This is a genomic window from Janthinobacterium sp. PAMC25594, assembly GCF_019443505.1.
Classification (GTDB): domain Bacteria; phylum Pseudomonadota; class Gammaproteobacteria; order Burkholderiales; family Burkholderiaceae_D; genus Janthinobacterium.
This window is the reverse complement of record NZ_CP080377.1, coordinates 6,415,970-6,528,805: the sequence shown is the minus strand read 5'-3', so window position 1 is coordinate 6,528,805 and position 112,836 is coordinate 6,415,970. Positions and strand designations below refer to the sequence as shown.

The window sequence follows — 112,836 nt, the reverse complement described above, 5'->3', positions numbered from 1 at the left end:
TGCGCTGCGTCAGCTGGCGGATTTCCGGCAGGGCCAGCTTGACGTCCAGCTCAGGCTGGCCGAACAGCACGATTTGCAGCAGCTTGCGCTTTTCCGTTTCCAGGTTCGTCAGCAGGCGCAAGGCTTCCAGGCTGTCGACGGGAATCGCCTGCGCTTCATCCAGGCACAGCAGCACGCGCTTGCCCTGCGCCGCCAGGTTGAGCAAACGCAAGTTGAGCGACTTGAGCAGCTGATGCTGGTCAGCATCTTTCTCCAGCAATACATCGAGGTCGTCCGCCAGCGCCAGGATCAGCGAACGGGGCGCCAGGTTCGGATTCGGGATGTAGGCCGTGACGAAATCCGGCCCCAGCGATTGCATGAACTTGCGGCACAAAAAGGTTTTGCCGGTACCCACTTCGCCAGTGATCTTGATGAAGCCCTCGCCATTGCGCGCCGCCACCAGCAAGGTGTTGAGCGCCTTTTGCGACTGCGGGCCGTTGAAGAAGAAACTGGTATCGGGCGTGAGGCCGAACGGCGCCTCGCGCAAGCCGAAATGGGCCTGGTACATTTAGCGCCGCTCCGATGGGCGGCGTGGGTCGAGCGCCTCGATGCGCTTGCCCGAATCGAGCAAGTCCTCGTTCCAGCTGTTGGCGCCCTCGACGATGGTCGGCTTGATCAGCACCACCAGTTCGCGCTTCTGGATCACTTGCCCCGTGTTGCGGAACAAGGCACCCAGTACGGGAATATCGCCCGCGCCCGGCACTTGCGAGCGGTCCGAGGTGGTGGCCTGGCGCATCAGGCCGCCGATGGCGACGATGCGTCCATCCTGGCTGCGCACCATGCTGTCCATCTCCGAGGTGCTGGAAGCGGCCAGCGGCAATTTCAGCGAACCGGCACTGCCCAGGTCGATTTCCTTGCTGACGGTGGTGACCTGGCTGACGGACGGATGCACGTGCAGGATGATATTGCCCTGGTCATCGATCTGCGGCGTCACGTCCAGCACCACACCGGAAAAGAATGGCTGCAGGGTGACGTTCGGGCTGGAGGTGGTGCCGCCCGTGGTGCCGGTCGACGTCACGGTGGTGCTCACGCCGGTGACGAAGAATTCGTCCGTGCCTATCTTCAGCACGGCCTTCTGGTTGTTCATGGTGGCGATGCGCGGGCTCGACAGCACGTGCACGGCGCCTTGCGATTCCAGGAAGGTAATCATGGCGGCAAAGTTGGCGGTCTGAAAGGCCAGGCCGAACATCGAGCCGGCCGCCGTGGCCGCCGAACTCAAGCCAAAACCACTGCTGGCCGTCAGGCCGCTGCCATTCGTCATGTTCGGCGGCTGGCCGCCGTTGAACGGCAGCGGCGCCAGGGTGCCGCCCGGCTGGATGAAGCCCGTCGAGATGCGGTTCGTGTGGCCGCTCTTGATGGAGGCGAACGAGGCCCAGTTGATACCGGTCTGGAAGTTGTCGTTCAATTCCACTTCGAGGATCTTGGCTTCCAGGATCACCTGGCGGTCCACCGACAGCTGCGTCGCCTTCAGGTACAGGTCGACGGCGCGCAATTCGTCGGGCATGCCGCGCACGACGACGACGCCCGACTGCGGGCTGATCACCACCTTGCGGCCATCGCCGGTGCCGCCGATGATGGCGCCCAGCGATTCTTTCAATTCTGCCCAGAAATTGCTGTCCGATGTGGTGCTCAGGTTGGAACTGTCTTGCTGCACCTGGCTGCCAGGCTGGCCTGGCTGCTGCGGCTGCGACTGCTGGCCGTTGCTGCCTCCGCTCTGGCCGCTGTTGCTGGTGCCTGCAGTCGACACCGACGTCGAGGACACGCGCAAATTCGACGTGCCCTTGCGGTTGCCCGTCAGGTAATTGACCTGGAACATGCGGGTTTGCATGGTGAGGGGCCGAATCGCGATGCGCGTGCCTTCGACCTTGTAATCATAGCCATACATCTCGCGCACGGCGTCGAGCGCCTCGAACAGGGTCACATCTTTGAGGTTGGCGGAAATGTTGCCCTGCACATCCGGGTGCACGAGCATGTTGTAGCGCGTGCCGTTGACGAGCGAGTGAAAGAACTGGCGTGCCGGGACGTTGTTGAACGCGACATTGAAACGCTCGTCCAGCACGCCGCGCGCCTTGGGCAACTGCGCGGCCAGCGCGGACGCCGGCGGCAGCAGCGCGTTTTCCACCGCCGCCGACTGCGCCGCCGGGCTGGTGGTGGCCACTGCGCCTGCCACCTGCTCCTTGATCGCATTGTAGGTGTCGCGCTTCACAGGCGCGACGTTGCAGGCGCACAAACCCGCGGCAAGTCCCAGGACGCTTGCCCGCTTGCTTATTTCAAGTATCTTCCGCATTCCCGCCTTGTGTTTATTGGGTGACATGAACCTGTTTCCTTCGTACATGCATTGCATCATTTGCGTCGACCGTCTGCGGATACAGCCGCAGCGTTTCCAGGGTCTTGCCGCGCCGCAGCGCCACGCTCGCTTCGCCTATGCTGACGACGACCGCGCCGTCCACCCTGTCGCCCGCGCGCACGCTGCGGCCATCGATCACGGCCAGGCGCCGCCCGTCAGGCCGATTGGAAATCAGCACCGATTGCAGCCGCGGCCGCGCCACACCGGCAGAGGCCGCACTACCGAGGACGGGCGCCGCATCGGGCGGCCGCGTGGGATCGACCAGCGCCTGGGCAAACACCCCCGGCGCCAAGGCCAGCAGCGCGCCCGCAAGGAGCACGCAACGACGCGCGCGCATCACAGCGCGATCCATTTCTCGTCCAGGCTGAGCGTGTACAAGGTCAGGCTCAGCGTGGCATTCGGGTACTGCTCGACTTGCATATTGAGCTTGCCCCAGAATACATGGGACGGCATGGCCTCCACGGCATCCATATAATTCACCATATCCAGATAATTTCCACGCAATACGATTTCCACGCCATGACGGTAGAGCACGGCCGGCGCCTTCGCCGGCTCGGCGTCCGCTGGCGACTGCCCGGCAGGCGCGGCGGCAGGTGCGGACGCCGCCTTGCTGGCGACATGGCCGCCCTGCCCCATGGCGCCGGATGGCAAGGTGGCCAGCGACACGAGGCGCAAGTTGGCCTGCTGTTTCAGCAATTGCTGCAGCATCGGCACGATGCGCTCGGGCGCCACCAGGCCATTTTGCGTCGATTGCAGGGACTGCCGCATCTGCTGCACTTCCTGCCTGATCCGTTCGAGGCGGATGCGGTCCTGCTGGTTGGGGTCGCCCGCATGCGCGGCCATCCTTTGCGCCATCTCGGCATCGATGGCCGCGACGGCCAGCTGCCGCTGGGCAATCGTGTCGGCCAGCGCCTTGCGCTTGTCCAGCTGCGGATTGACGAACAGATACATAACCATGAAAACCAGCAGCGCGGCACTGGCGCCGAAGACCATGATCCGTTCGCGCACGCTGAGCGCATCAAATTTCAGGGCAAATTGTTGCCATTGCTGTTTCATTGCTTGACCGCCCCTGCGCCGCTGGCGGGTGCCGCCGACGATTGCAAACTGAATTCGATAAAGCGCGGCACTGGTGCTGCCACGGCAGCGGCCGGCGCGGCGCCCGGTAATGCCGGCGCCGACACGGCGGCCTGGGCGGGAAGCTGGGCGGTGGCCATCTCCAGGCGCGCGAACGATTTACCCTGCAATGCCGATTCCCTCGACAAGGCACTGATGTACCGGGGCAGCAAGTCCGGCTGCACGACGCGCCCCTGCAAGCCGATCTCGATCTGCTTGCCGGCGCCGGCGATGCTCGCTCCCGTCAGCCACAAGCCATTGACCCTGGCGCGCGCGAAGGCGCGGAAATAATCGGCATAGCCGTGTGTATTGCCCAGTTCGCCGCCCTGCAGAATTTGCCCGGCTTCCACCAAGGCGCCGCGGTCAGCCTCGGCCTGGCCCAGCGCGCCCGCGATCAGCGGGTCCTTGCCGGGCACGGGAAACCGAGCGAACACATCCGCCCGCTTCGCCTCGCGTGCATCGAGCGCGACCTTGGCGTCGGCCGCCGTCCGCTCCAGCGCGGCCACCTGGCGCGCGCCGAACCAGACCACTGCGGCACTGGCGGCAAGGACCAGCCCCAGGCCCTGCAGCAAGCCCAGCGCCGACAGCGCCTGCTTGCGTTTTTCAAACGCCGGGTTGAACAGATTGATTTGCTGGCTCACGCTGGGTTCTCCTCCTGCCGCAGGGCCGCACCCAGGGCCAGGAAAAAGCGCGCCTGGCCGGCAGCGGCCAACAGGTCCGGCACCTTGGAAAAATCCAACAGGGCCGTCAGATCCAGCGCCTCGACCGGCATGTACAAATTGTCCGCCAGGTAAGCATGCAGGCCGTCGCTGCCGGTCGGCGCCAGGACCAGCCTGGCAACGGAAATAAAATGGAATTGACGGTCGAAATGGTCAAAGGAGCGCTGCAATTCCAGCGTGATCTTGTCGTAATACTGCTGCCGCTGGGCGTCGCTGGTATCGGCCAGCTGCGCCACGGTCACATCGATGCGGCGCGCCAGGTACAGTTCGCCGTCGAACGTCACGGTCAACAGCCCCCCTTCGCCATCGAAAGACAGCATGGCCAGGCCGCGGCCCGGCGTTTCCATCAAGCCCGCGATATTTCGCTGGGCCATTTCCGGGATATCGATGACCGACAGGCCGATCTTGCATTCGCCATACAGCGCCTGGCGCTGGGCCACGGCATTGTTGCGCGCCGCGACGGCGAACAGCGATTGCGCGCGTCCCGGCCCGTTCTTGTCGGCTGGAATATCGATGACGTCGACGGTGGCGTCCGCCGCCGGAAAGTCGAGCATGTCCTTCAGGCGCCAGCGGACCGCGGTCTTGAGCTCTTCCGGCGGCACGTTCGGCGCGTCGAGCGTCAGTATCTGATACTCGCCCGCACCGAGCAAAGTGGTGTTGCGATAAGACTGGGCATGCAGATCGCGGTTCATTTTTTCCAGGGTCGACGCCGCCAGCGGCTTGCGTCCAGGATACATGACCGCCGCCTGCACCAGCGGCTTGTCATCCGCGCGCCGCTTGACCACGACAGCGCACACACCTTCCGCTGAAAATGATGTCGCCAGCCAACCCTCGTATTTTTTTGCTTTTGCGAATAAACCCATGCCACCGATCCAGATAATGAAATGCGACGACAGCGGTGCCGTCCGAATGATGCATTGAATCAATTTTAATTCATAGCAGGTATGAACAGGCTAAAAAAGAAATAATTGACAACACATTTTCAGGAAAACACCACGATTGTCACGACGCGCCGAAAAACCACGCGCCCCTCAATACAGTTCACGCATGAAGAACACGGGCTCGCTCTTGAATGCGCCTATGGTTTCGCGCGCCTGTCCCGGCAGGTACGGCATCAGCGACTGTAGTGTGAGCGTAGCTTTTTTCTTCACGGGTGCGGCGGGTTTGGCCATCAGCACGCTGCCGCCGCCCTGCTGCAGCAAGCCACTGTCGAGCGGCAAGGTGCTCGCGGCTGGCAACTGCACATCCGTCAGGTTGAGATAATCCTTCAAGACGAACATCTTGCGCAACAGGCCCGTGCAATTGTCCAGCGTATTGGCGACATACGCGCTGCCGTTCCAGTATTGCGCGACCAGGGGCACCAGCAGCGCACGCTGTTCCGAGCCATACATATTGTTGATGCGCAGGCGGCCATGACGCAGCCGGGTATCGCCGATGGCGACGCTGGCGGCGGGCGCGACCACCAGGCCATTCACGCTGGAAATGAGCGCGCCGTCGCTGTCGCTGATGCCCACCACCAGCGAAAAATCGTCGTATGGGCCATCCTGGCCGCTGGCCAGCCGGTCAAAGCTGTGCAGTACCGTGATGCCGGTCGCGCCGCTGGGAATCGCCTGCTGCAGGCCAGGCGCGGCGAGCGTGATGCTGCCCGCCCCCGCAGTGCCGGCCTGCACCGTGTAGATGGCGCCGTCGCCGCCAAACTTGATCAGGTCGCCCGCCGACAGACCGCCGCTGCCTGCCACCACCACTTGCGTGCTGCCGGCGGCATACTCGCCACCATCGGTCGTGTAGGAGCGCCCGCTGCGTCCCTGGTTCCAGGCAAAGGCGGGCAAGGCTGGCGCCAGGCGGCCGATGGACAGTGCCGCGCCGGCATTGCCCGCGCCCACGCTGACGCTGGCGAGTCCGGGATAGGCGCTGCCATAGCGCGCCAGAATCTGGTTGCCCTTGCTCAATGCCGTCGCGCCCAGCACGACGCCCAGTTCGCGCTGGCCCATGTAGGTGAAGTCGCCGCAGGCCGCCGTCAGCGCCCCCGTGAGCGCGTAGTGGTCAGGGAAAAAGCGGCCGAAGACGGGGGCCGGGCTTTGTGCCTGGTTGGCGATATTGCAGCCAAACTTGCCATTCACGGCCGTATTGCTGCTGCTGCCGATGACGCAGTCGCCAGGCTGGTCGACGCTGGTGTAGGCATTGTCGAGCACCGCCTCGGGCAGCATGCGGAAGGTGCCGACATCGCCGTACGTCACGCCGCTGTTACTGGCCAGGCCGCTGGCCAGCACCGCCTGTCCCAGCGGAAACGGGCTGGCATTCGAGGCCGACGCAAGGCGGTCGGTGTAGTCGGTGACACTGAGGAAGCTGGTGATTTTCTGGCCGGCCACGGAATTATCGAGCAGCGGCGTGCCGTCATAGCCGGCCGCCGCGGCAGCGCCAACGGTAAACTGGGTGCCCGCCGCCAGGCTGGGCGTGCCGCTCAGGCCGCTGTTGCTCATGTTGGAACTGAGCGTGAACTGCTGTGGACGCACGGCGAAATTGTCGGTCGAACAGCCGACATTGGCCGTGCCGCACACGGCGGCGGTGCAAGTCACGCGCACGCGCACATCGCGGTAGGCGCTGTACCGGGGCGCCACGGCGCTGATGGCGGTGGCCGGGATGCTGACATTGGCGCTCGAATAGCCGCCCGTAAACGCCACCAGGCCCAGCGGAATGACCGCCGTCTGGGTGAGCGGGCAGTTATTCGCCCCCAGCGTGACGCCGGTGGCGGTATTGACCAGCAAATCCACCGTGGCCGCGCCAGCGAACGTCGTTTCCAGGCTGGCATCGGTCTTCAGCTTGACCAGGTCGAGCTTGAAGGCCATGTCGGCCAGCTTGGTATCAGGCGCGCATAGGTCAGGCTGCTGGTGCTGGGCACGCAACGGGGCGAGATTGCCTCGCAGGCGTTGAAGCGCGCCACGGCGCACGCCTTGATCACCAGTGACTGGTCTTCCTGCTCCGTGAACTGCCCATCCGTCACATTCACGCTGACGGTGGCGGCCGTGCCGCTGCTCAGGCCAAACACGGCCTGGTACTCGCCGTTGAACAGATAGGTCGCCACGCCGTCGTTCAGCGTGCCATTGGAAAGCACGCCATAGCCCGCGATCAGGGCCCAGTCGCCGATGCCGTTCGAAGTACTCAGCTGGATTTGCGTGGTGTTGTTCGGCATCACGATATTATTGTGATTGACGTCATGCGCCGTGACCGTGACCGTGCTTTGCTGGCACGTCAGGCCCGTCCCCGTATTCGTCACCGCATAATGGTTCAGGCAGCCGGCCTGGCTCAGGTTCTGGTCGCGCTGCACCAGCGCCAGGCCGCCCTCGTAATTATAGGCACGCAATTCGTCGATGGCGCCATCGGTGGAATTGCCGCTGCCGTTCTGCCCCGTCACCGCGCTGCGGTTGTCGCCAATGAACAGGCTGCCGATGCGCGGCGACACCACCGCCGCTGTCGTAAACGCCGACTCCTTTTGCAGCACGCCATCGACGTAGATGCGCAGGCGATCGCTATTGGCAGCCGCCAGCGCATTGAAGCTCCAGCTCACGGCGATATGCTTCCAGGTGCCGGCGGGCACGCTATTGGCAGCCGTTTCCACCACGCGCACGTTGCCCAGGCTGTCCGTGACGACGAAACGCAGGGCGCCCGTGCTGCGCCGCACGAGAAAAAACCACTCGTTGTTCATCTGCGTGGCGTCGAGCAGTTGCGCATCGCGCGTGCCGCTGCCGGACCAGGCCGTATTGGCCTTGTACCAGAACGTGATGGTGCCGGCGCCGCCCATGGTGCCGGGCACCGACAGCCCGCTGTCGACCGCATCGATGGCGGCGGCGCTGGTATTGAGGGGGAAACTGGCGGCGCGGCAGACGCGGCCGGCAGCGATCGTCTGCGCGCCGCCCAGCACCGTGCCGTCGCGCCCGTTGCCACTCGTATCTGACACTTGCCCGGGCGTATTGTTCCAGCTGGGCTGCTCCATGCGGTACTCGACCACGGGACGCGGGATGTAGAACTTGATCGCTGAATTGGTGACGGGGAAGCCGGTTTGCGGCGTGTCGTAATCGTTGCTGTCGGCTTGCCAGCCGATCTGTCCCAGCTTGGCGGAAGGTCCCGCCACTGCCGTGCCGTACTGGTAAATGAATTCGCCGTTTTCCTGCAAGATCAATTGCAGGCTGTAAGAGCCAGTGGTATTGGTGCCCGTGGTCCATTCCGGCACATTATTCCAGGTCACCACGAAGCTGCGGTACGGCGCCGTGCCGATGGTGGCGTAGCTGACGTAGCAAGTCAGGCGGCTGGCGCAGGCGGTACTGTAGGTGGGTACTTCCAGTTTCGAGGTGGGGTCAAGGTCGTTGCCATAGATGCGCATGGTGTAATTCAAGCTGCTGTCCGGATACGGCAGCGTCTGGACCGGACTGCCGTAGCCGCAGGTGACATTGTTATTGAACTGCACCCGGCCGTTCGTCATCACGCGCAAGGTGGTGAAGGCCACGCCCGAATACATGAAACTGAAACCGATGGGCAAGGCATCGCTGAGCGTGTCGTCGAGGACGGGCGGCGAGGTACCGCAGCCGGAGGAACCGTTGAAACGGTACGGTGTTGTGTTATAGCCGAGCTTGGCATGATTGCTGGCGTCGATCCAGCTGTAGGCAAAACTGGTGTTGGCGTAGGTTGCCGCCTGAACCGGCGCGCCAGCAAGCAGGGCCACGACGGCTATCCATACGGCGATGATTGCCTGCATATTGCTCCTTTAGCGTACCGTGTTTAAAACTCCGCCTGCACGACGCGCTGCACATAATCGGGATGGTTGGTGGCATTGACGGTGGCGCAAATGCCACCCACAGGCTGGTTGCAGGCGGTGGCAATCACCTGGAAACGGGGCAGCGTGCCCGCCGCCTGCGTGCAGCGCACGGTGACCCTGAAACCGTTCAGGGCGCCATTCGCCGGCAAGGCAAAATCGCTGCTGGTAATGCATTTGCCGTCGACGCGCTGCCGGTACACGCCCCACTCCATGCCGGCGCGGGCCGCCTGGTAGGCGCGCGCGCCCTGCACGTCCAGCGCCGACTCGGCATGCTGCATGGTGGAGATGGAGAGCAGCGCCACGCCCAGCGCGGACAGCACCACCAGCAGGAAGATGGCGGTGACGATGCTGAAGCCGCGCGCCGGACGGCATGGCCGGCACCGCTGCGGCATGGAAGATAGGGATAGTCTCATGGCGAATTATTCACCTGTGCCTGTTGCACCAGCGTGATCTGGCCCGCGTTGCCGCCGGGCGCGCCCAGGGTCAGGCTGACACTGACCAGGCCACGCTGGAGGTTGGGCAGGGTATCGAAAGAAAAACCGCAAGCGGCCACCTGATTGGCCATCAGCGCCGCGGACGGCGCGCCGGTCAGCGGCGCGGCGGCGCTCACCGGCTGGGCCGCCTGGATCGCATAGCCGGCATAGCGCGTCAGCGTGCCCGTGCCGTTCGCATTCGGCGCGCAATGATAGGTGACGACCCTACTGACCACCTGGAAACGATAGCTGAGGGAAGGCATGGACGGCGTTTGGGCGAGAAAGGGGTTGCTGACCAGCGTGACATCGTTGCCGCTGATGGAAGCGACCTGGGCGCGGTTGCACTGCCCGCTGCAATCATAGGCGTCCACAGGAGGCTGAGCGCCCAGATTGTTGACGACGATAAAGTCGCCGGGAACGATGGCTTGCAAGCCCGATGGCGCGCCGCCCACGATGGTGAACATATTCGGGTTGACCACCGGCGTGCCGGGATCAAAGGCCAGCACATTGCCCGGCGTCAAGCTGAGGTTGTCGTCTTCCGACAGATAGCGCCCGCCCGTCTTGGTCAGCAGCAGCTCCAGAAAACTGCCGCTGCTATTGCTCGTCACGCGCACGCTGTTGGGCAAGGCCAGGCGCACATCGCGCGTGATGCGCCGCGATGCCGTATCGGCCGCGTCCGCCAGTTCGGCGCGGGCGGCTACATCCAGGTAACTTTGCACGGGGGCACGGATGAACACCGTCACCATGCCGGCCACGATGGCCGTGATGATAATCACCACGATCAGTTCGATCAGGGTAAAACCGCGCTGCCGGGGGCGTAAAGAAGTCATCATGGCACGGCATTGCCTGCGTAGCGCGTGCGGTAGCCGGCCAGCACCAGTTGCTGATTCGTGGCATAAGTCACGGTGACCGTGATGCGCAGGACATTCATGTTGACGGGCGTGGCGTCCGAAGGCAGGCCGGCGCCGACTGGCCCCAGTCCCGCGTCGGGGCTGATGGCCACGCTCACCGCATAGCCGGCAGGAAAGCTGTTTCCAGCCGTGTCGGCGGCATAGACCACGGGCGCATTGAAGGACCGCACATAGTCGCTGACATTGTAATACGGCCGCCCCAAGGCGGGTACCGTCGCGCTGACATTTTGCGGCGTGTTGCAGCCGGTGGGATTGGTGGAACTGTCGAACGGTGCGGCATTCGTCGCCATATCGGCGGCCGGATCGGCGAGCGGATCGCAAAACGTAAACCGTGCCCCTTCGATCTCATCGAGCATGGCTTCGGCGATGGCCAGCGCCTGTTTGCGCAATTGCGGATCGGCGCTGCTGGCCGTGGTGCGGGCGAAAATTTGCAGCAGGCCCACTACGGCGATGCTGACCACCACAATGAAGATGACCAGCTCGATCAGGGTCACGCCCCGCTGCCCCGTCCCGCGCGCCGCCATGGCTGCGTCCCTAGTAATGGACATAGCCGGTCTCCCCTTCGACCACGATGGTGCGCGGGATGCCGCCGCCGCTGATGCCGATGCTAACGCGCGCGGGAAAGCTGGAGACAGGTTCGGTGTCAGTGGACTTGTAAGGTCGGCCCAGGGCATTGAAGTAAAAAGCGGCAGCTTCCAGCGGCACGCTGTAGCTGATCTTGTCAGGCGCACCCTCGCACAGCCACGCCGTGGCATTCGCACAGGCGGCCAGGGTGGCCTTGCGTCCGCTGTTGCCGCCCGCCGGCGGCAAGACGCGGTTGGCCGCGTCGCAGGCGGTATTGAAACACAGGGCGATGCGGGTGCCGTCGAGCTGCACGAAGACGGGACGGTTTTGCGCGATCGCCAGTTTTTGCGCATAGCGCAGCATGCTCACGTTTTGATCGGCAAAACTGCGCGCATCAAAACTCTCCTGTTGAAAGAAACGGGGCATGGCGACGGCTGCCAGCAGCCCCCCCACCACCAGCACGACGATCAGCTCGATCAGGGTAAAGCCCTGCGGCCCCCGCCCACGGCTGGCCGGTCCGGCAAACATCAAACCTGCTGCAGACAGCATCGTGGACACCTGTGGCAATGAGCGGCATGCCGGCTGAAACATGCCAGGAAGAATAAAAAACGCCTGGCGAACCAGGCGGATTGCATGCGACGCGACCTGCCGCCGCATGCGGGGATTACGACCTTAACAACTGCCAACGGCAGGAGCGGGAGTTATCGCAGGCGCGGAATTAACTGCGGTAGAGGCGGTATAGGTGAACGAACAGGCGGTATGACTGGCGTCGGCAGCGATCGTTATCGTTCCAGGTGGCGTGCCCGTTATACTGAAATCCGGTGTCGTGATGCCGGCCGCCACCTGGATGCTGCTCGTATCAGGATAGCCGTTCGTCAGGTTAATGGTGGAACCTTCCATCGTCACCGTGACGGTTCCGGTGGTGGGTGAACCATTGACCAGCCACTGCGCATGTGCCAGGGCAGCGGCGGACTGGACCGATGCGCGGGCGCCATTGATTTTCGCCAGACGGGCATCAGCCGACAAATTGATAAAACGGGGAATCGCGGTGGCCGCCAGTATGCCCAGGATGACGATGACGACGATTAACTCGATCAGCGTAAAGCCCGCTTGAGCACCTTGTTGAAAACGACGAATTGACTGCAGTTTCATGCTGATCTCCAAAAAATCAAAAAAACAATGTTGGCAAAATTTGCCCGCAGAATAAAAAAAGCTATTTCAGCCCGCCCGCCTCGCCCACCTGTATCAGGGCCACCTCGGGCGCATCAACCGGGCTTGAAGACTGGGCCCGGGTAGCGGACGCTTGCCGCAAGCTTACCTTGAATTGAAGCAACTCGGAACGGTCTGCACCAAAAGTGTTGCCTCGATTTAATATATATATTAATTCTGCATTACTTCTATCAAAAAACCAATGACTTGGGGGAAGTTTTTCCATCTCCGGCGCCATATATACGCCCAAATAATTGGCCGGTTTTTCAGCCAACCAATCGATGGGGTTTTGCCCCGCCAGCGCCGGCAACTGGTTTTGCCGGTCGGACGCATACAGTTCCAGCACTTGCATGCGCAGCCCCGCGCGCAGCGCCAGCACCGTTTGCCGCACGGCGACCCGTTCCGCGTCCTGCTGGAGCAACTCCAACCGGCTCAGCAGCACGACCGCCAGCACGGCGATGACGGCCACGGCGACGGCCAGTTCAAACAAGGTAAAGCCGCGCTGTCTCGCCTTGCCAGCCAACATGTTGTTTTTTGACGCAATGCGCGGCTTCATTTGTGCAGGGCCACCTTGCCCAGGTCCCATACGGGCAGGAAAATGCCCAGCGCCAGCACCAGCACCATGGCGCCAAGAAAGGTGATCAGGATGGGTTCGATCTGCGCGGACAAGGTCTTCAATTCGTAATCCACTTCCCGCTCGTACATCTGGGCGATTTCATCCATCAGCTCATCCAGCGAACCGGACTCTTCACCGACGGCGATCATTTGCAGCACCACCGGCGTGAAGACGCCCGCCGCCACCGAAGTGCGCAAGATGCTGTCGCCGCGCTCGACGCCGTCGCGCATCTGCTCGACGCGGGCGCACAGATAGGCGTTATCCACCGTCTGCGACACCACCGTCAGCGCCTGCACGATCGGCACGCCGCTGGTGCTGGACAGGGCGAAGCTGCGCGCGAAGCGCGCCATGGTGCCTTTCAGGATGATCTTGCCGGCGATAGGAAAACGCAACTTGTAGCGATCCCACGTATAGCGGCCAGGCACGGTACGCAACCAGGCCCTGAATCCGGCGATCGCGGCGATCGTCAGTAGCAGCAGCAAAGGCCAATACGCCACCATGAAGGCCGACGTGCCGATCAGGATGCGCGTCATCAGGGGCAGTTCGGCATTGAAGCTGGCGAACACTTTCACGAACTGGGGAATCACGAACATATTGACGATGACCATGGCGACGAGCATGGCCGCGATCACGAAACTGGGATAGCGCGTGGCCGACTTCACGCGCGCGCGCATGTCGCGGTCGAACTCCAGGTGGTCGAACAGGCGCAGGAAGACTTCATCGAGGCGTCCCGTCATTTCGCCCACGCGCACCATCGACAGGTAAAACGGCGTAAACACGGTGGGGTGGCGCGCCATGGCGGCCGACAGTTCGCGGCCCGCGTCCAGCGATTCGCGCACATCCTTGATGATGCGCCCGAACGCGGGGCTGATGGCGGACTCCTGCAGGCCGGCCAGGCCGCGCATGATGGGCACGCCCGCCTTGAGCAGGGTGTACAGCTGGCGGCTGAACAACTGCACGTCCATCGAACTGACTTTTTTCTCCGTCAGTCTTTGCCACCAGCCGATATCGGCGCCGGTGGTGGCAGCTTTTTTGGTCACCAGGATTTCCACCGGCGTCGCGCCGCTGGAAAACAACTGGTCGGCCACGGCGCCGCTGTCGGCGCCTTCCATCACGCCGGTCAGCAGCTCGCCGCTGGCGTTGCGCGCCTTGTAGGAGAAAAAAGCCACCTCAATCCTCGCTCTGGTTGCTGATGCGCATCGCTTCCATCACCGTCGTGCGGCCCTGAACCACCAGCTGCACGGCGTGGCGGCGCAGCGTGTCGCCCGCCATCTGCGCCGTCGCCACCTTCATGAAGTGCGATGGATCGGCATGGTTGGCGGCGTCGGCCACGGCGCGCGTGATTTCCAGCAATTCGTACACGCCCGTGCGGCCCCGGTAACCCATGCCATTGCAATGCGAGCAGCCCTTGCCATGGAAATACTGGTTGCGCTCGACCAGCTCGCCCAGTTCCAGGCGCAGCCATTCGTATTCGTTCGGCGTGGGCGCGTAGGGCGTGCTGCAGCTTTCGCAGATCACGCGCACCAGGCGCTGCGCCAGCACGGCTTGCAGCGAGCTGCCCACCATGTAGCGCGGCACGCCCATGTCCATCAGGCGCAGCGGCGTGCTGATGGCGTCGTTGGTGTGCAAGGTCGACAGCACCAGGTGACCCGTCATGGCGGCGCGCAAGCCGATTTGCGCCGTTTCCTGGTCGCGCATCTCGCCGACGAGCACGATATCGGGATCTTGCCGCAAGGCTGAGCGCAGCACGCGGGCAAAACTGAGCTCAATCTTGTCGTTCACTTGGACCTGGTTGATGCCGGACAAACGGTACTCGACAGGGTCTTCCACCGTGATGAGCTTTTTTTCCACGGAATTGAGTTCGGACAAGGCGCAGTACAAGGTCGTCGTCTTGCCGCTACCCGTCGGCCCCGTCACCAGCACCAGGCCGTTGGGGCGGTTGACGATGGCGCGGAAGCGTTCCACCAGCTGGGGCGGCATGCCGATGGCGTCCAGGCGCAAGGTCGTGCCTCCCTGGTTCAGCAAGCGCATCACCACCGATTCGCCGTACTGCGTCGGCATGGTGGAAATACGCACGTCGATGCGCTGGTTTTTCACGCGGATGGCGAAACGGCCATCCTGCGGCAAGCGCTTCTCGGAAATATCGAGGTCCGACATCAGTTTGAGCCGCAGCGCCAGCGAACTGGCGATCTTGCTGTCCGCTTCCGTCTGCAGGTGCAGCACGCCGTCGATGCGGAAACGGATCTGCAGCCGGCCTTCCTGCGGTTCGATGTGGATGTCCGAGGCGCGCACCTGCGTGGCATCCTCGAACACCGATTGCAGCAGCTTGACGATGGGCGCCTCTTCCAGGCCCGGATTGGCGGCCAACGCGCCGAAGTCGACGGACACGTCGCCCAGGTCCTGCTCCAGCTCGCGCGTCAGGGTGGAAATGTCTTCCGTGCGGCGGTAGATGCGGTCGATGGCGGCCAGCACTTCCGTTTCATTGACGACAGCGAGCTCGATATGGCGCTTGACCAGGCGCGAGATTTCATCGTACGCGAACAGGTCGGTGGGATCGGACATGCCGACCAGCAAGCCCTCGCGCCGGTCTTCCAGCACCAGCGCGCGAAAGCGCCGCGCCTGGGTTTCCGGCAACAGCCGCACCAGTTCGGGATTGATGTTGAAAAACTTCAGGTTGATGTAGGGAATGTCGAGCTGGCGCGCCAGGGCGCCCGAAATCTGCTCTTCCGTGACAAAGCCGTGCTCGACAAAAACGCGGCCCAGCTTGCGCCCCGAGCGCTTCTGTTCCGTCAAGGCCTGGCCCAACTGTTCTTCCGTCAGCAATTTCTGCTGCACCAAAATTTCACCGAGCCGGACTTTCTCTGGCCTTGCCATGCTTGCTCCTCGACAGATTCTTCAGACGATACACGCCAGCGGCGTGCGCAGGTATTTTATTCCAGAACCTGTTGTTTCTTAAAGAAAATACACTCCGCGGCTTGATTTTCGCGCATTTCAACACTGCGCAAGGAAACACTTGCCGCCCGCGCGCGCGCATGGCACTCCCTTTCGGCGAGCACGGGCAGCGTGCGGGCGAACGTAGCCTATGGCAATACCGGTGCTATCATTGCCCGCACCGCCGTGTTTTTCTGACAAGGCCGTCACTATCAAAGGAATACCATGTCTCTGCACCGCAAACTCATCGTCTCCCTGGCCGCCGCCAGCGCCTTGCTGGCCGGCAGCGCGCAAGCCCAGTATGTGGGTCCCACGGCCGGCCCCACCGCGCCCAGCAGCGTGGCCGCCATCCTGAAAAATCCCGTCGACGACCAGGCCGTCGTGCTGCGCGGCCATTTGCTGCGCAAAGTGGGCAAAGAAAAATACACCTTCTCCGACGGCACGGCGGAAATCCGCGTGGACATCGATGACAAGGTCTTCATGAACCGCAAGATCGACGCCAAAACCCAGGTGGAAATCCGTGGCGAAGTGGAAAAAGACTTCATGGAAAGCCCGGAAATCGATGTCGATGTGCTGACCGTCGTCCCGTAAGCGTCCTTGCCATCCCGCCGCCACGGCGGGATGGGTATCACCCCCTCTTCTGTATACCTTGCACAAGCTTTTTTCCATTCTAGAAACTAGCCTTGTCAGCGCAATCAATTTCGTCTAGCATCTTTTCATTCAAGGTCAGCCAGCGCCAGCCTGCCTGTCGACTCATCCATTCTGGGAGCTTTCCGGGTGCAAGATTTGCCTTCGATACGCTCAAGAATTTCATGGCTGGTGCTCGCCTGGGTCATTCCGACGGCGCTCGTGTTTCTGCTGCTCGTGGCGCAAAGCTACACGCGCGAACGCGAGCATGTCGTCAGCGAAACGGCGCAGGCGGCGCGGGCAGTCGCCGCCGCCGTCGAACGCGACCTGAACGGCGCCCAGATGGCCGCGCGCATCCTCGCCGCCTCGCCCGCCCTGCAAACGGACGACATCGGCGCCCTGCGCATCCTGGCCGACAGCCTGTTGCAGCCAGGCATGGCCGTCAGCGCCTTCATCGTCTCCGACGCCAGGGGACGCCAGCTGATCAATACTGCCCTGCCCGCCAGCCAGGCACCACCTCCCTTGCCGCAAAAATGGGCCGCCAGCATGGAACGCACGCGCGAGTATGGCAAGCCGCGGCTGACCAGCCTACTCATGGCGCCGGACGAGGTGCCGCGGCTGGCGCTGAACCTGCCCTTGCCGCGTGCCCAGGGTGCCGCCCATGTATTGACGGCGCTGTACCCGCCCGACTACCTGCCCTTGCTGTTGCGCGAACTGCACCTGCCGGCCTACCTGGGCGCGGCCATCATCAATGCCGACGGCATCAACGTGGCGCGCACTCTGGCGCCGCAGCGCTACGTGGGCCAGCGCAGCGTGGCACCCCTGCTGGAACAGATACGCCAGGCGCGCGAGGGCGTGCTGCGCCATGCCACCCTGGAAAACCTGGACGTCTACACGGGCTTTCGCCGCGCTCCCGACGACAGCTGGACGGTGACCGTCACCATGCGCAGCAGCACGGTGGCCGAAGCGCTGCTGGGCTCGGTGGTCACGGGTTCCGCCATCCTGGCCCTGCTGCTGGGTGCCGGCTTTGCCCTGGCCTGGCGCGTGGGCAGCCGCCTGGCCAGCACCCTGCAGGAACTGACCTTGCAGATCCAGGCGCTGGCGCAGGGCAAACCCTTGCTCTCGAACAAGCACGCGGACCGCGAATCGGCCGACATGGCCGCCGCCCTGGGCGCGCTGGAACGCGACCTGCGGCGCCACCGCACGCAGCTCGAAAGCCTGGTGGCCGAACGCACCTTGGCCCTGGAAAAATCCACGCGCCTGCTGGAAACCGTGTACGCGACGGCACCCATCGGCATGCTGTTCGTGGGCCTGGACTTGCGCATCGTCATGATCAACCACTACCTGGCCGCCATCCATGGCGCCAGCGTGACGCAGCATCTGGGCCGTCCCGTGGGCGCCATGCTGTTCGACGACGCCGTGCGGGCGGACGTCGAGCGCTGCGTGCGCCAGGTGCTGGAAACGGGCACGCCCATCGTCGACATGGGGTTGAACGGCCACAGCGGCCGGCAGCGCGAGCAGCTGAGCCACTGGATCGTCTCGTATCACCCGATTTTCGGTCCCGAGCAGCAATTGCTGGGCGTGTCGGGCCTGTGGCTGGACATTAGCGAGCGCAAGCGCAGCGAAGCGGAATTCCGCCACTCGAAACATCTGTTCGGCACCATCATCGAAAACATCCCGGCCATGGTCTTCGTCAAGCGCGCCGACAAGCTGAGCTTTGAAATGGTCAACCGCCACGCGGAACTGACCCTGGGACGCTCGCGCGAGCAATTGCTGGGCAAGACGGACCACGACTTCTTCCCGCCGCAGCAGGCGGCCGCCTTCGTCAGCGCCGACCGCAAGCTGCTGGCCACGGGGCAGATGGTGGAAATCGAACAGGAAGCGATCAATACGGCCGACGGCACCACGCGCCACTTCACCACGCGCAAGGTGGTCTTGCGCGACGATGCGGGGCGCGCCAGCCACGTGCTGGGGGTATCGATCGATATCACGGAACGCAAGCGCGCCGCCGAGGTGCTGCACGCCACCACCTGGCGCCTGGAACAGAGCGAGCGCTTCATCCGCACCGTCACCGACAATCTGCCCGGCATGGTGTCGTACTGGGGCGCCGATCTGCGTTGCCGCTTCGCAAATAATTTCTATAACGAATGGTTTGGCCGCAGCAGCGCGGAGATGGACGGCATCCACATGCGCGAATTGCTGGGACAGGAACTGTTCGACGTGTATGCGCCCCATGTCGAAGGCGTGCTGGCGGGCCGCCCGCAAAGCTTCGAGCGCGACCTGCTCGACCCGACGGGCCAGGTGCGCCACACGTGGACCAATTACATCCCCGATGTCGACGACGGCGGCGGCGTGCGCGGCTTCTTCGTGCTGGCCTCGGACGTGTCTGAACTCAAGCGCACGGAATTGCGCCTGCACGAACTCAACGAGCAAATGGTGCGCGCGCGCGACAAGGCCGAGGCGGCCAGCGTCGCGAAAAGCGAATTCGTCGCCAACATGAGCCATGAAATCCGCACGCCGATGAACGCCATCATCGGCCTGGCGCGCCTGCTGGAAGAGTCGCCGCTGGAACGGCGCGAGCGCAGCTATGTCGGCAAGATCCAGATGGCGACCCAGTCTCTGCTCAATATCGTCAACGACGTGCTGGATTTTTCCAAGATCGAGGCGGGTCAGATGCTGCTGGAACAACGGCGCTTCCAGCTGGAACGCATGCTCGACAGCGTAGCCGTCTTGCTGGCCAGCAACGCCTGGTCGCGCGGCGTGGAGCCCGTCTTCGTGCTCGGCGCCGATGTGCCGGATGAACTGCTCGGCGACGCCCTGCGCGTGGAACAGATCCTCATCAACCTGGTGGGCAACGCCGTCAAATTCACCGCGCATGGCGAAGTGGTGTTGTCCATCGGCATGGTGGCCGAGGATGCGGCCAGCGCCACGCTGGAGTTTTCCGTGCGCGACACGGGCATCGGCATAGCCGCGGCCGAACAGGAACGCATCTTCGACGCGTTTTCCCAGGGCGACAGCGGCACCAGCCGCAAATATGGCGGCACGGGACTGGGGCTGGCCATCTGCCGGCGCATGGTGGAATTGATGGGGGGCAAACTCAGCGTGACAAGCGCGCTGGGCCAGGGTTCCGACTTCCGCTTCAGCTGCCGCTTCGACAAGGTGGCGCCGCCGCCCGAGTCGCCGGGCAAGAGTACGCCCAAGGCCCTGTCGCTGCTGATCATCGACGACAATGCCAGCGTGCGTGCCATGCTGGAAGACTGGTGCGCGGCGCAGGGCTGGCACAGCCGCAGCGCCGACAGCGGCGCGGCCGGCCTGGCGCTGCTGCGCGCCAGCGCCAGCGGCCTGGACGGCTTGCCGCCGGCGGATCTGATGCTGCTCGACGCGGCCATGCCCGGCATGGATGGCATTTCCATGCTCACCGAGGCGCGCGCCGACGCCCACCTGGCGCTGCCGCCCGTGATCATGCTGGTGGCCGACCAGGACAGCGACAACCTCGAACGCCTGGCCGACAGCCTGATGCTGGCCGGCATCGTTTCGAAACCGGCCACCCCGGCGCGCCTGCTGGCGGCCGTGACGGCCGTGCGCGATGGACGCAATGGCCGTAGCGCCCCGTCCGCGCTGCCCGTGTCCACGCCCCTGTCGGGCTTGCTGGAAGGCATGCGCGTGCTGCTGGTGGAAGACAATGAAATCAACCAGGAAGTGGCGCAGTACATCTTGCTGCACTCGGGCGCGCGCGTGGCCATGGCCGCCAACGGCCAACTGGCCGTCGACTTGCTGGCGCAAACCCCGCAGGCCTGGGACGTGGTGCTGATGGATTTGCAGATGCCCGTCATGAATGGCTATGACGCCACCCTGGCCATCCGCGCGCTGGGCTTGCCGGACTTGCCCATCATCGCCATGACGGCCAATGCCATGGACGAGGACCGCCTGCGCGCCATCGCCAGCGGCATGAATGCGCATGTGGCCAAGCCCATCGATGTCGACGAAATGATCGAGACACTGACGCGGCTGGTGCCGTCGCCCCCGGGCGGCGATGGCGCCGTGCAGGCAGCCGATGCCGTCACGCAGGCGCTGGACTTGCCGGCCACGGTGCCCGGCATCGACCTGGCGGCGGCCCTGCAGCGCTTCGGCGGCGATTACGGCGCCTTCCTGGCCCTGCTCAAACGCTTTGAAAATTCGCAAGGCGACGCCGTCGAGGACACGCGGCGCCTGCTGGCCGCCGGCCAGGCGCGGCAGGCGGCGCAGTTGCTGCACCGCGTGTGCGGCGTGGCGGCCAACCTGGGCGCCACGCATGTCGCCAGCCTGGCCGCCGAGACGGAAAAGGCGCTGCAAGGGGGCCGCGCGCACGCCACGGCCGCCTTGCTGGGACAGCTGGAACTGGCGATGGCCGAAGTCATCAAAGCGGCGCGTGCCCTGCCCTCGCCCCTGCGGCGCGGACAGCCGGCGCCCCACGCGCCCGGCAGCGCACCGGTCGACCTGCGCGCCGGCCTGGCCGAGCTGCTTGTCTTGATCCGCAACAATAACCTGAAGGCGCTGGCCCAGTTCCACGCCCTGCAGCCAGCCCTGCAACAGTCAGACCGGGAAGCGGCGCTGGCGATGGCACATGCGATTGAAACGCTGAATTTTGCCGAGGCGGAAAAACTCGTGCTCGATCAGCTGAAACGAGAGGAAAACAAGTGAGCTGGACCAACCTTGCCATGAACGGGCGCATCCTCATCGTCGATGACGCCATGGAAAACATCCAGATCCTGCACCAGCTGCTGCGCGAGGAACACGAGGTGCTGTTCGCCCTGAGCGGAGAAAAGGCGCTGGAAATTGCGCAAAATCAACTGCCGGACCTGATCCTGCTCGACGCCGTCATGCCCGGCATGGATGGCTATGCCGTGTGCAGCGCGCTGCGCGAATCGGCCATCCTCAGCGCCATTCCCGTCATTTTCGTCACGGCCCTGAACCAGCCCGAGGACGAAACGCGGGCGCTGGAAGCGGGCGCCGTCGATTTCATCACCAAGCCGTTCAACGCGGCCGTCGTGCGGGCCCGCGTGCGCAGCCAGCTGACCATCAAGCGGCAGGCCGACGCCATGCGCGAGCTGTCGCTGACGGATACACTGACGGGCGTGGCCAACCGGCGCAGCTTCAACGAGGCCATGGACAGCGAATGGCGACGCTGCGCGCGCGACGGCGTGCCGATGGCCATCATCATGGCCGATATCGACCATTTCAAGGATTACAACGATACGTATGGCCACCAGGCGGGCGACCTGTGCCTGCAGCAGGTGAGCGCCGCCCTGCGCCGCTGCGCCGTGCGCCCGCCCGACCTGCTGGCGCGCTACGGCGGCGAGGAATTCATCATCCTGCTGCCGCAGGAAACGAGGGAAGGCGCCGAAGTGGTGGCCCAGCGCATCCTCGACGAAGTGCGTGCGCTGGAAATTGCCCACGCCAGGTCCAGCGTCGGCCCGCACGTCACCGTCAGCCTGGGCATGGCCAGCGTCATGCCCACGGAAGGCATGGCCCCCAGCGCCCTGATCCGCGCCGCCGACGCCCTGCTGTACCGCGCCAAGCATACGGGGCGGGACAGGTATTGCGCGTCGGAGGGGGAGTGAATAGGAGGCGCGCCTGCGTCGGCTTACGCCCTGCGGGCTAAACCGACCTACGCCGACCTACGATGTGGGCTCAGCTTGCCGCTCAGGGATAGCAGCGCATCAGGAACTCCGCCACGCACACGGGTTTCGTGTCGCCTTCCCGCTCCATGGTCACGGCCCAGTTCACTTGCGCTCCTTCCGCCAGGTCGTCGACGGAAAGAATGTCGAGCCGCGCGCGCAAGCGGCTGCCGACGGGCACGGGCGCGGGAAAGCGCACTTTATTCAAGCCATAGTTGATGGCCATGCGGATGCCGGCCATGTGCAACGCTCCCTGCAGCATGGCGGGCAACAGAGATAACGTCAAAAAACCGTGCGCCACGGTGCAGCCGTACGGTGACTCGCGCGCGCAGCGCTCGGCGTCCACATGGATCCACTGATGGTCGTCGGTGGCGTCGGCAAAGGTGTCGATGCGCTGCTGGGTGATGGTGAGCCAGTCGGACACGGCCACGTGCTGCCCCGCCAAGGCCTGGAAACCGGCGATGCTGGCGATATCACGCACGGGACGGCTCCCCTTGTTCCACGGGACGGCGGCCGAACATGCCCATGCCCTCCACCGTGGTCACCGCTTCGCCATGCTGGTTGCGCACGCTCCACACGGAAATGACGATGCCGCGGTCCGGCTTCGACGTCGATGGGCGCACGTCCTTGACCTGGTAGGTCAGGTGCAGGGTGTCGCCGGCGCGCACGGGTTTCAACCAGCGGATGCTGTCCAGGCCGGGCGAGCCCATGCTGGACGAGTGCTTGAGCAGGTTGTCGACCACCAGGCGCATCATCATGCCGCAGGTATGCCAGCCGCTGGCGATGACGCCCTTGAAGATGGTTTTTTCCGCCGCCGCATGGTCGACGTGAAACGGTTGCGGGTCGAAATCCGTGGCGAAGGCGATGATTTCCTTCTCCGTCACGTGGCGCTGGCCCAGGTCGATTTCCAGGCCCTGCGTAAAATCTTCGAAATACCAATGCTTGGGTTTGATTTCCGTCAATGCGGTCATGCGGTCTCCGTCGGCAAGAAGCCCGGCTGGGCGATAAAGCGCTCGATATGGTGCTCCACGTCGCCCAGGGTCAGGGCGATCATCGAGAGGCGCTTGAAATGGTGAGCGGCAGGCAATTCATCGGTCACGCCCATGCCGCCATGCAATTGCACGGCTTGCTGGCCGACAAAGGTGGCGGCCAGCCCGACTCTCGCCTTGGCGGCCGACACCGTGCGGCGCCGCTCGGCAACGTCCTCGCTATCGACCTTGGCGGCGGCCAGCATGGCCATCGACCGCGCTTGCTCCAGGTGAATGAACATGTCGGCCATGCGGTGCTGCAAGGCCTGGAATTTGCCGATCGGCGCGCCGAACTGCTGGCGCGTTTTCAAATAGTCGAGCGTGGCGGCAAAGATGGCGTCCATGGCGCCCACGGCTTCCGCGCACAGCAGGGTGGCGCCATAGTCGAGCGCTGCATCCAGCACGGCCCAGCCCAGCCCCTTTTGTCCGATCAGCGCGTCCTGGCCCAGCACCACTTGCACCAGGGTCACGGTGGCGGCCCTCTGGCCGTCGATGGTGCGGTAGTCGCGCACGGAAACGCCGGGCGCGTCTACGGGCACGAGAAACAGCAAAATGCCGTCCGTGTCCATCTGCCCGCCGCCGCTGCGCGCCGACACGACGAGCGCGCCCGCCTGGGCGCCGTGGATGACGACGGTTTTCTCGCCATCGAGCACGAAGCCGTCGCCGCTGGCGCTGGCCGTGGTGGCGATATCGTGCATGTCGTGGCGCGACTGGCGCTCACCCAGCGCGCACGCCAGCTTCAGGCTGCCGCTGGCGACCTGTTCCAGCACGCCATCGTGGCCGCCCGCCAGGGTCAAAAAGCGCGCCCCCAGCACGGTGGCAAAATACGGCTCGACCACCAGGCCACGGCCCAGTTCCTGCATCACCAGCAGCATGTCGACGGCCGTGCCGTCGAAACCACCCGCGCCGGCCGGCAGCGGCAAGGCCGTCATGCCCAGTTCGGCCAGGGTGGCCCACGCGGCATCGGACGTACCCGTGGCGGAATGGATGATGGATTGCCGCGTTTCAAACGGGTAATCCTTGTCGACCCAGCGCCTGAGCGCATCGGCAAATTGTTGCTGTTCCTGATTAAAATGGAAGTCCATGTCGTCTCCTTCTGGCTTACAGGCCCAGGATCATCTGCGTGATGATGTTTTTCTGGATTTCATTCGAGCCGCCATAGATCGATGTCTTGCGGTAATTGAAGTAGTAGGCGGCCAGCGGCGCGGCCAGGTCGTCGCCGCCTGCGCTGTGGGGCGCGCCGCCGTGGAGAAATGCCGGGTCGAAGGGCAAGGCTTGCGGGCCGATGGCTTCGACCATCAATTCCGTCAGCTGCTGCTGCAGTTCCGAACCGCGCACCTTCAGCATCGAGGCCTGCGGCCCCGGCCCCTTGCCTTCGTCGCTGATGACGCGCAAGACCGTCATTTCCAACGCCATCAGTTCGATTTCCAGGGTAGCCACCTTGGCCGCAAACGCGGGATCGTGCAGCAGCGGCGCACCGCGCTTGGTTTGCCGCATGGCCAGCTGCTTGAGGAAAGTCAGCTCGCGCTTCGAGCGGCCGACGGCGGCGATGCCCGTGCGCTCGTGGCCCAGCAGGTATTTGGCGTAGGTCCAGCCCTTGTTTTCCTGGCCGACCAGGTTGCTGACGGGCACGCGCACGTTATCGAAAAAGACTTCGTTCACTTCATGTTCTTCATCGAGCATGATGATGGGACGCACGGTGATGCCCGGCGTTTTCATGTCGATCAGCAAGAAACTGATGCCTTCCTGCTTGCGCACCGTGCTATCGGTGCGCACCAGGCAAAAAATCATGTCCGCGTGCTGGCCCAGGGTGGTCCAGGTTTTCTGGCCATTCACGATGTAATGGTCGCCGTCGCGCTGGGCCGTGGTTTTCAGCGAGGCGAGGTCGGAACCGGCACCGGGCTCGGAGTATCCCTGGCACCACCAGTCGTCGCAGTTCAAAATGCGCGGCAGATAGAATGCTTTTTGCTCGGCGTTGGCGAAGGCCATGATGACAGGCGCCACCATGTTGATGCCGAAAGGCAGGATGGGCGGCGTGGCGGCGCGCGCGCACTCGTCTTCCCAGATGTGGCGCTGCACGGACGTCCAGCCCGTGCCGCCATGTTCGACGGGCCAGGCCGGCGCGGCCCAGCCCTGTTGCGCGACAATCTTGTGCCAGCGCACGTAATCGTCGCGGTTCAGGCGCAAATGCTGGCGCACCTTGCGCTGCAAGTCCGCCGGCAGATGGGTGTCGAGGAAGGCGCGCACCGTGTCGCGGAAAGCCGTCTCCTCGGCCGTGTAATGCAGGTCCATGTCTGTCTCCTTGTTCTTATCGGTTGCCGTGATGACTGCACGCAAGGAAGCTCAGCGCACAAAAAAGCACGACCGTTCTCAAGGATTGTACAACAGATTGGGAGCGGCGCCAGGGGTTTTACGCATACCGGCGCCGAGTGAAATTGGCCGACTGGCGGCCCGAAGCCGCCGTTGGCATCTCGTCTATGTGTGCGACAGAATATTGATGAGCTTGCCGAAAGGGTCGCGCACGAAAAAGCGCCTGACGCCCCAGGGCTCATCGCTCAGCTCATACTCGATGGCAAACCCTGCGGCAACCATGCGTGCAAATGCGGTATCCACGTCATCGACTTCAATCGACAGGTCTGGCACGGCCGTGTTCGAGCCGCCTTGCGTGGCGAAGCTCACTTGAACACTCATCTCGGTTTGCGCACCATACGTCATGATCCAGCCGTGGTCCATCAGCAGGCTCAGGCCCAGCACCTCCTCGTAAAACCTCCGCGCCAGGCCCGGATCCGACGCGGAGACATTGGCAACGATACGCTTGACTTGCATGTTTTTCCTCCGTGTCAATGATTGAACCATTCAAAGCTCACCCCTGACATGATCGCTCCTGTCAGTAATCAGCCATACAAATGCAGCAGCACCTGCACGGCGACGATCTTGACGATGGTCATGCTGGGGAAAATCATCGCATAGCCGAGGTTCGGGCGGTCCGACTTGGCCAGGCGATTGGCGAACACCAGCACGGCCGGGTTACCCGTGGCGCCGGCTGCAATGCCCAGCAATTCGGGAAACGGCAGGCGCAGGAAGATCTTGCCCAGGATCACCACCAATGCCACCACCACCAGCACCGTCACGGCACCGAGCGCCAGCATGGGCAAGCCATCGGCGCCCACTTGCTGCACGAACGGTAAACCGGACGCCATGCCGACGGAGGCGAGGAAAATCGTCAAGCCGTAGTTGCGCATGACCAGGTTGGCCGACAGGGGCAAGCGCCAGCTGATCTTGCCGACACGGCCCAGGCGTCCCAGGATCAGCGCCATCACCAGCGGACCACCGGCCAAACCCAGGCTGAACGAGCCTATCCACGGCAAGGGGATAGGCACCAGGCCCAGCAGCACACCCAATACCATGCCCATGCCCAGCGAGACATAGCTGAACTCGGCCGTGGCCGTGATGGAATTGCCGAACAGCTTGCGCACGTCGGCCGCATGTTTCGCTGGCGCAATGGCCATCACCCTGTCGCCGAATTCCAAGGTCAGAAACGGGTGCGGCAGGATCATGGCGTCGCCACGGCGGATGAACGCGATTTGCAGCGGGAAATCTTTCGCCAAATTCAATTCGCCCAAGGGCACGCCGACGATTTCCGCGTCCGACACGAACACTTCCGTGCCGTCGAAGGCGCTGCGGTCCTTCATCAGGCGGCCCGGGTCCAGGTGGCCCAGCGCCGTGCGCGCCGCTTCCACGCCCGCCACCGTACCCGACACCATCAGCGCGTCGCCCACGCCGAGCACCAGCGAGGGATCGGGCAAGCGGTTCTGGTGGCCCTGGCGCACGCCGATCACTTGCACGCCAGCCAACGGGCCATCGGCCAGTTCGGACAGGGCCGCGCCCGCCAATTTCGCTTCGTCGATGGTAATTTCGGATACAACGATGGGCGCGGGCGGCGGCGTCAGGACCGGTTTCAGGATGCGCCCGGCCAGATACAGGCCCAGCATGGGGCCGACGACGCCGAACGGATACGCGACGGCATAGCCGACGGCCGCATCGCCATTGCCGTGCGACGCTTCCAGCGCCGCCTGCAGGGCCGCCGTGCTGGTCATGGCGCCGGCAAACACGCCGCTGGCCATGCGCAGCGAGATATCGATCCACTGCCCGCCCCAGACGGACACGGCCAGGCCGCCCATGACGGCGGCAAAGGCGATCAGATTGTGTTTCTGGCCCGCGCCGCGCAAGCCGGCAAAGAACTGCACGCCGTACTGCACGCCGATGCCATACAGGAACAGCAGCAGACCGATGGAGCCGACCATCGGCGGCGGCACGGCGGCGGGGGCGAAGGCACCCAGCGCCAGCCCCGCGAACAGCACGCCGCCCACGCCCAGCGAAAAACCAAACACGCTGATGCGCCCCAGCGCATAACCGGCACCGATGACGAGAAACAGGGCGAGGATGGGCGTGGACTCCAGCGTGTGGCGAAATAATTGAAGCATCAGACAACCTTGATCTGGAGAAAGCCCAGTTTAGCATGCACAAAAGCAACACGATGGCGATGATGACAAGCAAGCGTGCGCATGTTGATGTGCTCAAAAACGGGCAAAAAAAAGCCCGCTACGGGAGCGGGCTGAATCTAATTCCTGTGAGGAAGTAGAGGAGACAGGTGCAATGATGCCGCGTCGCAGCATAACAATCCAATTGTATGTTGTGATGATAGAAATATGATTCATCAATATCTTGTTCAGACCGTGCCCGAAATGATGAGCTTTTGTCTCCTTGTATGTTTATGGTTAAACAAGCTTATATTCAGAGCCTATCCCAGTAGATGAATACATCCCCTGCTGGCGCCCCTCAGAAGCGGGGACTGCGTTGATCGTCGTCGCGTGGCTCGCCACGCGTCCTCCTCACGCCTTGTCCGCGCTCCTGATGAACTGCCAGCAGAAGACGCTCCCTACTGGGATAGGCTCTAAGGGATACGGCCGTGAAAGCAGACAAAAAAAAGCCCGCTGCGGGAGCGGGCTGAATCTATTTCCTTGGAGGAAGTAGAGGAGACAGATGCATGATGCCGCATCGCAGCATCATTATCCAATTGTATGTTGTGATGATAGAAATAGCTATTCCCTATATCTGCCTCCCCGGCCAGCCTCAGGCCGCGTTATCGCCGCGCAAGGTTTTTGCCGCCGCCACCATGTTCGCCAGCGCGGGAATCACTTCTTTCCAGCCGCGCGTTTTGAGGCCGCAATCGGGGTTGACCCACAGGCGCCGCGCGGGAATGCGCTCGGCCGCCTTGCGCATCAGATTCACCATCTGTTCCTCGCTCGGAATATTGGGCGAGTGGATGTCGTAGACGCCGGGGCCGACGTCATTCGGATAATTAAAATCGTCGAAGGCGTCGAGCAATTCCATGTCGGAACGCGAGGTTTCGATCGTGATGACGTCCGCATCCATGCCGGCGATTTGCGCGATGATGTCGTTGAATTCCGAATAGCACATGTGCGTGTGGATTTGCGTTTCGTCGGCCACGCCATTGGCCGTGATGCGGAACGATTCCACGGCCCAGCGCAGGTATTCGGCCCATTGCGACTTGCGTAGTGGCAAGCCTTCGCGCAGTGCCGCCTCGTCGATCTGGATCACGCGGATGCCGGCCTGTTCCAGGTCCAGCACTTCGGCGCGCATGGCCAGCGCCAGCTGGTAGCACGACACGGAACGGGGCTGGTCGTCGCGCACGAAGGACCAGTTCAGGATGGTGACGGGGCCCGTCAGCATGCCTTTCATCGGCTTGTCCGTCAGCGACTGGGCGTAGGTGCTCCACTCGACCGTCATGGCGCGGGGGCGGCTGATGTCGCCGAACAGGATGGGCGGCTTCACGCAGCGCGAACCATACGATTGCACCCAGCCGAACTGGCTGAAGGCGTAGCCATCGAGCTGTTCGCCGAAATACTCCACCATGTCATTGCGTTCCGCTTCGCCGTGCACGAAGACGTCCAGGCCCAGGGTTTCCTGTTCCCTGACGCAACGGGCAATTTCCCCCTGCATCAGCTTTTTGTAGCTGGCTTCGTCCAGCTGGCCGCTGCGGAACTGGCTGCGCGCCTGGCGGATTTCCGCCGTCTGCGGGAAGGAACCGATGGTCGTCGTCGGATACAGCGGCAGTTGCAGCAACGCAGCCTGCTTGGCGGCACGCTCCACATAGCCGCTCACGCGCTGGCCCAACGTCGCATCGATGCGGGCCACGGCCGCCTTCACTTGCGGATTGTGCACGCGGCTCGACTGGCGGCGCGCTTGCACGGCAGCATGATTGGCATCCAGCACCGCCTGCACGGAAGCGCGGCCATGGTTCAGGGCGCCGGCGATGGTGTGTACTTCATCGAGTTTTTGACGGGCAAAGGCCAGCCAGGACTGGATATCGGCATCGAGCTTTTGCTCGCTGTCCAGGTCGACGGGCACGTGCAGCAGCGAGCACGACGGCGCGATCCACAGGCGCGATTGCAGGCTGGCATGCACGGGTTCCAGCCACGCCAGCACTTCCGTCAAATCCGTCTTCCAGATATTGCGTCCATTCACCACACCCAGCGACAAGACGCTGGTGGCGGGCAATTGCGCGATTACTTGCTCCACTTCATCGCGGGCGTTGATGGCATCGAGGTGCAAGCCTTGCACGGGCAGCTTGCACGCGAGTTCCAGATTGTCTTGCAGCTTGCCAAAATATGTGGCCAGCAGCAGTTTGACGTGATTGACCTTGCTCAAGGCATCGTAGGCCGTGACCAGCGCTTGCCGCCAGGCGCTGCCCAGTTCCGTGACGAGTATCGGTTCATCGATCTGCACCCACTCCACGCCTTGCGCGGCCAGGTCCTGCAGCAATTGCGCGTAGACGGGCAGCAAGCCTTGCAGCAGCGCCAGCTTGTCGGAATCATCCTTGGCCTTGCCCAGCCATAAATAGGTGACGGGGCCGTTCAGCACGGGCTTGGCTTTCACACCCAGCTGGCGCGCTTGCGCCAGTTGCTGCAACAGGCGGCTGCTGTCGAGCTTGAATTGCGTGTCGGCCGCAAATTCCGGCACGATGTAGTGATAATTCGTGTCGAACCATTTCGTCATTTCACCGGCGTGGACACAGCTGCAATCGCTGTCGCTGGCCGAGCGGCCACGCGCCACACGGAAATAGTTGTCGAGCGCCGCGCCAGTCAGGTGGCGCACACGCTGCGGCAAGTTGCCCAGTGTAAAGCTCAGGTCCAGCACCTGATCATAGAAAGAAAAGTCGCCCACAGGCACCAGGTCCAGCGCGCCCTGGTCTTGCCAGTGGCGCTGGCGCAACTCGGCGCCCTGGCCTTCCAGCGCTTGCAGGCTGCTTTGGCCCTTCCAGTAATCTTCCAGGGCGAATTTCAATTCGCGTTTGGCGCCGATGCGCGGGTAGCCCAGATTGTGTGTCGTGACGGTCATGGCGGTGCTCCTTATGAAGTATGCACACATCATAGAAGCTTCCATCCATTAAAAATAATGATAATATTTTATATATCCATGAATTCTGCTCATGTGAAATCATGCTCGAATACATCTGGCCGTCTTGCGCGGGTCACGCCTGAGCCGCTGAAACGGACGACGACATCGGCTACTTGCACTGTGTGACGGCGATGGGCAAAAAAAAGCCCGCTACGGGAGCTGGCTGAATCTATTTTCTTGGAGGAAGATAGAGGAGACAGATGCATGATGCCGCATTGCAGCCTATCAATCCAATTACATGTTGTGATAGTGGAGATATGAATTATCCATATCTCAAACGGACAAGGAAAAATGCAGCGCCATCGACAGAGAAATACAGGGCAGCGCAGCGATGATTGTTCAATCCTGGGGCGGCGAACAAAACGCAAAGCGTTGCCGATGCATGCGCAGATAATATTTCTGTTCTTCCTTCAAAACGGTCCGCAACGGAGCAGGCAAACCGATGAGTTCGCGATGCCGCCCCAGCAGCGAGGGGGAGCACAGCATGGCGCCATCATCTGCAAAGCTGATCAGGCCCCGATCGAACAAGGCATCCAGGGTCGCGATCAGCGGCAAGCCGTTATGCGGATCAAGCCGCTGCTGATCAGTGGCTCCTTGCCAGGACAGCGCATGCGAAGCACGCAGAACCGGCTCAAGATCGCAACCCGTTACCGCACATTTCCTGTCCCACAATGCGAGCAATTCGTCCCGATACCTGCCTTGGCCGAGCCGGGCCTGGCACAGTATTTCTATCTCCGTTGATCGCCCCGTCCCCCTTGAAAGCAAATCATGGATATCATTTTGCTCCACCTTGCTGGCGATCAATGCGAGGATGGCTTCCTTCCCTTTGTTCAAGGCCCCGAAAGCTTGTCGGGGATTGGTGCCGTGAAACACGACGACTTCGGCCGAGGAAACAGGCGTACTGCGCAGATCAGCATACCAGCGCATCATGCGGTGATACTCTTCCGGTTCATTCGGACTGACCACTCCCCCGCCGCGATACACAATGACTGGCGCGTCATCGAGCACCGTGCCAGCAGCAACAATACCGATCTTGTTTACCCATAACAGCAGGGTGTCACCGCGCTTGGGCCGCTTGATCTTTTCCAGGAACTCGGGGCCGCCACTGGTCACCGCAACGCCCCTGACTAACCATTCGTTATGAAAACTGAACTCATTATTTGACGTTGCATCGCTATTGATGAAAAACGTGTCCGCCTCAGGAACTTTTTGCTGTCCTTTGCTGAGATTTTCATGTGCCATGTCGGACTTTCATAGGAGGATAGCCGCGCATTGAAACATGCATTGCCATTCAAGGTCCACAAAATACTCTTCAGACAACAAATATGCATTTCCAGGCAAAAAAAAGCCCGCTACGGGAGCGGGCTGAATCTATTTCCTTGGAGGAAGATAGAGGAGACAGATGAATGATGCCGCGTTGCAGCATATAAAACCACTTTATATTCGTGATGTCAGAAATACGCAGTAGTGATATCAGGGGCAACAGTTCATTCCATGCGGCAATTTCTATGCTGTCGCTGCCGTCTTTGCGTCGCCGGAACGCAACATATTCTTAATGCCCCGCAACGCCTGTCGTACGCGGGCCTCGTTTTCGATCAGGGCGAAGCGCACGTATTCGTCGCCGTATTCGCCGAAACCGATGCCGGGCGAGACGCTGACCTTGGCTTTTTGCAGCAGCAGCTTGGCAAACTCCAGCGAACCCAGGTGGCGGTAAGCCTCGGGGATATGCGCCCAGATGTACATCGACGCCTTCGGCTTTTCCACCATCCAGCCCGCTTCATGCAAGCCTTTCACCAGCACGTCGCGGCGGCGCTGATACTGGGCGCAGATTTCCGTCACGCAGCTTTGATCGCCTTCCAGCGCGGCGATGGCCGCCACCTGCACGGGCGTAAAACTGCCGTAGTCGTGATAGCTCTTGATGCGCGCCAGAGCCGACACCAGTTCCGCGTTGCCCACCATGAAACCGATGCGCCAGCCCGCCATGTTGTAGCTTTTCGACATGGTGAAGAACTCGACGGCCACATCGCGCGCGCCGGGCACCTGCATGATGGACGGTGCCTTCCAGCCATCGAAAGTGATGTCGGCATACGCCAGGTCGTGCACCACCAGAATATTGTGCTGCTTCGCCAGCGCGACGACGCGCTCGAAAAATTCCAGCTCCACGCACTGCGCCGTGGGGTTGGACGGAAAACCCAGCACCATCATCTTCGGCTTCGGGTAGCTTTCGCGGATCGCCCGTTCCAGTTCGGCAAAGAAATCCACGCCCGGCCCCATGCGCACGGAACGGATATCGGCGCCCGCGATCACGGCGCCCCAGATGTGGATCGGGTAGCTGGGATTCGGCACCAGCACCGTGTCGCCACGGTCCAGCGTCGCCAGCATCAGATGCGCCAGGCCCTCTTTCGAGCCGATGGTGACGATGGCTTCGCTGTCCGGGTCGATATCGACCTCGTAGCGCTTCTTGTACCAGTGTGCAATCGCCCGACGGAGACGGGGAATACCCTTGGAGGCGGAATAACCGTGCGTGTCGGGGCGTTTCACCGTTTCGATCAGCTTGTCGACGATGTGGGCCGGCGTGGCGCCATCGGGATTACCCATCGACATGTCGATGATGTCCTCGCCACGGCGGCGCGCGGCCATCTTGAGCTCGGCGGTGATATTGAAAACGTAGGGGGGAAGGCGATTGATGCGCGAAAAGCTGCGCGGAGCTTGGCTGTCGGTCATGATATCTCTATACGTAAGCGCCCGGATCCGTCCGAGCGACGTTGGCGCAGTGGCTGTGCCTGCAACGATATTAACCCGCTTTATCCAGCACTGGCAAGGGTGCTGCGGAGCCGTTACAATGCAGGCTGATCGAAAATGAGCGCACCGGTTGGTAACCCGGTAAGTGCCCGGCACCGTCCGGCATGCTCCCGCCCACGCGGACCCACGGCGCTGACCTTTGGCTGTTACACCAGCCGGGGAGGTGTTCTGGTTCGTGCCTGTTTTCCGCCGCGCCATCCCTCCCCTGCTTTTTTACTTTAGGAATGAGACGGATGGCAACACACGACACCGCAGCAAGCAGCATGACCCTGGACCGCGCCGGCATCGAGCAGCAACTGGCCCAATCAGTGCACCACTTCATCGATTGCGCCTTCGACGGCGAAGATCTGTCGCGCCTCGATTTGCAGGGCTGCACGTTTGAACGCTGCACCTTTGCCGAAACGAACTTGTTTGCCAGCAAGCTGGCGCGCAGCACCTGGCGCCGCTGTCGCGCCGGCAGCGCCGATTTCGAATCCGTCGACGCCGTCGACGCCAGTTTTGACGGCTGCGACCTGAACAACACAAAATGGCGGCGCGCCAAGCTGGCCTCGGTCACGTTCCGCGGCTGCAAGCTGACGGGCGCCTCGTTCGAGGAAGCGGCCCACCTGGGCCTCACCTTCGAAGAAAGCCTGCTGGTGGGCGCCGACCTGCGCGGCTTCTCGTTCCGCAAGGCGACATTAAAGCAGCTGGATTTTTCCGATGCCTACCTGGCCGGCTGCGACTTCCGCGACGCCGTCTTCGAAGGGGGCAGCTTGCGCAACGCGACCATCAAGCTGGCGAAGTTCCAGGGCGCGGACTTGCGCGGCGCCGATATCGACGGTTTCAAATTGAGCGAAGCGGCGCTGCTGAAAGGCGCCGTCATCACGCATGCGCAGGCGGCCAACTTCATGCGCGCGCTCGATCTGGTGGTGATTTAATGTAAACAGGCAAAAAAAAGCCCGCTATGGAAGCGGGCTGAATCTATTTCCTTGGAGGAGATAGAGGAGACAAGTGCATCTTGCGGCATCGCGGCATATCACGCCACTTTATATTCATGATGATAGAAATTCCTGCCAGTGATAATGAGCGGGCATCAGGGTTTCAAGCCGGGCGGCGCGTGGCCAGCGGTAAAAATTCTGCCAGCCACACCAGCAGGGCCAGGCCCGGAAATGCCATGCCGGTCAGCAAGGTTGCCTGCCAGCCATAGCTGGCGTACACCCAGGCGCCGATGGCCGAGCCAGCCGCGCCGCCGGCAAAGAACAGCGCGAAATACAGTCCGTTCAGGCGGCCCCGCACTTCCGCGCCCAGGCTGAAGATGGCGCGCTGGCCCAGCACCAGATTCGCGGCCACGCCCATGTCGAGCACGATGGAAGCGAGCACCAGCAAGCCCAGCGCCACATGTTGCGATTCCGGGGCGAACATCGGCAAGGCAAACGCGACGATGCCCAACGCCAGCGCGGCGGCAGTGGCGGGCAAGGTATGGCCCGCATCGGCCAGGCGGCCGGCGATGGGCGAGGCAATGGCGCCCGCCATGCCGACCAGGGCAAAGATGGCGATGCCCGTTTGCGACAGGCCGAACGCGGGACTGGCCAGCACCAGCGGCGTGACGGTCCAGAACAGGCTGAAGGCGCCAAACAGGCCCGCATGATAGGCGGCGCGGCGGCGCAGCACGGGTGTGCCCAGCAGCAAGTGCCACAGCGACGCCATCAGGGCCGGATAGCGCATGTTCGACACGGGCTGGCGCACGGGCAAGGCGCGGCGCAACACCAGCGCCAGCAGCAGCATCAGCACGGCGGCGCCGCCGAACACCACGTGCCAGCTGGCGTGCGCGGCCACCAATGACGCCACGGGACGGGCCAGCATGATACCCAGCAACAAGCCGCTGACGACCTTGCCCACGGTTTGCCCCCGCGTCGCTTCCTGCGACAGGTGGGCGGCAAACGGCACGATCACTTGCGCCGCCACGGAACCGAGGCCGATGGCCAGCGCGGCAGCCAGGAACACGATGGCGCCCGTGCTCAGGGCCGCCGCCACCAGGGCCGTGGCCGTCACCAGCAAGGCCGTGATGATCAGGCGGCGGTTTTCCAGCAAATCACCGAGGGGCACGACAAACAGCAGGCCCAGGGTATAGCCCACTTGCGTCAGCGTGACGATCAGCCCGGCCGCCTTGGCCGACAGGCCCGTCGAGGCGCTGATGGGTCCGACGAGGGTTTGCGCATAATACAGATTGGCCACGATCAGGCCGGAAGCGACGGCCAGCAGCAGCACCATGGCCGGCGCAATGTCGTGGGGAGTCATAGATGAGGCCTTGTTCATGTTGTTTCCTCGGTTCGGTAGGGATGTCGCCATTCTAGGCAAAACCGGGGCAAAGATAATTAGCGCATAATCCACTTACACTTTTCACATAAGATGAACAATGAGAATGGAAGCTATCCTATGGACAAGATCAAGGCCATGCAGACCTTCGTGCGCATCGTCGAAGCCAACAGCTTTTCCAAGGCGGCCGAGACCTTGAATTTGCCGCGTGCCGCATTGACGGCCACCCTGCAAAAGCTGGAAGCCTACCTGGGCACGCAATTGCTGCAGCGAACCACGCGCCGCCTGTCCCTGACGCCGGAAGGGGCCGAGTACTTTCGCCACTGCATCGATATTTTGAAAGCCGTCGACACGGCGGAACTGGCCTTCCGTGGCCCCGACGCGACAAAACCGCGCGGCTTGTTGCGCATCAACTTGCCCAATACGGTGGGCCGGCGCCTCGTCATGCCGCATATCGCGCACTTCCACGCCGCCTGGCCGGACGTGCAATTACAGCTGAGCCTGACGGACCGCCTGGTCGACCTGACGCAGGAAGGCATCGATTGCGCCTTGCGCGTGGGCACTTTGCAAGATTCCGCCTTCATCGGAAAACAGGTCGGCCTGATGCGCTTCGTTACATGCGCCTCGCCCGCCTACCTGGCGCGGCACGGCACGCCGCACACCCTGGCGGACCTGGCCACGCACAACGGCGTCATGCATTACTCGGGCCGCACGGGACGCGCTTTCGACTGGGATTTCCTGCAAGGCAAGGAGGTCGTGCGCGTGCAGATGGCCGGCCCCATCGCCGTCAACGATGCCGACGCCAGCGTTGCCTGCGCCTTGCAGGGGCTGGGACTGGCGCAGGCGGCCGTGTACCAGGTGCGCGAGCACCTCGACAGCGGCGCGCTGATCGCCGTGCTGACCGACCACCCGCCGACGCCCATGCCCATGTCGCTGCTGACGCCGCAAGGGCGGCTGGCCACGCCCAAGCTGCAGGCGTTTGCCGGCTGGATCACGGCCTTGCTGGCGGCACAGCCCGACGTGCAAGCGACCACGCACAAAAGCTGAGGCAAAAAAAAAGCCCGCTGCGAGAGCGGGCTGAATCTATTTTCTTGGAGGAGAATAGAGGAGACAAGTGCATTATGCTGCATCGCGGCATATCAATCCAATTGATTGTTGGAATGATAGAAATACGCGAAACAGATAACTCCCCTCCTTACTCCACGTTCATTACTTCGATGTCGCCGCCACCGGCGTCGCCTTGGTATCCGCGCCATACGGCAAGACCTTGGACGCCATGCGGGTATCGGCCTTGATCAGCGCCACTTCGTCGGCCAGGATGCGCGCCGCTTCGTTCAGCAGCACGTCCTTGGCGCTCTTGGCGGCCGTTTCGGCGTCGAGTTCGGCGCTCAGAGCCCGCTCGTCGCCCTGCAAGCCGTCGTCGGTGCGCAAGGCGCCCTTCACGGCGGCGATCTGCTTGGCCGTCTTGCTGGCCGCTTTCGCGCCCTTCAGCACGTCTTTCGGATCAGGAATCACCACTAAATCGTCGGCAGGATTCGAAATTTGCGCGATCAGGCGTTTTTCACGGGCCTTGGCGCGCGCTTCCTGGGCATCGCGCTCCTTGCGGCGCACGGTTTCATTGAGCGAAATCTGGTTTTCCTTGCGCTGCTTGACGACCAGGGCTATGTCATCGAGCAAGTACTGGAAATCCTTGTCCTTGGCCACGCGCGCTTCATGCTTCTTGTCCAGCAGCGGCACGATTTCCTTCAGGTCGCCCGTCGGAATATACGACGCCGGCTTGATGGCCACCCATGGCAGGGCATTGTCATAGCTCGATTCGCCGAAGTTTTCCGTGTCCGACATGGCCGGCAGCTTGATGTCAGGGGTGACGCCGCGCAATTGCGTGGTGCCGCCATTGATGCGGAAGAATTGCGCGATGGTCATTTTCAGCTCGCCGAAACGGGCTTTCTCGCTGCCGCCGAAACGGTCGAGGTTGAACAGGGTTTGTACGGTACCCTTGCCGAAGCTGCCTTCGCCGATGATCACGCCACGGCCGTAGTCCTGCACGGCGGCGGCGAAAATCTCGGAGGCCGATGCGGAGCCGCGGTTGATCAGCACGCCCATCGGACCGTCCCAGGCCAGACCGGCATTCGTATCGCTTTCCACGTCGACCTTGCCTTCGGCATTGCGCTGCATCACGACCGGGCCCTTGTCGATGAACAGGCCCGTCAGTTCGACGGCTTCGTTCAGCGAACCGCCGCCGTTGTTGCGCAAATCGATCAGGACGTTGTCGACCTTGTCCTTCTTCAACTCGGCCAGCAAACGGCTGACGTCACGCGTGGCGCTTTTAAAGTCTTTGTCGCCACGGCGGCGCGCTTCGAAATCCTGGTAGAACGTTGGCAGCGAAATGACGCCGATGCGGCGCTTGACGCCGTTCTCGCGCACTTCGATGACCGATTTCTTCGCCGCCTGCTCTTCCATGCTGATTTTCTTGCGCACCAGCGGCAAGACCACGTGCTTGGCGTCCGGGCCGGCGTCGGCCGGCAGGATGTCCAGGCGCACCACGGAATCCTTGGCGCCGCGGATCAGCTGCACCACGTCGTCGATGCGCATGCCCAGCACTTCGGTAATGGGGCCGCTTTCGCCCTGCCCCACGCCGACGATGCGGTCGCCCACTTTCAGCTTGCCCGACAAGCCGGCCGGGCTGCCCGGCACGACTTCGCGCACCACCGTGTATTCGTCGCGCGTCTGCAGCACGGCACCGATGCCTTCGAGCGACAGGCGCATGGCGATGTCGAAGTTATCCGAAGCGCGCGGGCCCAGGTAATTGGTGTGCGGCTCGATCGACATGGCGTACGAGTTCATGAAGATCTGGAACACGTCTTCGCTGTTGAGCTTGCGCGAACGGGTCGTGTAGCTTTCATAGCGCTTGTCCAGCGTTTCGCGGATAGCCTTGTCTTCCTTGCCCGCCAGTTTCAGGCGCAGCCAGTCGTTCTTGACACGCTTGCGCCACAGGTCGCGCACTTCTTCGTCGTTCTTCGGCCAGGCGGCCTTTTCGCGGTCGACCTGGTAGCTCTCGTCGGCGGCAAAGTCGAACTTGGTTTTGAGTAATTCACGCGCATACGCCATGCGCTCGTCGAAACGCTGCTGGTACAGGTTGTAGATGGCGAACGGCGCCGTCAGGTCTTCATTGATGATGGCGTCGTCCAGCCTGGTGCGCAGCGGGGCGAAACGGTCGATGTCGGCTTGCACGAAGAACAGTTTCTCCGCGTCCAGGGATTTGAAATAGCGGTCGAAGATTTTCTCCGACATGGCGTCGTCGAGCGGCATGGCCTTGTAATGGACGCGCGTCAAGACGCGCGATGCCCACAAGGCGGCCTGCGTTTGCTGGGCCAGCGGCTTCATGGTGAGCGGAGGAGCGGCGCTCTTGTCCGTCTGGGCTGCGCCAGCGTGGGCTGACAGGGCGAGCACCAGGGTGACCAGCATCATTTGCTTCTTCATCGGCTTCTCCGAAAATTAGTTGAATCAATTCCAGGCGGCGCAGCTATGCATGCGCCAGCCAGCAAGACAGTAAGGGGAATACACGACTGGTCTGCATATTATTCTACAGGATACGGCCCGGCAGTCTCCCATGGAAGATCAGTTTCTTCCTGGAAGCTTAAACGCGGATTAAAGGCCGCGTCTCATTCATTACAAACTGAAACATTCGTGACAAAAATCGCATCGCCCGTCAGCGCTGAATATCAACATGCTCCATTAAAATCAAAAAAGTCAATGGGCCGCTTTCGCAATCCTTGATGCGGATGATGTTTTTATGCGAAAAAATGATTCCTGCGGGAAACACTTAGTAACAAAGAGCAAGCAACATGTTATCATCGCGCCCTGAAATTTTGCTTGCACGCGCGCAGCTCCCAAGCGGGCACGCCTCCGCTTCAAGCGCATCCCCCACCAGATCCCCTCCCCATGTGTCATGTCATGACCAGGAATGGCCGAGCTGATTACCCTTTGCCTGACTCACACTATGCCTACAATTTCCCTCTCTCCCCGCCATTGGAGTGTCGGCGGCAAGATTACCGTCTTCACGTTTGCCCTGGTCAGCCTGATCCTCGCCAGCCTGACGACCTTGATCAGCATCCGCACCTCGACCGTACTGGAACAGCGCGCCGAAGCGGCCGTCACCAGCGAACTCAATAGCGTCATGACGACCACGCAAGTGTTCCATACGGCCATGGTCAACGAGGCGGCCAGCTTCGCCCGGCTGTTCGCGGCCGAATTTCCCGGCCCGTTCACGGTCGACACGGGCGCCATGGTGGCCGTGGCCGGCAAGGCCACGCCAGCGCTGGCCAACGGCGGCAAGGTGCTCAACCTCGACACGGCCGTGGTCGACCGCTACACGGCGCAAACGGGCGTGATCGCCACCATCTTTGCCGCCAATGGCGATGAATTCGTGCGCATCAGCACCTCGCTGAAAAAGCAGGATGGCGAACGCGCCATCGGCACCCAGCTCGACCACAACCACCCCAGCTATGCGCCGCTGCGCGCGGGCCAGCGCTTCGTCGGCATGGCCACCTTGTTTGGCAAGCAATACATCACCCAGTACGACCCCGTGCGCGATGCGGGCGGCAAGGTGGTGGGCGTGCTGTTCATCGGCCTCGATATCAGCAAGAATCTGGCCATGCTGAAAGAGAAGATTCGCCAGGTCAAGATCGGCCAGACGGGCTACATCTATATCGTCGACACGGCGCCCGGCGCCAATTACGGCCACCTGGTGCTGCACCCGAACAGCGAGGGCAAGAGCGCGCTCGAGTTCAAGGCAAGCGACGGCCGCCTGTTCATCCAGGAAATGCTGGCGCAGAAAGACGGCGCCATGCGCTACACCTGGACGGCGCCGGGCGAAACGAGTGCCAGCGCGCGCGAAAAACAGCTGTTTTACCGTCAATTCAAGGATTGGCAATGGATCATCGCGGGCGGCACGTTCACGGACGAGATCACCCTGGAAGCACGCCAGCTGCGCAACCAGCTGGCCATTTCCGGCTTCGTCGCCCTGCTCATCTTCGCCCTGCTGCTGTACTGGCTGGTGCGCACCCTCGTCTCGCGCCCGCTGGCCGCCGCCGAAACGGCCGCCGCGCAGATCGCCGCCGGCGACCTGACGGTGCACCTCGACACGAGCAGCCAGGACGAAATCGGCCGCCTGCTGCGCGCCATGAACCGCATCAGCGACAATCTGTCGCAGGTGGTCGGCAATGTGCGCGGCAGCGCCGGGCAGATCGCCACGGCGTCCGGTGAAATCGCCAGCGGCAACCTGGATTTGTCGAGCCGCACGGAACAACAAGCCAGTTCGCTGGAAGAAACGGCCGCCTCGATGGAAGAACTGAGTTCCACCGTGCGCCAGAACGTCGATCACGCGCAGCAGGCAAGCCGGCTGGCGCGCGACTCGTCGACCCTGGCAGCCGAAGGCGGCGCGGCCGTGGCGCAAGTGGCCAGCACCATGGACGCCATCCGCAGCTCATCTAGCAAGATCGCCGACATCATCGGCGTCATTGACGGCATCGCTTTCCAGACGAATATCCTGGCCTTGAACGCGGCCGTGGAAGCGGCCCGGGCCGGCGAGCAGGGACGCGGCTTCGCCGTCGTCGCCACCGAGGTGCGCACCCTGGCGCAGCGCTCGACGGCCGCCGCGAAAGACATCAAGGATCTGATCCAGGCGTCCGCCGGCACGGTGGATCTGGGCCACGCGCAAGTGAGCCAGGCTAGCGCCACCATGGACACCGTGGTGGCCAGCGTGCGGCAAGTGAGCACCATCATGGCCGAGATCGCGCAGGCCAGCGACGAGCAGCGCAGCGGCATCGAGCAAGTCAACCAGGCCATCGCCCAGATGGACCAGGTGACCCAGCAGAACGCGGCCCTGGTGGAAGAAGCGGCCGCGGCCGCCGACGCCCTGCAGGAACAGGCGCATGAGCTGAACCAGGTGGTGGGCGTGTTCAAGCTGTAAGGTCATGCCTGGTGCTAAGATGAGGACGAACCCACCTTGCCAGGAGACACGATGCACGACGACTACGTTTTAATAGCCCGGCTGATGATCCCCACGGATGCGCACGTCATCCGCGGCTGCCTGGCCGCCGCCGGCATCGACGTGCTGCTGACGGACGACCAGCACATGCAGGCCGACATGCTGCTGGCGGCCGCCATCGGCGGCGCCCGCGTCATGGTGCGCGAACACGACGTGGCGCGCACCAATGAAATCCTGGCCGCCTTCGAGCGGGGCGACCTGGCGCTGTCGGATGATGCGGACGTGGGAATGCCCGTCGCCGAATAACGAATAACGAATAAGCTTACGAGTAGAAACAGCGCCCGCACGCCTGGCGGTAACTCTCGTTGCCGCCAATACTGATCTGCTCGCCTTCCTTGATGCGGTGGCCCTGCTCATCCACGCGGATATTCATCGTGGCCTTCTTGCCGCAAGTACAGATATTCTTCAATTCCTCGATATCGTCGGCCAGCGCCAGCAGATAGGCCGAGCCGGGGAATGGTTCGCCCTTGAAATCCGTGCGCAAGCCATAGCAGATGACGGGTACGCCCTTCACTTGCGCCAGCTGGTGCAATTGTTGCACCTGGGCCGTGCTGAGAAATTGCGCCTCATCGACCAGCAAACAGGCGACCTGGGGAATATCGTCGAGGAAATTCGTGTCGGCATGGAAGATATCGACCTGGCGCTGCGGCCCCAGGCGCGAGGTGACGCGGCCCACGCCGTAGCGGCTGTCGATGGCGGCCGTGTACAGGCGCACCTGCTGGCCCTGCTCTTCATAGTTGTGCGCGACTTGCAACAAGGCCGTCGACTTGCCCGCGTTCATCGCGGAATACCGGAAATAAAGTTTTGCCACTGCCGCCTGCCCTGTCTGTCTGTCTGATTATTCTGGATACTGTTCAGCACCTTTTCGAGGCGTGATTATAAATCGCAATGGAGGACTTGCGGCAGCTTAATAGTCCTGCCTTTGGCGCGGCAAGCGGGCGAAAAACGGCGCATACTCGCATCGCGTACCTTGCCGCCGATATGCGCAGCGCGCATATGCAAGCATATAAACATTCGTTCGCCGCACTCGTCCACCCGCCTACACTGCGCGGCACGGAAGGCTGCTCGGGACACAATCCTGGGCGGCTGTTTCTCTGACAGGAGCCACCATGAATGATCGAATGCCATCCCCATCCCAGCCGCCAGCGCTATACAAGCTGATCGGCAATACCCCGCTGGTCGAAGTGACCAGGCTCGACACGGGCCTGTGCCAGCTGTTCCTGAAACTGGAATCGCAAAATCCCGGCGGTTCCATCAAGGACCGCATCGGCCTGTCCATCATCGAAGCGGCCGAAGCCGACGGCCGCCTGCAGCCGGGCGGCACCATCGTCGAGGCCACGGCAGGCAATACCGGCATCGGCCTGGCCCTGGTGGGCCGCATCAAGGGCTACCGCGTGATTCTCGTGGTGCCCGACAAGATGTCGACGGAAAAAGTGCTGCACCTGAAGGCGCTGGGCGCGGAAGTGCACACCACGCGCTCGGACGTGGGCAAGGGCCATCCCGAGTACTACCAGGATTACGCGGCGCGCCTGGCGCGCGAACTGCCGAGCGCCTTCTTTGCCGACCAGTTCAACAATCCCGCCAATCCGCTGGCCCACGAAACGACGACGGCCCCCGAAATCTGGGAGCAAAGCGGGCATGACGTGGACGCCATCGTCGTCGGCGTCGGTTCGTCCGGCACCCTGACGGGCCTGACGCGCTACTTCCGCAAGACGCAGCCCAAGCTCGAATTCGTGCTGGCCGACCCGCAAGGCTCCATCCTCACGGAATACATCGACACGGGCAAAGTGTCGGACACGAGCGGCTCGTGGGCCGTGGAAGGCATCGGCGAAGATTTTATTCCGGCTATCGCCGACATGGACAGCGTCACCAAAGCCTACACCATCACGGACCAGGAAAGTTTTGATTCCGCGCGCGCCCTCTTGCGCGCCGAAGGCATTCTCGGCGGTTCGTCCACCGGCACCCTGCTGGCCGCCGCTCTCAAATACTGCCGCGAACAGACGACGCCGAAGCGCGTCGTCACGTTTGTGTGCGACACGGGGACGCGCTATTTATCCAAAGTCTACAACGACGGCTGGATGCGCGACCAGGGTCTGTTGCAGCGTGCGCTCTCGGGCGACTTGCGCGACCTGATCGGGCGCCGCTACGACGAGGGCGACGTCGTCAGCGTGGCGCCGGGCGACACCCTGCTGACCGCCTTCAACCGCATGCGCGCCAGCGACCTGGCGCAGCTACCCGTCATCGACGGCGGCCAGCTGGTGGGCATCCTCGATGAATCGGACTTGCTGCTGCACGTCTCCGGCGACACCGCGCATTTCGGGGGTCTGGTGGGCGCCACCATGACGACGCAGATCGAAACGCTGGCGCCATCGAGCGGTTTACCCGCCCTGCGCGCCACGCTGGACCGGGGCTTGACGGCCGTCGTCGCCGACGATACCGCCTTTTATGGCCTGATCACCCGCTTCGACCTTCTCAATCACTTACGCAGGACACTATCTTGAGCCAGGAAACCACCCGCAAGAGCCACCTCGCCACGAGAGTCATCCACGCCGGCCAGTCGCCCGACCCGTCGACGGGTGCCATCATGCCGCCCATTTACGCCACCTCGACCTTTGTGCAGGAAAGCCCCGGCGTGCACAAGGGACTCGATTACGGCCGCTCGCACAATCCCACGCGCTGGGCGCTCGAACGCTGCGTGGCCGACCTGGAAGGCGGCAGCGCGGCGTTCGCGTTCGCCTCGGGCCTGGCCGCCATCTCGTCCGTGCTGGAACTGCTGGACGCGGGCAGCCACATCGTCGCCGGCGACGACATGTACGGCGGTACCTACCGTTTATTCGAGCGCGTGCGCCGACGCTCGGCCGGCCACGAATTCACGTATGTGGATTTGACCAATCCCGAGAATCTGCTGGCCGCGCTGCGCCCGGAAACGAAGATGGTGTGGGTCGAGACGCCCACCAACCCCATGCTCAAATTGGCCGATTTGCGCGCGATTGCCGACATCTGCCGCGCACGGGGCATCATCGCCGTGGCCGACAACACGTTTGCCAGCCCACTGGTGCAGCGTCCTCTGGAACACGGTTTCGACATCGTCGTCCATTCGACCACCAAGTATTTGAACGGCCACTCGGACATCATCGGCGGCATCGCCATCGTCGGCGCGGAAGAACGCCAGGCCGAATGGCGCGAGCAGCTGGGCTTTTTGCAAAACTCGGTGGGCGCGATTGCGGGCCCGTTCGACAGCTTCCTGGCCCTGCGTGGCATCAAGACGCTGGCGATCCGCATGCAGCGCCATTGCGAAAGCGCGCTGGCGCTGGCGCAGTGGCTGGAACAGCAGAAAGAAGTCAAACACGTGTTTTATCCGGGCCTCGCATCGCACCCGCAGCACGCGCTGGCGCAGCGCCAGATGGACGGTTTCGGCGGCATCATCTCGATCGACCTCGATACGGACCTGGCGGGCGCGCGCCGCTTCCTGGAGCGCTGCGAAGTATTTGCTTTGGCCGAAAGCCTGGGCGGCGTGGAAAGCCTGATCGAGCACCCGGCCCTGATGACGCATGCCAGCATCCCGCCCGAACAGCGGGCCAGGCTGGGCATCGGCGACGGCTTGATCCGCCTGTCGGTGGGGATCGAAGACATCGAAGACCTGCGCCATGACTTGCGCACGGCGCTTGATGCGATTTGAGGTGGTGATTTGTCGGATTACGCTCACTCCCCCGGCCGGTACCTGCGCTCCAGGTGCCGTTCCACCTGCTCGGGATAAAACAGCACGTCCTTGAATTCGCCGCGCGCATACATGGCCGCCTGGTCCTGGAAGTGCGGCGACTTCGGGTCGCCGCTCTGACCACCGGCGAGGATGCTTTTCGCCCTGATGCGGGGGCCGAATTCCACGGCCGCCACGAAGCTGTTGCCGCGCTCGCCATAGATCCGTCGCGTAATACTCTTGCCGCTCTGGCCATACGCGGCCAGCGCGCCCCAGTTGCCCGACGCGTAAGGCACGGGCAAGCTGGCTTGCGCATCGTCAAACGGTTGCACCACGTCGCCCGTCAGGCGCTGGAAGCGGTTGATCTCGCCCCACGGCGTTTGCCAGTGGCCGAAATCGCGCTGCAATTTATCCGCCGCCGTCGCCAGCGCGGCCAGCCGCTGCGCCGCCGTGACCTTGTCCGTCGCCAGAAAATCGACCACGGGCACGCCCTGCTCCCTCGCCTGCTTGCCCGTCAGCTCGGCTAATTCCTGGCCCCAGAACACGGCCAGCGAAGTGGCCGTCGACGTCAGCGCATAGCGCCAGTCCCACGCCCGCAGCAAGGCGATTTTATCGGCCAGCGCCAGCTGTTGCGCGTCGCCCGCCGGCAGCGCATCGTAGGCCGCGAACAGCGGCGGCAGCAAGGTTTCGAAGGCCGTCAGTTCGCTGTCGTAGGACGCGGCGATCAGGCTGTCCAGGGTAAAACCCGTCCTGTTCTGGAAGACCTTGACAGCGTGCAGGCCGCGCGCGTTTTCACCATACACGGACATGTACGCGGGATAGTCCTGCTGGCGCGGGCTGTTGGCACCGGCCGCCGAATACGGCCAGTTATTCGTGTTCTGTATCCAGCCATTCTTCGGATTGAACAGGGTGATGGTTTGCGCCACCGTATGCAGCCCTTTCCATTCCGTGGCCGGGTCGCTGCCGTCGACAGGCTGCTTCCAGTTGAAGCGCGGATCGCGCACGGGGATGAAATTGCCGTGGAAGTAGGCGATATTGCCGTCCGCATCCGCATATACCGTGTTGTTCGACGAATTCGTGCGCAGTTCCATGGTCTTGTAAAACGCCGCGTAATCGCGCGCCTTGGTGCGCGTGTACGATTGCGTGAGCGCCTTCAACGGCTCATGCATCAGCCGTAAGGCCACCCATTTGCCGTCCTGCGCGCGCACGATGGGGCCGTGGTGGCTGTAGTAGACGGTGATGGTTGTCGAGCCCATGGCGCCGTTCGCCAGCTTGTACGGCACGGTAATCGGCACGGCTTTCAGGGGACGCAGGCCGCCGTCATAGCGGTAGAACCATGCGCCATCGTGGTCGACGATGCTTTCCAGGTATTCGTCGATGACGTCGCCGCCACCCGAGGTATGCATCCAGCCCAGGCGCTCGTTAAAACCCTGGTAGACGAAGAACTGGCCCCAGGTGACGGCGCCGTATGCGTTCAGGCCTTCGCCGCTGGTCATCTGCACTTCGGGGCGGAAGTAGAACGAGGTGTGCGGATTGATCATCAGCAGCGCGTGGCCATTTTTCGTGATGGCGGGCGCGATGGCGAAGCCGTTCGAGCCGCTCGGTTCGGGGTCCAAGCCCGTCTCGATGCTGGCCAGCGCCACGGCGGCCGGCCTGGCCTGCTGGCCGTAAAACGCTTCGAGCTGCGCCAGGTTGACGGACTCGATATCGCCGCCGATGCTGCCCTCGCTGAAACTGAGGGCCATCCACGGCTCGAAATGCGCGATCAGCCGCGGTTTTACCTGCGGGTGCGTGGCCAGGTAAAAATTGAGGCCATCGGCAAACGCATCCATCAATGTGCGCAGCCACGGCGGGCTGGCGCGATACTGCGCTTGCAGCTCCTGCGGATCGATGAAAAGCTTCATGCGCAGGTCGCGGTATAGTTCCCGCTCGCCCTCCACTTCCGCCAGCCGCCCCATGGCATTGATATAGTTCAATTCCACGCGGGGAAAATCATCCTCGGCTTGCGCATACATCAGGCCAAAGACGGCATCCGCATCGCTCTTGCCCGTCACGTGGGGAATGCCCCAGGTGTCGCGCGCGATGCTGACGTTGGCGGCCTGCGCCTGCCAGCGCGCCATGTCCGTGACGGAAACGGCGGGTGCCGCCAGCACGGGAGGTACGGCAACGGCGCCGCAGGCGATGGCGGCGAACAGGGCACGGCGAACTGGCATGAACTACTCCAATAGTCAGGATGCGTCGATCAGGGCGGCAATGCGCTGGTTGAGTTCCACATTTTCCGCCTGCAGCTGCGCCACCTTTTGTTTCAGGCTGGCGATCTCGCCGCGCAGGCGCTCCGCTTCGGACGGCGCCTGGGCAGCGTTCTCGGCCCACGGTTCGTTGCCCGTTTCCGGCGTATCCTGCGACACGTGGGGTGCCTTCGGCTCGCGCGGCGTGCGCGTGGCGGCGCGCTGTTCGCGGATTTCCTTGGCCGCCTGGCGTAATAATTTCTTGCCGCCGGCGACAGCCGCCACCTGCTCTTCCTGCGGCAAGGACGCCACGGTGGCCGCCGCATTGATCGAGATCGTGCCCGAACGGACGGCTTCCACCAGTTCCGGAGAAGCGGCTTTCTGGATCTTTTCGATCTGGCTGATCTGGTTGCTGCTCAAGCGCGCCGCCTTGGCCACCTCTTCGCGCGTGCTCATGGGGGGCTTCGGCGCGTTTTCGCCGTCCGGCGCGTCAGCCGCACTGACGGGCGCCGGGCTGCGCGCGGCGACGATTTCCTTCTTGCGCAAGGCCAGCACGCCGCGCTGGAAGTCCGACACGCTGCGGCGCGCCAGGTGATTGTCGATCATCCACAGCATGACGTCGTCGAGCGACGTAAAGCTGGTGTTCTGGATGGTCTTGAATTCGATGCCGTGCTGGCGGCAGATGGCGTAGCGGTTATGCCCGTCGATCAGCACGTCGTTCCACAGCACCAGCGCATCGCGGCAGCCTTCGGCCAGCAGGCTGCGCTCGAGCGCCGCGTACTCACTGGCGGTGAGCGGGTCGATATACGACTGCAGCACCTGATTGATAATGATATTCATGGTTGTCCTCAATATTGCGGCGCGATGGTCCGCGCCGGCACGAATGCTACACCATCCATTGCCCCTGGCCGGGTAAAATCACGGCGGCACAGCTCATACAAAAACACGGACCATGAAAAGAAAGTACGCCACCGCGATCATTTTTAGCGTTGCCGCCATCGGCTTCACCTGGGTCAGCCCCTATATCGCCATGTACCGCATCAGCATCGCGGCAAAATCCGTGCGCCTGGAAAACCTGGCGCAGCAGGCCGACCTGCCCGCCGTGCGCGCCAGCGTGGCGCGCCAGCTGCGGGCGGCCGGCGAAACGGCCGGCGAAGACGATTTCAAGGAAATGCTCGACACCATCGTCTCGCCGCCCGGCATCACGGTGTTGATCCTGCACGGCAAGCAAGGGGCGGATGGCAAGCGCCACGACTTCGGCATGGCGTACCGATCGTGGAACGAAGTGGTGCTGCGGCGCAGTGGCGCCGGCCCCGCCGCCAGCCAGTTTTTGATGCGCCGGCATGGCATCTGGGACTGGAAACTGACGGACATTACCTTGCCGCCAGAATTACTCTGACGAAACTTGATCTAAAACAACACTTACCTAAACCGCCATATTGATTTTCGGAAATATTATGTAGAATGCTAACACTTCAGGCGCACCGGGTCGCCAGGCATCCGAGAGATTGCACGATGAAAAGAATGTTGCTTCTCGCTCTAGTGGCACTGGTCGCGCTGGCCGGCGCCTTCTATGGCAGCCCATATTTCACCATGAACAAGATCCGTACGGCAACAATGGATGAGGATACTCAGGCCCTGGCTGCGCAAATCGACCTGGCGCGGCTGCGCGGCAGCCTGGGGCAGCAACTGCATGCCCTGTTCTCGGCGCCGGAAGTGGCCGACGACATCAGCGCCGACGTCATCGACCCCTTGCTCGATACCATGCTGATGCCTGAAGGCATCGTCGCCTTGATGAAGCTCAATGACCGCTACGAAAAGCCGATCGCCAAGGTCAGCGACATCAGCGGCCGCAAGCGCAATGCCAAGCCCGACTACAAGCTGCGCTACACCTCGTGGGACAAGGTCGTGGTGCAGCGCGCCCATAGCAAAAGCCATATCGGCGAGCTGACCCTGACGCGCGACGGCCTGTGGCGCTGGAAACTGGTATCGGTGGCGCTGCCCAAGAATCTGCTGGCCGACGCGTAACACTCCGGCCGTCGTATCGGCAAACAGCGGCTGGGCGACACTGCTATCATCGGGTTTTGATTTCCATCGGAGGCAGCATGTCAGACCTGGTACAACACGCACTGGCCCACGCGGGCAAACCGGCCACCACGCCCTGGGTGGTGACCTTGATCAGCGGTGAAAAACTCACCGGTCCCATTTCCCCGCTCAGCGACGGCTGCTACGCCATCGGCCTGGGGCAAATCAAGTACTTTGCCAGCGACAAGGTCGCCTGCCTGAATGTGTCGGGCGCGGGCGCGTTCCCCATCTGATCATGGACCGCCAGGGCCAACAACCTTCAAGCCCTTGGCCGCTTGACCGTCTCGCCGGCCAGTCCCTCCGGAACTGGCCATCCGTGCTAAATAGTTGTTTTTGGGCACGCAAAATCTGATTGATTTACGAAAATTTGTGTGCCACAATGATTTTAACAAATAAAACGAATACCGAATTTTATTATTGAAATCGGTTTTTACATGGCACGATCCTCACACCACGAATCCGTGTTCTGGATAGAGAAGCACTGCGTAGGGCATGGCCCGTTGCCAGGCAACATCCTGGCCCCACGCAAGCACCCTTTCTAATCTTTATCACGTATTCTGGGAGAGGCATCATGAATAACTTAACTGTTCGCGCCCAACTGACCCTGGCATTCGGCCTGCTGGTCTTTTTCCTCATCGGCATCTCGGTACTGTCCGTGCGGAGTCTGTCCAACTTCAACGCCGGCTTTGAGCAGTATGTCAACGGCATCATGGCGCGCGCCAATACGGCGCACCGCGTGCGTGACGCGATCGACATGCGTGCCGTGGCGGCCAGGAACCTGGTGCTCGTCACCAAGCCGGAAGACATGGAAATCGAACGCCAACACGTGTTGCAGGCGCAGGCCGATGTCGTCAAGAACATGCAGCGCCTGCTGGAGCTGGCACAGAAGCCCGGTGTATCGGACGAGGTGCGCGTCATCATCAACAAGATCGACAGCATCGAAAAACGCTATGCTCCCGTGGCGCTGTCCATCGTCGACCTGGCCCTGCAAAAGAAAAACGAGCAAGCCATCGTCAAGATGAACGAGGAGTGCCGCCCGCTGCTGGCCGCCCTCGTTGCCGCCAGCGATGAATATTTCGCGCTGACGGACCAGCGTTCCGCCCTCATCCTGCAGGAAGATAACGAACGCTATGTCAGCAACCGGAATATCCTCATCGGCACCAGCTTGCTGTCCATCGTGCTGGCGGCCCTGGCGGGCTGGCTCATCACGCGTCACTTGCTCAAGGCGCTGGGCGCCGAACCGCGTCAGCTGTGCGACGCCGTCAGCCTGCTCGCCGGCGGCGACCTGACAGGAAAACTCAGCGTCGCAGCGAACGATACGGCCAGCGTGCTGTCGGCGCTGCAACGCATGCAAGTGTCGCTGACCTCGGTAGTCTCATCCGTCCGCCAGGATTCCGACACGGTGTCCCTTGCCGCCGCGGAGATTTCCACCGGTAATAACGATCTTTCCACACGCACGGAACAACAAGCGAGTTCACTGGAAGAAACCGCTTCCTCAATGGAAGAGCTCACCAGCACCGTACGCAAGAATGCGGACAATGCCCGCGAAGCCAATGTGCTGGCCACGACCGCATCGGACGTCGCCAGCAAGGGCGGCGCCGTGGTGGGGCAAGTGATGGGTACCATGGACCTGATCAGCGAATCGTCGCGCAAGATTGTCGACATCATCAGCGTCATCGACGGCATCGCCTTCCAGACCAATATCCTGGCCCTGAATGCCGCCGTGGAAGCGGCGCGGGCCGGTGAACAGGGCCGTGGTTTCGCCGTCGTGGCGACCGAGGTGCGTGGCCTGGCCCAGCGCAGCGCCAGCGCGGCCAAGGAAATCAAGACGCTGATCGACGATTCCGTCAGCCGCGTCGAAGCGGGCGCCAAGCTGGCGGCGCAGGCGGGCACGACGATGTCCGAGGTAGTCGCCAGTGTCGCCCGCGTCAGCCATATCATCGCCGAGATCACGATGGCCAGCCAGGAGCAGTCCGCCGGTATCGAGCAGATCAATCAGGCGGTGACGCAGATGGACAGCGTCACGCAACAAAATGCGTCGCTGGTGGAAGAAGCGGCGGCGGCGGCCGAATCGCTGCGCGACCAGGCCAGCCACCTGGTGCAAACCGTGAGCATCTTCAAAACGCACGACAGCCAGGTGGCGGCACCCGCACGCACGACGGCGCCAGCACGCGCCAGCACAAAACCGCTGCGCCTGGTACCGGCGGCGGCCAGCAGCACCGTCAAGCGCCAGGCCGCGCCGGCAAAACCCCGTGCGGCGCAAGCGCAAGCCGTGACGGCCGGCGATTGGGAAGAATTTTAAGCAGATCACGCCGTCAGGCACTCGTTCTCCGGCTGCGCGAGATCGGGCAAGCCGGCCAGCGCCACTTTCAAGGCGGCAAAACACTGCGCGTCGATGGCTGTGCCCACGGTCTCGGCCATGATTTCGAGCGCTTTCGGAATGGGAATTGGCCCCCGATATGGCCGGTCGGCCGTGATGGCGTCGAAAATATCGGCCGTGGTGATGATGCGCGTTTCCAGGCTGATGTCGTCGGCCGTCAAACCACGCGGATAGCCCTTGCCATCGAGCCGCTCATGGTGCGCAGCGGCCACGACAGCCAGTTCGGCAAACGCATCAATGCGTGACAGAATCGTTTCCGTATAGTGTGCGTGCTGCCGCACGGCCAGCCACTCATCCGCGTCAAGTTTGCCGGCCTTGTCCAGCACGCTATTGCTGACGCCAAGTTTCCCGACGTCATGCAGCAAGGCACCCCGCTTGAGCCAGCGACGCCGCTCCGGCGTCACGCCCAAGGTTTCGGCGATCATGTCCGCATACAAGGCTACCCGGGCGCTGTGCCCGCTCGTGTACGGGCTTTTCGAATCGACCACCTGACCGAACGCGGCAGCGATGTCGTCGAGATAGTCCTCATCCACCGGCACAGCACGGTTGGCCGGCTCCAGCGCCGCCACGGCAGCCGTCAGGTCCTGCGACCGCAACATGGACCAGAAGGCGGCCGACTGCGCAATCCGCTCGAACGCCTGCACCAATTGCGGGTCAAACCAGCTGCCCGCGCGCTGGCGCACCTCGGCCTGGGCGGCGCGCGCGCCATCGGCCGTATGAAACACGTCGATCACCTGTGCCAGCAGGGCAATGCGCGAAAACAAGGGAATCGCCTGCCCTGCCAGTTTGTCCGGCTTGCCCTGACCGTTGTGGTGTTCGTCGAGGCTGTAGATGCCCTGTGCCACGGATTCCGGAAAGCGCAGCAGGCGCGCGATGTCGGCGCCGCGCTGGCAGCGCGTGGCGATCAGCTCCTGCGCGATGTGCGCGCCGTCGCGCAAGATCGTCATCACGGCGCGGAAGCGCTCGGCCAGGCCCGCCTTCAGGCCCGTGTGCTTGAGGACGAATTTGAGCACTTGCGGCAGGCTGTCGCCCACCGTCTTGAAGCCCTGTTTGAAAGACAGATCGTCCGTCAGGTAGAGCTCGCAGATGCGCGCCGCATTGCTGCTGCAGCCCAGGTCCTTGAGCAGCAGCGTGTAATACAGATTCCACAGGTCTTCATCCGCCATGCCCAGTTCGCGTCCCACGTGCATGCCGATCCAGCAACAGCGGATGCAATGGCCTTCTGGCTGCCCCTCCGTGATGTCCAGGGCCTGGCTCAGGGCGGCGATCAGTTCGGAAAGCCGGATGCCGTCAGCGGGCGGCGCACTTGCGGATAGCATTAACATGGCAGAAATATAAGTTTCTAATTTGCAATAAATTATATTCTACGCGAGATCTTGCCTGTAGATACCTTGGGGCGACATCATTGTCCGTGCATGCGCCGCGCCCGGCAGCTGGCAGGCAAGATGCCATCCCAGGATGTGGCAACACAACAACATCGCATGGCAGAAAGAAAAAGGGGAACTGTCGTATTTTCCGCACTGCACACCGGCCGTTTACACGCCAGGGCGTCGGCATGTTTGCGCTGGCGCAGGGAAAAATTTCGCTGGCCAAGCCATCCTTTGCGCTGGCACAAGCCTGTCGGCACCCCACTATGCACCCGCCAGATATTGACGACAAATACGATTTTATTCACGTATTGAGTCGAAACGCATATAAATAGTCTTGCCTGGAAAATGGCATGAATACCAAAACTTTCCGTGCTAGCATGATTTTTCGTCTAGCGGACTTGCGCCTGCCTGGACCTTTCGAACAACCTTGACCGACAGGAGCCGTTTCATGATGACACCGCATGCCAGCACACACGCCAGCACCATACGCCACAGCCTGATTGCCCTGGCGATCACTGCCGCCTTTCCCCTGCAGGCAATGGCGCAGGACAGCGTCCCGGCGCCGGCCGCACCAGCGGCACAGGCCGGTCCTGGCCAGCTGGAAACGGTAATCGTGACGGCACAGCGGCGCGCGGAAAACATCAAGGACGTACCCATGTCCATCGCCACCCTGAAAGGCGACAAGCTCGACACCCTGACGGCCGGCGGCGCCGACATCCGCTTCCTCAACAGCCGCTCGCCCAGCGTCTCCGTCGAATCGGATTACGGCCGCACCTTTCCCCGCTTCTACATTCGCGGCCTGGGCAATACCGATTTCGACCTGAACGCCTCGCAGCCAGTGGGCCTGGTGATGGACGACGTGGTGCAGGAAAACGCCATGCTGAAAGGCTTTCCCGTGTTCGACGTCGATCAGGTGGAAGTACTGCGCGGCCCGCAAGGCACCTTGTTCGGCCGTAACTCGCCGGCCGGCGTGATCAAGTTCGATTCCGCCAAGCCCGTCTTCAAGACGGAAGGCTACCTGAGCGGCGGCTTCGGCAAGGATGGCATGAAGAACCTGGAAGGCGCCTTCAACGTGCCCGTCAGCGACACCGTGGCCCTGCGCTTTTCCGGCCAGACGCAGCGCCGCGACGACCGCGTGCACAACCCGCGTCCCACCGGCACGCGCGACTTCGAAGGCTATGAAGACAGCGCCGCCCGCCTGCAGGTGCTGGTCAAGCCCACGCGCGACTTCACCGCCCTGTTCAACGTGCACGCGCGCAACCTCGATGGCACGGCGACGCTGTTTCGCGCCAACATCCTGAAACAGGGCACCAACGACCTGGTCGACAATTTCGATTATGGCTCCTACCCTACCGATGGCATCAACCGCCAGCACCTGAAAACCAAGGGTGGCAGCATGCGCCTGAAATGGGACTTGCCTGGCGTCACCCTGCATTCGATCACCGGCTACGAAAAACTCGATTTCTTCAGCCGCGCCGACGTCGACGGCGGCTATGGCGCCGTGTACGCGCCGCCGATGGGCCCCGGCTTCATTCCTTTCGTCGTGGAAACAGCCGACGTGATCCCGAACCACAAGCAGATTTCGCAGGAATTCCGCGCCGAATCGAGCGCAAAGGGCCCGCTGCAATGGATAGGCGGCCTGTTCTACTTCAAGGAAGATATCCAGATCGACAGCATCAGCTTTGACAGCCTGGCGCCCGGCAATCCGCAAAACAGCGCCTACGCCACGCAAAACCAGAGCTCGAAGTCGTACGCGGCCTTCGGCTCGCTCAACTACACGGTCTCGGACGCCCTGAAGCTGCGCGCCGGCCTGCGCTACACGAGCGACAAGAAGGATTTCTCGGCCAAGCGCGTGGAAGCGACCACGGCCGGCCCGTTCAACTTGCATGACACCTCGCACAACGTCAGCTGGGACCTGAGCGGCACCTATGTGCTGACGCCGGAAACGAACGCCTACGCGCGCATCGCCACCGGCTACCGCGCGCCATCGATGCAAGGCCGCCTGAACGGCCTGGCCGACCGCCCCTCGCAGGCCGGCGCCGAAAAAGTGCTGTCGGTGGAAGCGGGCATCAAGCAAGACCTGTTCGACAAGCGCGCGCGCCTGAGCCTGGCCGTATTCCAGTACCGCGTGAAAGACAAGCAATTGACGGCCGGCAGCGGCGTGGTCAACATGAACCGCCTGCTCAATGCCGAGAAGGCCACCGGCCAGGGCGTGGAGCTGGACTTCCAGGCGAACCTCAGCGACTCGCTCAGCATGACCCTGGGCGGCAGCTACAACCACACGGAAATCCAGGACAAGAAACTGTACGTGCAAAGCTGCGGCAACGCCCAGAACACCCCGGCCAGCGGCTGCACCGTCACCGACCCCGTCGGCCCCTTCGTGGGCACGGCCTACATCGACGGCAACCCGCTGCCGCGCGCGCCCGAATGGCAAACCAACTTCACCTTGAAATACAGCATCCCCCTCGCCAATGGCGAGTTCTACGCCTACACGGACTGGGCCTACCGCACCAGCTACAACTTCTTCCTGTACGAAGCGAAGGAATACAAGGCCAAGGAACTGCTGGAAGGCGGCTTGCGCGTCGGCTACAAATGGGACCGCTACGAACTCTCGGCGTACGGCCGCAACATCACCAACCAGATCCAGGCACTGGGCGCCATCGAATTCAACAACCTGACGGGCATCGTCAACGAGCCGCGCACGTATGGGGTGCAGTTCAAGGCGACGTTTTGACGGCAGATAGATAAAACCAGGCTGTCCGGTGCAAACCGGACAGCCTGGCTCAGGCACAAGATGGCGTGATGCGTATCACCTGTGCTAAAATCTCGCCGCGCTGCCCGGATGGTGAAACTGGTAGACACTGGAGACTTAAAATCTCCCGCCTGTAAGGGCGTGCCGGTTCGATTCCGGCTCCGGGCACCAGCGCACATGCATTTTACAGAGATAGTGACCACTATTTTTCTCGTTCCCACCAGTTCCGCAAAACTGGTTTTGTTCCGCAAAAAGTCTCCCGTAGCTATTTTGTAGGCTTGACGAGCTTGCCTCGCCGATGTCGCACATACCTGGCTGTCATGGCCGTTGTGGTGTGCCCCAGCTGCGCTTGTGCCGCTGCAATTCCGCTAATTTCCTCCGTATCAGTGCCGGCCTTGGCTCGCAAATCCCGGAACTGAAAATTCTTGATGTCTTTGGCTATTCCTGGATTGTCGGCGGCCGCTTTCGCGCGCGCCGCTTCAAATGCATATCGCAGCATGTATTTCGTCATCTGCTGGCCATCGTCGTTATTGATCAGTCCTATGCCGACGACCGGGCGCTTGTCGATCTTCTCTAACAACGCCGCCAGCTCACCTACGATCTCGATGCGTAATTTTTTGCGTGTTTTATTCTGGTTTATTTCGATTGCGCCATCTTTCAAATTGGCGCGCGTGATCTTCAGCATGTCGGCCGGTCGCTGGCCAGTGAGGTAAGCCAGGTCAAGGGCGTCTCGCAGGCCTTGCGCTGCCGCAGCATATACGGCTGAAAACACTTCATTGTCGACGTACACGTCCCGCCCCTCCTCCTTGAAGCCCTTGATCCCTGCACACGGGTTAGCTTGATTGGTCAAGCCAGCGCCACGTGCAAAATTCCAGATATGCGACAGCAGCGCCTTATCCCGGTTGGCCGCAACTTGCCCTTCCTTGCCGGTCCAGTCGGGCACGGGTTTGCCACGCGCCGCCAAGCTGGCGTTCTTTTTCCGTTGCTCTTCGGCTATGCTGGTCGATCGCCACGTCAGGTATTGGCGCACCATTACCGGCAGAATGGAATCCATCGGCTCTTGACGATCATCGAAGAACTGGTACAGGTGCGCCAGCTCGTTCATGTTCTTGCGTTGCGTATCCAGGCCTTTTTTATTCATGACCTCCCGGATATAGCGCTCAGCCACCATGCGAAAAGTCGGCCGTGTTGCTGATGGAATCGCGCTGGCCGTCAGCTCAGCCCATTTCCGCACTGCCTCGACATAGTCCGAGCCAAGCGATATCTCACTTCGCGGCCGTTTGCCCGTGTCCAGGAAGTAATAGGTAATCCGACCGCGATGGCGCGCTCGCATGCCCGTCGGCAGGTTTTTATTTCTGGTTGGAACTCGTCCCATGGTCTATTTCGCCCTCAAGCCAGGTGGTACCCATGCGGATTTTTCCTGGGGTGCTGCGGCTGTCTTGCCGTCTACGGCTGTTCTCGCCACGACTGGCCGGCCGATAGCATTGATAAAAAATGGAATTCCCATTGTCCGTAGGGCCTTCACCTGCAGGCTTTTGAGCTTGCGCCCAGTTAAAATTGCGACATCATCTGCAGTCAGGAAGGTGCCGCTCGACTTCACGTTTTCAGCAATTCCGTCAGCCGCTGGGCGACTAGCTTGAGAACTGCGCGGGATCACGCCCGCAAGTTGGGCATGCATCATGGACTTTTCCTTTCGGCAGATGCCTCGATCATCTTGGCTACCTTCACCACGCATGCGCCAACATCCGGTTCGCACCAGGAGCTGCCCCAGAATTCAGTAATACCGATGTTACCGACACATTTGGTTTCCCAGTCGATACTCAGTCCGTGCTTTTTTGCCAGCGGTACCCAGCGAGCCGCGCTGACTGGCTTCGGCACGGGCTTCGGGGCGAAGCAGTCTGGAAAGCGGCTCATGATTTCACCGTCTTGCTAGCCTCGGCCCGCGCGTACGCTGCTTTGAGATCGGCCTCGGCGGCCGTGCGCCATTCATCGCCGTGCTCGATCGCCAGGCGAAGATACCGGTCGAGCACGAAAGCCTGTTCGTCCTCGCATTTGGTGCGTATCTCGGCACCAGCCGCACGGTAGACGTGTGCGATGGGTCCTGTACGGAAATTCGGCAATCCCAGAACATCGGCGAGGGCTGGTGTCATCGTGGCCGGATAGCGTATCTCGCTGTCGTCTGCCAGCGCTGCACTGGCCCAGGCGGCGATGCCGGATGGATACCCTGGGCGACAATGCGAGAAACGTTTTGCCAAAACCGTTTGCAGCACGGCGTGTTCGATGCCATCGGCGCGCACAAATTCTGGCGGCGCAATGTTGCCCCCTCGCTGGTGGATCATCATGGCAAAGTTACCTGCATCAATCGGGTCGCCTCCACTTGCCTGATTGCGCAGCATGGTCGTCAGATCGCCGAGGCTACACTGCTCCGGGTCGTCCCAGCCGCCGCGGCCCTTTGCACGTGCCAAGGCCAATTTTTCCTTCATCGCAGCCGCAAAGCGGTCGACGGCAACGTCGTCGGCGTGCTGTTCTGCCGTTGGTGGAATCGGCGCGGCCGCAAGCATGGCGCGATATGCTGGTGCCATCGTGGCGAGCATGCCGGCGACCGCGTCAACCGTCGTGCCAGGCGCCATATCCATCTGCATCAGGACAATTGGCGCCGCTAGGCGTGCTAGCGCGATGTCGGCCGGGCTGGCTGTCGGCCAGATCGCAACTGCGGCGGCGGCGATTATTTCCGGTGTCGGCTCAAGTGGCACGAGTTTGTAGCCATCAGGTACGGCCAGTTGGGCGGCGGCCATAAAAAAGGCGTCGGCCTCGGTGTGTTTTGGGGCGTTCACACCTGGGATATGAAGGTCACGCAGGCGACAGAATTCTTGGTAGGTACTCATTATTGGAGGCCTTATTGGTAGTGTGCGTCGATGCCGATCAAGCCGGGGAATGTGCCGCCGCTTCTGATGTGTGCCGCGAGCAGTGCCTCAAGATCAGCATGCTTGCCACGCGTCATCTCGCTGCATTCCCAGTCCTCCGGATCATCTGGTCGTGCAGCATCGGTAGCGATAAAGTCGCACGCCACCTGTTCGGATTCGGCAGCGACGTATGCCCAGTCATCGACCTGGAATATTTTGATTTCGGTGTTATCGGTGTTCATGGCCTATCCTTTACTTTTCGTGGTGCTGTGGCACTTGCTTGAATTCAATGCCCCATACCCACGGGTTAGCAGCCCAGCTGCCGGCGCCGTTGATGGATTCCCATATCCGTTCGTATGGCGCGATGGCGGCGCGCCGGTAAATTGCTGCTCGCTCAACGTCGTTCGCGCCGAATACCGAAATTTGCCGCACCTGGTCAGGTGCAACTCCCTCGGCAGTTGCATCAGCGGCACTGCAGTCGTTGAGGCGCTCGACGCGCACCGATATGATCTCCAGCATGATCCTGCTGGCCCAAAGCGGCATGTGGATGCTCACGCGGGTCTTGCCGTCCGTCTTGCCGAAGTGCGCGCCATGGCGTAGAGCCGTGCCATCGGCTTCGTACTTGACGGGCCAGCCGCTGAAGTCGCGCGGCGGCTTTGCGTCAAGGCTTGCATCGGTGCGCCATGTCTCGCGCACCCAGATTCGATCTCCTGGCGCGCCGTGCGGGCAAGCATCATCGAAAATGCCAGGATGCTTCTGGAAGCTATCCTCGACGCGCATCATCGACTGCGCTGCGTTCGAAGGCCACCAGTGCTTGCCCGGCTCCCCGGGAATCGGCTCAGGCTGCGGCTTCATAACCCGCCGCGTCTGCACCTTACTGCCGTCGAGCAGGGCGCGCACCATCGGCGCGTTGAAAAGCATGCTAGTTGTTTTCATGCCATCACCCGCACGCGCAGCTCTTCTGCCTCGGCCGCTTCCGGTGCGGCCGCCGAATCCTTCACCAGCAACGGCCGCATGCTGCCGGTACGCAGGTTGACGAAGGCGCCATGCCAGGTCAGGCGGCCGTGACGGAAGAATTCCCACAAAATCGACAGCGCCGGCGTGACAACGGCCTGGTTGACGAATAATTCCTGGCGCTCCAGCGCTTCGGCCAGGCCGCAGCTGGGCGTATCGTCTTCGACGGCCTGGACGTCGACCAGCTCGGGCAGCACGCGGTACGGATCGGGCAGGCGCGCGCTGCCGGGCGGCGCCTTGTGGGCTGGGCTGCCGTCGGCGTTGGCCAGCTCGCCGAACAGCACTTGGCCGTCGGCTGCGCGGTTGCCCATGTCCATCAGGTAGTACGGCTTGTTCGGATGGCGCAGCGCGCGGCCGTTGGCGATTTCGTAGCGCGACTTGGCGCTGTCGACGCAGGCGATCAGCATGTCGGGCGCGCCCTTGCCAGCTTCGTATCGGCCGAAATGCGCCTCCCAGTTCAGGCCAAAAAACGCGTTGATGCGGCTGACCAGCACGATCGCCTTGCTCGATCCGACGTCGAACTGGCCGAACATCTGGCGGCCCATGTTGGCCTCGCTGACCGTGTCCGGGTCGAACGCGATGACGTTCAGGCCGGGGTGGCCCAGTGCCGTCAGCGCGTGATTCAGGCGCGCCAGGCCGGTCAGCATTTGCGAGCCGTTGCCGCCGCAGCCCACCAGGTGAATCATCACCTGGTGCTGCAGGAAATGCGCGGGAGTAATGTGGGGCATGTCGATGGCTCCTATGCGGCGGCCGGTTCGGCCGTGAATATCTTGTCAGCCGGTACCGCCAGCGTCATGAACATGCCCAGCACGCACAGCCGGAATGCGACCGTCGGCAGCTGCTGATCTAGGTTGCCGTACACGCCGGAAATTTTCACGCTGCCGGCATCGTCCAGGTTGTCGGTCTCGCTGAAAAACGCCGGATGCGCGCCATGGCTGTGCAAGTCGATGGCCAGGTGCTCGCGCTCTGCCAGCAACAACTGCTGGAACTGGATGTGGCCGCTGGTCGGTTCGCCGATCGGCAATGGGTAGCGCAAGGCCCACTCGCGCGTTTCGTCATTCCAGATCAAGCTGGCCGCGCTCTCGATCGGCGACTTCAGGCGCGCCACTTCGCCGAATGCGCGCAGTTCCTCGAGAGCACTGCCGATCTTGCCAAACGCGAATTCGACCTTCGGCTTGATGGCGCCAAACGGCATGCGCACCGCTTTTTGCTCCGCCAGGCGCTGGATCAGGTGCAGCCACGGCCGGCGCACCTCCAAGTAGACGCCGTCATCAGCCATCAGGAAGCGGTGGCCTGCTTCCTCCAGCGCGTGAAACTCGCTGTGCAGCGGCACCACGACGACCGGCGCGGCGCGCAACAGCACCATATCCATAGCCAGTTTTTCCGGATCGGCCGCTTCTTCGTCGACCGCCAGCAGCAGCGGGCGCGCGTCGCGCAGCGCCGTTTCGGTGTGCAGCAGGAACGCCTCGTAGGACGTTTTGGTGATATTGAGCAGTTCATCGAATTTCATTGCAAGATCTTGGCCGTTCATCGTGTGTCCTTTGGTATGGGTGGTTATTGGTTGCTATTGCTTTGCGTGATGCGCGCAATCGCGCTTTGTAAATCTTCTTTCGTTGACGCCAGCGCGCTGCGCATCGCGTCAGGGTCCGGCTTGGCCAGCTGGCTGACCCAAACGGCTTTCGTGCCGCCCTTGGTTTTCACCGTGTGCGGCGTCTGCCGGTTCGAGTGCGTGAAGTGGCTGCGAAAAAATGCGTCTTCGTAGGCGGGTATCGCACTGGCGGCGAGCGCTTCGGGCAGGCCGACATTGCCGGTGCAAATGCGGCCGCCATCCCACACATTGAAGTGCGGCGAGTGATACAGGGTTGTGGTGGGGCCAGGCCTAGCCGAGTCGCGCAGGGCGAATACATACCAGCTGCCTGGCACGGCCACAAACACCAGGGCCGGATGTGCCGCCGGGCCATGGGTGGTACCTATCTCGGGGTAATTCGATTTGAACCAGGTGGTGCGCACCGCCGCAGGCGTCCACCAGGCGATCATGTTCGGCGCCGTATACAGCAAATTTTCAGGCACGAAGCCGGCGTAAGCGGTTTTGACACTCACGCGCGCGGCAAAAGCCGCCAGGTCGGCTTTCGTCATCGGTACACCGGGCCCGATGACGCGGCGCGCCGGATTATTGGCGTCGATCTCGATCCCATGCGTCGTCGCGTAGATCGGGCCGCCGTGATTGTCCGCTTGGTACATCAGCAAGGCGCCGCACAGGGTCAACGTGGTGTCGCCGGCGGCGATGATGGCCACGGTTTTCATATAGGTTCTCCGATTAGTTCCAGCAAACGCTCGGTCAGCTGGGCCAGTTGCATGACCTGGCGGGTGCGCGATTGATATTTTTTGATGGCGGCGCCCGACGGCACCATCCCGTGGATGTCGATGAATTCGGTGTAGTCGCCCGCTTCGCCGTGCATGTTCAATTCATCGTCGAGCACGCGGCTGATCTGGTCGTTATCACGCCACAGCAGCACCATGCAGCCATCGACGGAATCGGCGGGATAGTTGTGCGCCCCTACCTCATGTGGTCGAATAGTGAATTCTGGGCTGTTGACCAGCGCGGAAATTGCATCGCAGGCCGCAATTACATCGTGCTGGAAGCTGTTGCTGGCGGCAGCGACGATCTCGCCGCGCGACACCACACGTGCTGGGCTCGTTACCCAGCGCGGCATGTCGCCGTAAAATTCGGCACGCGTCAGAATGTCACCATCATCGATTACCTGCTGGATGGTTTCGTAACCGCGCTCCTCGCGCTGGTCTTCGAGCAATTCTTCGTCCGTCTGGCAGTCGTGCCAGTGCATCCATTGGGCCGCACTAACCGCGCGCCACGGGTCCAGCGCATTCGGCAAGTACATCGTGGCATCGAAAAGTACGGCCAGCACGGTCTGCCCGAAACCGGCCAGGTGCTGCTCCAGCGCGGTAATGCGCGGCTCCAGGGCGAAGCGCGGCATCTGGATATCGGTGTTTCTGGTCATGCAAAACCAGATGGTGCTTTCATCCAGATGGCGGTGATATCCATCTTCTGGCAACTGCTGCACATGCAGGCCCCAGCTGAAAAATTTGGAGCAATACTGGATCGAGGTCCACCAAGTGCTCAGGGCGGCCACCGCCAGGGCGCGTTCGTCCGGTTCGGCAAAAACCTTGACCAGCGGCGCGTTCGGGCGCGACTTGAGCATGGCGGCGGTAATCTGGTTCGCCTGCAGCAGCGCAATAGCGAGTGGCGCGACCAGGCTATTTGGCTCGCGCAAGCGCACGGCCGACGGAATGCCCGCATGCAGGGTCGGCATCGCCAGCAGGCCCGGCCCCATCATGGCAGCACCACGTGGGCAAACGACGGCGCCAGCAAGCGTGGGCCGCTGCGCGCCTTATTGTGTGCCAGTGTGCTGGCCAGCACGCGGGCCAGGGGTGAATCCACCTCGACCGGAGTAATCGTATTAACCGGCACGCCGCTTGAGGCCAGCGTGCCGGCTTCGCGCAGCTTCGCGATTGCAGTTTTGCGCGTCAACATGGTCAGGCCGCCACGCTGCAGTGTTTGCCGTGCAGTTCGGTCAGGCGCACGCGCGCATCGTGGTCGATGTACGTCACCTCATTGCGGCCCACGGCGGCCTGCAGTTCCTTGATGAATTCGGCGTCTTCGCTGTCGAGCCAGTTGGCGTGCAGCAGCGCGCCGACGTCGCGGATCAGGCCGGTCAGCTCGCAGCCCTTGGTGCCGACGGCGCGGCGGAACGTGTAGACGGCCTTGGCGCCCAGCTGCTCGGGTCCCTCGATATCGGCGCTGATGATTTCCGGGTAGACCGTGGCGTAGAAGTCGCGCACCTGCACCAGGTTGAAGGTGCTATTCGGGTCCTGCAGCACCACGCCGTTATAACGGAATTCACGGATCAATTTTTCGATTTGCATAGCCATGGCAGATAGCTTTCTTAGAAAAGGTCGAGGGTTACCGTGTCGACGGCGGCGGTGATGGCGGCACTGCCGGCAGGCGGCAGCGTGATTTCTTCGGGCTCTTCGGCATCGGCGCCGCCAGTTGGTGGCGTGCTGGTCGCAGCAGCACCAGCGTCGCTACCGCCCGGTGGCGTGTTCTCTTGCTGGCCGGCGTTATCAGCGCCGGCTGCGGCGTCGCCACCTGGTGCTGCGCTGTCGTTCTTTTTCGGGCGGCCCGGGCCTGCGCGCTTGGCGGGCAATTCCTTCGGCGCTGCTTTGCTGCTGGCTGGCGCATTGCCTTCAGCGCCGGCGGCGTTCGCGGCCTCGACCTGCTGCTGCAGCGACAGCTTCGGCGCCTGCCAGGATTGAATGGCCGCGGCGAAGCCGTCGTCCAGCTCGGCCGGGCTGGCCACCAGCGACAGCGGCTGCAACTTGTGGGCCTTGGTCTTGTCGCCGGCCTGGGTCGGGGTGATGCTGACGCGCAGGTCGTCGCCCTCGGCGGTGACGACGATCATCAGCGTCGCGCTTTGGGTGAGCGCGTGCAATGTTGTAAACATGGCGTGCTTTCTATGGTTGGTGCTGCGGTTGGTGCTGCTCGAAATTAATCGTTATCGTTCGCCTGCATTTTTTTCGGATCGAACCGGTCGCGGCGCTTCATGTGCCGGCGCGCCACCGCGTACAACGTGGCGCGGAGATTTGGCACCTTGAGCAGCTCGTCGAGCGGCCTGGTGGTGTGCAGCTGGCCGTAGGCGATTTCCAATGCGGCGCGGTCGGGTTCGATTTTGGTCATGTCAGAATCCGTTTCGATAGACGTGCAAGGCGCGACGCGCCGCGACGTAGATGCCGGCGCCGCGGCGGCGGTAAAAACTGAACAGGTTGAAAATGGTGCGCATTCCGGGCTTTCAGCGAGGTTTCGCGGTAATGACGCAAGGGCCGAAGCGGTCGATGGCGGCCATGATCACGGTGGCGCTGTCGGTGCCCAGCGCCGGATACGTGACGAGAGGCCAGGTGCCCCGTTGCACGGTGACGGTGAAGGCGCGCATCATGCGTCCACCTCACCCAGCAGCTGGCGCATGCGGTTCATGGTGTCGGGCGAAACGGCGCCGCTTGTTTCGTAGTCGGTGCTGGCAGCGCGCAGCGCGCCCACCAGCTCGCCGGATAACGCCATGCGCATCGCGGTGCGGCGTGTCGAGCCCAAGCCTTGCTGGGCGATCGACACCAGCGCGATTTTTTCACCGCGCTCGTTGGCCAGGCTGTAGGTGGCGCCCACCGCATTGCGCTGCGCGCGGTCGGTCAGCACCAGGGCGATGCGGCGCACGCGCGCCGCCAGGCTCGTCGTGCTGGTCGCGGCGCTGGCCACATGAGAGATGGCGGTTTTCATTTGATACCTGCTGCTTCGGCTGCTGCCAGAACCTTGTGGCGTTCGGCGACGCGCGTCATGCCGCCGCTGGCGCCCATGAAGCCGGCTTCGTACAGGTTGGTGCTGGCGACGCGCTTTTGCGGGGCGGTCATGTTGTTCGTCATTTCGCTAATGACGGCGCGGGCCGCGAGCAGTTCATGGTACAGATCGGTGGCGATCTTTTTCAGGGCGGCCTGGTCTTCTGGCTGTTGCTGTTCGACATTCGCCTCAAGCGCAGGGCGGCACACCGCACACGTGAGAAACGGGATGCTGACGTGGGTGTTGTCGGGCGCTGCTTCGGATGCTGTATGCGGTGCCATGTGGCTCTCCATCGGTTGAGATTGGTGCGTCGATGGAGATCACTTTAGCCTAAGGCTAATAATATCGCAAGATTTATTTTTAGCCTTAGGCTAATTGCCTTATGTCATAGGGATTGCATAGGTTGCTAAACAGGCGGCCTTCTATAGAATTGCGCAATAATTCGATAGATTGAACTAATTGGCATTTTGTATAATCATTGCCTTATCACGGCTAGGAATACCATGAGGAATTTAGGAATTTTGATCTTGCTAGTCGGACTAGTCCTGGGCAGCTACTCGCTTGCTATGGATGTATCCGTTGACGTGCCAGCCCGCGACTTCGGCTATGGAATTGCCACACCAGCGATGCAGGTGGCGAACGTAGACAAGATGGCTCAGCGCCAGAATTTCATGATTTTCTCTGGAATTTTGTCTGTGGTGGGCGCGATACTGCTGGGTTTTGGATCAATGCAGGCCATGTCCAGGCAGTTGCCGGCTCCCACGCCAAAAGCGCCGCGTGCACCCACGCCGCCAGAGCGTGCACCTTCGTCGCCAGAGGAAGATAAGGAACTCCGAGCCACCTCGATATCCGGACCGAAAATAGTCTCGATCTGCCCGAAGTGCAGGCATATGGGCAACGGACATGATGTCGCCTGCGGTCGATGTGGCGCGCAACTGGCGGCATGAAAAAGCCCGCGCGAGGCGGGCTTATCATGTGGAATTAGAGCCTGTCTTTAAAATTACGCGCTTCAAATCTAACGATTCGGCCGACGATTATGCAGGCGCCACCCTTGCAAAGCCGCCGGGGGTGCAGGGTGTTTTCTGATGTCATGTACCATTCATTCCGCTCGAATCGTAGACGCTTTACTACGGGCTCACCGTCAAAATTGATCGCATAGACGCCACCGCTTACTTTTTTTGTGTCAGCGATATTAACCACTGCTATATCCCCCTGGTAAAGCAGTGGCTGCATACTGTCACCGCGCACCTTTATGGCCATCAGGCAGTGCGGGACAAAATCGCCCTCCTCAATCCAGCGGGATGGCACATCAAGCGTGCCGCCATCGTCGAAGTCCTGCTGCACCTCGAAACCCATAATCCCCGCCTGCAAGTGCATCGTAACCAGCTTAATGGAGGTCATTTCGACCGTAGGTTGACCTACTCTGATGCGACTTACGCCAGCCAAAAACGGCAGGTCAGCAGGCCAATCCACTGGATCACTCTGATCAACAGGATGGCTTTGATCGACCGGCGCGCGGTGAGCGGCAGTTTCGCCGTGGTCGGCATCCATCCAGCCCTGAGGCTTGCCAAACGCAGCCTCAATGGTTCGGCACGAGCCTGAACTAATACCTCTTGGTTTTCCTGTGCCGGAATTTTTCGAGCCGTTTAGCCACTGGCTGACCTGAGAATTGCTTTTATTGAGCTTCTCAGCCATGCCGGTGACTCCATACTCTGCTACCAGCAGCGCCATGTTGGCTCGGTGTATTTCATCAATTGTCTTCATATCGCCATTAAATAGCATTAGGCTAAAAAAATACATTCGCATATGGCTTGCATGCTGTTTAGCCATAGGCTAATATGACTGGCATGAACCTACACGAATACCTCTCGCAAGAACGCGGCCGCCAAGCGTCACTGGCGAAGGCCATCGGGGCGCATGCTCCAGATATCAGCCGATGGGCCGATGGTTCGCGGACGATCCCCTTCCATTTCGGCGCGCCGATTGAACTTGCGACCTGCGGTCAGGTAACGAGAAAAGAGATGTTTCCTTGCGATTGGGAGAGGCTCTGGCCAGAGCTCGCCACTACGCTGCGGCGTGCCGCCGATCTCGTAGCGCCGCAAGGCCACCCCGGCCGCCAGCCCCCTTCCACCAACAACATCATGGACACGGTGCCAGACCATACTGTGATCGTGGTCACTGGCGCTCCGGCACCCGCTTCGGAAAGTTGATATGCGTTGCTGCTCGTGTTTGCCGTTTTGTTCATGTTTTAAGCATACCCACTCCGGAGAGAAATAGCATGCGGAACGATTCGCACAAAAAAACCCTGATCGGCATCCTGCGCGAACACGTCAGCGCATGGCGCAAAGACGTCGGCCTGTCGAGCTACAGCGCGATCAGCATGATCGTCCAGGCGCACGACGAGGTCGGCGGCCCAGCCGCCACTGGCATTCGCTTCGAGCCACATCCGGACGAATATCAGCGCACAAAAAACAACGGCGACCGCGTGCTGCGCTGGCTGGATGACGAGTCGAAGGAAAACAACCTGCTGCCGGCCAATTTCGTGCTGTCAGTGCTGGCCGGCCTGCCGCCTGCCGAGCGCATGGATTGCCTGAACGAGATGCTGCATCGCTTCGGCCTGTGCGTGCGATCCCTGGAAACTGCCGACGAAATCGGCCTCGGCCTGGCCGACGTGTGCGAGATGGCCAGCGCCGACGCCGATGCCCTGGCAGCCGTTGCCACCGCAATCGCCCAGCCGACGCATGCCAATCTGGACCTGGCCCTGCGCCGCACCGCGCGTGCCCACGAAAAGAAAGCGCGCGTGGTGCGCCTGCTCGAAGGGGCCAAGCGCGCGGTGAACCGCACCAGAGCGGTTATCGACAAGGTGTTCCACCCGGCGCGGCAGCGATAAAGCCGTTTTACATGGGCCGGCCTGATTTTGATGGCCGGCTCTTTTTCGCCCTATTTGTTGCTATTGGGAAATTGACTGTGGAAAAGAGACTGAAATTAATGGTTTTCAAGGACCAGGGCAATCGTCACTCATGAATTACTACCCGCATCACATCGGCGATTTCAATACGCGCACGCTGCATTTGTCTCGCCTGGAGCGCGGCATCTACCGCGACATGCGCGACCTATATTTCGACAAGGAAGCACCACTGCTGGCCGACACCGGCAGGCTGTTCCGCTTGCTGCGCGTCAGCACGCCCGAAGAAATCGCCGCTGCGCAAAATGTGCTGGAAGACTTTTTCGTCCTGACCGATGCCGGCTGGGTGGATGCTGATGCTGAGGCGCAGATCCAGGCGTACTACGAAGGCTTGGAGGCCAGCAGTGCTGGTGGCAAGGCAGCGAAGAAAAAGCGTGACGAGGCAGCGCGACTGGCCGCTGAACTCGCGGCAGTCGGGCAAAGCACGCTGGATTTTGTGCAACAGCAGCATGCTCAAAGTACAAGCACTGTTCCCGAACAGTGCGCGAACAGTGCGGGAACAGTGCGCGATGGTGCCAACCAAAACCAAAACCAAAACCAAAACCAAAACCAGAACCAACCCCCAGCACAGCCAACACTGAGCATAGACCGCGCGGGCGCGGCAACGGCGGTCGAGCTGAGCATTGCGTTTCGCAAGGCAGGCATGCCAACGCAGCCAGCAGATCCCCGGCTGCTGGCATTGGTCGAGCAAGGTGTCAGCGTCGATACGGCGCTCGCGGCATGCGCCGAGGCGAAAAAATCCAAACCGAACGGCGGCATCGGCATCGGTTACGTGGTGAGCATCCTGAAGCGTTGGGCAAGCGAGGCCAAGGCCATGCAAGTGGCCGGCGCCCTGCCGCCAGCACGGGCAGCACCTGGCAACACGACGGCAGTACGGGATCAGGCACGGCAGGACACCCTTGATGGATTGACAGGAAGCGGACGACAAAAACATGAACGATCAAACAACATTATCGACATCACCCCTGGAAGAGCAGGCGCTTGCCTGGCCTGAAAAGGCGATCCCGGAAAAGTGGGTCAAGGCGCTGTTCAACAAGATGGCGTTCAGCTATGGCGTGAAATTCGCAGACCAGTGGAAAGGCATCGATCCCGACGGCATCAAGCGCCACTGGGCGCAAAAGCTGTTCGTGCTGACCACGGCCGAGCTAACGCGCGGCGTCGAGCGGTTGGATACCCGCGCCTGGCCTCCGACGCTGCCGGAATTTCTGGCGCTGTGCCGCCCGCCCATCGACCCTTCGGTGGCGTTCCACGAAGCGTTGGAGCAAGGCGCGCTGCGCGACCGCGGCGAGCCGAACGTGTGGTCGTCGCCTGCCGTGTTCTGGGCCTGGCGCAAGTTGGGTGCCTTCGATTGCGCGCACAGCACCTATGCCGTGCTGCGACCGCGCTGGGAAGCAGCGTTGGCCGCCGAGCTGGAGCGTGACGTGATCGAGCCTGTCCCGGCGCAGGACCCGGTCGCCCTGCCCGCGCCCGGCAAGACGATGATGTCGAGCCGGAAGGCACAGCAACTGATCGGCGCGTTCAAGCTCAAGGCCCTGGGCGATGCCGGCCAAGGCGACGGCAGGCGCTGGGCCCGGCGCATCATGGAACGCAAGAAGGCGGGCATGGAGTTCAGCATTTTCGTCATCGAATGCGCTGAGCGCGAACTGGGGATGCGCGCATGACCATCAACGTGGCCCCAGCCATCCGCCAGTTGACGGCGTTTGCCGATGCCGGGACAAAGCAGGTGCAGTTCGCCACGCGCGTGGCATTGACGCGCACGGCCCAGCTGGCCAGCGCCAATCTCAAGCACGAAATGCGGGACATTTTCCGCAGCCCGACGCCCTATACGTTGTCGAGCCTGTTCGTGCGGCCAGCCACCAAGTCCAACCTTAGCGCCGAGGTCAAGCTGAAGGACTTCGCCGCCAAGGCGACACCGGCGGCCACCTATCTGGCGCCGCAGATCAAGGGCGGTACGCGGCCCATGAAGCGCTTCGAGCGCGCCATGCAGTCGGTGGGTGCACTGCCACCTGGCTACCGCATCGTGCCCGGCAAAGGCGCCAAGCTTGACAGCTACGGCAACATGAACCGAGGCCAGATTGTGCAAATCCTGGCCTATTTCCGCTCGTTCCCAGAGGCCGGCTACAAGGCGAACATGACGGCCCAGGGCCGCGCCAAAATGGCCATTGGCACGAAGAAGAAGCCAGGCTTCCGCTACTTCGTCGGCCGGCCAGGCGACCGCATGCCGCTGGGCGTGTACCAAAGCATGCGGGGCGGTGGCCCTGGATCGCTCAAGCCGGTGATGGTGTTCGTACGCTACGCCAGCTATCACAAGATTTTCGACTTCGAATACGTGGTCGAGAAGACCGTTGAGAAAGAGTTTGCCGGCCAGTTTGCGCGCGCCTACGTCGAGGCGCTGCGAACCGCACGCTGACACAAAGAAAGGTTGCTATTATGAAATCACATCCAATGGAAACAATCGAGCAAAAACGCATGATGCTTTATCGAAACAATGCCTCAATAGCAATGTTTCAAATTGGAAATATTTCTCAAAGGTACTCCCCAGCCTCCCCTTGCAAGGGTAATTCGAACCCCCTTTTTTCGCTAGTCACAGGGTATTTGCAAGGGGGTTGTGTTGTCTGATTTGTCTATGCCCATGACACAAGCCGCCTTCGGCGCGCTGGTCGGCGTGAGCCAGCAGGCGGTCGGCAATCTGGTCGGACGCGGCATCCTCGATTCGAGCATGTCCGGCCAGCAGATGCTGCATGCCTACTGCTCGCACCTGCGGGAAACTGCAGCCGGCCGCTCGTCTGGCGAAGGCCTGGACCTTGTTGCCGAGCGCGCCATGCTGGCCAAGGTGCAGCGCGAGCGCATCGAGATGCAGAACGGCGTCACGCGCGGCGAACTAGCGCCAGTGGTGCTCATCGAGGAGGTGTTGTCGAAGGCTGGCGCGCGCATCGGCGGCCTGTTCGACGCCATCCCGGGCGCAGTCAAGCGGCGCGTGCCGTCGCTGTCGTCGGATGAGATCGGCAATATCGAAAAAGAGATCGCCAAGGTGCGCAACATCGTGGCCAACATCTCGCTGGCCGACCTGCGCGACGACGAAGAGGAAGACGGTGCTGCCCCTGAGCACCAGGTGATCGAGGACCAGTGCGAATGAGCGATCTGGCCGAAGTCCTCAACTGGCGCTCGCCTGAACTGTCCGCCTGCCTGACGCGCGGGCTGGGCACGTTCGGTGTGCCCGAACCAATGACGCTGGACGAATGGGCTGCCAAGCACTTTTACCTGTCGAAAGAATCGTCCTACGTCGAGCAGGCCTGGGAGGCATGGCCGTTCCAACGCGCCATCATGGCGTGCATCAGCAATAACGATATCCGCGAAGTCGATTTCATGAAGTCGGCCAGGGTCGGCTACACCAAGATGCTGCTGGCAGCGATCGCCTATTTCATCGAGCACAAGCGCCGCAACCAGGCACTGTGGCAGCCGACCGACGGTGACAGCGACGAATTCGTCAAGACAGAGCTGGAAACGATGCTGCGCGACGTGAAAGTCATGCGCAAAGCGTTTCCGTCTCACATGTCCCGCAACAAGGACAACACCCTGCTGCAAAAGAAATTCCTGGGCTGCCTGCTGCATACGCGTGGCGGCAAGGCGGCGCGCAGCTACCGCCGCATCTCGGTCGACAACGCGCTGCTCGATGAGCTCGACGCCTTCGACAGCGACATCGAAAAGGAAGGCGATCCGATTACCCTGGCGGCCAAGCGGGTCGAGGGCGCCACGTTTCCGAAGCTGGTCGCCGGCTCCACCCCGGGCCTAAAAGGCTTTTCGCTGATCGAAGCGCGCTTCATCCTGGCCGACGCGCGCTTCCAATTCGCCATCCCATGCCCGGACTGTGGCGAATTCCACGCGCTGACATGGGGTGGCAAGGATGAAACGCACGGCTTCAAATGGCTGGACAACGATCCGGACAGCGTGCGCCACATGTGCCCGCATTGCGATTCGATGATCGACCAGGGCCAATACCTGGCGGCGGCACCGAACGGCCGCTGGCAAAACGAAGACGCCAGCATCACGATCGACCACGCAGGCGTGTTCCGCAACGCCAGCGGCGCCGTGATCAGTGCGCTGCGCCACATCGCCTTCCACGTCTGGACCGCATACAGCCCACTGGTGACCTGGGCCACGCTGGTGCGCGAATTTATCAATGCGCACAACAAGGCACAGGAAGGCGACATTACCTCGCTGAAAACCTTCACCAACACCACCTTGGGCCGCACCTGGGAACTGGATGTCGAAAAAACCGACTCCGAGCAGCTGAAACAGCGCGCCGAGCCCTACAAGCTGGGTTCGGTGCCGCACGGCTGCGTGCGCCTGCTGGCCGGCGCCGACACGCAGCCGAACCGGATCGAGATCGCCGTGTGGGGTTACGGCCGCGGCTGCCAGACCTGGATCATCGACTACCGCATTTTTTACGGCAACCCAGACGAAGATGCCGTGTGGGCAGACGTTGCCGAGTATTTGTTCGAGACAAAGTTCCGCCACGCCAGCGGCCAGGAACTGAAAATCCACGGTACCGCCATCGACAGCGGCGGCCACAACACGCATGCGGTCTACGCATTTTGCGCCGCCAATGCCGCACGCCGTGTATTCGCCGTCAAGGGCCGCTCAGGCAAAGAAAAACACATCAAGGACGGCGCCACCAAGGTCGACATCGACTGGCGTGGCCGTATCCGCAAGCACGGTGCCCTGCTTTGGCAGGTCGGTACCAATTTGGCAAAGGATCTGATTTACGGTCGCCTGCAGATCACCAGGCCGGGCCCAGGCTACATCCATTTTTCGAAGGAGCTGCCCGATGAATTTTTCAAACAGATGGCTGGTGAAATCCGCGCTGAACGAATTACCGCCGGTGGAACGGAATCGCGCTGGTCGGCGATCCGCAAGCGCGTCGAGGCCTGGGATTGCACTGTCTACGCCGTATGGCTGGAGACACATTTCGAACTGGCGAAGAAAACGGCGAAGTGGTGGGACCAGCTGGAGGAGGAAGTGCAGCCTTCGATGGCCGACCTGTTCGCCGCACCGTTGACGATCAGTAGCGCTGCGCCGCAGCCAGCAGCACCAGTTACGACACCGGCGCCGACCAACTCGGCGCCAGCACCACAAAAAAGACGCAGCAACAGCAATTTCGCTTCCGACGATTGGTTACAAAGGGGATTTTAATGATTCAAAAGCAAAAGGCGCACCAGCCGGACATACTTGCCTCACTGCTTACTGCAGTGCGCGCGGCGCTGGGCGGCGAACTGCTTACGGTGGACCAGGTACGCGATATCGAAGACGCCATGCGTACTACCTGGGGCGGGCAAGAGGTCTATATCAAGAAGAGCAGCGTTGACCAGGAAGCGCGCGCGCTTGCCATCCGCACCCGCTACAACCTGCGCAACCGGCGCGAACTGCAGGCTGAATTTCAGATCTCGCGCGGTCAGTTCTACAAGATCATCAAGAGCGGCTGAAAAATATAGTCTCATTTTTCCGTAGAAATGAGACAAGTACCCCCGTAAGGTCGGGCGATCAACCAAAAGGATCGCCCGATGACCATTGCAACCGACATGCTCGCCAAATACCTCGCTGCCGAGGCTGCCATCCTGGAAGGGAAGGAAGTCAAACTGGGCGACCGCACCCTGCGCATGGAAGACCTTGGCTCGGTAATTACTGGCCGCAAGGAATGGCAGCAGGCTGCAAACCGCGAAATCACCGCTGCCGGCCGCACACCCAGCATTGGCGGCCTGAGCTTCGCCCTCGCCCGCTTTGGTGGTCAATAATGGCCGCCGCCATCCCGGTGTCGATGAACGTTGTCGACCAGCTTATTTCCTTCTTCGCACCAAATGCCGGCATCAAGCGCCTGGCTGCCCGACGCGTCCTGAACCAGTACGAGGCGGCCAAGCCGTCGCGCCTTCGCAAGCACGCCAAAGATACCGGCTCACCCGATACCCAGGTCAAGCAAGGCGCGGTGACCTTGCGCACCCTGGCGCGCAACCTGGAACAAAACCACGATATCGCCCGCGGCGCGCTGCGCACCCTGGTCAATAACATCATCGGCCCGACCGGCATCGGTATCGAGCCGCAACCGCGGCGCCGTGACGGTACGATCCATGACGAGTACGCCAAGCTGCTGCGCGACGCCTATCGCGACTGGTGCCTGATCCCTGAAGTGACGCATCGGCATCACTGGGCCAAGGTGCAGCGCATGCTGGCCAAGACCTGGCTGCGCGATGGCGAGGTATTCGCCCAGCGCTTGATCGGTCCGGTTGCCGGCCTGGATCATGGTACGCGCGTGCCGTACTCGCTGGAAATGATCGAAGCTGACCTGATCCCCATGGACTACCAGGACGAGGCGCGCAATATCTATCAGGGCATCGAGCGCAATGCCTGGGGCCGGCCCCTGGCGTACTGGGCGTACAAGGAATTCCCAGGCGCGCGCACCTGGTCCAAGCGTGGCTACGAAGTCAAGCGCATCGAAGTGGCGCGCATGCACCACCTGGCGTTCGTTGATCGCATCGGCCAGATGCGCGGCGTGTCCGAATTCGCCAGTGTCATCACGCGGCTGGAAGACATCAAGGATTACGAAGAGTCCGAGCGCATCGCCGCCAAGGTGGCCGCCAGCCTGACTGCCTACGTCAAGCGCGGTTCGCCCGATTTGTATGGGCAGCCTGACGAGAATGGCGCGCGCGCGCCGGCCGCTGCGCGCGAGATTGGCATGGCGCCAGGCATGATCATCGACAGCCTGGCCGTTGGCGAGGAGATCGGCATGATCGACTCGAACCGGCCCAACCCGAATTTGATCACCTTCCGCCAGGGGCAGCTGCGCGCGGTTGCCGCCGGCGTCGGTGCCAGCTATTCCAGCCTGGCCCGAGACTACAACGGCACGTATTCGGCGCAGCGCCAGGAACTGGTGGAGCAATGGATCAACTACGCCGTGCTGACGGATGAATTCGTCGGCCAGCTGGTGCAGCCCGTGTGGCAAGACTTCGTGCAGATCGCCCACCTGTCCGGCGCCGTCCCCATGCCCAAGGATGTCGACCCGGCCAGCGCTGACGATGCGCTGTTTGTCGGCCAGTCGATGCCCTGGATCGACCCGTTGAAAGAAGCCCTGGCCTGGCATTCCCTGGTGCAGGACGGCTTTGCCAGCGAGGTCGAAGTGATGCGCAAGCGTGGCGCCAACCCGCGCGATGTGCTCGAGCAGATCGACGCTCATCGCAAGGCCGTCAAGGAAAAAGGCTTGATTTTTGGTTCGGATTTCGCCAACCAGGGCAAGGCCGTGCCGCCAAAAGACGACTCCGAACCCGCGTAATCGCCCACTAACCGCCCACTAACAACACTCCGAAAAATAGTGTCTCATTTTTCCGTAGAAATGAGACACCCAAACAAACACACTGAGCGCATTGACTAAGGAACGCATCATGCCAAGCCCCAAAGCGACGACAGCAGCAACGCCAGAAAAGTGGTACACCATCCGCGCCCAAGCGCGCCCGGCCGCCGGCGTCAACGCGCAAGCTCGCGCCGAAATCCTCATTTATGGCGATATCGGCGAGAGCTGGTATGGCGATACCGTCGCGGCCAAGGACTTTGTGCGCGAGGTGAGCTTGCTGGACGTCGATGCGCTGACCGTGCGCATCAATAGCTATGGTGGCTCCGTGACCGATGGCGTGGCCATCTACAACGCGTTGAAGCGCCACCCGGCCGCCGTCACCACCGTGATCGACGGCATTGCCGCTTCCATCGCCAGTCTGATCGCGATGGCTGGCGATACCGTCGAAATGGCCGATAACGCCATGCTGATGATCCATGCCCCCTGGATGTACACGGGCGGCAACAGCGCGTCGCTGCGCGAAGATGCCGACATGCTCGACAGCTACGCCGAAGCCATGGCCACCAGCTATATCGCCAAGACTGGCGGTGACAAAGCCGAAATCCTGGCCTTGTTGCAGGACGGCAAAGACCACTGGTACACGGCCGAGGAAGCAATCTCCGCCAAATTCGCCGATGCCGCCATCGCTGCCTTGCCGCTGGCTGCCTCGGCCAGCCTCAACCCATCCATCCAGGCGCGGTATGCATCTTTCCCGCTGCCAGCAGGTCCTGCGGCATCTGTCGCGCCACAACCCACCATCACCCCGAAGGAGAATGCCGTGCCACAACCACTTAATCCGCAAGCCGTGGAGCCGTCCGCTGCCGCTGTTGCGGCCAAGCAGATCGCCGCTGCTGCGCTGGAAGCCGATAAAACCCGTCGCACCTCCATCAGCGCAGCTTTCGCCAAATTCGCCTCGACTGAAGGTGTCAGCGCCCTGGCGACCGTCTGCGCCGATGATACCGAATGCACGGTCGAAGCGGCCAACACCAAACTGCTGGCCCATTTGGGCGCTGGCGCCAGTTCGGCGGGCGGCGGCCGCATCGTGACGCTCGAAGATGAGCGCGACAAGTTCCGGGCCGGCGTCGAGGCGTCGGTGCTGGCGCGCTCCAGCCTGGGCAAGGATGACCGCAGCAACAATTTCCGCAGCTACAGCATGCTCGACATTGCCCGCGCTTGCCTGGACCAAGCCGGCATCAATGCCAAGGGCATGGACAAAATGAAGCTGGTGGCCGCAGCCTTTACCCATACCGGCAGCGATTTCCCCATGCTGCTCGGCAACATCGCCGAAAAGGCCATGCTGAAGGGTTACGAAGAAGCCGAAGAAACCTTCCAGCTGTGGACCTCCAAAGGCACGCTGGGTGATTTCAAGGTCGGCAAGCGCGTTGACCTGAACACCTTCCCGTCGCTCGACAAGATCCAGGATGGCGCCGAATACACCTATGCCGACATCGGCGAGCGTGGCGAATCGGTGCAACTGGCCACCTACGGCAAAATGTTCTCGCTGACGCGCCAGGCCATCATCAACGACGACCTCGACGCTTTCACCAAAATCCCGAAACGCATGGGCCGCGCCGCGATCCGCACCATCGGCGACCTGGTCTATGCGATTTTGACCAGCAACCCGCGTATGTCGGATGGCATTGCCCTGTTCCATGCTGACCACAAAAATTTGCTGCCTGGCGCGGGCATTTCGACCGCCACGGTTGATGCCCTGCAAGTAGCCATGGGCCTGCAAAAGGATGGCACCGGCTCGATTCTCAATCTCGACGTAAAAACGCTAATCGTTCCGCGCGCGCTGCGCGGCACGGCCAACGTGGTGCGCGAGAGCGAGTTCGAAGTCGGCGCGGCCAACAAGAACAACACCGTGCCCAACAGTGTGCGCAGCACGTTTGACGTCGTGGCCGACGCCCGCCTGGATGCGAACTCCGCGACCGCATGGTACGGCGTGGCCAGCAAGGACCAGCATGACTGCATCGAAGTGCAGTACCTCGACGGCAACGAAGCGCCGACGCTGGAGCAGCAAAACGGCTGGCACGTCGATGGCGTCGAATTCAAGGTGCGCATGGATGCGGGCGTCAAGGCGCTCGACTTCCGCACCATGGCCAAGAACCCGGGCGCCTAAACCGCGCATACCGAGTGCGCCGCTGCGGCGGCGCACCAATCCACGACATAGGAGCCATCATGGCCAAGAACTATATTCAAGAAGGTAACGTCCTGAGCTACACGGCCACTGCCGCTGTCGCATCTGGTGCAGTGGTCGTGATCGGCAAGCGCATCGCCATCGCCTTGGCCGACATCGCCGTCGGCGAGACTGGCGCGATCACCGCCGAAGGCGTATTTGCAGTCGCCAAGCTGGGCACGGACGTGGTCGGCCTGGGCGACCTGCTGTACTGGGATGCTGCCAACAATCGCCTGACTACCACCGCTGCCGGCAACACGGCGGCGGGCTTCACCGCGGCGCCAGCTGGTGCAGGCGTCGGCACGGTCAACATCAAGATCAACGCCTGATGTTCGACGTCCTCGAAGCGCGCATGAACTGCACAGCGCATAAAAAACTGGCCAACGCTAAGGCGATCATCGGCACCAGCACGGTGCCGGTGATCTTCGATGCCGAGTATTCGGCGGCCACGGTTGGTGGTGCGCAGATGGGCGCTTCGACGCCGCAAATGCAGATCATGAATAGCGATGTGCCGGCTGATTTCGCAGGCAGCATCATCCAGATCGCTGTCGGCGCTAGCGCCCCTGTTGCCTGGAGTGTTGCCGAGCGCCGGCCGGATGGTGAGCAACCGGCCGGCATCACGCTGGTATTCCTGGAGCGTCCATGAACAGTGCGCAGTTCGGCGTGGTCAGCGCCATCCTGGAGCAACTGCGCGTCGAGCCGGCGCTGGCTGGGGGCCGCATTTATCGCTCGCGCACCCGCGCCATCGGTACCGACCAGCCCAGCGCCATCGTAGTGCGGGTCGAGCGCAGCACCTCGACCCTGGCTGAGATTATTGGTGGCCCGACTACCTGGGCCACGCTGGTCAACGTCGAATGCTATGCGCGCGCCACGGGTAGCGAGCCGGACGCGGTCGCCGATGCGCTGCTGATGGATGTATTTGACCGCCTGGCGCTGGCGCCGACGCTCGGAGGGGCTGCCATGTCGTTTGAGCCATTGCCCGGCGACACGCTGTCGTGGGAAGTTGACGAGCTCGATTCAAAAATTGCATGTATTACCGCCAAATTCGTCGTGATGCACAAAACAAAAGGAAGGACCTTGACCTGATGGATATTAATACACCCAAGCCGCCGGCAGCACCAGCCCCCTCGGTGGCTGCCACACCCGCACCTATCCGGCATGCCGAGCCGAAAACGGGCGGCAGCTACACCCGCAACCCTGTTGACGGCTCGCTCGTCAAGAATCCGGCCACGGCCACGCAACTCAACCAGGAGTAATCCATGTCTCGCCTCATTCGCAATACGGCGATCCTCGCCAAGATCGAGCCAGTATACGGTGTCGACGCAGTGCCAACTGGCGCGGCCAACGCAATGCTGGTCAGCACGCTGAGCATCAACCCGCTGAACGCGCAAAACGTCGACCGCAATAATATCCGGCCATACCTTGGCGGTGACGAGCAGCTGGTCGGTAGCCGCCACGTTGAAATGGGTTTCGACGTCGAACTGGTCGGTGCCGGCACACTGGGTACCGCGCCTGCGTGGGGTCCGCTGCTGCGCGCCTGTGGTTTCGCCGAGGTCATCACGGCAGGCGTGCGTGTGGATTATGTCCCGATTTCAACAGGTTTCGAATCGGCCACCATTTACTGGTATGACGATGGCGTGCTGCATAAAGGCTTGGGCGCGCGCGGTACCGCTTCGCTGAAGTTGAGCGTTGGCGAAAAACCAGTCATCTCGTGCAAGTTCGTCTGCCTGTACGGCGGCATTCGCGAGGCCGCTGCTCCAACGGCAGACCTGGAAGAGTGGCAAGTCCCGGAGATCGTGCTGGATGCCAACTCCGGTAAGCTGATGTGGGGTGCTACACATGCGATCACCACGCCACCAGCGCTGATCGGCGGCGATTCCTACCCGAGTAAGGGGCTGACGGTTGATCTGGGTGTCACCTCGCCGTTTCAGGCGCTACTGGGTGGTGAATCCGTACCAATTACCGAACGCAAGGTAACAGGCGCAGTGCAGCTGGAACTGACGGCGGCGCAGGAGGTTGCCGCCATGGCCGCCGTGCTGGCCACCGCCAAGACGAGCCTCGGCATGATCCACGGCACTGTTGCCGGCAGCCGTGTCGGCGTGTTCATGCCCGGTGTGCAGCGCATTGAGCCGTCCAAGGAAGACCTTAACGGCGCCCGCATGATCGGTTACAAGCTGCTGGTCAACCCGGTTGCCGGCAACGACGAAATCCGCATCACTACCAGTTTTTAAACCCAGGGGCCATGCTGGCCCCGCAGTCAGGAAATACATCATGACCAAAAAATACAAAATCGTTGTCGGTAATACCGTGGCAGTACTGGTGGCCGGCTCCCATACCAATGAGAGCGGCAAGGCCATCGCGTTCAAATTCACCTTGATTTGCAATCGCCTCGATGCTGCGGACCTGAAAACGGCCCTGGGCAGTGGCGAAACGCAAGTGGACGAGTTCATCTCCGGCGTCGCAACCGGCTGGCGCGATCAGCGCCTGGTGCTGGAGGAAGATGACACCCCGGCGGAGTTTTGCGCCGAGGCGCTCGAAGCCCTCCTCAATATCTCCGGCCTGGGCATGCTGTGCTTCACCGCCTACATGAAAGAGGCCGGCGCCAAGGCAAAAAACTAAGTCAGGTCGCGCGCCATGTGGCGCTCGGCCTGGTGGAATCTGAAGAGGACGAACAGCAGAGGCGCGAGGCGGCCGAAGAGGCGGCAGCAGTGATGGGGCTGCGGATTCGGCGGGCACCTGTCATCAGCGAGGCGCTCTACTTATGGCCCGAGAACGTGCCCAGCTGGAACTTGTTCCAAGCCATGAGCACGCAATGGATGGTCGGTATGGCCGGTGCAACCGGCCTGTCATATCCAGGCGTGGAAGTGGTCATGCGCAAGGCTCGCGTCAAGCGACGTGACGAAGAGCGTATTTTTCATGAAATTCAATGTATGGAGCGGGCGACCTTGAGCGCCTGGAGAGAGAAAACCGATGGCAAATGAATCACGCGTAATCATTACCGCCGACTCGGCCCAGGCGATCCGGGAATTCAATCGCTTGCGCACGCAGTCGACATCTTCTCTTCGCGATATCGCGTCGTACAGCGACAAGGTTGGCGCCGCCTTGGGAGCCATCGGTATGGGCACGGGGCTGGCCGCCATCGTCGGCATGAGCGATGAGTATACGAAATTCACTGCCCAGCTACGTCTGGCGACGGTGTCGCAGAACGAATACAACGCGGCCTACGCCGATGTGAAACGCATCGCTACTGGCTCGCAGCAGTCCTTGGCTGGCACCGGAACGCTGTATGCGCGCATTGCCAACGGCACGCGCGAACTGGGCACGACGCTAAAGCAGGTTACCGACATCACCGAAACCGTCAACTTGGCGCTGAGGGTTTCCGGCGCTACGGCGACGGAGTCAGCTTCGGCCCAGCTGCAGTTGTCGCAGGCCTTCGCCTCCGGCACCCTGCGCGGCGAAGAGTTCAATGCTGTCAACGAAGCTGCGCCGCGCTTGATGAAAGCGCTGGCAGACGGTATGGGACTGCCTATTGGCGCTCTCAAGGGTCTTGCCGGCGAGGGAAAAATCACGTCCCAGATCATGGCAGACGTATTGCCAAAAGCTTTGGGATCGCTCCGCGAAGAGAGCAAGCAAATTGCCACCATAGGCGGTGCTCTCACGGTCGCTAAAGATGCGTTCATGGAGTTGACGGCTGTCAAAGCGCAGGCCAACGGAACTGTATCTGCACTGACTACCGGCATTCGACTCTTGTCGGAAAACATGGCGATACTGATGGGTACCATCACGACGCTCACTGCCGCTAAATTGGGCACATGGATGGGGAAATGGGTCACCGACACCTATGCTGCGACGGTTGCAAACAAGGCAGCGGCGGCCAGTAGTTTGGCGCTTGCCGTCACGACCAGCGAGGCCAGCGCCATAGCAGCTGCGGCCAAGCTGACCGAGGCGCGTGCGACTAGTACGGCGACTGGCGCCGCTGCAGCGCTGGCCACCGCCAGGGTTGCCGAGCTGCGCACTGCCATTGCAGCAGCCGAAGGCGAGGTGATGCTTGCCATCGCGTTGAATGGCTTGATCCCTGCCGAAGCACGCGCAACTGCCCTAGCGGAAGCGCATGCCGTGGCGATGTCGGCTGAAGCCGCAGCTGCTACTGCTGCCACCAGGGCAACCACCGCAGCTACAGTGGCTTTGACTGCCCAGGCAGCCGCGGCGACCCTTGCCACCAGGGCCATGGGTGTCTTGCGCGGCATTATGGCTTTTATGGGGGGGCCGATTGGTCTCATCATTACCGCACTGGGCGCGGCTGCTATTGCCTGGTCTCATTATTCCAACAAGGCAAAGGCGGCCGCGAAGGAAACTGCGGAAGTTGTAGCTGAAACAACATTGGAAGCGATTGATCGGCTGGACAAGGAAATAGACAAACTGAAGGAGCGTAACGCCCTGCGAAATGCGGTTCCTGTAGCCAAACAAGCCAATGATGCAGATAAAGATGCGCTGGCCAAGGCAAAAAAAAATATGGAAGATGCACAGAATGGCGTGGGCCGATTCTCATTGCGCTCCAAAGAATCACTTGCTCGATTGGTTGTCACTCTAACCGCTGATTACAACGCGCTGGAAAGCAAGATTGTGAATGCGCAGGAAGAGCGCACGGTGGATAAGGAGGGAACCAGAAATGACAGAATTAAAGACTGGCGCGCGAAGAATGGTTCTGCAAAAGACCGAATGGAAGCCGAGCTTGCCGAGTTGCGTACGAAATTTGGATCCATCCCAGCTGACATTGAAGTTATGGTCCGGGCCAAATACGTTGATAAGGGCGCAGCATCTGCCCTGAAACAGGAAGAGAATGCCTATAAGTCATTGGTGACCTCTATTCAAGAGAAACTGGAAGCCAATAAGCTGGAGGCGCTCGGCTTTGAAAATATGACCGACGCGCAAAAAATGACGGTTAAGTTGAATGCCGCCATCCTGGCTGATAAAACCAAATTGAATGCGGCCGACATCGAACGCGCCCGGGTGCTGATCGCCCAAGTCGCAAGCGAAGATGCACAGCTTCTTTCAGCCAAGAGCGTCAAAAAAGCCGTCCAGGAACTGAAGGATGGTCGTGACCAAGAGGCCGCGGCAGCTTACGACGAGATCGAAGCAAATAAACAAGCCATCGCTACCTACGGCATGTCAAAAGCCCAGATTGAGGCGCTGACCCTGGCCCGTATGGAGGATCGCCTGGCTCGGCGTGGCCCGCAGGACCTTGACCTGGACGAGGCAGAAGTTAATCACCTGATGCGCATGATTGGCCTGCAAAAAGAAAAAGCGGCCACGGCCGGCACGTTGGGGGCGCTTGACACGGGCTCCAACGTCGCAAAGGCCAAGGAGCTCCTCGACATCCTAACCGCCGTCGATGCCGCCACAAAATCCGCTGCCGACGGCATGGCCGCGTCCTTTGGGAAGGTCGGCAGCGCCATCGGCGGACTGACGACCGCGCTCTCTGGCTACGCGGTGCAGCAGCAGGCTATCGCCGCACAACTGGCTACTGTCAAAGCCGACCCCAAAAGCAGCGCCGATGCGATCGCCAAAGCCGAGATCGCGGCAACGCGTGGAAGTGCCCAGGCGAAGATCAAAAGCTATGGCGATATGGCCGGCGCAGCCAAAGGCTTTTTCAAGGAAAACACTGTCGGCTACAAGGTGATGGAGTCGACTGAGAAGGCCTTCCGCGCCTACGAAATGGCGATGGCCGTCGAGTCAATGGTCAAAAAGATATTCTTCAAAGAAGCGGAGGTTGCCGCCAATCTGACCTTGAACGCCACCAAGTTGACCGGAGAGGCGACGACCACGGCCGCGTCCACCGGTCTGGCTGCGACCGAGGCCAGCGCCTGGGGCATTACTGCCGTGGTGAAGGCCTTGGCCAGCCTGCCGTTCCCGCTCAACCTGGCGGCCGGCGCCGCGACGCTGGCGGCCGTGGTCGCCATTGGCGCCAAGATGCTGGGCGGCATGGGTGGTAGCAGTGTGAGCTTGTCCGAACAACGCCAGGCTGCCAACGGTACCGGCTCGGTGCTGGGAGACTCGTCGGCGAAATCCGAATCGATCGCCCACAGCCTGGCCATCATGGAGAAAAACTCCGGCCTGGGCCTGGCGCACACCATTTCTATGGACCAGTCGCTGAAACAGATGGTGGCCGGCATCGGTAACCTGGGCAACCTGCTGGCGCGCTCGGGTATCACCGCCGCTGGAGCTGGCGCGACGGCGGGCATCACCACTGGCAGCACGCCCACGTTGGGTAAGGTCGGACAAGGCGTGTTGACGGGTGCTGCGACGTATGGCGGCGCGGTGCTGGGCGGCAGTATTGCCGGCGCCATGACCATGGGCACCATCGGCAGCAGCCTGACCATGATGGGCGCAGTCGCCGGCCCCATCGGCATGGCCATCGGCGCCGCCATCGGTTTTGTGGTGTCGAAATTGATCAAAACGTCCGTGTCGGTCAAGGACTCAGGGATCACGGGCGCGGCCACATCGCTGGGCAACGTCGACGCGCTGGGCTTCGATGCCCAGGCGTATGCCGACATCAATGTCAAAAAGAAGGCGTTCGGCATCAGCTACAGCAGCAAAAACAGCACGAAGACGGCTGCGCTGTCGGACGAAATGAACGACCAGTTCACCATGATCATCACCAGCATGGGCGACACCATCCGCAGCGCAGCCGACGTGCTGGGCCTGGGTGGTGCAGCGTTCAATGCTCACCTCAATTCGTTCGTGGTGGACCTGGGCAAAATTAGCCTGAAAGACTTGTCGGCCGAGGAGCAGCAGAAAGCCCTGGAGACGGCGTTCTCGAAAATGGGCGACGACATGGCCAAGTTTGGCGTGGCCGGCCTGGCGCAATACCAGGCTGTCGGCGAGGGTTATCTGGAAACTCTGGTGCGCGTGACCAACGACTACATCCAGGTGTCCGACGTGCTGGCTGTGCTGGGCAAGTCCTTCAATACGACCGGCCTGGGCGCGGTGGCGCTGAGCGAAAGCCTGATCACTGCGGCCGGCGGTTTGGAGACGCTGACCAGCGGCACCAGCTACTTTGTCGAAAACTTCCTGACCGAAGCCGAACGCATGGCGCCAATCACCAAATCGGTGAACGATGCCATGGGCAAGCTGGGCATATCGGGTGTGGACACTGTCGACCAGTTCAAGGCCCTGGTGCTGGCGCAGGACCTGAACACGGCTGCTGGCCAGGCGATGTATGTGGGATTGATTGGCCTTGCCGAACCGTTCAAGAAGGCGGCGGACTATGCGGCCGAGCTGGCCGGTGCCACGGGCGATCTGGCCGCAGCGAACAAGACCGCCAGTGAGATTGCCAGCGAGCGTCGCGACCTGCAGCAGCAGCTCAACGAATTGACGAAAAGCGAAACGGCGTTGCTGGCCATCCAGCGCGCTGGCATCGCCGACGTCAACAAGGCGCTCTTCGACCAGGTGCAGGTGGAAAAAGCGGCGGCTGCCGCGCGTGATGCGGCGGCCAAGACTTTGGTGACCGCCAAGGATGCGTTGACCAGTGCCTACCAAGCCGAAAGCTCGGCGGCGCAAAGTGCGCTCGATAAGGTGAAGAACTGGGTTTCGAGCCTCAATAGCATGAGTGCCGGCCTGGCCCTTGGCAATCTGTCCACCCTGACGCCAGAGCAGAAATATGCCGAGGCAAGGGCGCAATTCGAGAAAACGCTGGCGGCAGCCAGGGGTGGCGATGCGGAAGCGCAATCGGGCCTGTCGGCCGCAGAGCAGGCATTCCTGACGGCGTCCCAGCTGGTGAATGCGAGCAGCACAAAGTATGCGGCAGATTACGCCCTGGTACAGGCGGCCAATGCTGAGGCGCTGAAGTATGCGGCTGCGCAGGTCAACATGCAGCAGGCCAGCCTGGACGCGCTCAAGGCCCAGGTGTCGGGCCTAATCACGGTCAATGCCAGCGTGCTGACGGTGGCGCAGGCCATCGACGGGCTACGGGCGGCGATGGGTGTCGCTACCCGCCTGGGGGTGCCGTTCGATGGCTCCCATGCCGGCGGCCTGGTCAGTGTGCCATTCAACGGTTATGCGGCCGAGTTGCACCAGGGCGAGGTGGTGGTGGATGCCGCAGCAGCGGCCGCCATGCGTCGCTATTTTGGTGGTGCGCCAAGTCAGGGCGGCGGGAATACGGACGCTCTCGTGGCCGAAATCCGCTCCCTGCGCGAAGAGAACAAGGCAACGCGTGAAGAGCTCAGGGGCTTGCGTGCCGATCAGGCCAAGCAAACCGGCGACATCATTCTGGGAAATTACGATGCGTCGGACAAGGCCGCCATCAAGCAAGTGGCTGGTGCCAAGTCGGCAGCTATGGCGCCAATTTATGCGGAAAAGATGAAGGCTAAATTAGTATGAGCGATATAGATTTCTTGGCCTGGCTGAAAAACCCGCTGGCGATCCCGCTGGTTTTGATCGAGGTGGCCGTGTGCGTCTCGGGTGTGGAGACGACAAAGTATTTGTCCACTGGCGTTTTCGTCACTGGTCCGGCCGACACGCCGTCCAATCTCGCCTATGAACCCATCGTGTCGACGGGCGTGCAGTTTAGCGAGCAGCTGTCGCTCGATGGCGAGGCCAGCCTCTCTACCGGGGATATTGAGTTGAGCAACGCCAATGGCGAGCGTGACGGCTGGCTCGGTGCTGGCAGCGTCTGGACGAACCGGCCGGTGCGGGCATGGATAGGTGATCCGCGCTGGCCAAGGGCGGACTTCCGCATGATCTTTAACGGCATCGTGGCTGATATCGCACCGAAGGGACGCAACATGCTGGCCCTGAAGCTGCGCGACAAGATGCAGCGCCTCAACGCGCCGGCCACTGAAAGCAAGTTGGCCAGTTCGCTGAATGCCGACGCCGTTTTGCCGCTGTCCTTTGGCGAGGTACACAACATCACGCCCTTGCTGGTCGATGCGGTCATGCTGCAGTACCAGGTGCATGACGGCGCGTGCGAGAGTATTTTTGAGGTGCGTGACAACGGCCTGCCGGTGGCGGCCGTGGCGGTCAACAGCACGGGGAAATTGACGCTCAATGCCAACCCGGTCGGCGCCATCACCGTATCGGTGCAGGGAGACAAGCCGGGCGCCTACGCCAACACCATTGCGGCGCTGGTGCAGCGCCTGGTCACAGGATACGGCAGCGCGGCCGACAGGTTCACCAGCGCCGATCTGGATATCGCCAGCCTAGCGGCATTCGACGCAGCGCACCAGCAGCCCGTCGGCCTGTACCTGCAAGGCCGCACCAATGTGATCAGCGCCTGCGAGGCGCTCACGGCCAGCGTCGGCGCGCAGATGGCGCTGTCACGGCTTGGCCAGCTGCGCCTGATCCAGATTGCGCTGCCGGCCCCCGGCACGCTGACCGAGATCCGTCCGGAACATATTGTGGGCGACACGCTGGAGCCGACCGTGCGTCCCGAGGTCGTTGCGGCTGTGAAGCTGGGTTTCTGCAAAAATTGGACCCTGCAACCAGGCCTGCAAACGTCGATCCCCGCCCAGCACAAGGAATTGTTCGCAACCGAATGGCTGACAGCGACGAGCACGAACGCCCCGGTGCGCACCATTTATCGCCAGACGCTCGATCCAGTCCAGCAAGACACGATGCTGCTGCGTCGCGCTGATGCGGATGCCGAAGCGGCGCGCCAACTGGCCCTGTGGTCGTCTCCACGCATGGTCTACGAGTTCGAGGGGCTGCCGGAAATGCTTATGCTGGAGCTGGGCCAACCCATCGTGATCTATAACCAGCGCTTCGGGATGGAAGCCGGTGTGCCTGGGATCGTGATTTCCCTGGCTCCCAGCTGGGAAAGTGCGCATTGCAAAGTGGGAATTCTCGTATGAGCGTTGTTTTGAATGATCGTGATGCGATGTTGCAAGGCACAATACCGCGCAATATCGACCCCAGTGCCGGCAAGGCGTTGATTCTGCAAGCAGATACGCAGGCCTTCCGTGTGACGGAGACCGGCATCGGTTCGCCGGAGGCCATTATTTTGCGCGCGCAGCTGATCGGTATTCCGGGCGTGGTCATCTGGAGCGCCACCGAAGGCAGCGAGTTGACGGGCACGGGTAACGCCCGCAGCCTGGCGTTCACGGCGATGGGTGCGAGTTCAGTGACCGTGACCGCAAAAATCTCCCATGAGGGTGTGACGTACACGCAAAGCCGGGTCATTTCCAAGGCTTTCGATGGAGTAACGGGGGCGGCCGGCAGCAAAACAGCAACGGCATATCTGTACCAGTGGGCGGCGACGGCACCAGCGGTGCCAAGCGGTGTGACGAAATACACTTGGGCCACCGGCATCAATTCGACTTATTCCGTCAGTGATGGCTGGTCGGTGTCGGTTCCGGCCAATCCTGGCACGCCTGGGCTGCAATTATTCACTGCTACGCGGGTGTTGACCGTCGCGGGGGATACCGCCGTATCGACGGTCGGCTATGCGAACGCCGCCATTGCATCAATCGCAGTGAATGGCGCCGTCGGGCCGCAGGGTGTGCCGGGCGTGAAGAGTGGTACCGCGCGCGCTTACCAATGGGCGACGAGCGCGCCGACGATCACGGGCAGCGCGATCTGGACGTGGGCGACGGCCAGTTACAACACAGTGCCGGTGACAGGCTGGAGCGCGACCAAGCCGGCGGCGCCAGCGCTGGGATACACGCTGTACGAAGGCGCGGTCAATCTGGTCGACGGCGCCGGTGCCGCCACCTCGCCGATCAACTGGTCGACCGCAACGGTGGCGGCAATCGGCTATGCAGGAACGAACGGGACGCCAGGAAGCAACGGCGCCAATGGTGCCAACGGAGCGAATGGCACCAATGGCGCATCGGTCGCTATCGCCTACACACTGGCGGATGCCTTCACGCTCAACCTGACGCCGGCGTCGGTATCCCGCGCCGGCACCGCCTATCCGGCCACCGGCACCTGGGACGAGACACGCGCCTGGGTGGCGCAGCCGACAACCGCGCCGGCGGCAGGCCAGGCATGGTTTCAGTCGGTGGGCATCTACGATGGGGTCAATACGGTATGGGGCGTGCCGTACCTGTCGAACCTGAAGGTGGGCAGCCTGTCGGCCCTCAGTGCCAATTTCGGCAATATGACGGCCGGAACGATCACGGGCGTGACGATTTTGGGCACGACTATCACCGGGGGGCTGGTGCGGACGGCCGCTAGCGGCGAGCGTATTGCCTTGAACGAGAATGATAAGAACCAGTTGGTTTTGTATGGCGATGCGGGGGGCAACGGAGTTGAACCGCTGGTGACGATGGGTATGGTTGGCCCGGCAATTCTTTCGGTTGGCTCATATACTTCGTTGAATCCGAGGGAGGGAATTCGAGCGTTTAGCAACAGCGGCACCGCCTTATCGGGCCGATCCACCTCTGGATTTGGCATATCTGCGGAAAGCACCAGTTCGGTTGGTCTGTTCGCCAGAAGTACCACCGGATACGGAGCCTACATCACCAGCGACCGCTACATTGGCCTCAAGGTCGCAGTGGATGGTGGTACCAAGGCCGCCATTATTGCGGAGAGCCGCTACGGCAATGGCATCGAGGCGGCTGGTGCTGGCGGCGCCTACGATTTCTATGCAGGTGGCGTTGGGGCCAACTACGGGCCATTTACAGGAAGCCATGATGGTCTGGTCGAGTTGAATTTTGAGCCACTACAGGGCGATATCTTGGTCGATTTGGCCATTGCTCACCACGGCGGTATCTCGAATACGATTGCGATCAATGCGCTGACCACCAGGCCGCAGCAGAAAAACGTAATCGGTGTCTTCGTTGGCCAGCGCCCGCTGGACCCGGAGGACCCGCCAGCAGCACTCAAGGGCATCATTGGTCTGGCTTTTATGGCTGAGAAGTACAAATTGATCACCCTGAACTCGGTTGGCGAAGGTCAGATCAATGTCTGCGGCGAAGGCGGCGATATCAAGGCCGGCGACTACATCACCACGTCCAGCATGCCTGGCAAGGGCATGCGCCAGGCGGACGACGTTTTACATTCCTACACGGTCGCCAAGGCGCGCGAGCCGATTTCATTCAACACGCCATCAGAAACCCGTTTGATCGCCTGCACCTACCACTGCGGATAACCATGATTATTTCAACCCGATACATACCCGCAAGATTCGATGCCATGACCGTCTGGCCCCTCATCCTGGTGCGGCCGGCCTCGCGCGGCGACGACGCGCTGCTCCAGCACGAGATGGTGCATTACCGCGAGCAGCGCAATTGTGGCGTGTTGCCATGGCTGTTGCGTTATGCCATGTCGGCGCGCTTCCGCCTGGGCGCCGAAGTGCGCGGCTACCGGGCACAGCTGGCTGCCGGCGGCATTTCTCTGGAGCGTGCCGCCGTATTGCTCATGCGCTACGGCGTCGATATCACCCATGCGCAGGCGGTTGCTCTGCTCAAGGCATCCAAGGATTGAACCGATGACGAACCTGCGAATCATTTATGACAATGCCGCCGACCGTGCCGCACTCACGGCATCGAGCCAGGCCGGCGCGCTGAGCGTGGCCAACCTGCAGCGCGAAGGCAAGCATGACGTGCTGCGCTCGCTCGGCCTGGCCCTGAGCATCACCGCCACCTGGCCCACGCCCGAGATCATCGGCGGTGTGGCGCTGCCATTTTGCAACCTGACGCCGACGGCGACGATCCGCGTGCGCGGCTATGTGGAGCCAGGCGACGCCGTGCCCGATTTCGATACCGGCACGGTGCCAGCGTGCGAGTACGCGCGCCTGGGCATGTGGGACTGGGGCGCGCTGCCGCTGGGCGTGAACGCCTTCAGCTACGGCGGCGGCACGTATGCGCGCTGCTGGCTCCAGATGCGCAGCGTCAAAAAGCTGGTGATTGACCTCGCCGACCCGGACAACCCGGCAGGCTACATCGAGGCGGCGCGCCTGGTGATCGGCCCTTACTGGAGCCCGGAGCAAAACGCCTCGTACGGTGCCGGCGTCACGTCGGTCGACACCAGCACCCAGTATCGCAATGGCGCTGGCGGCCAAACGGTCGGGCGCGGTGCGCTGTATCGCAAGCTGTCGCTTGCACTGGATCATATGACGCCGCTGGACCGGGCCGAGCTGTGGCGCATCGTGCGCGGCAACGGGCTGTCGCGGCCGCTGCTGATCAGCCTGTACCCAGACAGTGATGACGGTGAACTCGAGCAGGCGCACCAGGTGTATGGCCGCATCGCCAGCAATTCCGCCATCACCACCCCGTATTACCAGGCATATGCCACTAACATCGAAATCGAGGAACTGTAATGGGCGACTTTTTTTACTATGGCCAGAAAGACACGATCCGGCGCCTGAATGAGTTGGCCGGGCGCGGCGCCGTGGTGGCATCGTATGCGCCAGCGGTGGGGCGGTCGCCGCTTGGCGGGCCGAATGGCTATATGAATCCAGCATGGTTAGACCCGAGCATTTCAATCGCTACTACGTGGCCTGTGACGGTTGGGATGACCAATAAAGCAGGCTACAGCTTCATCGGCCAAAACCCTCCGACAGGCCTTTGGTATCGGATTGCCACGTTTGCAGCTGACGGTGGCAGTAATGCACAACATTTGCGCATTGACGGGGTATTGAATGATAACTGGGCTGCGAGCGCCAGTTCCCCGTTCGTGCTCATGCTGGGCGTCCGGGGTGGCTTTTATTACGATGCGACGTTCAATGGAACCGTCGCAGTTAATGCCCGTATAGCTGTCTTTCAGCAAGCGAACGGAACGTTTGAAGTGTATTTGCATTTTCGGCCGGGCACGTTCGGATCGGCGTCATTCAACCTGCTGGGTTATACGGCCACTACATACGCGCAGCCTGTTTCTGTAACAGCAACACCTGCCGGAACAGTTGTTTATGACACGGGCGATGCGACAACTTATCCACCACGCTGGCGGGGAATTGCACCAGCCGGCACTTCAACCGGCTCGATTGCGAGCCTGTTCCGGTCTACCATATTTGTTGGGAATGGTACTGCCAGCACCTCTTTTTTGAATGCTGGTGGCGAACAAAACGCCGTAGCTGCGGGGACATTTCGGACCATGCTGGCTCTCGGGGTGGGCGGAATAACAGGTTCGGCAAATCCGGGCGTTTTTAATTGGAAGGTATCTGCCGGAAATGGCGCGCTGACCAAAGACGGCTACACAATGGCATTAAGTGCTTATGACACAGGCTCAAACACCAACAGCGCGGATCTGCTCAGCGTCAGGGGAACGGGCCTTGTGTATATGCCGTTGTTAAAAGCTGGCAGCACTGACGCGGCGGCAGGTCGACATAACATCAGCAAAACGGGCAGCCAAGGTATGGAGATTTTGTACGTTGGCCTGAATGGCGCGACCAATCCAAGCATAGCTGTTCTTGCGGCTGATGGCCTTGGAGGATGGAACAACGCCGGCACTGTGTTGTATGTTGGAAAGAATGCCGCATCTGGAAGAAGCATAGGAGCACCTGGCACAATCAACGGCATGGGCAATGACTATGCCGAATACATTTTCAAAAGCCCTATCTGCGGTATCGTCGCCCCCGGTCAAATAGTCGGCATCACCGCCGACAACAAAGTCACGGACAAGTGGGCCGATGCCGTCATGTTCTCGATCAAATCGACCGCACCCTCATTTGTCGGTGGCGATTCCTGGGCCAACGACGTGGGGCCGCGCCCGTCGCCCCAGACAGGACCAGCGCCGACCCAACCCCTGCGCCGCACAGATGTGGTCACGCAGCAGCCCGTGCCCGGCACCAATCCACCGGAATATGAGGACGTGGTAACGGAACCCGGCGACACCGATGAAGAATGGGCGGAAAAGATGGCCACCTACACTGCCGCGCTGGCCGCCCACAATATCGCCGTGCAGCAGGACGCCGAGGCCATGGCCACCTTCGACGCGGCGCTGGAAGTCGAGCGCCAGAAGGTCGACCGCATCGCCATCGCCGGCCGCGTGCCGGTCAACGTGCAGGGCGCCCAGCCAGGCGACTACATCGTGCCTGTGCAGGACGGTGCCGGGATCAAGGGCATTGCCGTGCGCGAGGATGACCTCAGCATGAAGCAGTACTTTCGCGCGGTCGGCCGCGTGATCTCGATTGAACCGGACGGCCGGGCCTATGTGATGGTCAAGGTCGTGTAGCACAGCAGCACTCCACCACAAACCCGCTTCGGCGGGTTTTTTCATTTCCACCATCAGAAAAATACTGTCTCACCTTTCCCTAGAAATGAGACAGCCATGCTCGTAATGTCAGCGCTAGCCGCTGCTCTAGAGCAATCCACCCACATACCCAACCCGAAAGGCCAATATGGCAGAACCTGCAAGCAGCACCGTCGGCATTGCAATCGCCGCCGGCACCATCACCCTGACCGGATCCATCCTGGGCGTGCAGTATGACGCGCTGCTGGCCGGCCTGGCTGGCGGCCTAGTTTCGCTGTCCTACCTGCCGCCCATGCGCGGCCCGCAGATCGCCGGCAGCGTGATCGGCTCCTCGCTGATCGCCGGCTGGTTCGCGCCGGTGGCCAGCGTCACAGCAGCCAATTATTTCCCATTCCTGTCGAGCGCCGGCGAATCGGGTATCCGCATCGCAGCCGCAGCCGGCCTGGGCCTGTGCGCCCAGGTCATCATCCCGGCCGCATTCGCCTGGCTGCGCAAGAAAGGAGACGTGCCATGAACATTTTGTATTCGATCGACATGGCGGCGGCGGCCATCGTGCTGGCGCGAGGGCTGTTCGTCGAGCTCAACCACATGCGGCCTGGCACGGGCAGTCCTATCCGCATCACGTGGATAGCGCTCACGGCCGGTGCCGCCGCCGTGCTGCTGTTCGGTGTGACACCGGCCTGGCCCGAGGTGCTGCTCCATTGTGGCATCGCTGCGCTAGTCTGCGTCGACCGGCGCTCATCGTTCTGGAAGGGATCGTCATGCAACTGAGTAAAAATTTCTCGCTGGCCGAACTGATCGCCTCCGACTGGGCGGCGCGCCATGGTGCCGACAACACGCCGCCGGCCGTCGTGCTGGCAGAACTGCAGCGTACGGCCGAGATGCTGCAGCGCATCCGCAATTATCTGACGGCCAGCACCGGCATCGATACGCCGCTGACCAATATCAGTGGCTACCGCTCGATTCCCGTGAATCGGGGCATCGGCAGCAGCGATGGCAGTGATCATGTGCGCGGCTGCGCTGCTGACTTCAAGGCGCTGCGCATGACGCCATACCAAGTATGCCAGGCGTTACTGCCGAAATTGGACGAGTTCGGCATCGGCCAGATCATCAACGAACTGACCTGGGTGCACGTCAGCACAAAGATGGTGGCCAAGCCGATCAACCGCATCATCACCATCGACCGCCACGGCACGCGCGCTGGCATCTTGCAGGTGCGGCCGTGAGCGCGCTGGGCACCCTGGCGGCCGGCGCCGTCAGCGGTATCTGGAAGGCGGCGGCCATCCTGCTGGCCGCCGTGCTGCTGGTGGTGGCCAGCTCCACTGGCACGGGCTGGTGGCTGGCAGCTGGCGACCGTGACACCGCGCGCGCGGCGCTGGTGCAGGAGCAAGGCGTCAGCGCGCAGCTGCGCAGCTCCATTGCCGAGCAAAACCGCGCCATCGATGGCATGGCCAAGGCAACCCTGGCGGCGCAGGAGCGCGGCACGGCGGCACAGGCGGCAGCCGCTGCCAAGGGCAAGAAGTATGACGTCGCCCTGGCGCAGATCGCGGGCGCGCGCGCCAATACCTGCGACGAGGCTATGCCGGCCGTCAGGCTGCTGCTGGAGGGCGTGCAATGAAATGGATGCTTGTATTGATGCTGGCCGGCTGCGCCAGCGCGCCCCCGACTCCCGTGCGCGTCGAGGTTCCTGTATTTACACCATGTGTAAAGGTGGCGCCGCAGCGCCCGGCCTACGAGTTCGACCAGCTGGCGCCAGCGGCAACGGATGGCGAAATGGTCGTGGCGCTGGCGCGGGACTGGCCGCGCGGCAGGAAGTATGAAGTGGAACTGGAGGCAGCAATTGCGGGCTGCATTCTGCCAGATGAAAAATCGGAGCGCTGATTGTCGCTGCGCTAACAGCCGCAATCAGCCGGTGGAGCCTGGTGAGTAGGCTTGGATTACCTCATGGGAGGAATTCGACTTTACCACTAGGAGGTACACATTTTGGCATTACCCATCATCCCCTGGATCGGCGGCAAACGACGCCTGGCCGACCGCATTATCCCGCAATTTCCACCTCATACCTGCTACGTCGAGGTCTTCGCTGGCGGCGCCGCGCTGTACTTCATGCGGCCTCCGGCCGAGGTGGAAGTGCTCAACGACGTCAATGGCGAGCTGATCAACCTGTATCGCGTCGTGAAGTGCCACCTAGAGGAATTCGTACGCCAGTTCAAGTGGGCGCTGTCGAGCCGCGAGGTTTTCAAGTGGCTGCAGGATACGCCGCCGCATACCCTGACGGACCTGCAGCGCGCGGCGCGCTTCTTCTACCTGCAGCAGCATGCCTTCGGCGGCAAGGTCGACGGGCAATCATGGGGAACCGCCACGACAGCGCCACCGCTCAACTTGCTCCGTATCGAGGAGAACCTTTCGGCAGCACACCTGCGCCTGTCCGGCGCTTACATCGAAAATCTGGACTGGTACAAGTGCATGGAGCGCTACGACCGGCCTCATACGCTTTTTTACCTGGACCCGCCGTACTGGGAGACTGCCGGGTATGGCGTGGAGTTCGAGTTTGCGCAGTACGAGAAGATGGCTGAATTGATGGCTAGACTGAAGGGCAAGGCCATCTTGAGCTTGAACGACCACCCGGACATCCGGCGAGTGTTCCAGCACTTTCAGATGGATACGACGGGCATTCAGTACAACGTCGGTGGCGGTGGGAGAGCGGTGCAGCGGAAGGAACTGATAATCTACAGTTGGGATAGAGCGGGCGAGCCTGTAGGTCTTTTCTGAATTTTAAGTGCTGTAGCCCGTGGCCACTGACGAGTATATCGTCGTGGCGCTGGCGTGGGAATGGCCGCGCGGCCGTGCATTCGAAGAGGCACAGTTGGCCATTCTTTATGGATGCCTTTAGTCTGTTGGACATTCCTTTCTTTCATGTTCCAGATCACGTGCGTTTAAATATGGATCCGTCAAAGTTGATATTTTGAAAAATTTTTTAAACTCCAAAGTAGCACGGCGCTGAATTAGATAAAGTTATTCAATTTGGCACCCTTTCTTTTATTCTTGGAGTGCTTTAAATATAGTCTCAAATTGAACCGGAATAAGATCACCATTTGTTTCATGCACCATGCTAAATTCTGCAATTTCGTACATTAATCCTCTTTTTTTGTTCCCAATTGTCGATGTTAATCTTTTAAATTCCTTCACTGCCAGATCAGGTAGAGCTTTGCTGTGAATTTGCAAATAATCTTTATCGCTTAACAATTTAATTCCGTTGAGATATTCCGTCTCGGTATTTCTTGCGTTTTTTTTGCCACTAATTTTAAAAATGAAATAATCCATTGATTTTTGCAGTAATTTTTCATCCTTAATCCAATCAGACCAATGCACTTCTTCTTCGCAAAAATCTTTTATTGGATACTCGGTAGGCCATTTTTTATGTAGAAATAATAACGTGCAGATCGGATCTATTATTAAATTTTCTATTGCATAACAATGATCCTTGGCTAATACTTTGACAAATTTTGTATCATGTGCCTTCAGATCCCAATCAATTACCCCTCTAACTGTTCTATTTCCATTTTCTATAAGTTCATTAACTGTTCCTTCTACTTGAGTGCAATTCCCCGCTCCGTTGATCAATTCCGCCAGTTGATTCAATTTTTCTTCATCAACAATCCCAACAAATTTGGCTGAATTTATAATATGACCTTTTGATACCTTGGGGCCGGAACTTATGAAGGTTAAATTTATCTTTTTATCCAGATGCTTTGATTTTTTCACCAATTTATCATAAATTAATTGATATATTGCGTGATCATATAGACTTTCAACATAAACTTGTCGTCGGTTTTCAGGATCTATAGATATCTGAGTAACCCCTGACAATAGTTCTGAGATTGCCGAATCCTTGTCAATTTCACTAACCTCGTTATTTTTTATAAGGTAAATAATGTCGTTTGGTGCCAGTGCTACCGTTGTCGGCGAGTGAGTTGTGAGTATAATTTTTACCCCAAAATTTTTAGTGAAGATTTCCAACGTTTGAAATAATTTGTCAACCATTTTGGGATGAAGGAAAGCATCTGGCTCATCCATTAAAATAAGTTTTGGTGCTGCGCTCAATGTTTGCTTTCCATATTGACTGTTAAATAATGTTAGAGCCATCCAAAGTAAAGTGTTTTCTCCGGAGGATAACATTGGTGGTGTAATTATTGTGCCTGATTCATCTAGTAGGTCAGTCGGTTCGCTTAGTGTGCGATCTGTTTCTGATGGAGGATTGAAATGATACTTTCCGTCAAAAATGAAGCTTAAAATATTATTTAGTGGAATCCACGGCCTTTCACCAAATCTCTCTTTGAATTCTTCATCATTGTAATGTGGGACGCTTTCCCCTAATGTAAGGAGGAATCCATTATATTTGTTTTGCCAAATTTTGCGTATGTAGTCGGAGAACATCTCTCGTACATTTAAATGTCCAATTATATTTTCATTTTCTTCTGTGTAATGCAATAGTATGTCTTCCTGCGTTAGTTCTTGAGGGTTCTTTTCTACTGCATTTGCAATTTTTTTGATTGCCATATATATTGCGCGTGGACTTATGACTTCCCTATAATTTGTAGCGCCATCTTGGATTAATATTTCCAAATTATCCTTGTAATTTTTCAATGCATTACATATTGATTCTATACTGCGTTCATGTCTATTTTTCTCAAAAAATTGACCAAGATTTGGATTAAATTCATGAGATGAGATAAGTTTTATTTGAGAGTTTTGCAGAATGGTTTCGTTGATTTCAATATTGCAGCTTCCATTTACTATTGAATTTAGAAAACGTGTTTTTCCTGATCCATTTCTTCCAATGATAACGGAAATAGCATTCTGAAATGTTGATGGATTTTTTAATGAAAATCCGTTGAAATTGCGGAGTTGAGTAATATTCATTGCATTATTTTCCTGTTGTAATCGGCTATTTTTTTCAATTTTGGTAAGCGTTACAGAATCTACTTCGGCTGTCTACTTGTTTTTCAATACCATTAGGATTTCGACCGCAATTGGAATGTTTTTTCGTGGTGCTGGTGTGGCGAATGCTGCTCTAGTTGGCGGTGAACTACAGTAAATTTCGGTCACTAGTTTCGTATGCATCTTCTCATGCAGCGCCCGTGGAACGGTAACCAAGGTATGCTGGTAGACACTTGCACAGTTGCTCAATGCACCCGAGCGGCCGTGACCGCGGACGAAGGCGACTGCGCCGGCCACTCCCGTGGAGCAGGGCGGGCTCTTCTAGTTACAAATTTCGCCTTCTGGTTTTCCAAGCTTGGCAATATACTGTGTTTTTATACAGTATATTGGTTGCATTATGGACGGCACAACAAATAAGCATCAGTGGCCGGTGAAAGTGGCGGAGCGGCAGGGCATGCCTGTCCGCGTGATTATGCTGCGCAAGAAGGGGCGCCGAATTACGCGCCAGGAAATGCTCGACTCCGAGCCATTGGACGGCCTGCTTGTTTTCGAGCACGTCGGGACGGGCGCATGCGTTCGCTACCATAGCTCTGCCACGCTGCGCCGGCCAAACTATGCCACCTCGACCAACGTTTGTAAGCCGCTTTTTGAGCCCACGATGGAGCGTTTGGATGCTGATGGCCTGATACTCAAAGGGTATGAAAACGAAACAGTAGACGGGACACTAGTCCAGTACATCCAGGTCTGGCTCTGCATTCCCATTTTGCCCAGCGCCGTTGCAGCGGGCACCTGACGTTGCCCAGCCGGCCACGCGCTGCTGCTGGTCGACCAGCACGATGACCTGGCAGCCGACGGCAGCGCTGCCGTAGTTCAGCTGCAGATATTCGCCTTGGTGCTGGTAGCTGTCGGGCGTGCCATAACGGGCAGCTAGCGCAAACGAATTCAAGCCAAGCAGATCTGGGGCTTCCGTTTGATTTGATGGTACTGATGTACATCCCGTGGCAAGCTGAATCGTCATACACATCGCTGCAAATCTCATGAGGCTGGCCTCACTACTCGATACGGATAAGGATAGTTCACGGTAATATTCTGGCGCTGATATGGCGCAGGGTTCCATCCTCCCTACATAAAGTCGGGGCAAAAATCGTTCCGCAAAACAGGGAGTTGGCATGCAAACATGCGGCATCTAGAAGCATGAATTAGAATTTTTGCGGAACGAAAAACCATACTAAGTCATTGAATCGTAACGCTTTCCCTACTGACTTAAAATCTCCCGCCTGTAAGGGCGTGCCGGTTCGATTCCGGCTCCGGGCACTCAGAGACATTTTTGCAGCACACGATAAAAGGCGATAAATCCAATAGAATCAAGGATTTATCGCCTTTTTTCTTTTCGTCAAGCGCTAGTAATTACGATACGAAGCGATTAATAAACTGCACCAACTCCCCAAAAAATCCCCATAATGTCCCCATGTTTTCCTCAGGGGATTAGGTAGTGGCATCGATTACAAAACAGAAAACCGGCTGGCGCGTCCAGATTTCCGTCAAGGGAGTGCGCGATTCCGCAGTCCTTCCCACAAAAGCTGAGGCGCAGGCATGGGCTATTGAGCGCGAATCGCAGATGCGGCGCATGGTTGAGACGGGTGTAAACACCGATAAAACGTGCCAGGATGCCTTCGATAGATACGGTGTCGAGGTTTCGCCACACAAGCGTGGTGCACGCTGGGAAGGTATCCGCCTGGCTGCGATAGCCCGCCACATTGTCAACCAGGTGCCCCTTGGTGAGATGAAACTGTGCGACGTCACGGCCGACGTCCTCGGCAAGTGGCGCGATGATCGGCTCTTATCTGTCGCTGGGTCTACCGTAAATCGCGACATGAATTTACTGTCCCACGTTTTCACGACTGCGCGCCGTGAATGGAAATGGATTTCCGCCAGCCCTACCGTCGACGTGCGCCGCCCTAAAAATCCCCCTCCTCGCGACAGGCGCATAACTGACGACGAGATCGAACGGTTGTGCCTGGCACTGGGTTTTGATGGAGAAGTCACGACCAAGTCGTCAGCAATCGCGGTCGCCTTCCTGTTCGCTATCGAGACAGCCATGCGGGCTGGCGAAATATGCGGACTTACCTGGGGGGATATTGAGGACAATGTGGCGCACTTACCTCGAACGAAGAACGGCACGAAGCGGTCCGTTCCGCTGTCGGGCCGCGCCATTGAATTGCTGGAGCTGCTTCCGACTGGGAATGACACATGCTTCGGGGTTTCAACGGCGAGCCTCGATGCCCTGTTCCGGAAGGCCCGAGGCGCAGCAGGCGTTGCGGATATGACCTTTCACGACACTCGCCATGAGGCAATCACGCGGCTGGCCAAGAAACTCAACGTGCTGGAATTGGCGCGCATGGTCGGACACAAGGATTTGACGATGTTGCAAATCTACTATAACGAGACGGCTGCAGAACTGGCGAAGAAGCTGTAATCCTTCGCCAGCCACATACCTTCAGTTTTTGTCTCGGTGGCGTTGTGCCCACTCGACCACTTCCTTGGCGCTGTATAGTGGATGCGATTTTGCTTTCGTTGGCAGCCTGATCGCCTTTGGAAAGCTCGGGAGGCAGGCGATATTCTGGCGTACAACCTGCGGATTTCGCTTGAAGTATTGCCCCAGCATTTCCATGTCCCACAGGTCAACGGATAGCGGCAGCGCCGGGCGTTGTATTTTTTCGATTGCCTCTGCCAGCTTGGCCAGGATGTCGGTTTCTGTGGCTGTCATGTTTATGTTCCCATTTTCTTCAGTGAAGTAACACCAAGCCCAAGCAGCTTGGCGAGTAAATATTCGATGCGCGCGCCCTTGCTGAGCGGCCAGCCTGGCAGCATCACCAAGCAGTCGACGTTGGCCACCTGGGCCACGCTCATGCGCATGTAGCCGAGCCAGCTGCCGCATGCCGGCGCGGGGTTCTCGGCCGGGTTGATCACGACGTGGCCGGCGGCGCGCAGCAGAGCTGCCGCCTGGTGGAACGCTGGATAGTTGAACTGCGGCCGCCCGGTCATCGGTCCCGCGATGTAAATTTTCATGCTGCCCTCGCAAACTGTTGTTCGTGTTGGAAATTGGCGGCCACTAGGGCGCGCGCCAGCGGTGGGCAAACACTGTTGCCGATCATGCGCACCTGCGCCTCCTTCGACAGTTTTTTGCCGTTATGCACCAGGTCGAGAATGTAGGTCTCCGGGAAGCCCTGGGCGCGCGCCAGCTCGCGTGGCGTCAGCATGCGCATGCCGATGTCGACGATGGCGTAGTCTTCGCCGCGAATGGTTACCAGCCCGATGCGATCCTTGGTGGGGATGGTATGCATCGGATCGGTCAGCGACTGATCTTGGCCACCTTCGCTGTAATACTTAATCAGGAAGGCGCGGACCTCGGCCACGTGGCCGCCGCCGGCCGTCAGCGTCGGGATGGGCTGCAGCACGTCCTGGCCGAACTGGTTGTTGCGCAGCTTGACGATGGTGCTGGCCACAACGGAATGGTGATCCGATGTGGTGACCGTGCCGAACGGCACCGTCACCGCCGTGCCGACGACGCCGCTGTAGTGCTTCGCCAGCATCGCACTCACCAGGGCGAAGTGGCCGCCTTTGATTTCGGCGCACTGTGTGCGCAGTGGTTCGGCCGCGCTGAAGTTGCGCTGGGTGGAACCGTTCGCATGCTCCGCCAGGAACGGCGCGCCGCCGGCCGGCACGATAAAAGGGTCTTCAGCGTTGACGATATACTTCATCACACCCTTGGCCACGCGCGCCAGCGTCTTGTCGGCCAGCGGCTTCTTGCGCGTGAAAATGCTTGGGCAAGGGATGGACCAGTCGATACAATCGGCAGCCGTCAACCAAGGCTTCAGGCCGGACTTGGCGAAGCCCTTCAACTTTGGATTGCCGTGCGTCGGTACCGGCCAGCGAATGGCCAGGCCGTCGCGGCGCGCGAACACAAACAGGCGTTTGCGGATAGTCGGGGTGCCGAAGTCGCAGGCGCGCAGGATCTTGTATTCGACCTTGTAGCCAAGACCGCGATACAGGCGCTCCATCGGGAAGTCGGCGCCCAGCGCCTCGTAGATTTCCGGCACGTCCGGATGATCGGCGGCGAGGCCTGTCGACAGCGCATCGATAAATGCCGCGAAGGTGCGGCCCTTTGCGTGGGCAATCGGGCTTCCCTCGTCGTCCAGTGGGCCCCAGTCGAGAAATTCTTCAACATTTTCCAGTGCGATGCAGCGAGGCATCTGGAATGCGCCCCACTTAAGCGTTACCCAGGCCAGACCCCTGATCTTCTTTTCCCGCGGCTTCCCGCCCTTGGCCTTGCTATGGTGCTTGCAGTCGGGGCTGAACCACGCCAGGCCGATAGGACGGTTACCCGTGATGAAGCCTGGGTGCACTGCGTACACGTCCTCTTGATGGTGGGCTGTATAAGGGTGGTTGGCCGCATGCAGGGCAAGTGCCTCGCCATTGTGGTTGATGGCCACATCGACGGGGCGACCGAATGCTTGCTCAATACCCTCAGATGCCCCGCCACCACCGGCAAAGTTGTCGATGAGCAGCTCACTGCCCAGGTCGAGCGACATGGTGAAGTTGTCTCGTTTCATGCGGATTTCCGATAAGTTTTAGTAAGCGCCTGATCGACGCAATGCCCGCGCCGCAGCACAGTGCGCGCCAGCGCTGCCCGGTCTGCATGGCTGCTACCCGCCTGGCGCAGCAGACCAAAGTAGCTGTTTGCCGTGGCAAACACCTCGTCGGCAGCAATGCCTGCGACACGGCTTGTCGCCTCGTGCACAGTGCGGCGCCGCGTGCGGCTGTGCCAAGGCTTGATGACCTGCCCAACGAAGTCCACGCCGCGGGCGATGGGCTGCAGGATGGTTTTTCTGGGATTGAGATTGGCGTGCAGCACGCGCGGCAGGAACTCGTTGATGTTGGCCAGCGCCGCGCACAGCCACTGTGGCGATTCGTGCAGCAGCAGGAAGTCGTCGACGTAACGGATGTAATGGCGGGCGCCAATACGGTGCTTGCAGTGCTGGTCCAGCGCATCGAGGTAAATATTTGCGAAGAACTGTGATGAAAGGTTGCCAATCGGCAGGCCCAAGTGGACTGGCTGATTGACCAGGCGCTTGTGCGCCGGCACGCGCGCCAGCATGTCGGCCTCGCCGCGCAGCTGGTAATTCTCCCGTGGATCGTGGAACAGGATGGTTTCGGCCAGGCGAAGCCACCATGGCTCGGTGACGCGCGCAGCGATCTGCCCGCGCAGCACTACCTTATCGATGGCCACGAAGAAGTTAGCCAGGTCGCATTTCAGATAAAAAGCTGGCTGGGCCCAGTTCTGTGTCACGCTGCGGATCTTCGATTCGAGGCGCTTGGCGGCGTACATGGTGCCGCGCCCAGGGATGCAGGCGCATGTGTCCTTGATGAACGAGGCATAGAAGCGTGGCGAAATTTTGTTGTACAGCAGGTGGTGCACGACACGGTCGCGGAAGTCGGCCGCCCACACCTCGCGTGCTTTCGGGCGGGTGACGACAAAGCAGATCGACTGGCCAGGCTTGTACGAACCATCCTGCAGCTCGTCGTGCAGCTCGATCAGGTTGCGCTCCAGGTGCTGCTCAAACACCAGGGCGCTGGGGGTATTGCGTTTGCTGCGGCGGCAGTCAAAATAGGCGACGGCCAGCTGCTCGAGCGTGAAGTCCGCATCGGGATGATCTGCGGACGGCGCGGGCGCGGCCTTCGTACGACTTGTGGTTGTTGTTCTGGTTGCCATTGTTGAAATTCTGATTCCACGCGTTAGAAGAGGAAGGGCCGTACTGCGTCAATTCGTGCTATCTACGTCGCCCCGCCGAAGGCTATGCCGATCAGCGGGGAAACTGCGCCAGGCCTGTCCGGACACCGCCGGCTGGTTACTGCGGTGCGCATAGCGGTGGCCTTGTGAGCCAGCGGCACGACCAGATTAAAAGATCGCACGGTCCCTACGGCCTTGACCGAGGGGATACAGGCGACGATGCGGTGTACTTGCGCCAGCCGCCGGCCTGCTTGCCGACCATGCTGGTTAATGCGATGGCCCGCGCATACTGTGCGACGGAGATAAAGCGCATATCCTTGGAAAGCCGGAACAGCAACTCGATCACCTGGGTGCGCTCGATCAACTTGTCGAGGTACGGCGTTTTGTCGCCCGCGCAGTTCGCGCGGAAGATAAGCACCGTCAAACGCACGCACTCGTCGCGGATTTCCTTGCCAATCGATGCCTTGAAGTCGCGGGGCATATTCTTGGTGAGGTCGGTTGCCACGACCAGCAGATCGTAGGCAACCTTGGAAATCGGCAGGTCGGTATGGTTGGCCATGTCGAAATGGTTAAAGGATTAAATTTCTAATCTGCGGACGGCGCGGGCGCGGCCTTCGTACGACTTGAGGTCGTAGTCCTGGTAGCCATAGCCGAAAAGCTGACCCCACGCGTAAGAAGAGGAAGGGCCGTACTGCTCGCCCGACCAATACCAGCGCGGCTGGAACTGCTCCTTCAGGTTAGCGATCAGCAGCGCTTGTTCGCGGCGCGTTGGCAAGCTGTGACCCAACTTCTTGGCCCAGTCGACGGCCGCCTGCCACGTCACGTCCACAGCTTCGCCTGCCTGCAGAAACAGGTGATAGTCAGCGGCGCCGTCCTTGCCGAGGATCAGGCCGGCGTAGATCTCGCCTTCCTGCAGGTTCTCGGCCATGAATTGTTGTTTGCTCATGCTGGGCTTTCGAAGTGAAAGAAAATTGATAAATAGTTAAATTGGCAATCTGCGGACGGCGCGGGCGCGGCCTTCGTACGACTTGTGGAAGTTGGTCTGGTAGCCACCGTAGAAATGCTGACCCCACGCGTAAGAAGAGGAAGGGCCGTACTGCGTGCTGGACCAGTGCCAGACGGGGTCCAGCGCCTGGTTGCCACCTGCACGGAATTCGTCCACGCCGGTCTGCCCTGGCAATTCCTCGGTGTAGTGGCGGCCCATCGGTACGCTGCTAGGGTTTTCACCATCGCGGAAGGATGCCGAATTTTCATAATCCGTCGGCTTGAGGTTGCGGTAGATCAGTTCGAGCTCGTCGCGCGCTGGGATGTACCAGTCATCGAAGCCTTCGATGACGCTGGCGCGCACGGCCTTGGCCAGTTCGCTACCAGCGGCCGCCATAGCATTGGTGTTGGCCAGTCCATCGGCATAGTCTTCGGCGCCCGGCACGCTGTCATCCGATGCGTGCCAGCGGCCCTTGAATTCACCGAACAGCTTCGGCGACACGATCAGCGCAAAGGTTTTGCCACCGGCATTAATCAGGCCAGCGAAGAAGCCGCCGCCGAATGCGGCACCAATGGCAGCCGGCAAGGTATTGGTGATGATGTTCATAGGTTTCCTTCGTGTGAAAATCAGGTGGTGATGTTGCTGGGCGCACGTAGGCGCCCAGGATGATTAAGGTTTGCCCCGCAGAACGGTGAAGCCGCTGGCCGTAGCAGCATCAATGTAGGCATCGAAGGCTTCTTCGATGACGTTCTCTGCGCGGTCCAGCTCATACCAGAACTTCACCTTGCCGTTACCCAGGCGGTATTTCAGACGCGCGCGTACCTTGTAGCCCTCGCCATTTTTGAAAAGGCGCACGCCAATGGCAAACTCGCGTGGGATATCGATGTTGCCCGCGCCGCCGGCGGTAGCCGTGATCGACTCCGAATAACCCAGCTGCACCTGGCCGTTGTCCAGGCGCCGATGGCTGGAAAAGGCTACTTCGGTTTTCGCCTGCAGCGTCAGGGCCACGGCGTGCAACGCATCGCCCGATGGTTCGACAATGTCAGCGATGTTGTCTTCCAGGAAAATAGCGAACTCTTCCTGCTCCATGATTTTTTTGTCATTGCGAAGCCAGTTGTCGAATTCGCGGCTGAGCTCCGCCGTGTAGACGGCACGGAAGTCGCGCCAGCCAGCAACAGGAGCGGAATGCACATGCTCATTCAGCACAGCGGTCAGCGTGCGCTTGTCTGGATCCGCATAGATGTAGCTGGAGTCGATAAGGCCCTGGTCCACGATGAATGCCTTGAAACTTTCTACGCTGGAAAGTGCAACGGTGCCGCGCTTGCGGTTGGGCGCGTCCGACGCTGCCTCGATTTCAGCCGTGATGGATTTGGCGGTGAATTCTGGCGGCAGTACGAGGAAGGTGGCAGCGTCAACGTGACGCACGGCGGCCGCAGCCGTGGCGAGGGTGCCAATACGTGCAATGGCGTCCGCATCAATATGCAGATGCTCGGCAGCAGCGCTACCAGCGCCGGCCGCATCGTTGGTCAAGGTGGTGGGTTGGTTCATTTCGTGGCTTCTTTCAATACGAGTGGAGCGGTTGGCGCAGCTTCGCGCAGGTCAAGGGTGCTTTGCTTCGGGTGGTTGCGGCTCAGGTCGTTGTCATCGGTGAGCCAGTAGAAATCTTCGCCGCGCTCAGGCGTCGGCAGCTTAGTCGTGATCTTGTCCATGATTACAACCTTGTCGACGTCGGCACCTTTGCCAGCCGGCTTGACGCCGATTTGCAGGGTGATGCTGCCGGCCTTCCCTGTGTCCTTCACTTTGCCGAGAAGGTCAGCCAGGGCCGTGGTCAGTTCAATATGCGTGCGGCCGTCGCGCAATTCCTGCAGAAATACGGCAAATGCTCTTTGTCCCATGTGGGCTCCTTCAGTCGTGGTCATTGGCTTGCAGCTTTTTCACATCAATGCGCGCGCGGCGCTGCATGTGCCGGCGGGCGAGGCATTTCAAAATCAGTTCAAAGTGGCGTTGCTTCAGCATGTCGTCGAGCGACATGGTTGTCTGCAGCGCGTGGTGTGCGATTTCCAGCGCGGCGCGGTCCGGATCAGCGCGCGGCATATCAGAATCCAGTCTGGTAGACGCGTACAGCCTTGATGGCAGCGCCAAACTGGCCGGCGCCATGGCGACGGAAGTGGCGATACATGTGCAACAGGGTGATCATTTTGCGCATAGCAATTCCTTATGCTGGCTTGACGGAAACACGGCAGATGCCATATTTATCCTGTGCATTCATGATTGCGGTGCTGCCATCGCACGCCTGATGCGGATAGGACAGCACTGGCAAGCCATCGCGGCGCACGGTAACGATAAAGGCGATCATCTGGCTTCCCCGCTGACAGGCTGGGTGATGACGGAAAACACCAACTCAGCGCCGACGGCATCGTATTTCTCCAGCGATCCGGACAGGGTTGCGATAAAGTAGTGCGCGCGCGCCTCGACGTCATTCGGCTCACTCTGCTGGGCATCGACAACACAACGGCGTATCGCGGCAAGTAGCTCCCTGGCATTCATGCGGCACCTATGTCATCGATCAGCCGGCGCATCAGGCTGATGGTTTCGGGTGACACGGCGCCATTCATCTCATAATCCATGCTTGCGGCGCGCAGCGCGCCAACCATTTCTGACGAATAAGCCATGCGAGCGGCGGCAGTACGCGTGGCGCCAAGTCCCTGAGGTACAACCGAAACCATTGCAATCCGTTCGCCACGGCCATTGGCCAGGCTGTAGGTGGCACCAACGAGGCAGAGCGCCTTACTTGGCATGGCGAGAGAAACGCGCCGCACGCGGTCCGGCGGAGAGCTTTGCGCATTTCCAGGCAACGCTGAGGCAATGTTTTCGAGAGTCATGGCGGATCTCATGCTGAAATGGATAAGGGATTAAATTGGTAATCTGCGGACGGCGCGGGCGCGGCCTTCGTACGACTTGCGGTAGTAGTGCTGGTTGCCAAAGTCGAAACCCTGAATCCACGCGTTAGAGGGGCCGGCCTGCTCGCTGGACCAGTACCACTCATCCTTGAATTCATCTTTCAAGTTGATGAACAGCAAGCGCTGTTCGCGACGGCTTGGCAGCTCGCCACCAATCGACCTGGCCCAGGCGCATGCCGCGTCCCAGCTCACGCCCTCGGCTTGACCTGACATCAGCACCAGGTGCTCGTCAGGCGCACCATCGACGCCGCGCATGATCCCGGCATAGATACCACCAGCGTAGGCACTGCCAATGGCGCCAGGCCCGGTCACGGGCACCAAAGCGGCAGCCGAGCTGTAATGGAGGCGGGACATCCGCGCATCGGCCTGCCCCTTGTCCATGCCCCAATGGGTCAGGAACATGGCGCGAATCTCGGTGACCAGCTCGCTATCGACCGGCCACAATTCGGCGTCGAGCAAGCCGCTGACAATGGCGTCAGCACGTGCATTGCTGTTGGCATCGACTGAGCGATGGCAAAGGGAGCAGGTAGCGAGGGGGATGGCAGCGCCTGGTGTGGCACAAGGCGTGGCGGCATTGCTGGTCATGAGTGGCTCCGTGATGGGATGTCGTGGTCGGGACGAAAAGGAAATTAATAAAGGATTAAATTGGCAATCTGCGGACGGCGCGGGCGCGGCCTTCGTACGACTTGAGGATGTTGACCTGGCCGCCATAGTAGAAATACTGAAGCCACGCGTAAGAGGGGCCGGCCTGCTCACCAGACCAGTACCAGTCCGACTTGAACTGGTCTTTCAGGTTGGCGAACAGCAGCGCTTGCTCGGCGCACGTCGGCAGCGAACCGCCCACAGACTCGGCCCAGACGCCGGCGGCCTCCCAGGACAAATCAACGCCCTCCCCTTCCACCAGCACCAGGTGCTGATCGGGACCACCATCCACGCCGCGGATGATGCCGGCATAGATGCCACCGGCAAAAGCGGCGCCGATGGCGGCTGGGATATGTCCGTACGAGACGACTACAGGAATGAAGGGCTGGGCGCCGATAGTGTCGGCTGCGGGGGTGGTGGAAGGTGCTGCGGTGGGCTGGGGCATTGTCATCTCCTAGCATGTTGATCGGCTGTTAGGAGAATATTAGGACAAGCTAATTTTTAAGTCAATAGGAACTCCTAATATTTAATAAATATTAGGAGTAGTAGCGTCTTTTTAGGTGTCGAGGGAGGACTGGCGGGTCTTGTTGGTGCTGCTTATCGGGCTTTATGATAGCTTTGATGCAATATAGAGCAACAGCACCACTACTGCACACATGCAAAAATAGACACGGTTGTTCAATTTTTCAGCTTTATCAAGCCTTTTCAATATTGCTAACTGAACAATCATCACTGTAGCTGTGTCCTCTCTTCCATGGCACGCCGCTCGCAATCCTTGCTGTACTGTGTACTTCATTTCGAGATTTTTGTCCGGGTAGGCTATGATTTCATCTAATTCCGCCCCTTTTTTCGCCTCTAAAACAGCGCCGTAAAAGTCAAAATTTGCAGGGCTTTCGCACATCAATTGCTTAAATCTAAGTTTTGTTGCTTCGTCGGTTTTAGCCAATGCATCTAGCGCACGATCGTGGTAATCATCAACTGGTAAATCGCTCATCAGATACGATCACTTTCTTTGTGGACTACTCGTCCAATAATGATGCATGCGTCGTCTCGACAAACTTTCCGGGCATGCTTTCGTTGGTCAGGACTATCAGAGGTGAGCCACCATTCTCCTGCATCGCGCGCTAAGCGCTTTACAACCGCTTGTCCCTCATAGTTGATCGCAAAAACTTGACCATCAACTGGCTGAACATCATCGGTATTAATGACAATCACATCATCGGCATAAAGAGATGGCTCCATGCTCTCCCCGCTCACTTGAATTGCTATCAATTTATGGGGTTTGTACCCCCTTCTCTCGATCCAATTACGCCTCATACCCAGCGTTCCTCCGTCTCGCCGATCAGGATCTGTGTTGAATCCGGTTATCCCAGCAGAGAGCTTCAGTTTGACCATTGGTATTTCCACGAAGTTAGGGTCGTCTTGATCGGCGGCTATGACCTGGCGTGCATTAGGCATAGATGCCGCAGGACTTTGGTGCATTTCACCTCGACCGGTTGCGAGCCACTCTTGAGTTACCCCTAACGCCTTGGCCGCCAACAACAAATTCTCGCCTCGCAGAAATTTTGCCTTACCTGTCAGCCAGCCGTGAACGCTCGGGGGCTTCACTCCGCATGCCCTTGCAAGTTCGGTCTGGTTCATCTGGGAAGCAGTCATAGCTGCTCGTATACGTTCTGAAAGTGTCATTAGGCGATCCTAACTGTTACTGGATTAGGAGTGGCTATTGACATTTATGTTAGCTACTCCTAATATGAGAGAAATATCTAACCAAAACCTCTATGACTCCGAGCGAAATGATTGATCGGCTGGGTGGACCTACTGCCGTAGCCAAGATGCTGAATGTAAAGCCACCCTCGGTGCATGCCTGGAGGAGTGGCGGTATTCCTGACGATAAATTGATCAGGCTTGCGCCGATTTTGGAGCGAATCACAGGCGGAGAGGTTTCTCGTCGAACTTTACGTCCATACGATTGGCAGTCCATTTGGCCGGAGTTGGCCGTAGAGGCTGCTCAGCGCCGCGCCACCGATCCGCTGCCCGCTCCTGGCCACGCCGGCCGCCAGCCCCCCTCCCCCACCAACATCCTCGACACCATCCCGGCGCACAGCGTCGTGCTGCCCGCCATCCCGCCGTCGCTCGAACCAAAGGAAAAACCATGAACCACGCCACCACCCACGCGCGTTGGCGCGTCCTCCCCGTCCACCTGGTCGCCAAGCTGTTCGGCGTGCTCATCAAGGTGGAGGGCATGCCCTTCGGATCGAACCGTACGCGCCTGGCGAGTCCGCCGCATCGCGAAGACGTTGCTGGCGGCCAAGTTGGCGGCCAGCTCGCCGTGTGCGCCAGCGGCAGCCAGTTTCCAGATCGTGACCGGGATGCGCTGGTGATGCTGCTGACGCAGGTTATTGCGAACTCCAGTGCGCACTTCGCAGTGGGGCCATCAGATGCAGCCGAGGCGGCCGCTCTTGCTTTTAAGGCTGGCTTATCTGCGTTCGAGGTAAATCTGCAGCCAATTGCCCCCAAGTCGCCACAGCGTCCTCTGGGTGCGGATGGCCAAGCCCACTGACGCTTGCCAGTATTAAGGCCGCCCGACTGATCGCCTCTTTGTGAATTTCGACAATGCTGCGATTCCCAGCCTTCACAGCGACCGTGAACGTTACCTGCTCAGGAATAGGCCCCCTGTTGCTCTCCAGTGTCACCGAGGCCTTAAAAACAGTTAGGCCGATCCCTGTTTGCTGAGGGCTTAGCTCAATAGAAACAAAATTTGTAGCAATCGGAAAAGTCATGGGGAGTTCCTTCAAATTGTTGTTATGGAGATAGCAATGTAGCACGAAGGAATTCCTCGCCTTTTTTGCAGTACCGCACCACCCGTAATCCAGATCCACTTTTAAAAGGAAACCCATGAATACCACCACCCGCACGAAGCTGCTGAAAACCTACCTCGACCCCGAGGAAGAGAAAACGATCTTGCAGGCATGCGCCGCAGCTGGCGTCACGCGCAGCGACCAAGCCCGCCAGAGCCTGTTGCATTGGGCGCGCCAGCAACGTCATGGTAGCCAGCCAGGTAGCCGCCGAGAAGGGCCCAACGGCGGCCCGCGCCGCCGGTCCCAGTTGCTGCCATGCCGCCCGAGTTTCGGCGTCATCCCCAAGATGCACATGCGGGTTTAACGGAATAGAGGCGGAGCCGATGTACGAAATCAGACCGATAGGCCGGCCGATAGCGCCGGCGCAGAAAGACGAGGGACAGGATGAAAAAAGAGCAGCGCGCGACGGCAGCGGATTACGCACTGCAGGCAGTGTGCGTATGGCGCCTGAGCGACAGAGCCAACCTGGCAGCGAAGGCCCAGCCAGAGGGGCAAGCGCGGGCTAAAGCGAGTTCGCAGTTGTATCGCGATACCAACAAGCTGCGCGAGGCGGCGGACAAGTACATGAACACGTCCGATCCGCCGACGTAGCTGGGCGCAGTCCCCGACAGCTACAGGATGGCAGTGCAGACAGGTACCAGGTCTGCGCTTCATCAAAAGTGCAGCAGATGCAGCAGATGCAGCGCAAGGAAGCGCGCGAAAGACGGGCAGTCGCTCACCGAGTCGGGCGACACATCGAAAGCGAAATATGAGCGATCAAGAAATCGAGCAGCAAATCCAGGCCAAGGGCAAGACCGCACCGCGCATCACGCCAGCAGGCATTCAAGCAGCCATCGCACAGACGCACTACTTCACGGCCGCTGACGGCGTGCGCGGCGCCGCCATCGATGGTGGTGTCGACGACGGCTCCACCCCGCCGCTGCATCTGCTGACGTTCTGCGTCCTGGTGCTGCGCAATGGTTTCACCGTCACCGGCGAAAGCGCCTGCGCCAGTCCGGAGAACTTCGATGCCGAAATCGGCCAGGAAGTGGCGCGCCTGAACGCCGAACAGAAGATCTGGGCGCTCGAAGGCTACCTCCTGAAAGAAACGCTGCACCAGCAGGCGCAATAAGCGCGAACGAAAAAAAGCCCGCGTACAAGGCGGGCTTCCTAAAACACTTACTTAAAACGAACATGCCAAGAATAACATACTCCGCGTTTTCGATGAAGCCCCAGGCTGCGCAGGTGCGGCAATGACGGCGCGCTTGATGCCATATGTCGGCTCCCGTCCTTACCTGGTGCTGCAAACGCTGCTGGCCGGTCCCGGCACCTTCTACCAGATCTGCGAGCGCGCTAGCTTTGATCTGGAAGAGTCCGGCATGGAATGCAACATGCGCAAGCATTTCGCCAGCCTGCTGATGGCCCACATCGAGCTCAGCAACATCACCTACACCATCAAGGCATCGACGCGCCAGGCATTGCAGGGCAAGACCGCTGCCGGCGCCTGTAGCGTGGCCACGGCGCATC

Annotated in this window: 120 protein-coding genes, 1 tRNA gene and 1 pseudogene (2 of these 122 only partly in view); 55 read left to right on the top strand and 67 right to left on the bottom strand. The window is 60.9% G+C overall.

Features of this window, described 5'->3' with window-relative positions; genetic code table 11:
- The 16 genes from KY494_RS29415 to KY494_RS29340 form a co-directional block, all read right to left on the bottom strand.
- A protein-coding gene (locus KY494_RS29415) for an ExeA family protein (protein ID WP_219889365.1) crosses the window boundary here: on the bottom strand, positions 1-547 show its 5' portion. It extends 359 nt beyond the left edge of the window; 547 of the gene's 906 nt are visible here — the first part of the coding sequence; the start codon lies at positions 545-547; its stop codon lies beyond the left edge, outside the window.
- Entirely contained in the window at positions 548-2,326 is a 1,779-nt protein-coding gene (gene mshL, locus KY494_RS29410) for a pilus (MSHA type) biogenesis protein MshL (RefSeq protein ID WP_219891796.1), read from the bottom strand.
- Positions 2,327-2,339: 13 nt separating this feature from the next.
- On the bottom strand, positions 2,340-2,738 hold the full coding sequence (locus KY494_RS29405) for an MSHA biogenesis protein MshK (protein ID WP_257572323.1): 399 nt from the start codon (positions 2,736-2,738) through the stop codon (positions 2,340-2,342).
- Positions 2,723-3,442 (bottom strand): MSHA biogenesis protein MshJ, encoded by a 720-nt coding sequence (locus KY494_RS29400; protein WP_219136538.1) that lies wholly within the window; start codon positions 3,440-3,442, stop codon positions 2,723-2,725. Before KY494_RS29400 ends, KY494_RS29405 begins: the two co-directional genes overlap by 16 nt.
- Complete coding sequence (locus KY494_RS29395) at positions 3,439-4,140, bottom strand: MSHA biogenesis protein MshA (protein ID WP_219889364.1); 702 nt, start codon at positions 4,138-4,140, stop codon at positions 3,439-3,441. Before KY494_RS29395 ends, KY494_RS29400 begins: the two co-directional genes overlap by 4 nt.
- Positions 4,137-5,081: an agglutinin biogenesis protein MshI gene (locus KY494_RS29390; RefSeq protein ID WP_219136540.1), complete on the bottom strand. Its 945-nt coding sequence runs from the start codon at positions 5,079-5,081 to the stop codon at positions 4,137-4,139. Before KY494_RS29390 ends, KY494_RS29395 begins: the two co-directional genes overlap by 4 nt.
- Before the next feature lie 168 nt (positions 5,082-5,249).
- The gene (locus tag KY494_RS29385; protein WP_219889363.1) at positions 5,250-7,064 is read right to left on the bottom strand and encodes a DUF6701 domain-containing protein; all 1,815 of its coding nucleotides are present in this window, start codon (positions 7,062-7,064) and stop codon (positions 5,250-5,252) included.
- Positions 7,034-8,968 carry a LamG domain-containing protein gene (locus KY494_RS29380; RefSeq protein WP_219889362.1) on the bottom strand — a complete coding sequence of 645 codons (1,935 nt, stop codon included), beginning with the start codon at positions 8,966-8,968 and terminating at the stop codon, positions 7,034-7,036. Before KY494_RS29380 ends, KY494_RS29385 begins: the two co-directional genes overlap by 31 nt.
- Before the next feature lie 23 nt (positions 8,969-8,991).
- The gene (locus KY494_RS29375; RefSeq protein ID WP_258194555.1) at positions 8,992-9,441 is read right to left on the bottom strand and encodes an agglutinin biogenesis protein MshP; all 450 of its coding nucleotides are present in this window, start codon (positions 9,439-9,441) and stop codon (positions 8,992-8,994) included.
- Positions 9,438-10,334: a prepilin-type N-terminal cleavage/methylation domain-containing protein gene (locus KY494_RS29370; protein WP_219889361.1), complete on the bottom strand. Its 897-nt coding sequence runs from the start codon at positions 10,332-10,334 to the stop codon at positions 9,438-9,440. Before KY494_RS29370 ends, KY494_RS29375 begins: the two co-directional genes overlap by 4 nt.
- On the bottom strand, positions 10,331-10,960 hold the full coding sequence (locus KY494_RS29365; RefSeq protein WP_258194554.1) for a hypothetical protein: 630 nt from the start codon (positions 10,958-10,960) through the stop codon (positions 10,331-10,333). The genes KY494_RS29370 and KY494_RS29365 overlap by 4 nt, the downstream gene beginning before the upstream one ends.
- Positions 10,947-11,525: a Tfp pilus assembly protein FimT/FimU gene (locus KY494_RS29360; RefSeq protein WP_219889360.1), complete on the bottom strand. Its 579-nt coding sequence runs from the start codon at positions 11,523-11,525 to the stop codon at positions 10,947-10,949. Before KY494_RS29360 ends, KY494_RS29365 begins: the two co-directional genes overlap by 14 nt.
- Positions 11,526-11,648: 123 nt before the next feature.
- Complete coding sequence (locus KY494_RS29355) at positions 11,649-12,128, bottom strand: type II secretion system protein (RefSeq protein WP_219889359.1); 480 nt, start codon at positions 12,126-12,128, stop codon at positions 11,649-11,651.
- A 61-nt stretch (positions 12,129-12,189) separates the two neighbouring features.
- A complete protein-coding gene (locus KY494_RS29350; protein WP_219889358.1) occupies positions 12,190-12,711 on the bottom strand; it encodes a prepilin-type N-terminal cleavage/methylation domain-containing protein in 522 nt (173 codons plus the stop codon).
- Between the two features lie 26 nt (positions 12,712-12,737).
- Positions 12,738-13,970: a type II secretion system F family protein gene (locus tag KY494_RS29345; RefSeq protein WP_219889357.1), complete on the bottom strand. Its 1,233-nt coding sequence runs from the start codon at positions 13,968-13,970 to the stop codon at positions 12,738-12,740.
- 1 nt (position 13,971) lies between these two features.
- Positions 13,972-15,675, bottom strand: a complete 1,704-nt coding sequence (locus KY494_RS29340; protein WP_219889356.1) for a GspE/PulE family protein — start codon at positions 15,673-15,675, stop codon at positions 13,972-13,974.
- Positions 15,676-15,957: 282 nt separating this feature from the next.
- Between KY494_RS29340 and KY494_RS29335 the strand changes: the two genes are divergently transcribed.
- The 3 genes from KY494_RS29335 to KY494_RS29325 all read left to right on the top strand — a co-directional run bounded on the left by KY494_RS29335 (position 15,958) and on the right by KY494_RS29325 (position 21,959).
- On the top strand, positions 15,958-16,323 hold the full coding sequence (locus KY494_RS29335) for a YgiW/YdeI family stress tolerance OB fold protein (protein ID WP_219136549.1): 366 nt from the start codon (positions 15,958-15,960) through the stop codon (positions 16,321-16,323).
- Positions 16,324-16,551: 228 nt separating this feature from the next.
- Complete coding sequence (locus tag KY494_RS29330) at positions 16,552-21,039, top strand: PAS domain-containing protein (RefSeq protein WP_219889355.1); 4,488 nt, start codon at positions 16,552-16,554, stop codon at positions 21,037-21,039.
- Positions 21,036-21,959, top strand: coding sequence for a diguanylate cyclase (locus KY494_RS29325; protein WP_219136551.1), 924 nt, complete (start codon positions 21,036-21,038; stop codon positions 21,957-21,959). Before KY494_RS29330 ends, KY494_RS29325 begins: the two co-directional genes overlap by 4 nt.
- 82 nt (positions 21,960-22,041) lie before the next feature.
- On the opposite strand, the gene KY494_RS29320 is transcribed toward KY494_RS29325, so the two are convergent.
- The 9 genes from KY494_RS29320 to alaC form a co-directional block, all read right to left on the bottom strand.
- A complete protein-coding gene (locus tag KY494_RS29320) occupies positions 22,042-22,497 on the bottom strand; it encodes a MaoC family dehydratase (protein ID WP_219889354.1) in 456 nt (151 codons plus the stop codon).
- On the bottom strand, positions 22,490-22,987 hold the full coding sequence (locus KY494_RS29315) for a MaoC family dehydratase (RefSeq protein ID WP_219889353.1): 498 nt from the start codon (positions 22,985-22,987) through the stop codon (positions 22,490-22,492). The genes KY494_RS29320 and KY494_RS29315 overlap by 8 nt, the downstream gene beginning before the upstream one ends.
- The gene (locus tag KY494_RS29310; RefSeq protein ID WP_219889352.1) at positions 22,984-24,129 is read right to left on the bottom strand and encodes an acyl-CoA dehydrogenase family protein; all 1,146 of its coding nucleotides are present in this window, start codon (positions 24,127-24,129) and stop codon (positions 22,984-22,986) included. The genes KY494_RS29315 and KY494_RS29310 overlap by 4 nt, the downstream gene beginning before the upstream one ends.
- Positions 24,130-24,145: 16 nt before the next feature.
- Positions 24,146-25,336 (bottom strand): acyl-CoA dehydrogenase family protein, encoded by a 1,191-nt coding sequence (locus tag KY494_RS29305; protein WP_219889351.1) that lies wholly within the window; start codon positions 25,334-25,336, stop codon positions 24,146-24,148.
- 183 nt (positions 25,337-25,519) lie between these two features.
- Complete coding sequence (locus KY494_RS29300) at positions 25,520-25,870, bottom strand: VOC family protein (RefSeq protein WP_219889350.1); 351 nt, start codon at positions 25,868-25,870, stop codon at positions 25,520-25,522.
- A gap of 68 nt (positions 25,871-25,938) precedes the next feature.
- Positions 25,939-27,528: an aspartate:alanine exchanger family transporter gene (locus tag KY494_RS29295; RefSeq protein WP_219136557.1), complete on the bottom strand. Its 1,590-nt coding sequence runs from the start codon at positions 27,526-27,528 to the stop codon at positions 25,939-25,941.
- A 649-nt stretch (positions 27,529-28,177) separates the two neighbouring features.
- Entirely contained in the window at positions 28,178-30,466 is a 2,289-nt protein-coding gene (gene metE / locus KY494_RS29290) for a 5-methyltetrahydropteroyltriglutamate--homocysteine S-methyltransferase (RefSeq protein ID WP_219889349.1), read from the bottom strand.
- A 399-nt stretch (positions 30,467-30,865) separates the two neighbouring features.
- Positions 30,866-31,768, bottom strand: coding sequence for an HNH endonuclease (locus KY494_RS29285; RefSeq protein WP_219889348.1), 903 nt, complete (start codon positions 31,766-31,768; stop codon positions 30,866-30,868).
- A gap of 264 nt (positions 31,769-32,032) precedes the next feature.
- Positions 32,033-33,250 (bottom strand): alanine transaminase, encoded by a 1,218-nt coding sequence (gene alaC, locus KY494_RS29280; protein ID WP_219136560.1) that lies wholly within the window; start codon positions 33,248-33,250, stop codon positions 32,033-32,035.
- A 311-nt stretch (positions 33,251-33,561) separates the two neighbouring features.
- Between alaC and KY494_RS29275 the strand changes: the two genes are divergently transcribed.
- Positions 33,562-34,245, top strand: a complete 684-nt coding sequence (locus tag KY494_RS29275; protein ID WP_258194553.1) for a pentapeptide repeat-containing protein — start codon at positions 33,562-33,564, stop codon at positions 34,243-34,245.
- Between the two features lie 163 nt (positions 34,246-34,408).
- On the opposite strand, the gene KY494_RS29270 is transcribed toward KY494_RS29275, so the two are convergent.
- Positions 34,409-35,623, bottom strand: a complete 1,215-nt coding sequence (locus KY494_RS29270; RefSeq protein WP_219889347.1) for an MFS transporter — start codon at positions 35,621-35,623, stop codon at positions 34,409-34,411.
- A 120-nt stretch (positions 35,624-35,743) separates the two neighbouring features.
- Here KY494_RS29270 and KY494_RS29265 point away from each other — a divergent pair, with 120 nt between their 5' ends.
- Positions 35,744-36,670, top strand: a complete 927-nt coding sequence (locus KY494_RS29265) for a LysR family transcriptional regulator (RefSeq protein ID WP_219889346.1) — start codon at positions 35,744-35,746, stop codon at positions 36,668-36,670.
- A gap of 162 nt (positions 36,671-36,832) precedes the next feature.
- On the opposite strand, the gene KY494_RS29260 is transcribed toward KY494_RS29265, so the two are convergent.
- Positions 36,833-39,103, bottom strand: coding sequence for a carboxy terminal-processing peptidase (locus tag KY494_RS29260; protein ID WP_219889345.1), 2,271 nt, complete (start codon positions 39,101-39,103; stop codon positions 36,833-36,835).
- Between the two features lie 520 nt (positions 39,104-39,623).
- On the opposite strand from KY494_RS29260, the gene KY494_RS29255 reads away from it, so the two are divergent.
- Both KY494_RS29255 and KY494_RS29250 read left to right on the top strand, forming a co-directional pair.
- Complete coding sequence (locus KY494_RS29255; RefSeq protein WP_219889344.1) at positions 39,624-41,594, top strand: methyl-accepting chemotaxis protein; 1,971 nt, start codon at positions 39,624-39,626, stop codon at positions 41,592-41,594.
- A gap of 51 nt (positions 41,595-41,645) precedes the next feature.
- On the top strand, positions 41,646-41,918 hold the full coding sequence (locus KY494_RS29250; protein ID WP_219889343.1) for a putative signal transducing protein: 273 nt from the start codon (positions 41,646-41,648) through the stop codon (positions 41,916-41,918).
- A gap of 16 nt (positions 41,919-41,934) precedes the next feature.
- Here the strand turns inward: KY494_RS29250 and KY494_RS29245 are convergent, their stop codons facing one another.
- Positions 41,935-42,453 carry a thymidine kinase gene (locus KY494_RS29245; protein WP_096238536.1) on the bottom strand — a complete coding sequence of 173 codons (519 nt, stop codon included), beginning with the start codon at positions 42,451-42,453 and terminating at the stop codon, positions 41,935-41,937.
- 328 nt (positions 42,454-42,781) lie between these two features.
- On the opposite strand from KY494_RS29245, the gene KY494_RS29240 reads away from it, so the two are divergent.
- Both KY494_RS29240 and KY494_RS29235 read left to right on the top strand, forming a co-directional pair.
- A complete protein-coding gene (locus tag KY494_RS29240; RefSeq protein ID WP_375143442.1) occupies positions 42,782-44,173 on the top strand; it encodes a pyridoxal-phosphate dependent enzyme in 1,392 nt (463 codons plus the stop codon).
- Entirely contained in the window at positions 44,170-45,351 is a 1,182-nt protein-coding gene (locus KY494_RS29235) for a PLP-dependent aspartate aminotransferase family protein (RefSeq protein ID WP_219136569.1), read from the top strand. Before KY494_RS29240 ends, KY494_RS29235 begins: the two co-directional genes overlap by 4 nt.
- Before the next feature lie 23 nt (positions 45,352-45,374).
- Here KY494_RS29235 and KY494_RS29230 read toward each other — a convergent pair whose 3' ends face one another.
- Together KY494_RS29230 and KY494_RS29225 are read right to left on the bottom strand one after the other, a co-directional pair.
- On the bottom strand, positions 45,375-47,582 hold the full coding sequence (locus tag KY494_RS29230) for a penicillin acylase family protein (protein WP_219889342.1): 2,208 nt from the start codon (positions 47,580-47,582) through the stop codon (positions 45,375-45,377).
- 15 nt (positions 47,583-47,597) lie between these two features.
- Positions 47,598-48,437: a hypothetical protein gene (locus KY494_RS29225; protein WP_219889341.1), complete on the bottom strand. Its 840-nt coding sequence runs from the start codon at positions 48,435-48,437 to the stop codon at positions 47,598-47,600.
- A 112-nt stretch (positions 48,438-48,549) separates the two neighbouring features.
- Here KY494_RS29225 and KY494_RS29220 point away from each other — a divergent pair, with 112 nt between their 5' ends.
- From KY494_RS29220 to KY494_RS29205, 4 genes are all read left to right on the top strand, one after another.
- Positions 48,550-48,996 carry a DUF2939 domain-containing protein gene (locus tag KY494_RS29220; protein ID WP_219889340.1) on the top strand — a complete coding sequence of 149 codons (447 nt, stop codon included), beginning with the start codon at positions 48,550-48,552 and terminating at the stop codon, positions 48,994-48,996.
- A 125-nt stretch (positions 48,997-49,121) separates the two neighbouring features.
- Positions 49,122-49,625, top strand: coding sequence for a DUF2939 domain-containing protein (locus KY494_RS29215; RefSeq protein WP_219889339.1), 504 nt, complete (start codon positions 49,122-49,124; stop codon positions 49,623-49,625).
- Between the two features lie 77 nt (positions 49,626-49,702).
- On the top strand, positions 49,703-49,915 hold the full coding sequence (locus tag KY494_RS29210; protein ID WP_146009868.1) for a hypothetical protein: 213 nt from the start codon (positions 49,703-49,705) through the stop codon (positions 49,913-49,915).
- Positions 49,916-50,253: 338 nt separating this feature from the next.
- Positions 50,254-51,984 (top strand): methyl-accepting chemotaxis protein, encoded by a 1,731-nt coding sequence (locus tag KY494_RS29205; protein ID WP_219889338.1) that lies wholly within the window; start codon positions 50,254-50,256, stop codon positions 51,982-51,984.
- Between the two features lie 5 nt (positions 51,985-51,989).
- Here the strand turns inward: KY494_RS29205 and KY494_RS29200 are convergent, their stop codons facing one another.
- Positions 51,990-53,381 carry an HD-GYP domain-containing protein gene (locus KY494_RS29200; RefSeq protein ID WP_219891791.1) on the bottom strand — a complete coding sequence of 464 codons (1,392 nt, stop codon included), beginning with the start codon at positions 53,379-53,381 and terminating at the stop codon, positions 51,990-51,992.
- Positions 53,382-53,883: 502 nt separating this feature from the next.
- Between KY494_RS29200 and KY494_RS29195 the strand changes: the two genes are divergently transcribed.
- Complete coding sequence (locus KY494_RS29195; RefSeq protein WP_219891790.1) at positions 53,884-56,166, top strand: TonB-dependent receptor; 2,283 nt, start codon at positions 53,884-53,886, stop codon at positions 56,164-56,166.
- Positions 56,167-56,268: 102 nt separating this feature from the next.
- Positions 56,269-56,355 (top strand) — tRNA-Leu (locus tag KY494_RS29190).
- Between the two features lie 94 nt (positions 56,356-56,449).
- Here the strand turns inward: KY494_RS29190 and KY494_RS29185 are convergent.
- The 17 genes from KY494_RS29185 to KY494_RS29105 form a co-directional block, all read right to left on the bottom strand.
- Complete coding sequence (locus KY494_RS29185; protein WP_258194551.1) at positions 56,450-57,559, bottom strand: tyrosine-type recombinase/integrase; 1,110 nt, start codon at positions 57,557-57,559, stop codon at positions 56,450-56,452.
- 3 nt (positions 57,560-57,562) lie between these two features.
- On the bottom strand, positions 57,563-57,865 hold the full coding sequence (locus tag KY494_RS29180) for a DUF4224 domain-containing protein (protein ID WP_258194550.1): 303 nt from the start codon (positions 57,863-57,865) through the stop codon (positions 57,563-57,565).
- Complete coding sequence (locus tag KY494_RS29175) at positions 57,862-58,098, bottom strand: hypothetical protein (protein WP_219889337.1); 237 nt, start codon at positions 58,096-58,098, stop codon at positions 57,862-57,864. Before KY494_RS29175 ends, KY494_RS29180 begins: the two co-directional genes overlap by 4 nt.
- A complete protein-coding gene (locus tag KY494_RS29170) occupies positions 58,095-59,069 on the bottom strand; it encodes a hypothetical protein (RefSeq protein WP_219889336.1) in 975 nt (324 codons plus the stop codon). The genes KY494_RS29175 and KY494_RS29170 overlap by 4 nt, the downstream gene beginning before the upstream one ends.
- 11 nt (positions 59,070-59,080) lie before the next feature.
- Positions 59,081-59,329 (bottom strand): hypothetical protein, encoded by a 249-nt coding sequence (locus KY494_RS29165; RefSeq protein WP_219889335.1) that lies wholly within the window; start codon positions 59,327-59,329, stop codon positions 59,081-59,083.
- A 10-nt stretch (positions 59,330-59,339) separates the two neighbouring features.
- Entirely contained in the window at positions 59,340-60,023 is a 684-nt protein-coding gene (locus KY494_RS29160; RefSeq protein WP_219889334.1) for a hypothetical protein, read from the bottom strand.
- On the bottom strand, positions 60,020-60,829 hold the full coding sequence (locus tag KY494_RS29155; protein ID WP_219889333.1) for a PRTRC system ThiF family protein: 810 nt from the start codon (positions 60,827-60,829) through the stop codon (positions 60,020-60,022). The genes KY494_RS29160 and KY494_RS29155 overlap by 4 nt, the downstream gene beginning before the upstream one ends.
- Positions 60,830-60,840: 11 nt before the next feature.
- A complete protein-coding gene (locus KY494_RS29150) occupies positions 60,841-61,611 on the bottom strand; it encodes a PRTRC system protein A (protein WP_219889332.1) in 771 nt (256 codons plus the stop codon).
- Between the two features lie 44 nt (positions 61,612-61,655).
- Complete coding sequence (locus KY494_RS29145) at positions 61,656-62,405, bottom strand: PRTRC system protein B (RefSeq protein ID WP_219889331.1); 750 nt, start codon at positions 62,403-62,405, stop codon at positions 61,656-61,658.
- Positions 62,402-63,454, bottom strand: coding sequence for a PRTRC system protein F (locus tag KY494_RS29140; RefSeq protein ID WP_219889330.1), 1,053 nt, complete (start codon positions 63,452-63,454; stop codon positions 62,402-62,404). The genes KY494_RS29145 and KY494_RS29140 overlap by 4 nt, the downstream gene beginning before the upstream one ends.
- A complete protein-coding gene (locus KY494_RS29135; protein ID WP_219889329.1) occupies positions 63,451-63,651 on the bottom strand; it encodes a hypothetical protein in 201 nt (66 codons plus the stop codon). Before KY494_RS29135 ends, KY494_RS29140 begins: the two co-directional genes overlap by 4 nt.
- A gap of 2 nt (positions 63,652-63,653) precedes the next feature.
- On the bottom strand, positions 63,654-64,049 hold the full coding sequence (locus KY494_RS29130) for a PRTRC system protein C (RefSeq protein WP_258194549.1): 396 nt from the start codon (positions 64,047-64,049) through the stop codon (positions 63,654-63,656).
- Between the two features lie 14 nt (positions 64,050-64,063).
- Positions 64,064-64,621 carry a PRTRC system protein E gene (locus tag KY494_RS29125; protein WP_219889328.1) on the bottom strand — a complete coding sequence of 186 codons (558 nt, stop codon included), beginning with the start codon at positions 64,619-64,621 and terminating at the stop codon, positions 64,064-64,066.
- A 44-nt stretch (positions 64,622-64,665) separates the two neighbouring features.
- A complete protein-coding gene (locus KY494_RS29120) occupies positions 64,666-64,854 on the bottom strand; it encodes a hypothetical protein (RefSeq protein WP_219327149.1) in 189 nt (62 codons plus the stop codon).
- A 112-nt stretch (positions 64,855-64,966) separates the two neighbouring features.
- On the bottom strand, positions 64,967-65,110 hold the full coding sequence (locus KY494_RS29115) for a hypothetical protein (protein WP_219889327.1): 144 nt from the start codon (positions 65,108-65,110) through the stop codon (positions 64,967-64,969).
- Positions 65,107-65,445 (bottom strand): hypothetical protein, encoded by a 339-nt coding sequence (locus KY494_RS29110; RefSeq protein ID WP_219327151.1) that lies wholly within the window; start codon positions 65,443-65,445, stop codon positions 65,107-65,109. The genes KY494_RS29115 and KY494_RS29110 overlap by 4 nt, the downstream gene beginning before the upstream one ends.
- Positions 65,442-65,783: a hypothetical protein gene (locus KY494_RS29105; RefSeq protein WP_219889326.1), complete on the bottom strand. Its 342-nt coding sequence runs from the start codon at positions 65,781-65,783 to the stop codon at positions 65,442-65,444. Before KY494_RS29105 ends, KY494_RS29110 begins: the two co-directional genes overlap by 4 nt.
- Before the next feature lie 222 nt (positions 65,784-66,005).
- Here KY494_RS29105 and KY494_RS29100 point away from each other — a divergent pair, with 222 nt between their 5' ends.
- Complete coding sequence (locus KY494_RS29100) at positions 66,006-66,449, top strand: hypothetical protein (RefSeq protein WP_219889325.1); 444 nt, start codon at positions 66,006-66,008, stop codon at positions 66,447-66,449.
- Positions 66,450-66,483: 34 nt separating this feature from the next.
- On the opposite strand, the gene KY494_RS29095 is transcribed toward KY494_RS29100, so the two are convergent.
- Positions 66,484-67,332 (bottom strand): LexA family transcriptional regulator, encoded by an 849-nt coding sequence (locus tag KY494_RS29095; RefSeq protein ID WP_219889324.1) that lies wholly within the window; start codon positions 67,330-67,332, stop codon positions 66,484-66,486.
- A gap of 17 nt (positions 67,333-67,349) precedes the next feature.
- Between KY494_RS29095 and KY494_RS29090 the strand changes: the two genes are divergently transcribed.
- From KY494_RS29090 to KY494_RS28945, 30 genes are all read left to right on the top strand, one after another.
- On the top strand, positions 67,350-67,712 hold the full coding sequence (locus tag KY494_RS29090; protein ID WP_219889323.1) for a YdaS family helix-turn-helix protein: 363 nt from the start codon (positions 67,350-67,352) through the stop codon (positions 67,710-67,712).
- Positions 67,713-67,780: 68 nt separating this feature from the next.
- Positions 67,781-68,392, top strand: coding sequence for a hypothetical protein (locus KY494_RS29085; RefSeq protein ID WP_219889322.1), 612 nt, complete (start codon positions 67,781-67,783; stop codon positions 68,390-68,392).
- 130 nt (positions 68,393-68,522) lie between these two features.
- Positions 68,523-69,461, top strand: coding sequence for a YdaU family protein (locus KY494_RS29080; RefSeq protein WP_219889321.1), 939 nt, complete (start codon positions 68,523-68,525; stop codon positions 69,459-69,461).
- Entirely contained in the window at positions 69,400-70,128 is a 729-nt protein-coding gene (locus KY494_RS29075; protein WP_219889320.1) for a hypothetical protein, read from the top strand. The genes KY494_RS29080 and KY494_RS29075 overlap by 62 nt, the downstream gene beginning before the upstream one ends.
- Positions 70,125-70,877 (top strand): hypothetical protein, encoded by a 753-nt coding sequence (locus tag KY494_RS29070; protein WP_219889319.1) that lies wholly within the window; start codon positions 70,125-70,127, stop codon positions 70,875-70,877. Before KY494_RS29075 ends, KY494_RS29070 begins: the two co-directional genes overlap by 4 nt.
- Before the next feature lie 216 nt (positions 70,878-71,093).
- On the top strand, positions 71,094-71,603 hold the full coding sequence (locus KY494_RS29065) for a DNA packaging Nu1 (RefSeq protein ID WP_219889318.1): 510 nt from the start codon (positions 71,094-71,096) through the stop codon (positions 71,601-71,603).
- Positions 71,600-73,660 carry a phage terminase large subunit family protein gene (locus KY494_RS29060; RefSeq protein WP_258194548.1) on the top strand — a complete coding sequence of 687 codons (2,061 nt, stop codon included), beginning with the start codon at positions 71,600-71,602 and terminating at the stop codon, positions 73,658-73,660. The genes KY494_RS29065 and KY494_RS29060 overlap by 4 nt, the downstream gene beginning before the upstream one ends.
- Positions 73,660-73,950, top strand: a complete 291-nt coding sequence (locus tag KY494_RS29055; protein WP_219889317.1) for a Mor transcription activator family protein — start codon at positions 73,660-73,662, stop codon at positions 73,948-73,950. The genes KY494_RS29060 and KY494_RS29055 overlap by 1 nt, the downstream gene beginning before the upstream one ends.
- Positions 73,951-74,028: 78 nt before the next feature.
- A complete protein-coding gene (locus tag KY494_RS29050; protein ID WP_258194547.1) occupies positions 74,029-74,259 on the top strand; it encodes a hypothetical protein in 231 nt (76 codons plus the stop codon).
- Positions 74,259-75,788 carry a phage portal protein gene (locus tag KY494_RS29045; protein ID WP_258194545.1) on the top strand — a complete coding sequence of 510 codons (1,530 nt, stop codon included), beginning with the start codon at positions 74,259-74,261 and terminating at the stop codon, positions 75,786-75,788. Before KY494_RS29050 ends, KY494_RS29045 begins: the two co-directional genes overlap by 1 nt.
- A 109-nt stretch (positions 75,789-75,897) precedes the next feature.
- Complete coding sequence (locus KY494_RS29040) at positions 75,898-77,967, top strand: ClpP-like prohead protease/major capsid protein fusion protein (protein WP_219889316.1); 2,070 nt, start codon at positions 75,898-75,900, stop codon at positions 77,965-77,967.
- 59 nt (positions 77,968-78,026) lie between these two features.
- Entirely contained in the window at positions 78,027-78,353 is a 327-nt protein-coding gene (locus KY494_RS29035) for a capsid cement protein (protein WP_219889315.1), read from the top strand.
- Positions 78,353-78,670: a hypothetical protein gene (locus tag KY494_RS29030; RefSeq protein WP_219889314.1), complete on the top strand. Its 318-nt coding sequence runs from the start codon at positions 78,353-78,355 to the stop codon at positions 78,668-78,670. The genes KY494_RS29035 and KY494_RS29030 overlap by 1 nt, the downstream gene beginning before the upstream one ends.
- Positions 78,667-79,110 carry a hypothetical protein gene (locus KY494_RS29025; RefSeq protein ID WP_219889313.1) on the top strand — a complete coding sequence of 148 codons (444 nt, stop codon included), beginning with the start codon at positions 78,667-78,669 and terminating at the stop codon, positions 79,108-79,110. The genes KY494_RS29030 and KY494_RS29025 overlap by 4 nt, the downstream gene beginning before the upstream one ends.
- A complete protein-coding gene (locus KY494_RS29020) occupies positions 79,110-79,280 on the top strand; it encodes a hypothetical protein (RefSeq protein WP_219889312.1) in 171 nt (56 codons plus the stop codon). The genes KY494_RS29025 and KY494_RS29020 overlap by 1 nt, the downstream gene beginning before the upstream one ends.
- A gap of 3 nt (positions 79,281-79,283) precedes the next feature.
- Positions 79,284-80,255: a phage tail tube protein gene (locus KY494_RS29015; protein ID WP_219889311.1), complete on the top strand. Its 972-nt coding sequence runs from the start codon at positions 79,284-79,286 to the stop codon at positions 80,253-80,255.
- Between the two features lie 40 nt (positions 80,256-80,295).
- Positions 80,296-80,643, top strand: coding sequence for a hypothetical protein (locus tag KY494_RS29010; protein ID WP_219889310.1), 348 nt, complete (start codon positions 80,296-80,298; stop codon positions 80,641-80,643).
- A 17-nt stretch (positions 80,644-80,660) separates the two neighbouring features.
- A complete protein-coding gene (locus KY494_RS29005) occupies positions 80,661-81,005 on the top strand; it encodes a DUF1799 domain-containing protein (protein ID WP_219889309.1) in 345 nt (114 codons plus the stop codon).
- Positions 80,995-86,403: a tape measure protein gene (locus tag KY494_RS29000; RefSeq protein ID WP_219889308.1), complete on the top strand. Its 5,409-nt coding sequence runs from the start codon at positions 80,995-80,997 to the stop codon at positions 86,401-86,403. Before KY494_RS29005 ends, KY494_RS29000 begins: the two co-directional genes overlap by 11 nt.
- Positions 86,400-87,872, top strand: coding sequence for a hypothetical protein (locus KY494_RS28995; RefSeq protein WP_219889307.1), 1,473 nt, complete (start codon positions 86,400-86,402; stop codon positions 87,870-87,872). The genes KY494_RS29000 and KY494_RS28995 overlap by 4 nt, the downstream gene beginning before the upstream one ends.
- On the top strand, positions 87,869-90,112 hold the full coding sequence (locus KY494_RS28990; protein ID WP_219889306.1) for a hypothetical protein: 2,244 nt from the start codon (positions 87,869-87,871) through the stop codon (positions 90,110-90,112). Before KY494_RS28995 ends, KY494_RS28990 begins: the two co-directional genes overlap by 4 nt.
- Before the next feature lie 44 nt (positions 90,113-90,156).
- A complete protein-coding gene (locus KY494_RS28985; RefSeq protein ID WP_219889305.1) occupies positions 90,157-90,447 on the top strand; it encodes a hypothetical protein in 291 nt (96 codons plus the stop codon).
- A gap of 4 nt (positions 90,448-90,451) precedes the next feature.
- A complete protein-coding gene (locus KY494_RS28980; protein WP_219889304.1) occupies positions 90,452-91,282 on the top strand; it encodes a hypothetical protein in 831 nt (276 codons plus the stop codon).
- Entirely contained in the window at positions 91,282-93,135 is a 1,854-nt protein-coding gene (locus KY494_RS28975; protein ID WP_219889303.1) for a hypothetical protein, read from the top strand. The genes KY494_RS28980 and KY494_RS28975 overlap by 1 nt, the downstream gene beginning before the upstream one ends.
- Before the next feature lie 166 nt (positions 93,136-93,301).
- Complete coding sequence (locus KY494_RS28970) at positions 93,302-93,667, top strand: hypothetical protein (protein ID WP_071077676.1); 366 nt, start codon at positions 93,302-93,304, stop codon at positions 93,665-93,667.
- A complete protein-coding gene (locus KY494_RS28965) occupies positions 93,664-93,924 on the top strand; it encodes a hypothetical protein (RefSeq protein ID WP_219889302.1) in 261 nt (86 codons plus the stop codon). The genes KY494_RS28970 and KY494_RS28965 overlap by 4 nt, the downstream gene beginning before the upstream one ends.
- Positions 93,915-94,379, top strand: coding sequence for a D-Ala-D-Ala carboxypeptidase family metallohydrolase (locus tag KY494_RS28960; RefSeq protein WP_219889301.1), 465 nt, complete (start codon positions 93,915-93,917; stop codon positions 94,377-94,379). The genes KY494_RS28965 and KY494_RS28960 overlap by 10 nt, the downstream gene beginning before the upstream one ends.
- Positions 94,376-94,771 carry a hypothetical protein gene (locus KY494_RS28955; RefSeq protein WP_219889300.1) on the top strand — a complete coding sequence of 132 codons (396 nt, stop codon included), beginning with the start codon at positions 94,376-94,378 and terminating at the stop codon, positions 94,769-94,771. Before KY494_RS28960 ends, KY494_RS28955 begins: the two co-directional genes overlap by 4 nt.
- Positions 94,768-95,034 carry a hypothetical protein gene (locus tag KY494_RS28950; RefSeq protein WP_219889299.1) on the top strand — a complete coding sequence of 89 codons (267 nt, stop codon included), beginning with the start codon at positions 94,768-94,770 and terminating at the stop codon, positions 95,032-95,034. The genes KY494_RS28955 and KY494_RS28950 overlap by 4 nt, the downstream gene beginning before the upstream one ends.
- Positions 95,035-95,136: 102 nt before the next feature.
- On the top strand, positions 95,137-95,925 hold the full coding sequence (locus KY494_RS28945; RefSeq protein WP_219889298.1) for a DNA adenine methylase: 789 nt from the start codon (positions 95,137-95,139) through the stop codon (positions 95,923-95,925).
- Positions 95,926-96,192: 267 nt separating this feature from the next.
- On the opposite strand, the gene KY494_RS28940 is transcribed toward KY494_RS28945, so the two are convergent.
- Complete coding sequence (locus tag KY494_RS28940; RefSeq protein ID WP_219889297.1) at positions 96,193-98,076, bottom strand: AAA family ATPase; 1,884 nt, start codon at positions 98,074-98,076, stop codon at positions 96,193-96,195.
- Between the two features lie 415 nt (positions 98,077-98,491).
- Here KY494_RS28940 and KY494_RS28935 point away from each other — a divergent pair, with 415 nt between their 5' ends.
- Positions 98,492-98,887 carry a hypothetical protein gene (locus KY494_RS28935; protein ID WP_219889296.1) on the top strand — a complete coding sequence of 132 codons (396 nt, stop codon included), beginning with the start codon at positions 98,492-98,494 and terminating at the stop codon, positions 98,885-98,887.
- 699 nt (positions 98,888-99,586) lie between these two features.
- Complete coding sequence (locus tag KY494_RS28930) at positions 99,587-100,570, top strand: site-specific integrase (RefSeq protein ID WP_219889295.1); 984 nt, start codon at positions 99,587-99,589, stop codon at positions 100,568-100,570.
- Positions 100,571-100,591: 21 nt separating this feature from the next.
- Here KY494_RS28930 and KY494_RS28925 read toward each other — a convergent pair whose 3' ends face one another.
- The 17 genes from KY494_RS28925 to KY494_RS28845 all read right to left on the bottom strand — a co-directional run bounded on the left by KY494_RS28925 (position 100,592) and on the right by KY494_RS28845 (position 110,128).
- Positions 100,592-100,861 (bottom strand): hypothetical protein, encoded by a 270-nt coding sequence (locus KY494_RS28925; RefSeq protein WP_099763356.1) that lies wholly within the window; start codon positions 100,859-100,861, stop codon positions 100,592-100,594.
- A 2-nt stretch (positions 100,862-100,863) separates the two neighbouring features.
- Positions 100,864-101,163, bottom strand: a complete 300-nt coding sequence (locus KY494_RS28920; protein ID WP_219889294.1) for a DUF4406 domain-containing protein — start codon at positions 101,161-101,163, stop codon at positions 100,864-100,866.
- Positions 101,160-102,707 carry a DNA cytosine methyltransferase gene (locus tag KY494_RS28915; RefSeq protein ID WP_219889293.1) on the bottom strand — a complete coding sequence of 516 codons (1,548 nt, stop codon included), beginning with the start codon at positions 102,705-102,707 and terminating at the stop codon, positions 101,160-101,162. The genes KY494_RS28920 and KY494_RS28915 overlap by 4 nt, the downstream gene beginning before the upstream one ends.
- A complete protein-coding gene (locus tag KY494_RS28910; protein WP_258194543.1) occupies positions 102,704-103,867 on the bottom strand; it encodes an RNA-directed DNA polymerase in 1,164 nt (387 codons plus the stop codon). Before KY494_RS28910 ends, KY494_RS28915 begins: the two co-directional genes overlap by 4 nt.
- A 205-nt stretch (positions 103,868-104,072) precedes the next feature.
- Entirely contained in the window at positions 104,073-104,444 is a 372-nt protein-coding gene (locus tag KY494_RS28905; RefSeq protein ID WP_219889292.1) for a four helix bundle protein, read from the bottom strand.
- A gap of 18 nt (positions 104,445-104,462) precedes the next feature.
- Positions 104,463-104,831 (bottom strand): DUF1566 domain-containing protein, encoded by a 369-nt coding sequence (locus KY494_RS28900; protein WP_219889291.1) that lies wholly within the window; start codon positions 104,829-104,831, stop codon positions 104,463-104,465.
- Between the two features lie 36 nt (positions 104,832-104,867).
- A complete protein-coding gene (locus tag KY494_RS28895) occupies positions 104,868-105,476 on the bottom strand; it encodes a DUF1566 domain-containing protein (protein ID WP_219889290.1) in 609 nt (202 codons plus the stop codon).
- A gap of 63 nt (positions 105,477-105,539) precedes the next feature.
- Complete coding sequence (locus KY494_RS28890; RefSeq protein WP_219889289.1) at positions 105,540-106,418, bottom strand: DUF2303 family protein; 879 nt, start codon at positions 106,416-106,418, stop codon at positions 105,540-105,542.
- Entirely contained in the window at positions 106,415-106,765 is a 351-nt protein-coding gene (locus KY494_RS28885; RefSeq protein ID WP_219889288.1) for a hypothetical protein, read from the bottom strand. Before KY494_RS28885 ends, KY494_RS28890 begins: the two co-directional genes overlap by 4 nt.
- A 10-nt stretch (positions 106,766-106,775) precedes the next feature.
- Entirely contained in the window at positions 106,776-106,964 is a 189-nt protein-coding gene (locus tag KY494_RS28880) for a hypothetical protein (RefSeq protein WP_219889287.1), read from the bottom strand.
- 121 nt (positions 106,965-107,085) lie between these two features.
- Positions 107,086-107,226, bottom strand: a complete 141-nt coding sequence (locus tag KY494_RS28875; RefSeq protein ID WP_219889286.1) for a hypothetical protein — start codon at positions 107,224-107,226, stop codon at positions 107,086-107,088.
- On the bottom strand, positions 107,223-107,417 hold the full coding sequence (locus tag KY494_RS28870) for a hypothetical protein (RefSeq protein ID WP_219889285.1): 195 nt from the start codon (positions 107,415-107,417) through the stop codon (positions 107,223-107,225). Before KY494_RS28870 ends, KY494_RS28875 begins: the two co-directional genes overlap by 4 nt.
- Positions 107,414-107,752: a hypothetical protein gene (locus KY494_RS28865; protein WP_219889284.1), complete on the bottom strand. Its 339-nt coding sequence runs from the start codon at positions 107,750-107,752 to the stop codon at positions 107,414-107,416. Before KY494_RS28865 ends, KY494_RS28870 begins: the two co-directional genes overlap by 4 nt.
- Positions 107,753-107,782: 30 nt before the next feature.
- Complete coding sequence (locus KY494_RS29960; RefSeq protein ID WP_258194541.1) at positions 107,783-108,415, bottom strand: DUF1566 domain-containing protein; 633 nt, start codon at positions 108,413-108,415, stop codon at positions 107,783-107,785.
- A gap of 55 nt (positions 108,416-108,470) precedes the next feature.
- The gene (locus tag KY494_RS28855; protein ID WP_219889283.1) at positions 108,471-108,917 is read right to left on the bottom strand and encodes a DUF1566 domain-containing protein; all 447 of its coding nucleotides are present in this window, start codon (positions 108,915-108,917) and stop codon (positions 108,471-108,473) included.
- Positions 108,918-109,079: 162 nt separating this feature from the next.
- Positions 109,080-109,466: a hypothetical protein gene (locus KY494_RS28850; protein WP_219889282.1), complete on the bottom strand. Its 387-nt coding sequence runs from the start codon at positions 109,464-109,466 to the stop codon at positions 109,080-109,082.
- Positions 109,466-110,128 (bottom strand): S24 family peptidase, encoded by a 663-nt coding sequence (locus tag KY494_RS28845; protein WP_258194540.1) that lies wholly within the window; start codon positions 110,126-110,128, stop codon positions 109,466-109,468. The genes KY494_RS28850 and KY494_RS28845 overlap by 1 nt, the downstream gene beginning before the upstream one ends.
- A gap of 122 nt (positions 110,129-110,250) precedes the next feature.
- On the opposite strand from KY494_RS28845, the pseudogene KY494_RS30085 reads away from it, so the two are divergent.
- The 7 genes and pseudogenes from KY494_RS30085 to KY494_RS28810 all read left to right on the top strand — a co-directional run.
- A pseudogene (locus KY494_RS30085) lies at positions 110,251-110,391 on the top strand (hypothetical protein); the annotation flags it as partial.
- 72 nt (positions 110,392-110,463) lie between these two features.
- Positions 110,464-110,628 carry a hypothetical protein gene (locus tag KY494_RS29950; RefSeq protein ID WP_258195003.1) on the top strand — a complete coding sequence of 55 codons (165 nt, stop codon included), beginning with the start codon at positions 110,464-110,466 and terminating at the stop codon, positions 110,626-110,628.
- Positions 110,625-111,032, top strand: coding sequence for a hypothetical protein (locus KY494_RS28830; protein WP_219889280.1), 408 nt, complete (start codon positions 110,625-110,627; stop codon positions 111,030-111,032). Before KY494_RS29950 ends, KY494_RS28830 begins: the two co-directional genes overlap by 4 nt.
- A gap of 335 nt (positions 111,033-111,367) precedes the next feature.
- Positions 111,368-111,634 carry a hypothetical protein gene (locus KY494_RS28825; protein ID WP_219889279.1) on the top strand — a complete coding sequence of 89 codons (267 nt, stop codon included), beginning with the start codon at positions 111,368-111,370 and terminating at the stop codon, positions 111,632-111,634.
- Between the two features lie 80 nt (positions 111,635-111,714).
- The gene (locus tag KY494_RS28820) at positions 111,715-111,921 is read left to right on the top strand and encodes a hypothetical protein (protein ID WP_099763340.1); all 207 of its coding nucleotides are present in this window, start codon (positions 111,715-111,717) and stop codon (positions 111,919-111,921) included.
- A gap of 157 nt (positions 111,922-112,078) precedes the next feature.
- A complete protein-coding gene (locus KY494_RS28815) occupies positions 112,079-112,441 on the top strand; it encodes a Gp49 family protein (protein ID WP_219889278.1) in 363 nt (120 codons plus the stop codon).
- Positions 112,442-112,562: 121 nt separating this feature from the next.
- Positions 112,563-112,836 carry the 5' portion of a hypothetical protein gene (locus KY494_RS28810; RefSeq protein ID WP_219889277.1) on the top strand. It continues 98 nt past the right edge of the window, so 274 of the gene's 372 nt are visible here — the first part of the coding sequence; the start codon lies at positions 112,563-112,565; its stop codon lies beyond the right edge, outside the window.

Coding starts and splice junctions, on each gene's coding strand:
- KY494_RS29140 (WP_219889330.1), bottom strand. CDS start 63,454: ATGATGGGGCCGGGCCTGCTGGCGATGCCGACCCTGCATGCGGGCATT.
- KY494_RS29220 (WP_219889340.1), top strand. CDS start 48,550: ATGAAAAGAAAGTACGCCACCGCGATCATTTTTAGCGTTGCCGCCATC.
- KY494_RS28910 (WP_258194543.1), bottom strand. CDS start 103,867: ATGGCAACCAGAACAACAACCACAAGTCGTACGAAGGCCGCGCCCGCG.
- KY494_RS28895 (WP_219889290.1), bottom strand. CDS start 105,476: ATGAACATCATCACCAATACCTTGCCGGCTGCCATTGGTGCCGCATTC.
- KY494_RS28925 (WP_099763356.1), bottom strand. CDS start 100,861: ATGACAGCCACAGAAACCGACATCCTGGCCAAGCTGGCAGAGGCAATC.
- KY494_RS29030 (WP_219889314.1), top strand. CDS start 78,353: ATGTTCGACGTCCTCGAAGCGCGCATGAACTGCACAGCGCATAAAAAA.
- KY494_RS29245 (WP_096238536.1), bottom strand. CDS start 42,453: ATGAACGCGGGCAAGTCGACGGCCTTGTTGCAAGTCGCGCACAACTAT.
- KY494_RS29390 (WP_219136540.1), bottom strand. CDS start 5,081: ATGGGTTTATTCGCAAAAGCAAAAAAATACGAGGGTTGGCTGGCGACA.
- KY494_RS29315 (WP_219889353.1), bottom strand. CDS start 22,987: ATGACCGCATTGACGGAAATCAAACCCAAGCATTGGTATTTCGAAGAT.
- KY494_RS29375 (WP_258194555.1), bottom strand. CDS start 9,441: ATGAGACTATCCCTATCTTCCATGCCGCAGCGGTGCCGGCCATGCCGT.
- KY494_RS29010 (WP_219889310.1), top strand. CDS start 80,296: ATGACCAAAAAATACAAAATCGTTGTCGGTAATACCGTGGCAGTACTG.
- KY494_RS29160 (WP_219889334.1), bottom strand. CDS start 60,023: ATGAAAACAACTAGCATGCTTTTCAACGCGCCGATGGTGCGCGCCCTG.
- KY494_RS28920 (WP_219889294.1), bottom strand. CDS start 101,163: ATGAAAATTTACATCGCGGGACCGATGACCGGGCGGCCGCAGTTCAAC.
- KY494_RS29105 (WP_219889326.1), bottom strand. CDS start 65,783: ATGGCACCGCATACAGCATCCGAAGCAGCGCCCGACAACACCCACGTC.
- KY494_RS29265 (WP_219889346.1), top strand. CDS start 35,744: ATGGACAAGATCAAGGCCATGCAGACCTTCGTGCGCATCGTCGAAGCC.
- KY494_RS28990 (WP_219889306.1), top strand. CDS start 87,869: ATGAGCGTTGTTTTGAATGATCGTGATGCGATGTTGCAAGGCACAATA.
- KY494_RS29120 (WP_219327149.1), bottom strand. CDS start 64,854: ATGACCAAAATCGAACCCGACCGCGCCGCATTGGAAATCGCCTACGGC.
- KY494_RS29100 (WP_219889325.1), top strand. CDS start 66,006: ATGAGGAATTTAGGAATTTTGATCTTGCTAGTCGGACTAGTCCTGGGC.
- KY494_RS29360 (WP_219889360.1), bottom strand. CDS start 11,525: ATGCTGTCTGCAGCAGGTTTGATGTTTGCCGGACCGGCCAGCCGTGGG.
- KY494_RS29115 (WP_219889327.1), bottom strand. CDS start 65,110: ATGATGCGCGCCTTCACCGTCACCGTGCAACGGGGCACCTGGCCTCTC.
- KY494_RS29110 (WP_219327151.1), bottom strand. CDS start 65,445: ATGAAAACCGCCATCTCTCATGTGGCCAGCGCCGCGACCAGCACGACG.
- KY494_RS28885 (WP_219889288.1), bottom strand. CDS start 106,765: ATGGGACAAAGAGCATTTGCCGTATTTCTGCAGGAATTGCGCGACGGC.
- KY494_RS28820 (WP_099763340.1), top strand. CDS start 111,715: ATGAAAAAAGAGCAGCGCGCGACGGCAGCGGATTACGCACTGCAGGCA.
- KY494_RS28825 (WP_219889279.1), top strand. CDS start 111,368: ATGAATACCACCACCCGCACGAAGCTGCTGAAAACCTACCTCGACCCC.
- KY494_RS29310 (WP_219889352.1), bottom strand. CDS start 24,129: ATGGACTTCCATTTTAATCAGGAACAGCAACAATTTGCCGATGCGCTC.
- KY494_RS28905 (WP_219889292.1), bottom strand. CDS start 104,444: ATGGCCAACCATACCGACCTGCCGATTTCCAAGGTTGCCTACGATCTG.
- KY494_RS29380 (WP_219889362.1), bottom strand. CDS start 8,968: ATGCAGGCAATCATCGCCGTATGGATAGCCGTCGTGGCCCTGCTTGCT.
- KY494_RS28940 (WP_219889297.1), bottom strand. CDS start 98,076: ATGAATATTACTCAACTCCGCAATTTCAACGGATTTTCATTAAAAAAT.
- KY494_RS29295 (WP_219136557.1), bottom strand. CDS start 27,528: ATGCTTCAATTATTTCGCCACACGCTGGAGTCCACGCCCATCCTCGCC.
- KY494_RS29200 (WP_219891791.1), bottom strand. CDS start 53,381: ATGCTATCCGCAAGTGCGCCGCCCGCTGACGGCATCCGGCTTTCCGAA.
- mshL (WP_219891796.1), bottom strand. CDS start 2,326: ATGCGGAAGATACTTGAAATAAGCAAGCGGGCAAGCGTCCTGGGACTT.
- KY494_RS29355 (WP_219889359.1), bottom strand. CDS start 12,128: ATGAAACTGCAGTCAATTCGTCGTTTTCAACAAGGTGCTCAAGCGGGC.
- metE (WP_219889349.1), bottom strand. CDS start 30,466: ATGACCGTCACGACACACAATCTGGGCTACCCGCGCATCGGCGCCAAA.
- KY494_RS29340 (WP_219889356.1), bottom strand. CDS start 15,675: ATGGCAAGGCCAGAGAAAGTCCGGCTCGGTGAAATTTTGGTGCAGCAG.
- alaC (WP_219136560.1), bottom strand. CDS start 33,250: ATGACCGACAGCCAAGCTCCGCGCAGCTTTTCGCGCATCAATCGCCTT.
- KY494_RS28830 (WP_219889280.1), top strand. CDS start 110,625: ATGAACCACGCCACCACCCACGCGCGTTGGCGCGTCCTCCCCGTCCAC.
- KY494_RS29000 (WP_219889308.1), top strand. CDS start 80,995: ATGGCAAATGAATCACGCGTAATCATTACCGCCGACTCGGCCCAGGCG.
- KY494_RS29035 (WP_219889315.1), top strand. CDS start 78,027: ATGGCCAAGAACTATATTCAAGAAGGTAACGTCCTGAGCTACACGGCC.
- KY494_RS29170 (WP_219889336.1), bottom strand. CDS start 59,069: ATGAGTACCTACCAAGAATTCTGTCGCCTGCGTGACCTTCATATCCCA.
- KY494_RS29155 (WP_219889333.1), bottom strand. CDS start 60,829: ATGCCCCACATTACTCCCGCGCATTTCCTGCAGCACCAGGTGATGATT.
- KY494_RS29165 (WP_219889335.1), bottom strand. CDS start 59,329: ATGAACACCGATAACACCGAAATCAAAATATTCCAGGTCGATGACTGG.
- KY494_RS29085 (WP_219889322.1), top strand. CDS start 67,781: ATGCGGAACGATTCGCACAAAAAAACCCTGATCGGCATCCTGCGCGAA.
- KY494_RS29145 (WP_219889331.1), bottom strand. CDS start 62,405: ATGAAAACCGTGGCCATCATCGCCGCCGGCGACACCACGTTGACCCTG.
- KY494_RS28865 (WP_219889284.1), bottom strand. CDS start 107,752: ATGACTCTCGAAAACATTGCCTCAGCGTTGCCTGGAAATGCGCAAAGC.
- KY494_RS29255 (WP_219889344.1), top strand. CDS start 39,624: ATGCCTACAATTTCCCTCTCTCCCCGCCATTGGAGTGTCGGCGGCAAG.
- KY494_RS28975 (WP_219889303.1), top strand. CDS start 91,282: ATGGGCGACTTTTTTTACTATGGCCAGAAAGACACGATCCGGCGCCTG.
- KY494_RS28935 (WP_219889296.1), top strand. CDS start 98,492: ATGGACGGCACAACAAATAAGCATCAGTGGCCGGTGAAAGTGGCGGAG.
- KY494_RS29305 (WP_219889351.1), bottom strand. CDS start 25,336: ATGGACCTGCATTACACGGCCGAGGAGACGGCTTTCCGCGACACGGTG.
- KY494_RS29260 (WP_219889345.1), bottom strand. CDS start 39,103: ATGAAGAAGCAAATGATGCTGGTCACCCTGGTGCTCGCCCTGTCAGCC.
- KY494_RS29040 (WP_219889316.1), top strand. CDS start 75,898: ATGCCAAGCCCCAAAGCGACGACAGCAGCAACGCCAGAAAAGTGGTAC.
- KY494_RS29045 (WP_258194545.1), top strand. CDS start 74,259: ATGGCCGCCGCCATCCCGGTGTCGATGAACGTTGTCGACCAGCTTATT.
- KY494_RS29250 (WP_219889343.1), top strand. CDS start 41,646: ATGCACGACGACTACGTTTTAATAGCCCGGCTGATGATCCCCACGGAT.
- KY494_RS29405 (WP_257572323.1), bottom strand. CDS start 2,738: ATGGATCGCGCTGTGATGCGCGCGCGTCGTTGCGTGCTCCTTGCGGGC.
- KY494_RS29300 (WP_219889350.1), bottom strand. CDS start 25,870: ATGCAAGTCAAGCGTATCGTTGCCAATGTCTCCGCGTCGGATCCGGGC.
- KY494_RS28890 (WP_219889289.1), bottom strand. CDS start 106,418: ATGAACCAACCCACCACCTTGACCAACGATGCGGCCGGCGCTGGTAGC.
- KY494_RS29090 (WP_219889323.1), top strand. CDS start 67,350: ATGAACCTACACGAATACCTCTCGCAAGAACGCGGCCGCCAAGCGTCA.
- KY494_RS28880 (WP_219889287.1), bottom strand. CDS start 106,964: ATGCCGCGCGCTGATCCGGACCGCGCCGCGCTGGAAATCGCACACCAC.
- KY494_RS29180 (WP_258194550.1), bottom strand. CDS start 57,865: ATGATGCATGCCCAACTTGCGGGCGTGATCCCGCGCAGTTCTCAAGCT.
- KY494_RS28950 (WP_219889299.1), top strand. CDS start 94,768: ATGAAATGGATGCTTGTATTGATGCTGGCCGGCTGCGCCAGCGCGCCC.
- KY494_RS29020 (WP_219889312.1), top strand. CDS start 79,110: ATGGATATTAATACACCCAAGCCGCCGGCAGCACCAGCCCCCTCGGTG.
- KY494_RS29175 (WP_219889337.1), bottom strand. CDS start 58,098: ATGAGCCGCTTTCCAGACTGCTTCGCCCCGAAGCCCGTGCCGAAGCCA.
- KY494_RS29215 (WP_219889339.1), top strand. CDS start 49,122: ATGTTGCTTCTCGCTCTAGTGGCACTGGTCGCGCTGGCCGGCGCCTTC.
- KY494_RS29070 (WP_219889319.1), top strand. CDS start 70,125: ATGACCATCAACGTGGCCCCAGCCATCCGCCAGTTGACGGCGTTTGCC.
- KY494_RS29230 (WP_219889342.1), bottom strand. CDS start 47,582: ATGCCAGTTCGCCGTGCCCTGTTCGCCGCCATCGCCTGCGGCGCCGTT.
- KY494_RS29125 (WP_219889328.1), bottom strand. CDS start 64,621: ATGTTTACAACATTGCACGCGCTCACCCAAAGCGCGACGCTGATGATC.
- KY494_RS29335 (WP_219136549.1), top strand. CDS start 15,958: ATGTCTCTGCACCGCAAACTCATCGTCTCCCTGGCCGCCGCCAGCGCC.
- KY494_RS28965 (WP_219889302.1), top strand. CDS start 93,664: ATGAACATTTTGTATTCGATCGACATGGCGGCGGCGGCCATCGTGCTG.
- KY494_RS29080 (WP_219889321.1), top strand. CDS start 68,523: ATGAATTACTACCCGCATCACATCGGCGATTTCAATACGCGCACGCTG.
- KY494_RS29025 (WP_219889313.1), top strand. CDS start 78,667: ATGAACAGTGCGCAGTTCGGCGTGGTCAGCGCCATCCTGGAGCAACTG.
- KY494_RS29015 (WP_219889311.1), top strand. CDS start 79,284: ATGTCTCGCCTCATTCGCAATACGGCGATCCTCGCCAAGATCGAGCCA.
- KY494_RS28980 (WP_219889304.1), top strand. CDS start 90,452: ATGACGAACCTGCGAATCATTTATGACAATGCCGCCGACCGTGCCGCA.
- KY494_RS28985 (WP_219889305.1), top strand. CDS start 90,157: ATGACCGTCTGGCCCCTCATCCTGGTGCGGCCGGCCTCGCGCGGCGAC.
- KY494_RS29385 (WP_219889363.1), bottom strand. CDS start 7,064: ATGGCCTTCAAGCTCGACCTGGTCAAGCTGAAGACCGATGCCAGCCTG.
- KY494_RS28855 (WP_219889283.1), bottom strand. CDS start 108,917: ATGCCCCAGCCCACCGCAGCACCTTCCACCACCCCCGCAGCCGACACT.
- KY494_RS28915 (WP_219889293.1), bottom strand. CDS start 102,707: ATGAAACGAGACAACTTCACCATGTCGCTCGACCTGGGCAGTGAGCTG.
- KY494_RS28970 (WP_071077676.1), top strand. CDS start 93,302: ATGGCAGAACCTGCAAGCAGCACCGTCGGCATTGCAATCGCCGCCGGC.
- KY494_RS28815 (WP_219889278.1), top strand. CDS start 112,079: ATGAGCGATCAAGAAATCGAGCAGCAAATCCAGGCCAAGGGCAAGACC.
- KY494_RS29050 (WP_258194547.1), top strand. CDS start 74,029: ATGACCATTGCAACCGACATGCTCGCCAAATACCTCGCTGCCGAGGCT.
- KY494_RS29370 (WP_219889361.1), bottom strand. CDS start 10,334: ATGATGACTTCTTTACGCCCCCGGCAGCGCGGTTTTACCCTGATCGAA.
- KY494_RS29195 (WP_219891790.1), top strand. CDS start 53,884: ATGACACCGCATGCCAGCACACACGCCAGCACCATACGCCACAGCCTG.
- KY494_RS29205 (WP_219889338.1), top strand. CDS start 50,254: ATGAATAACTTAACTGTTCGCGCCCAACTGACCCTGGCATTCGGCCTG.
- KY494_RS29225 (WP_219889341.1), bottom strand. CDS start 48,437: ATGAATATCATTATCAATCAGGTGCTGCAGTCGTATATCGACCCGCTC.
- KY494_RS29400 (WP_219136538.1), bottom strand. CDS start 3,442: ATGAAACAGCAATGGCAACAATTTGCCCTGAAATTTGATGCGCTCAGC.
- KY494_RS28995 (WP_219889307.1), top strand. CDS start 86,400: ATGAGCGATATAGATTTCTTGGCCTGGCTGAAAAACCCGCTGGCGATC.
- KY494_RS29270 (WP_219889347.1), bottom strand. CDS start 35,623: ATGAACAAGGCCTCATCTATGACTCCCCACGACATTGCGCCGGCCATG.
- KY494_RS29275 (WP_258194553.1), top strand. CDS start 33,562: ATGGCAACACACGACACCGCAGCAAGCAGCATGACCCTGGACCGCGCC.
- KY494_RS29135 (WP_219889329.1), bottom strand. CDS start 63,651: ATGTTGACGCGCAAAACTGCAATCGCGAAGCTGCGCGAAGCCGGCACG.
- KY494_RS28870 (WP_219889285.1), bottom strand. CDS start 107,417: ATGAATGCCAGGGAGCTACTTGCCGCGATACGCCGTTGTGTTGTCGAT.
- KY494_RS29055 (WP_219889317.1), top strand. CDS start 73,660: ATGATTCAAAAGCAAAAGGCGCACCAGCCGGACATACTTGCCTCACTG.
- KY494_RS29185 (WP_258194551.1), bottom strand. CDS start 57,559: ATGGGACGAGTTCCAACCAGAAATAAAAACCTGCCGACGGGCATGCGA.
- KY494_RS29060 (WP_258194548.1), top strand. CDS start 71,600: ATGAGCGATCTGGCCGAAGTCCTCAACTGGCGCTCGCCTGAACTGTCC.
- KY494_RS29960 (WP_258194541.1), bottom strand. CDS start 108,415: ATGACCAGCAATGCCGCCACGCCTTGTGCCACACCAGGCGCTGCCATC.
- KY494_RS29210 (WP_146009868.1), top strand. CDS start 49,703: ATGTCAGACCTGGTACAACACGCACTGGCCCACGCGGGCAAACCGGCC.
- KY494_RS29065 (WP_219889318.1), top strand. CDS start 71,094: ATGCCCATGACACAAGCCGCCTTCGGCGCGCTGGTCGGCGTGAGCCAG.
- KY494_RS28960 (WP_219889301.1), top strand. CDS start 93,915: ATGCAACTGAGTAAAAATTTCTCGCTGGCCGAACTGATCGCCTCCGAC.
- KY494_RS28875 (WP_219889286.1), bottom strand. CDS start 107,226: ATGATCGCCTTTATCGTTACCGTGCGCCGCGATGGCTTGCCAGTGCTG.
- KY494_RS29095 (WP_219889324.1), bottom strand. CDS start 67,332: ATGGCTAAACAGCATGCAAGCCATATGCGAATGTATTTTTTTAGCCTA.
- KY494_RS29240 (WP_375143442.1), top strand. CDS start 42,782: ATGAATGATCGAATGCCATCCCCATCCCAGCCGCCAGCGCTATACAAG.
- KY494_RS29130 (WP_258194549.1), bottom strand. CDS start 64,049: ATGGCTATGCAAATCGAAAAATTGATCCGTGAATTCCGTTATAACGGC.
- KY494_RS29285 (WP_219889348.1), bottom strand. CDS start 31,768: ATGGCACATGAAAATCTCAGCAAAGGACAGCAAAAAGTTCCTGAGGCG.
- KY494_RS28845 (WP_258194540.1), bottom strand. CDS start 110,128: ATGACTGCTTCCCAGATGAACCAGACCGAACTTGCAAGGGCATGCGGA.
- KY494_RS29350 (WP_219889358.1), bottom strand. CDS start 12,711: ATGTTGGCTGGCAAGGCGAGACAGCGCGGCTTTACCTTGTTTGAACTG.
- KY494_RS28850 (WP_219889282.1), bottom strand. CDS start 109,466: ATGAGCGATTTACCAGTTGATGATTACCACGATCGTGCGCTAGATGCA.
- KY494_RS29075 (WP_219889320.1), top strand. CDS start 69,400: ATGAACGATCAAACAACATTATCGACATCACCCCTGGAAGAGCAGGCG.
- KY494_RS29150 (WP_219889332.1), bottom strand. CDS start 61,611: ATGAAATTCGATGAACTGCTCAATATCACCAAAACGTCCTACGAGGCG.
- KY494_RS29365 (WP_258194554.1), bottom strand. CDS start 10,960: ATGTCCATTACTAGGGACGCAGCCATGGCGGCGCGCGGGACGGGGCAG.
- KY494_RS28900 (WP_219889291.1), bottom strand. CDS start 104,831: ATGAGCAAACAACAATTCATGGCCGAGAACCTGCAGGAAGGCGAGATC.